General features: G+C 23.8%; 88 protein-coding genes, 1 tRNA gene, 1 other RNA gene and 4 pseudogenes (2 of these 94 cut by a window edge). 58 read left to right on the forward strand and 36 right to left on the reverse strand.

Annotation, left to right across the window (positions count from 1 at the left end; genetic code table 11):
• The 9 genes from RJT62_RS00565 to tgt all read left to right on the forward strand — a co-directional run.
• Positions 1-979 carry the 3' portion of a 3-deoxy-7-phosphoheptulonate synthase gene (locus tag RJT62_RS00565; protein ID WP_343153835.1) on the forward strand. 68 nt of this gene lie to the left of the window's left edge, so 979 of the gene's 1,047 nt are visible here — the last part of the coding sequence; its start codon lies off the left edge, out of view; it ends in the stop codon at positions 977-979.
• A gap of 164 nt (positions 980-1,143) precedes the next feature.
• The gene (gene thrS / locus RJT62_RS00570; RefSeq protein WP_343153836.1) at positions 1,144-3,072 is read left to right on the forward strand and encodes a threonine--tRNA ligase; all 1,929 of its coding nucleotides are present in this window, start codon (positions 1,144-1,146) and stop codon (positions 3,070-3,072) included.
• Positions 3,073-3,075: 3 nt separating this feature from the next.
• On the forward strand, positions 3,076-3,618 hold the full coding sequence (gene infC, locus RJT62_RS00575; protein WP_343153954.1) for a translation initiation factor IF-3: 543 nt from the start codon (positions 3,076-3,078) through the stop codon (positions 3,616-3,618).
• Positions 3,619-3,672: 54 nt separating this feature from the next.
• Positions 3,673-3,870, forward strand: a complete 198-nt coding sequence (rpmI, locus tag RJT62_RS00580; protein WP_343153837.1) for a 50S ribosomal protein L35 — start codon at positions 3,673-3,675, stop codon at positions 3,868-3,870.
• Positions 3,871-3,930: 60 nt separating this feature from the next.
• Positions 3,931-4,305: a 50S ribosomal protein L20 gene (rplT, locus tag RJT62_RS00585; protein WP_343153838.1), complete on the forward strand. Its 375-nt coding sequence runs from the start codon at positions 3,931-3,933 to the stop codon at positions 4,303-4,305.
• 95 nt (positions 4,306-4,400) lie between these two features.
• Complete coding sequence (locus RJT62_RS00590) at positions 4,401-5,411, forward strand: phenylalanine--tRNA ligase subunit alpha (protein WP_343153839.1); 1,011 nt, start codon at positions 4,401-4,403, stop codon at positions 5,409-5,411.
• A gap of 20 nt (positions 5,412-5,431) precedes the next feature.
• Positions 5,432-7,834: a phenylalanine--tRNA ligase subunit beta gene (pheT, locus tag RJT62_RS00595; RefSeq protein ID WP_343153840.1), complete on the forward strand. Its 2,403-nt coding sequence runs from the start codon at positions 5,432-5,434 to the stop codon at positions 7,832-7,834.
• 110 nt (positions 7,835-7,944) lie between these two features.
• On the forward strand, positions 7,945-9,021 hold the full coding sequence (gene queA / locus RJT62_RS00600) for a tRNA preQ1(34) S-adenosylmethionine ribosyltransferase-isomerase QueA (RefSeq protein ID WP_343153841.1): 1,077 nt from the start codon (positions 7,945-7,947) through the stop codon (positions 9,019-9,021).
• A gap of 33 nt (positions 9,022-9,054) precedes the next feature.
• Positions 9,055-10,161 (forward strand): tRNA guanosine(34) transglycosylase Tgt, encoded by a 1,107-nt coding sequence (gene tgt / locus RJT62_RS00605; RefSeq protein ID WP_343153842.1) that lies wholly within the window; start codon positions 9,055-9,057, stop codon positions 10,159-10,161.
• Between the two features lie 216 nt (positions 10,162-10,377).
• Here the strand turns inward: tgt and glyS are convergent, their stop codons facing one another.
• Complete coding sequence (glyS, locus tag RJT62_RS00610) at positions 10,378-12,330, reverse strand: glycine--tRNA ligase subunit beta (protein ID WP_343153843.1); 1,953 nt, start codon at positions 12,328-12,330, stop codon at positions 10,378-10,380.
• A gap of 18 nt (positions 12,331-12,348) precedes the next feature.
• Positions 12,349-13,224 carry a glycine--tRNA ligase subunit alpha gene (gene glyQ, locus RJT62_RS00615; RefSeq protein WP_343153844.1) on the reverse strand — a complete coding sequence of 292 codons (876 nt, stop codon included), beginning with the start codon at positions 13,222-13,224 and terminating at the stop codon, positions 12,349-12,351.
• 276 nt (positions 13,225-13,500) lie between these two features.
• Between glyQ and nfo the strand changes: the two genes are divergently transcribed.
• From nfo to RJT62_RS00630, 3 genes are all read left to right on the forward strand, one after another.
• Positions 13,501-14,346, forward strand: coding sequence for a deoxyribonuclease IV (gene nfo / locus RJT62_RS00620; protein ID WP_343153845.1), 846 nt, complete (start codon positions 13,501-13,503; stop codon positions 14,344-14,346).
• Positions 14,347-14,418: 72 nt separating this feature from the next.
• Positions 14,419-14,703, forward strand: coding sequence for a 50S ribosomal protein L25 (gene rplY, locus RJT62_RS00625; protein WP_343153846.1), 285 nt, complete (start codon positions 14,419-14,421; stop codon positions 14,701-14,703).
• Between the two features lie 59 nt (positions 14,704-14,762).
• Positions 14,763-14,838: transfer RNA gene (locus tag RJT62_RS00630), tRNA-Ser, on the forward strand.
• 47 nt (positions 14,839-14,885) lie between these two features.
• Here RJT62_RS00630 and RJT62_RS00635 read toward each other — a convergent pair.
• Positions 14,886-15,650, reverse strand: coding sequence for a DedA family protein (locus RJT62_RS00635; RefSeq protein ID WP_343153847.1), 765 nt, complete (start codon positions 15,648-15,650; stop codon positions 14,886-14,888).
• Positions 15,651-15,821: 171 nt separating this feature from the next.
• On the opposite strand from RJT62_RS00635, the gene rsmA reads away from it, so the two are divergent.
• Both rsmA and RJT62_RS00645 read left to right on the forward strand, forming a co-directional pair.
• Positions 15,822-16,637 (forward strand): 16S rRNA (adenine(1518)-N(6)/adenine(1519)-N(6))-dimethyltransferase RsmA, encoded by an 816-nt coding sequence (gene rsmA, locus RJT62_RS00640; protein WP_343153848.1) that lies wholly within the window; start codon positions 15,822-15,824, stop codon positions 16,635-16,637.
• An 89-nt stretch (positions 16,638-16,726) separates the two neighbouring features.
• Positions 16,727-17,533 carry a symmetrical bis(5'-nucleosyl)-tetraphosphatase gene (locus RJT62_RS00645; protein ID WP_343153849.1) on the forward strand — a complete coding sequence of 269 codons (807 nt, stop codon included), beginning with the start codon at positions 16,727-16,729 and terminating at the stop codon, positions 17,531-17,533.
• Here the strand turns inward: RJT62_RS00645 and RJT62_RS00650 are convergent.
• The 5 genes from RJT62_RS00650 to ileS form a co-directional block, all read right to left on the reverse strand.
• Complete coding sequence (locus tag RJT62_RS00650) at positions 17,530-18,039, reverse strand: dihydrofolate reductase (protein ID WP_343153850.1); 510 nt, start codon at positions 18,037-18,039, stop codon at positions 17,530-17,532. The two genes, RJT62_RS00645 and RJT62_RS00650, sit on opposite strands and share 4 nt — an antisense overlap.
• A complete protein-coding gene (carB, locus tag RJT62_RS00655) occupies positions 18,029-21,259 on the reverse strand; it encodes a carbamoyl-phosphate synthase large subunit (protein WP_343153851.1) in 3,231 nt (1,076 codons plus the stop codon). The genes RJT62_RS00650 and carB overlap by 11 nt, the downstream gene beginning before the upstream one ends.
• Positions 21,243-22,427: a glutamine-hydrolyzing carbamoyl-phosphate synthase small subunit gene (gene carA / locus RJT62_RS00660; RefSeq protein WP_343153852.1), complete on the reverse strand. Its 1,185-nt coding sequence runs from the start codon at positions 22,425-22,427 to the stop codon at positions 21,243-21,245. The genes carB and carA overlap by 17 nt, the downstream gene beginning before the upstream one ends.
• 99 nt (positions 22,428-22,526) lie before the next feature.
• Complete coding sequence (gene dapB / locus RJT62_RS00665) at positions 22,527-23,336, reverse strand: 4-hydroxy-tetrahydrodipicolinate reductase (RefSeq protein ID WP_343153853.1); 810 nt, start codon at positions 23,334-23,336, stop codon at positions 22,527-22,529.
• Between the two features lie 453 nt (positions 23,337-23,789).
• Positions 23,790-26,621 carry an isoleucine--tRNA ligase gene (ileS, locus tag RJT62_RS00670; RefSeq protein ID WP_343153854.1) on the reverse strand — a complete coding sequence of 944 codons (2,832 nt, stop codon included), beginning with the start codon at positions 26,619-26,621 and terminating at the stop codon, positions 23,790-23,792.
• Between the two features lie 438 nt (positions 26,622-27,059).
• On the opposite strand from ileS, the gene rpsT reads away from it, so the two are divergent.
• A complete protein-coding gene (gene rpsT / locus RJT62_RS00675; RefSeq protein ID WP_343153855.1) occupies positions 27,060-27,353 on the forward strand; it encodes a 30S ribosomal protein S20 in 294 nt (97 codons plus the stop codon).
• A 115-nt stretch (positions 27,354-27,468) separates the two neighbouring features.
• On the opposite strand, the gene dnaJ is transcribed toward rpsT, so the two are convergent.
• Both dnaJ and dnaK read right to left on the reverse strand, forming a co-directional pair.
• On the reverse strand, positions 27,469-28,605 hold the full coding sequence (gene dnaJ, locus RJT62_RS00680) for a molecular chaperone DnaJ (RefSeq protein WP_343153856.1): 1,137 nt from the start codon (positions 28,603-28,605) through the stop codon (positions 27,469-27,471).
• A 110-nt stretch (positions 28,606-28,715) separates the two neighbouring features.
• Positions 28,716-30,632 (reverse strand): molecular chaperone DnaK, encoded by a 1,917-nt coding sequence (dnaK, locus tag RJT62_RS00685; RefSeq protein WP_343153857.1) that lies wholly within the window; start codon positions 30,630-30,632, stop codon positions 28,716-28,718.
• Positions 30,633-31,137: 505 nt separating this feature from the next.
• Here dnaK and RJT62_RS00690 point away from each other — a divergent pair.
• From RJT62_RS00690 to folC, 14 genes and pseudogenes are all read left to right on the forward strand, one after another.
• Positions 31,138-31,425 (forward strand): NADH-quinone oxidoreductase subunit A, encoded by a 288-nt coding sequence (locus RJT62_RS00690; protein WP_343153858.1) that lies wholly within the window; start codon positions 31,138-31,140, stop codon positions 31,423-31,425.
• A gap of 103 nt (positions 31,426-31,528) precedes the next feature.
• Positions 31,529-32,119, forward strand: a pseudogene (locus RJT62_RS00695) (NuoB/complex I 20 kDa subunit family protein); the annotation flags it as partial.
• Positions 32,120-32,234: 115 nt separating this feature from the next.
• Positions 32,235-34,031 carry an NADH-quinone oxidoreductase subunit C/D gene (gene nuoC, locus RJT62_RS00700; protein WP_343153859.1) on the forward strand — a complete coding sequence of 599 codons (1,797 nt, stop codon included), beginning with the start codon at positions 32,235-32,237 and terminating at the stop codon, positions 34,029-34,031.
• A 2-nt stretch (positions 34,032-34,033) separates the two neighbouring features.
• Entirely contained in the window at positions 34,034-34,522 is a 489-nt protein-coding gene (gene nuoE / locus RJT62_RS00705) for an NADH-quinone oxidoreductase subunit NuoE (protein ID WP_343153860.1), read from the forward strand.
• The gene (gene nuoF / locus RJT62_RS00710) at positions 34,519-35,799 is read left to right on the forward strand and encodes an NADH-quinone oxidoreductase subunit NuoF (RefSeq protein ID WP_343153861.1); all 1,281 of its coding nucleotides are present in this window, start codon (positions 34,519-34,521) and stop codon (positions 35,797-35,799) included. The genes nuoE and nuoF overlap by 4 nt, the downstream gene beginning before the upstream one ends.
• 144 nt (positions 35,800-35,943) lie before the next feature.
• Positions 35,944-38,679, forward strand: a complete 2,736-nt coding sequence (gene nuoG, locus RJT62_RS00715; RefSeq protein ID WP_343153862.1) for an NADH-quinone oxidoreductase subunit NuoG — start codon at positions 35,944-35,946, stop codon at positions 38,677-38,679.
• Complete coding sequence (gene nuoH, locus RJT62_RS00720) at positions 38,672-39,616, forward strand: NADH-quinone oxidoreductase subunit NuoH (protein ID WP_343153863.1); 945 nt, start codon at positions 38,672-38,674, stop codon at positions 39,614-39,616. The genes nuoG and nuoH overlap by 8 nt, the downstream gene beginning before the upstream one ends.
• A gap of 26 nt (positions 39,617-39,642) precedes the next feature.
• The gene (nuoI, locus tag RJT62_RS00725) at positions 39,643-40,188 is read left to right on the forward strand and encodes an NADH-quinone oxidoreductase subunit NuoI (protein WP_428994287.1); all 546 of its coding nucleotides are present in this window, start codon (positions 39,643-39,645) and stop codon (positions 40,186-40,188) included.
• A 24-nt stretch (positions 40,189-40,212) separates the two neighbouring features.
• On the forward strand, positions 40,213-40,713 hold the full coding sequence (locus RJT62_RS00730; RefSeq protein ID WP_343153865.1) for an NADH-quinone oxidoreductase subunit J: 501 nt from the start codon (positions 40,213-40,215) through the stop codon (positions 40,711-40,713).
• Between the two features lie 54 nt (positions 40,714-40,767).
• Entirely contained in the window at positions 40,768-41,070 is a 303-nt protein-coding gene (nuoK, locus tag RJT62_RS00735) for an NADH-quinone oxidoreductase subunit NuoK (RefSeq protein ID WP_343153955.1), read from the forward strand.
• Positions 41,067-42,902, forward strand: coding sequence for an NADH-quinone oxidoreductase subunit L (locus RJT62_RS00740; RefSeq protein ID WP_343153866.1), 1,836 nt, complete (start codon positions 41,067-41,069; stop codon positions 42,900-42,902). Before nuoK ends, RJT62_RS00740 begins: the two co-directional genes overlap by 4 nt.
• A gap of 87 nt (positions 42,903-42,989) precedes the next feature.
• The gene (locus RJT62_RS00745) at positions 42,990-44,483 is read left to right on the forward strand and encodes a complex I subunit 4 family protein (RefSeq protein ID WP_343153867.1); all 1,494 of its coding nucleotides are present in this window, start codon (positions 42,990-42,992) and stop codon (positions 44,481-44,483) included.
• A gap of 36 nt (positions 44,484-44,519) precedes the next feature.
• Positions 44,520-45,980, forward strand: coding sequence for an NADH-quinone oxidoreductase subunit N (locus RJT62_RS00750; protein ID WP_343153868.1), 1,461 nt, complete (start codon positions 44,520-44,522; stop codon positions 45,978-45,980).
• A gap of 39 nt (positions 45,981-46,019) precedes the next feature.
• Positions 46,020-47,276 (forward strand): bifunctional tetrahydrofolate synthase/dihydrofolate synthase, encoded by a 1,257-nt coding sequence (folC, locus tag RJT62_RS00755; protein ID WP_343153869.1) that lies wholly within the window; start codon positions 46,020-46,022, stop codon positions 47,274-47,276.
• A gap of 24 nt (positions 47,277-47,300) precedes the next feature.
• On the opposite strand, the gene RJT62_RS00760 is transcribed toward folC, so the two are convergent.
• On the reverse strand, positions 47,301-48,248 hold the full coding sequence (locus tag RJT62_RS00760; protein ID WP_343153870.1) for a ribose-phosphate pyrophosphokinase: 948 nt from the start codon (positions 48,246-48,248) through the stop codon (positions 47,301-47,303).
• A 301-nt stretch (positions 48,249-48,549) separates the two neighbouring features.
• Here RJT62_RS00760 and prfA point away from each other — a divergent pair, with 301 nt between their 5' ends.
• From prfA to pta, 6 genes are all read left to right on the forward strand, one after another.
• Positions 48,550-49,641, forward strand: coding sequence for a peptide chain release factor 1 (gene prfA, locus RJT62_RS00765; RefSeq protein ID WP_343153871.1), 1,092 nt, complete (start codon positions 48,550-48,552; stop codon positions 49,639-49,641).
• Positions 49,631-49,798: a hypothetical protein gene (locus tag RJT62_RS00770; protein ID WP_343153872.1), complete on the forward strand. Its 168-nt coding sequence runs from the start codon at positions 49,631-49,633 to the stop codon at positions 49,796-49,798. Before prfA ends, RJT62_RS00770 begins: the two co-directional genes overlap by 11 nt.
• Before the next feature lie 5 nt (positions 49,799-49,803).
• Positions 49,804-50,466, forward strand: coding sequence for a peptide chain release factor N(5)-glutamine methyltransferase (gene prmC, locus RJT62_RS00775; RefSeq protein ID WP_343153873.1), 663 nt, complete (start codon positions 49,804-49,806; stop codon positions 50,464-50,466).
• A gap of 204 nt (positions 50,467-50,670) precedes the next feature.
• Positions 50,671-51,480 (forward strand): invasion regulator SirB1, encoded by an 810-nt coding sequence (gene sirB1 / locus RJT62_RS00780; protein WP_343153874.1) that lies wholly within the window; start codon positions 50,671-50,673, stop codon positions 51,478-51,480.
• Between the two features lie 215 nt (positions 51,481-51,695).
• Positions 51,696-52,910 (forward strand): acetate kinase, encoded by a 1,215-nt coding sequence (locus RJT62_RS00785; protein WP_428994288.1) that lies wholly within the window; start codon positions 51,696-51,698, stop codon positions 52,908-52,910.
• Between the two features lie 31 nt (positions 52,911-52,941).
• A complete protein-coding gene (gene pta / locus RJT62_RS00790; protein WP_343153876.1) occupies positions 52,942-55,053 on the forward strand; it encodes a phosphate acetyltransferase in 2,112 nt (703 codons plus the stop codon).
• Between the two features lie 25 nt (positions 55,054-55,078).
• On the opposite strand, the gene yfaE is transcribed toward pta, so the two are convergent.
• The 4 genes from yfaE to gyrA all read right to left on the reverse strand — a co-directional run bounded on the left by yfaE (position 55,079) and on the right by gyrA (position 61,545).
• Positions 55,079-55,345: a class I ribonucleotide reductase maintenance protein YfaE gene (yfaE, locus tag RJT62_RS00795; RefSeq protein ID WP_343153877.1), complete on the reverse strand. Its 267-nt coding sequence runs from the start codon at positions 55,343-55,345 to the stop codon at positions 55,079-55,081.
• Between the two features lie 4 nt (positions 55,346-55,349).
• Positions 55,350-56,480, reverse strand: coding sequence for a class Ia ribonucleoside-diphosphate reductase subunit beta (gene nrdB / locus RJT62_RS00800; RefSeq protein WP_343153878.1), 1,131 nt, complete (start codon positions 56,478-56,480; stop codon positions 55,350-55,352).
• 34 nt (positions 56,481-56,514) lie between these two features.
• Positions 56,515-58,800 carry a class 1a ribonucleoside-diphosphate reductase subunit alpha gene (gene nrdA, locus RJT62_RS00805; RefSeq protein ID WP_343153879.1) on the reverse strand — a complete coding sequence of 762 codons (2,286 nt, stop codon included), beginning with the start codon at positions 58,798-58,800 and terminating at the stop codon, positions 56,515-56,517.
• Positions 58,801-59,007: 207 nt separating this feature from the next.
• Entirely contained in the window at positions 59,008-61,545 is a 2,538-nt protein-coding gene (gene gyrA / locus RJT62_RS00810; RefSeq protein WP_343153880.1) for a DNA gyrase subunit A, read from the reverse strand.
• A gap of 269 nt (positions 61,546-61,814) precedes the next feature.
• Between gyrA and RJT62_RS00815 the strand changes: the two genes are divergently transcribed.
• Entirely contained in the window at positions 61,815-62,585 is a 771-nt protein-coding gene (locus RJT62_RS00815) for a DUF2076 domain-containing protein (protein WP_343153881.1), read from the forward strand.
• Positions 62,586-62,711: 126 nt separating this feature from the next.
• Here RJT62_RS00815 and RJT62_RS00820 read toward each other — a convergent pair whose 3' ends face one another.
• On the reverse strand, positions 62,712-63,314 hold the full coding sequence (locus tag RJT62_RS00820; protein ID WP_343153882.1) for a peroxiredoxin C: 603 nt from the start codon (positions 63,312-63,314) through the stop codon (positions 62,712-62,714).
• 232 nt (positions 63,315-63,546) lie between these two features.
• Here RJT62_RS00820 and ung point away from each other — a divergent pair.
• Positions 63,547-64,226: pseudogene (gene ung / locus RJT62_RS00825) on the forward strand (uracil-DNA glycosylase).
• A 54-nt stretch (positions 64,227-64,280) separates the two neighbouring features.
• Here the strand turns inward: ung and grpE are convergent.
• Together grpE and ssrA are read right to left on the reverse strand one after the other, a co-directional pair.
• Complete coding sequence (gene grpE / locus RJT62_RS00830) at positions 64,281-64,823, reverse strand: nucleotide exchange factor GrpE (RefSeq protein WP_343153883.1); 543 nt, start codon at positions 64,821-64,823, stop codon at positions 64,281-64,283.
• A gap of 296 nt (positions 64,824-65,119) precedes the next feature.
• Positions 65,120-65,488, reverse strand: a transfer-messenger RNA (tmRNA) gene (ssrA, locus tag RJT62_RS00835).
• A gap of 154 nt (positions 65,489-65,642) precedes the next feature.
• On the opposite strand from ssrA, the gene grxD reads away from it, so the two are divergent.
• The gene (grxD, locus tag RJT62_RS00840; RefSeq protein ID WP_343153884.1) at positions 65,643-65,957 is read left to right on the forward strand and encodes a Grx4 family monothiol glutaredoxin; all 315 of its coding nucleotides are present in this window, start codon (positions 65,643-65,645) and stop codon (positions 65,955-65,957) included.
• A 43-nt stretch (positions 65,958-66,000) separates the two neighbouring features.
• On the opposite strand, the gene rnt is transcribed toward grxD, so the two are convergent.
• Positions 66,001-66,666 (reverse strand): ribonuclease T, encoded by a 666-nt coding sequence (gene rnt, locus RJT62_RS00845; RefSeq protein ID WP_343153885.1) that lies wholly within the window; start codon positions 66,664-66,666, stop codon positions 66,001-66,003.
• A gap of 251 nt (positions 66,667-66,917) precedes the next feature.
• Here rnt and RJT62_RS00850 point away from each other — a divergent pair, with 251 nt between their 5' ends.
• From RJT62_RS00850 to ychF, 4 genes are all read left to right on the forward strand, one after another.
• Positions 66,918-67,541: a superoxide dismutase gene (locus RJT62_RS00850; RefSeq protein WP_343153886.1), complete on the forward strand. Its 624-nt coding sequence runs from the start codon at positions 66,918-66,920 to the stop codon at positions 67,539-67,541.
• A 109-nt stretch (positions 67,542-67,650) separates the two neighbouring features.
• Positions 67,651-67,797: a hypothetical protein gene (locus RJT62_RS00855; protein ID WP_343153887.1), complete on the forward strand. Its 147-nt coding sequence runs from the start codon at positions 67,651-67,653 to the stop codon at positions 67,795-67,797.
• A gap of 20 nt (positions 67,798-67,817) precedes the next feature.
• Positions 67,818-68,189: a hypothetical protein gene (locus RJT62_RS00860; RefSeq protein WP_343153888.1), complete on the forward strand. Its 372-nt coding sequence runs from the start codon at positions 67,818-67,820 to the stop codon at positions 68,187-68,189.
• A gap of 74 nt (positions 68,190-68,263) precedes the next feature.
• A complete protein-coding gene (ychF, locus tag RJT62_RS00865; RefSeq protein ID WP_343153889.1) occupies positions 68,264-69,361 on the forward strand; it encodes a redox-regulated ATPase YchF in 1,098 nt (365 codons plus the stop codon).
• Between the two features lie 43 nt (positions 69,362-69,404).
• On the opposite strand, the gene thrC is transcribed toward ychF, so the two are convergent.
• From thrC to thrA, 3 genes are read right to left on the reverse strand one after another with little or no spacing between them, the layout of a single operon-like run.
• Positions 69,405-70,694, reverse strand: coding sequence for a threonine synthase (gene thrC, locus RJT62_RS00870; protein ID WP_343153890.1), 1,290 nt, complete (start codon positions 70,692-70,694; stop codon positions 69,405-69,407).
• A gap of 3 nt (positions 70,695-70,697) precedes the next feature.
• On the reverse strand, positions 70,698-71,627 hold the full coding sequence (gene thrB, locus RJT62_RS00875; RefSeq protein ID WP_343153891.1) for a homoserine kinase: 930 nt from the start codon (positions 71,625-71,627) through the stop codon (positions 70,698-70,700).
• Between the two features lies 1 nt (position 71,628).
• Positions 71,629-74,091, reverse strand: coding sequence for a bifunctional aspartate kinase/homoserine dehydrogenase I (thrA, locus tag RJT62_RS00880; RefSeq protein WP_343153892.1), 2,463 nt, complete (start codon positions 74,089-74,091; stop codon positions 71,629-71,631).
• Positions 74,092-74,495: 404 nt separating this feature from the next.
• Here thrA and hpt point away from each other — a divergent pair, with 404 nt between their 5' ends.
• Positions 74,496-75,026 (forward strand): hypoxanthine phosphoribosyltransferase, encoded by a 531-nt coding sequence (gene hpt / locus RJT62_RS00885; protein ID WP_343153956.1) that lies wholly within the window; start codon positions 74,496-74,498, stop codon positions 75,024-75,026.
• A 78-nt stretch (positions 75,027-75,104) separates the two neighbouring features.
• Here the strand turns inward: hpt and pcnB are convergent, their stop codons facing one another.
• Positions 75,105-76,313: a polynucleotide adenylyltransferase PcnB gene (gene pcnB / locus RJT62_RS00890; protein WP_343153893.1), complete on the reverse strand. Its 1,209-nt coding sequence runs from the start codon at positions 76,311-76,313 to the stop codon at positions 75,105-75,107.
• Positions 76,314-76,407: 94 nt separating this feature from the next.
• Positions 76,408-76,860 (reverse strand): RNA polymerase-binding protein DksA, encoded by a 453-nt coding sequence (gene dksA, locus RJT62_RS00895; protein ID WP_343153894.1) that lies wholly within the window; start codon positions 76,858-76,860, stop codon positions 76,408-76,410.
• Positions 76,861-77,157: 297 nt separating this feature from the next.
• Between dksA and truA the strand changes: the two genes are divergently transcribed.
• The 5 genes and pseudogenes from truA to lpdA all read left to right on the forward strand — a co-directional run bounded on the left by truA (position 77,158) and on the right by lpdA (position 86,764).
• Positions 77,158-77,925, forward strand: a complete 768-nt coding sequence (gene truA / locus RJT62_RS00900; protein WP_343153957.1) for a tRNA pseudouridine(38-40) synthase TruA — start codon at positions 77,158-77,160, stop codon at positions 77,923-77,925.
• Positions 77,926-78,397: 472 nt separating this feature from the next.
• Positions 78,398-80,863, forward strand: a pseudogene (gene secA, locus RJT62_RS00905) (preprotein translocase subunit SecA); the annotation flags it as partial.
• Between the two features lie 430 nt (positions 80,864-81,293).
• Positions 81,294-83,957: a pyruvate dehydrogenase (acetyl-transferring), homodimeric type gene (gene aceE / locus RJT62_RS00910; RefSeq protein WP_343153895.1), complete on the forward strand. Its 2,664-nt coding sequence runs from the start codon at positions 81,294-81,296 to the stop codon at positions 83,955-83,957.
• Between the two features lie 25 nt (positions 83,958-83,982).
• On the forward strand, positions 83,983-85,206 hold the full coding sequence (locus RJT62_RS00915) for a 2-oxo acid dehydrogenase subunit E2 (protein WP_343153896.1): 1,224 nt from the start codon (positions 83,983-83,985) through the stop codon (positions 85,204-85,206).
• Positions 85,207-85,351: 145 nt separating this feature from the next.
• Positions 85,352-86,764, forward strand: a complete 1,413-nt coding sequence (gene lpdA, locus RJT62_RS00920) for a dihydrolipoyl dehydrogenase (protein WP_343153897.1) — start codon at positions 85,352-85,354, stop codon at positions 86,762-86,764.
• Positions 86,765-86,930: 166 nt separating this feature from the next.
• Here lpdA and RJT62_RS00925 read toward each other — a convergent pair whose 3' ends face one another.
• The 8 genes from RJT62_RS00925 to RJT62_RS00960 form a co-directional block, all read right to left on the reverse strand.
• Entirely contained in the window at positions 86,931-87,632 is a 702-nt protein-coding gene (locus RJT62_RS00925) for a 5'-methylthioadenosine/adenosylhomocysteine nucleosidase (RefSeq protein ID WP_343153898.1), read from the reverse strand.
• 95 nt (positions 87,633-87,727) lie between these two features.
• Entirely contained in the window at positions 87,728-88,072 is a 345-nt protein-coding gene (gene erpA / locus RJT62_RS00930) for an iron-sulfur cluster insertion protein ErpA (protein ID WP_343153899.1), read from the reverse strand.
• A gap of 183 nt (positions 88,073-88,255) precedes the next feature.
• Complete coding sequence (gene ftsZ, locus RJT62_RS00935; RefSeq protein WP_343153900.1) at positions 88,256-89,407, reverse strand: cell division protein FtsZ; 1,152 nt, start codon at positions 89,405-89,407, stop codon at positions 88,256-88,258.
• A gap of 55 nt (positions 89,408-89,462) precedes the next feature.
• Positions 89,463-90,719 (reverse strand): cell division protein FtsA, encoded by a 1,257-nt coding sequence (ftsA, locus tag RJT62_RS00940; protein ID WP_343153901.1) that lies wholly within the window; start codon positions 90,717-90,719, stop codon positions 89,463-89,465.
• A 2,800-nt stretch (positions 90,720-93,519) separates the two neighbouring features.
• Positions 93,520-94,467 (reverse strand): 16S rRNA (cytosine(1402)-N(4))-methyltransferase RsmH, encoded by a 948-nt coding sequence (gene rsmH, locus RJT62_RS00945; RefSeq protein WP_343153958.1) that lies wholly within the window; start codon positions 94,465-94,467, stop codon positions 93,520-93,522.
• A gap of 63 nt (positions 94,468-94,530) precedes the next feature.
• On the reverse strand, positions 94,531-95,007 hold the full coding sequence (ilvN, locus tag RJT62_RS00950) for an acetolactate synthase small subunit (RefSeq protein ID WP_343153902.1): 477 nt from the start codon (positions 95,005-95,007) through the stop codon (positions 94,531-94,533).
• 1 nt (position 95,008) lies between these two features.
• On the reverse strand, positions 95,009-96,736 hold the full coding sequence (gene ilvB / locus RJT62_RS00955; RefSeq protein ID WP_343153903.1) for a biosynthetic-type acetolactate synthase large subunit: 1,728 nt from the start codon (positions 96,734-96,736) through the stop codon (positions 95,009-95,011).
• Positions 96,737-96,882: 146 nt separating this feature from the next.
• Entirely contained in the window at positions 96,883-97,830 is a 948-nt protein-coding gene (locus RJT62_RS00960) for an FAD:protein FMN transferase (protein ID WP_343153904.1), read from the reverse strand.
• 401 nt (positions 97,831-98,231) lie between these two features.
• On the opposite strand from RJT62_RS00960, the gene RJT62_RS00965 reads away from it, so the two are divergent.
• Positions 98,232-99,656 (forward strand): Do family serine endopeptidase, encoded by a 1,425-nt coding sequence (locus RJT62_RS00965; RefSeq protein ID WP_343153905.1) that lies wholly within the window; start codon positions 98,232-98,234, stop codon positions 99,654-99,656.
• An 88-nt stretch (positions 99,657-99,744) separates the two neighbouring features.
• Here the strand turns inward: RJT62_RS00965 and dapD are convergent, their stop codons facing one another.
• Positions 99,745-100,569, reverse strand: a complete 825-nt coding sequence (gene dapD / locus RJT62_RS00970; RefSeq protein ID WP_343153906.1) for a 2,3,4,5-tetrahydropyridine-2,6-dicarboxylate N-succinyltransferase — start codon at positions 100,567-100,569, stop codon at positions 99,745-99,747.
• Between the two features lie 87 nt (positions 100,570-100,656).
• Positions 100,657-101,412 carry a type I methionyl aminopeptidase gene (gene map, locus RJT62_RS00975; RefSeq protein WP_343153907.1) on the reverse strand — a complete coding sequence of 252 codons (756 nt, stop codon included), beginning with the start codon at positions 101,410-101,412 and terminating at the stop codon, positions 100,657-100,659.
• Between the two features lie 174 nt (positions 101,413-101,586).
• Here map and rpsB point away from each other — a divergent pair, with 174 nt between their 5' ends.
• The 6 genes and pseudogenes from rpsB to dnaE all read left to right on the forward strand — a co-directional run bounded on the left by rpsB (position 101,587) and on the right by dnaE (position 109,007).
• Positions 101,587-102,315 carry a 30S ribosomal protein S2 gene (gene rpsB / locus RJT62_RS00980; RefSeq protein WP_343153908.1) on the forward strand — a complete coding sequence of 243 codons (729 nt, stop codon included), beginning with the start codon at positions 101,587-101,589 and terminating at the stop codon, positions 102,313-102,315.
• 89 nt (positions 102,316-102,404) lie between these two features.
• Positions 102,405-103,214 carry a translation elongation factor Ts gene (tsf, locus tag RJT62_RS00985; RefSeq protein WP_343153909.1) on the forward strand — a complete coding sequence of 270 codons (810 nt, stop codon included), beginning with the start codon at positions 102,405-102,407 and terminating at the stop codon, positions 103,212-103,214.
• A 226-nt stretch (positions 103,215-103,440) separates the two neighbouring features.
• A complete protein-coding gene (frr, locus tag RJT62_RS00990; RefSeq protein WP_343153910.1) occupies positions 103,441-103,998 on the forward strand; it encodes a ribosome recycling factor in 558 nt (185 codons plus the stop codon).
• 143 nt (positions 103,999-104,141) lie between these two features.
• The gene (gene uppS, locus RJT62_RS00995; protein WP_343153911.1) at positions 104,142-104,846 is read left to right on the forward strand and encodes a polyprenyl diphosphate synthase; all 705 of its coding nucleotides are present in this window, start codon (positions 104,142-104,144) and stop codon (positions 104,844-104,846) included.
• 83 nt (positions 104,847-104,929) lie between these two features.
• Positions 104,930-105,298, forward strand: a complete 369-nt coding sequence (locus RJT62_RS01000; RefSeq protein ID WP_343153912.1) for a 3-hydroxyacyl-ACP dehydratase FabZ family protein — start codon at positions 104,930-104,932, stop codon at positions 105,296-105,298.
• A gap of 189 nt (positions 105,299-105,487) precedes the next feature.
• Positions 105,488-109,007 (forward strand): annotated as a pseudogene (gene dnaE / locus RJT62_RS01005) (DNA polymerase III subunit alpha).
• Positions 109,008-109,092: 85 nt separating this feature from the next.
• Here dnaE and proS read toward each other — a convergent pair.
• The gene (gene proS / locus RJT62_RS01010) at positions 109,093-110,391 is read right to left on the reverse strand and encodes a proline--tRNA ligase (RefSeq protein WP_343153913.1); all 1,299 of its coding nucleotides are present in this window, start codon (positions 110,389-110,391) and stop codon (positions 109,093-109,095) included.
• Between the two features lie 185 nt (positions 110,392-110,576).
• Between proS and RJT62_RS01015 the strand changes: the two genes are divergently transcribed.
• The 3 genes from RJT62_RS01015 (at position 110,577) to flhA (ending at position 113,757) form a co-directional block, all read left to right on the forward strand.
• A complete protein-coding gene (locus RJT62_RS01015) occupies positions 110,577-110,894 on the forward strand; it encodes an EscU/YscU/HrcU family type III secretion system export apparatus switch protein (protein WP_343153914.1) in 318 nt (105 codons plus the stop codon).
• A gap of 2 nt (positions 110,895-110,896) precedes the next feature.
• A complete protein-coding gene (locus RJT62_RS01020) occupies positions 110,897-111,361 on the forward strand; it encodes an EscU/YscU/HrcU family type III secretion system export apparatus switch protein (protein WP_343153959.1) in 465 nt (154 codons plus the stop codon).
• A 317-nt stretch (positions 111,362-111,678) separates the two neighbouring features.
• A complete protein-coding gene (gene flhA / locus RJT62_RS01025; RefSeq protein ID WP_343153915.1) occupies positions 111,679-113,757 on the forward strand; it encodes a flagellar biosynthesis protein FlhA in 2,079 nt (692 codons plus the stop codon).
• Between the two features lie 31 nt (positions 113,758-113,788).
• On the opposite strand, the gene argS is transcribed toward flhA, so the two are convergent.
• Positions 113,789-115,343, reverse strand: partial view of an arginine--tRNA ligase gene (gene argS, locus RJT62_RS01030; protein WP_343153916.1) — the 3' portion only. The gene runs 179 nt beyond the window's last position; only the last 1,555 of its 1,734 coding nucleotides appear in the window; its start codon lies beyond the right edge, outside the window — the gene reads right to left on this strand; its stop codon occupies positions 113,789-113,791.

Consider the following 115,343-nt stretch of genomic DNA (forward strand, 5'->3'; position numbering starts at 1 on the left):
ACGTTATTTTATTACTTCTGAAATTATGGATAATGTTATAAATTCTAGAAAAAATGTTTCTAACATTATTACGGGAAAAGATTTACGATTATTAGTTATTGTTGGACCATGTTCAGTACACGATCCTATAGCAGCTATTGAATATGCAAATAAATTAAATGTTTTAAGAAAAAAGTATTCTTCTACTCTTGAAATTATTATGAGAACTTATTTTGAAAAACCTAGAACAGTTGTAGGTTGGAAAGGATTAATTTCTGATCCTAATTTAGATAACTCTTTTGATGTAAATTTTGGTTTGTCTATAGCTAGAAAACTGTTGTTAGATATTAATAAAATAGGTATGCCTTCAGCAACTGAATTTTTAGATATGGTTATAGGACAGTTTATCGCCGATTTAATAAGTTGGGGTGCAATTGGAGCTAGAACAACAGAAAGTCAAATTCATAGAGAAATGGCATCAGCATTATCTTGTCCAGTTGGATTTAAAAACGGAACTGATGGAAACATTAGGATAGCAATTGACGCAATTCGTGCTGCTCAAGCTAGACATTTATTTTTAGCTCCTGATAAACATGGAAAAATGACGATCAATCATACTAGTGGTAATCCTTATTCTCATATAATTATGAGAGGAGGAAAATTTCCAAACTATCATAAAGAGGATATTGAGTCTGCTGTTAAACATTTGAAAGAATTTAATCTTTTAGAATATTTAATGGTTGATTTCAGCCATGGTAATTGTCTTAAAGAACATAAACGACAACATTTGGTTTCGGATTCTATTTGTAAACAAATCACAGATGGATCAAGATTTATAACAGGAGTTATGATTGAAAGTTTTTTAAAAGAAGGATCACAAACAGTCGTAGAAGGTCAATCATTAAATTATGGTCAATCTATTACAGATCCTTGTTTAGGTTGGGATGACACTGTTGTTATATTAGAAAATTTATCTAAAGCAGTAAGTAATCGATTTTAAATTTTTTAATGCTAGTCAAAAAATAGACTAGCATTTTTTAAAATTTATTTATTTTATATTTTAAAAGAATTTCAGACTTCAATTAGAATAGAAAATTCTATTTCTTTTTAAAATTTTTATGAGCAAAATTTTATTAATAAAAGAATAAAATTAAGGATTTTTAGATGCCTATTATTACTTTTCCCGATGGTTGTCGTCAAATTTATGATCGGTCTGTTTCATTGATGGAAATAGCTAATGATATAATGGGACGTAAAGCTTCTAATTTTTATGTTGCTGCTATCGTTAATAATGTTCTTGTTGATATTGAAAAAATAATTAAAGAAGATAGTGAAATACGGTTCATAACAATTAAAGATAAATTAGCTTTGAATCTTATTAGATATTCTTGTATGCAGCTTTTAGCGTATTCAGTTAAAAAAATTTGGCCTGAATCAAAAGTAGCAACTGGGTGTATTACAGAAAATGGTTTTTATTATGATTTTGATGTTAATAGATCTTTAACATTTCAAGATATTGAAATGATAGAAAGGAAAATGAAGGAATTATCTAAAAAAAAGTACAAAATAATAAAAAAACAAGTTGAACGGAATTTAGTAAATAAATTATATAAAAAAAATAAAGAGTATTATAAAATTGAAGAAATTAATGACAAGTTTAAAAAAATAGATAATTTTTTTTTATATTATCATGAAAATAACGTTGATTTTTATGGACCTCAAGTATCGAATATTAAATTTTGTCAATTTTTTAATTTATTAAACATTTCAGGGGCTTATTGGAAAAGAAAAAAAAGTAATAAAATGTTACAACGGATTTATGGTACTGCATGGACTAGTGAAAAAGAATTAAAAATGCATTTATGTTATCTTAAAGAGTTAGAAGATCGAGATCATCGAAAAATTGCAAAAGAATTAGGTTTCTTTCATTTTCAAAAAAATTCGCCAGGAATGGTTTTTTGGCATAGTTTTGGATGGATTATTTTCAGAGAATTGGAAACATTTATTAGATCAAAACTAACAAGTCATAAATATCAAGAAGTAAAGAGTCCTTTGTTGATGGATAAGATTTTGTGGGAAAAAAGTGGACATTTAGATAATTATTTTGAAAATATATTTACCACCATGTCTGAAAATAAAATTTATTGTATAAAACCTATGAATTGTCCTGGACATATACAAATATTTAATATTGGAACAAAATCATATAAAGATCTTCCTGTTAGGATGGCAGAATTTGGACTTTGTCATAGAAACGAAACATCTGGTTCTTTACATGGTTTAATGAGAGTTAGATCATTTACACAAGACGATGGACATATATTTTGTACTGTTGATCAGATTCGGACAGAAATCAATGATTGTATAAAAATAATATATGAAGTATATCATTTATTTGGATTTAAAAACATTCAAGTTAAATTGTCTACTCGGCCTAAAAAAAGAATTGGAACTGATTTTATGTGGGATCAAGCTGAGTTAAATTTGTCGGCAGCATTAAAAGAAAATAATATAAAATTTCAACTTCAGGTTGGAGAAGGAGCTTTTTACGGTCCAAAAATAGAATTTTCTTTTTTTGACAATTTAAAAAGAATTTGGCAATGTGGAACTATTCAACTTGATTTTTATCTACCTGAAAGATTACAAGCTTTATATATAGATGAAAACAATGAAAAAAAACCAGTAGTAATGATTCATAGAGCTATTTTAGGTTCTATGGAAAGATTTATTGGAATATTAATTGAAGAATATAAAGGAAAGTTTCCAACTTGGATTTCCCCAATACAAGTAGCAATAATTAATGTTAATAAAATTCATACTAATTATGTAACGCAACTATCTAAAAGAATGTTAGAATTAGGAATTCGTGTAAAAGCAGACTTACGAAATGAATCTATTAGTTTTAAAATTAGATATTATACTTCGAAATGTGTTCCGTACATATTGATTTGTGGAGATAAAGAAGTTGCTAATAACACAGTTTCGATTAGAACTAGAACTGGAAAAAATATAAATAATCTTAATTACAAATTTTTTATAGAAAAAATAAAAAAAGAAATTTATAATCGTAGTTTTTTTCAATTGGAGGAATAAAGTATTAAAGTCGGAAAAAGAATTCAATCATCTAGAATGAATCGAATTAATAAAGAAATTCGAGCATCGGAAGTTCGTTTAATGAATGTTAAAGGTGATCAAATAGGTATATTATCTTTAAAAGATGCTCTAAAAAAAGCTGAAATTTTAGGAGTAGACTTAGTTGAAATAAGTCCTAATGCAATTCCACCAGTATGTAAAATGATGAATTACGGAAAGTTTTTGTATGAAAAAACTAAATTGCTTAAAGAGCAAAGAAAAAAACAAAAAATTATTCAAATTAAAGAGATAAAATTTCGTCCAAGTACAGAAATTGGAGATTATCAAGTAAAATTAAAAAAATTAATACGATTTTTAAAAAATGGAGATAAAGTTAAAATTACATTACGTTTTAGAGGAAGAGAAATGGCACATCAAGATATAGGAATTGATATGTTAAAAAGAATTAAAAACGATTTGTTTCACGTTTCTATAATGGAATATTTTCCTCGAAAAATTGAAGGTCGTCAAATGGTAATGATTTTATCGCCTAAAAAAAATAAATAAACTGATAATCATTTTCAAAAATATAACTTTTATTAATAGAGAACAATTATTTTAATGCCAAAAATTAAAACTTTAAAGAGTGCAGCTAAACGATTTAAAAAAACTGAATCAGGTCAATTTAAACGTAAACAAGCAAACTTAAGACATCTTTTAACAAAAAAAACAACTAATAGAAAACGTCATTTACGTTCAAAGGTTATGGTTTCCAAAAGTGATATAAATCGAATCGTATCTTTTTTACCTTATTCATAATATCATAAACTAAAATTTTAATACAATCATGTTTCATCGAGCATGTAGGGAGTTTAAAAAATGGCTCGCATAAAACGAGGAAAGGTTGCTCGAGCTCGTCATAAAAAAGTTTTAAAAAAAGCAAAAGGATATTATGGTGCTAGATCCAGAACGTATAGATCAGCAAATCAGGCTGTAATTAAGGCTGGTCAATATGCGTATCGTGATAGGCGTCAAAAAAAACGTCAATTTCGTCAACTTTGGATTATAAGAATTAATGCTGCTGTTCGACTTCATAAGATTTCGTATAGTACTTTTATATTTGGTTTAAAAAAAATGTCAATTGACATTAATCGGAAAGTTTTATCAGATATTGCAATCACCGATAAAATTTCTTTCGATTTATTAGTAAAACAATCACAAGTTGCTTTACAAAAAAATTTATGTAAAAAATAATTTATATAACTAAATAAAAAATAAATAGAGGGAATGAGATATTCCCTCTTGTTATTTTTATTTTTTTAAAAAATAGATAAAAAATAACAAAGGTAATGAAGTTGATTATATATGATGAAATTACATTTAGTTTAAAGAAAGCTAAATTATTTAAAAGTAAAATTGTAAAAATGAAAGATATAAAAGAGTTAGAAAGAATTAAGTTAATGTTCCTTGGGAAAAAAGGAGTTTTTACTAACATTTTTAAAAAGATATCTTCATTGTGTTTGTCGGAAAGAAAAAAATTAAGTATGAGTGTAAATTCAATTAAAAAGGAAATTCAATTTTTAATAAATACTAAAAAAAAAGAAATAATTAAAATGAATTTACAAAGAAAAATTAATTTAGAAAAAATTGATGTTACCTTACCATGTAAACGATTTAACATAGGTTCAATTCATCCAATTAGTAAAACTATATCTGATATAGAGGAGTATTTTTCTAAAATTGGATTTAATATAGTTACAGAAAATTTTGAAATAGAAAACCAATATTATAATTTTGATGCTCTTAATATTTTTCAAGATCATCCTGCTAGAACATCTCAAGATACTTTTTGGATTAATAAAAATTATTTATTGCGAACTCAGATGTCCAGTATGCAAGTTAGGATGTTAAAAAAAAGTAAGTTACCTATTAAAATATTAGTTTCAGGAAAAGTGTACAGAAATGATTATGATTCTAAACATACTCCAATGTTTCATCAAATTGAGGGATTAGTTATTGAAAAAAAAATAAATTTTTCTAATTTAAAATGGATGATGAATGAATTTATTGACTATTTTTTTGAAAATAAAGTTGTTAAACGTTTTAGAAATTCTTTTTTCCCCTTCACAGTTCCTTCTATGGAAGTAGATGTTTTAGAAGAAAAAAAAAATTGGATAGAAATATTAGGATGCGGTATGGTTCATCCTTCAATTTTAAATAAAATAGATGTTGATTTAAATGATTATCAAGGATGTGCATTTGGAATAGGGGTTGAAAGATTAGCGATGTTACGTAATAATATTAGTGATATTCGTTTATTTTTTGAAAATAATCTACGTTTTTTAAGACAATTTAAATGAAAAATTAGGTGATATTTTTAATGAAATTTAGTAAAAAATGGTTATTAGAAAGAGCTAATTTGTCAATTAGCAGTAAAAAAATTTGTAGTCAAATGACTCAAGCAGGATTAGAAAGTGAAATATTGACGGATGAATTAAATAAATTTAAAAAAATAATTGTTGGTAAAATTATTTCTTATCATTTACATCCAAAATCTAAAACTTTAAAAGTTATTAAGGTTAAAATTGAAAAAAAAAGAATAATTCAAATTATTAGTAATGCTAAGAATTGTAGAGTGGGAATAAAAGTTGCTGTAGCTACTAAATCTAGTGTAATTTTAAAAGATAAAAAAGTTTTTTCTAAAGTAATATTAGGAGAATTATCTGAAGGAATCTTATGTTCTTTTCAAGAATTAGGTATGATAGATAATCAAATAAACAATGTAATTGAATTGCCATCATTTGCTTTAATCGGAAGAACAGTAAAAGAATATTTTTATCCAAATGATACTACAATAGTAGTTAATTTACCTTCTAATCGTTCTGATATATTAGGAATAATAGGCATAGCAAGAGAAATGTCTGTTTTAAATGGTTTAAGTTTTGCTAAATTTGAAAAAAAAAAAGTAATTCCTAAAATAAAAGATGTAGGGAAAGTTAAAATATTAACACATAAAGAATTTCCTAAATACGTAGGAAGAATAATTAAAAATATTGATTTACAAGTAGATACTCCTTTTTGGATAAAGGAAAGATTAAGATTTTGTCAAGTTTCTTTAGAAGAAAATGTAATAAATAATATTATTAATTATGTTTTAATTGAATTTAATCAACCGTTACATGTATTTAATTGGAATTATAATAATTCCAATTTAATCTTTCGATATTCTAAAAAAAATGAATTAGTTAAATTAGAAAATGGCGAATCATTTTTTTTAGATGAAAAAATAATTGTAGGAACATGTAAAAATTCAAAAATAATTTTTATACCTTTAGGATTAAATTTGAAGAATGGAAGAATTTCTTTTTCTTCAAAAAACATTTTATTATGTAGTGTTTTTTTAACCCCATCATATGCAAAAAATTTTTCAAATCAAAAATGGGTTTCTTTCAAAATGTTGGAAACTTATAAAAGAGGTATGGATTTTAGTTTTCAAAATTATGTTTTGGAGTATGCTACTGAATTGATATTAAATATCTGTGGGGGTTTGCCTGGACCTATTTTAAATAAAAAAACATTTTCAAATTATTTCAAAAGAAAAAAAATTCTTTTTAATTTTAAAAAAATTAAAAAAATTCTTGGATATGAAATAGACATTTTCAGAATAGAAAAAATTTTAGTTCTTTTAGGATTTGAAATAATTAAATGTAAAAAAAATATTTGGGAAATAACTATTCCTACATGGCGAAATGATATTTCTTTAGAAGAAGATATTATTTCTGAAGTTATTCGTGTTGTTGGATGCGATAAAATTAAATCAATTCCTATAAAGTCAAAAGTTATTATTGGTAAAAAAAATAAAATAACTTCTTCTTTAAAAGAAATAAAAAGTATGTTTTTTTATAAAGGATATAACGAAGTAATTAATTATTCTTTTGTTAATCCTTCCCAACAAAAAATTTTTTTTAAAGATAAGGAATTAATTTCATTATTAAATCCTATTTCAATAGAAATGTCTTCTATGAGATCAACTTTGCTTGTTGGTTTGTTAAATAACATATCTTATAATCAAAGTAGACAAGAAACTTCAATTCGTTTATTTGAGATTGGTTTATGTTTTTCTCTTGAAGAAAAAAAGAAATATGAAGTGAATCAAGAATTATTTATTGCAGGAGTAATTAGTGGAAAATTAACTGAAAAGCATTGGAATATAAAAGATAGAAAATTTAATTTTTTTGATTTAAAAGATGATGTGGAAACTATGTTGTCTTTAACAAGACATCATTCAAATATTTTTTTTTCTCCTAAAGTTTTTTTCGGATTACATTCTCATCAAAGTGCAGAAATATTGCTTAATAATCAATCGATTGGAAAAATTGGAACATTAGATCCTATCTTAATAAAAAAATTTAATTTAAAAGAATCTGTTTTTTTATTTGAAATATCTATGGAAAAATTATTTCCATTTAATAATTTTTCAGTTAAAGATATTTCTATTTTTCCTGGTAGTAAGAAAGATATATCTTTTTTAGTTTCTAATAAAGTTTTATCTATTGATATTATTAAAGAATGTGAGTCCGTATCTCCAGGAAATATTAAGAAAGTTTCCTTAATTGATATGTATACTGACAAAAAATTTTTGAAGGGAACAAAAGGTATCTCAATTAGTTTATTTTTTCAAAATCAATATAAAACATTAGAAGAGTCTGAAATATTACAATTAGTAGAAAAATGTATCTCTCAATTAAGAAAAAAATTTAATATTATACTAAGAAACGAATAACTTTTATTATTAGGGTTTAATTTATTTAAATTAGATTTAATATTTATACATTTTAAAAAAATATGATAAAGTTAGGAGAAAATTAATGTAAAACTTTATGAAAAATACATATGTATTGCTTTTCTGATTTTGATTTTTTTTTACCTAAGCATCTTATTCCTTATTATCCTCTTGAGTCAAGAAGTGAAAGTCGATTATTAATAGTTGATGGAAAAGATGGCAATATTAAGCATGCTTTTTTTAAGAATATCGTTGATCATTTTAATCCTAATGATCTATTAGTTTTTAATGATACTAAAGTTATTCCAGCTAGAATTTTTGGAATTAAAAAAAAAACAGGTGGAAAAATAGAAATTTTTATTATAAAGATAATAACTAACAATAAAGTAGTTGCAAAAATAAAATCTTCTAATTCCTGTAAAGTAGGAGATATATTTATTTTAGGAGAAAAAAAAAATTTTTCTTGTTCAATAATATCAATAAAGAAAAAATTTTTTGAAATAAAATTTCATAATGTCGAAAAGATAATGAATTTTTTATATCGTCTAGGACACATGCCTTTACCACCTTATATTCATCGAAAAGATAATATTCAAGATCACGTGTCTTATCAGACAGTTTATGCGAATCATTTAGGATCTGTAGCAGCTCCAACTGCTGGATTGCATTTTGATAATGATTTATTAAAAAAATTAAAAAAAAGAAAAGTTCAATTTGCTTTTATTACTTTACATATTGGTTTAGGTACATTTCAACCTATTAAAAATAATAATTTGAAAAGTCATATTATGCATTCTGAACATTTTCGTGTAAATTCAAAAGTTTTAAAAGAAATATTAGAATGTAAAAAAAGAGGAAATCGAGTTATAGCCGTAGGAACAAGTACACTAAGAGCACTTGAATCAATTCAAAGTAAAAAGAAGAATGATTCTTCTTCTTTCAAAAAAACAAATATTTTTATATATCCTGGTTATAACCATACTATAGCAGATGGATTAATAACAAATTTTCATTTTCCTAATTCTACTTTAATATTATTAGTTGCTTCTTTTTTAGGTTGTAAAAATACGATTAATGTTTATAAAGAAGCAATTAAAAAAAATTATAGATTTTTGAGCTATGGAGATTCAATGTTTATTACAAATAAAAAAAGAAATGAAAAAAAAAATGTTTTTTTGTTTAAATAAAAGAAAAATTTTTAAAAATTAAAAGGTGAAAATTTGAAATTTAATATTTTAAACAAAGATGGTTTATCTAGATATGGAACTTTAAGTTTCGGAAATATGGTCATAGAAACACCAGTTTTTATGCCTGTAGGTACGTATGGTACCATAAAAGGCGTTTCTTCAGAAGAATTACGAGAAATTGGAATAAAATTAATATTAGGAAATGCTTTTCACTTATATTTTCGTCCTGGAGAAAAAGTTATAACTTCTTTTGGAAATCTACATAATTTTATGAATTGGAAAGGAAAAATACTAACTGATTCAGGAGGATATCAAATTTTTAGTTTATCTAATTTTTGTAAGGTTTCAGATGAGGGAGTTCATTTTAAAAATCCAGAAAATGGAAATTTATTATTTTTAACTCCTGAAAAATCAATTGATATTCAGTGTTTTTTAAGGTCAGATATTGTAATGTGTTTTGATGAATGTATTTCGTATTCTAATAGTTGGAATAGAATAAAAAATTCTGTTGAACGATCTATAAGATGGGCAAAAAGAAGTAAAAATCAATTTAATAGAAAAGAAAATAGAAATTCGTTATTTGGAATAATTCAAGGAGGAGTATTTCAAGATTTAAGAAATTTTTCAATCAATGAAATGTTAAAAATTGGATTTGATGGATATGCTTTGGGAGGATTTTCTGTAGGAGAACCTAAAAAAAATATGTATTCATTAATAGAAGAAATTTCTCTTCAATTACCTACAGAAAAACCAAGATATTTGATGGGTGTAGGAAAACCAATAGATATTATGGAATCTGTAAGTAAAGGAATTGATATGTTTGATTGTGTTATACCTACTAGAAATGCTAGAAATGGATTTTTATTTACTAAAAAAGGAATAATCAGAATTAGAAATTCAAAATATAAATATGATCTTTTAAGTTTAGATTCTGAATGTAAATGTTATACTTGTACAAATTATAGTAGAGCATATTTACATCATTTAGATAAATGTCGTGAAACGTTAGGAATTAGATTAAATACCATACATAATATTTATTACTATAGTGTTCTTATGAATGATTTAAGGAATTCGATTAAAAAAAATAAATTAAAAAAATTTATTCAAGATTATAAACATAATTGTTTAAAAAACTAATTGTATAGATATAAATATATCAACAATCAGTTTTTAGTTTTTTAGTTGTTAATAAAAATAAATTTTTATTTATCATTAAATAAATATGATCATGTATATCTTGGATAGATATATCTAATACTTGGAATTAATATTTCATTTTTATAGATTTTTTATTTTAATGTTTGTTATCATAATTTTTTTTAATAGAAAATATTTAGTTAAATTTCATTTGATTTAAATTAACAATGCAAAATTTGTTATCTTTAAGAATATTTTTTTTACTTCATTTAACAATGACAAACGATTTAAGCAAATATCATCATTTTTGTCATAAACAATTGTTTGTTCAAAAAAATTTTCTATAAATTTTATTAAATTAATAATTTTTAATAATGATTCTTTATATTTTTTTTTAGATAAAAGTTTTTTTATTGTGATTTTGTATTTTTTCAGTTCAAAAAATAGTTTTATTTCACTTTCATGAATTAGAAGTTTTTCATTTACAAAATAATTTATTTTTTTATTATTTTTTTTTAATATGTTTTGAATTCTTTTAAAAATTGTAATTAGTAATTTTAATTTTTCTTTTAAAGAGAATAGCTCTATAATTTTGTTATTAATTTCTGTTAATTCATTTGATTCTAAATCTAAAACAGATTTGATTATCTTTATAGGATATCCTTTTTCTTTGTAAAAATTATATAACCGTATTAAAAAAAAATTTTTTATCTGAAATACTAATTCTTTTTTGTAATTTAAAGTAGTTAATTTAATCGATTTTTTTATTAATTGAATTAAATCAATATAGATTTGATTATTTATGATTATTTTAATAATGCTTAAAGCAGCTCTTCTTAAAGAAAAAGGATCCTTTTCTCCTGAAGGAATTTTGTTGATTAAAAACATACTTGAGATAGTGTCAATTTTATCTGCTATTAGTAAAGTACAACAAACGAGATCAGAGGGAATTTCCTTGCTTTTTTTGAAAAAACAATATTGATTTTTGATTGCATTTATTACAGAGATAGATTCTTTATCACAGAAAGCATAGTAACTACCTATAATACCTTGTAATTCTGGAAATTCAAAAACCATATTGGTAACAAGATCACATTTTGATAATTCAGCAGCTCGATTTGATTCTTGTTCATTTGCTCCGGTAAATTTACAAATCCAAGTAGATAGTTTTTTTAATCGAATAGTTTTGTCGAATAAAGTTCCTAATTTTTCTTGAAAAATTACATTTTTTAAATTAGGAAGGTAACTTTCTAAATTTTTTAATCGATCTTTTTTTAAAAAGAAATTAATGTCTGATAGTCTAGAATGTATAACTATTTCATTACCTATAATAATTTTTTCGTATTTTTTTGTTAAAATATCACTAATAATTAGAAAATAATTTTTTAATTTTTTTGATTTTTCGTATAGTAGAAAACATTTTTGAATATTTTGTATAACATGTTTTAATATTTCTAATGGAATTTTTAGAAATTTTTTTTTAAATTTTCCAATTAATACATTAGGCCATTCAACCGACGATGTAATTTCTTCTAACAAACTTTTGTCAATATTTAGAACTCCATTTATTTTTTTTATTTTTTTTAACATTTTTTTATATATTATTTGTTTTCTTTCTTCATAATTAGGAAGTACTTTACCAATATTCTTTAATATAATAGGATAATCAGCAGCGTGATTAAGAGTAATTTTTTTCTTTTCCATTAAAAAATGACCCTCTGTTACTCGATTAGAACAAATATTAAATAATTTTAGGTCAACAATTTTTGAATTTAATAGAGCTAAAATATATCTAACGGGTCTATAAAATTTATATTTTTTGTCTTCCCATATCATTAATTTAGAAGAATCAATTTTTTTAAAAGAAAAACTAATAATTTTAGAGATAAGATCAATATCTTTTTTAGATTTTGTTTGATTTTTTAAATTTTTTTTTAGTGTTTCGTTTATTTTTTTTTCTTTGAAAGAGGACGAACATTTTTTTTTATTGGTTAAATATATCTTGATAGCTAATCTTCTTGATGTAGCAAACCAAAATATTTTTTTATATTTTACATTGTAAATATTTAGTAATTTTTCAAAATTATTAAAAAAAGATTTTGAAAGAGATTTCAATGTTTTAGCAGGTAGTTGTTCAGTTCCTAATTCAAATAAAAATATTTTTTTCATAAATTTTCCAAATAAAAGTTATAGTGATTTTTTATATCTAATAGCTATTTCTTTTGTTAATGTTTGTATATAAAGAATTTTTTTTTGTCTTTCTGAAGAAGACATAGTTTTTTTAGCATCTAATAGATTAAAATTATGTATAGCATATAAGGCATGTTCATAAGATGGTATCAATAGATTAGGTTTAAGAGATAATAGTCTTTTGGACTCTGATAAATGACTCTCAAAAAGATTTAATAGTAACTGAGTATTAGAATATTGAAAGTTATAAGCAGATTGCTCTATTTCATTTTGAATAAATAAATCTTTATAAGTGATTTCTTTTGTTTTATTTTTACTCCAAATTAATTCATAAACATTTTTAATATTTTGTATGTGCATAGAAATTCTTTCCAGCCCGTATGTAATTTCAATGGTTATAGGAAAGCAATCTATACCTCCAACTTGTTGGAAATAAGTAAATTGAGTTATCTCCATCCCGTTTAACCATACTTCCCATCCTATTCCCCAAGCTCCTAAAGTGGTATTTTTCCAATCATCTTCAACAAAACGGATATCATTTTTTGTTGGATCAATTGAAATATATTTTAGTGATTCTAAATATAATTCTTGAATGTTAAAAGGAACGGGTTTAATTATGATCTGAAATTGATAATAATGTTGTAATCGATTATCATTTTCTCCATATCTTCCATCATATGGTCTTCTAGATGCTTGAACATATCCAAATTTTGAAGGAGTAGAATTTATAGTAGTAAAAAATGTTTTATGATGAAATGTTCCAGCTCCAATTGGCAAATCTAAAGGTTGAATTATACAACAATCTTGTTTTTTCCAAAATTTTTGTAATTTGCAAATAATATCGTAAATAGTTAAAAAATTTTTTTTTTCCATATTTTTTCTTATTAAGTTTATTTGAATATTTATAACAAATAGAATAAAAAATTTGATATAAACAATTTTATTATTAATATTTTTAAACGAGTATTAAAAAATGTTCTCTATATTATAGGCATGAACGATTGCTAGAATTAATTTTTAGTAAAATCTAACCATTAATTTTTTAAATCTTGATTTAAAAAATTAAAAAATAAAAAATATACTATTTTTTAATATATAGTATTATACACATATAAATAAAATTAGTAATTTTTGGATTAAATTTAAAATATGAAATATGTTGGAGTTCATGTAAGTGCTTCAGGTGGATTAAAAAAAGCAGTTTTTCGAGCTTATAAGTTAGGAGCGACTGCTTTTTCATTTTTTACTAAAAATCAAAGAAGATGGATTGCTAAACCATTAACTAAAGAACAGATATTAGATTTTAAATTAGCTTGTAAAGAATGTAATTTTAATAACTTTCAAATACTACCACATAGTAGTTATTTAATAAATTTATGTCATCCTGAAAAAGAATTATTACAAAAATCTAGAAAAGCATTTATTGATGAGTTGTATCGTTGCCAACAATTAGGATTATTATACTTAAATTTTCATCCTGGTAACTTTTTAAAAGAGTTTAACAAAAAAAAGTCTGCTCAAGTTATAGCGGATTCTATTAACATAGCGTTAGAAAAAGTAAAAGGAGTAAGTGCAATAATAGAAAATACAGCAGGACAAGGTACTAGCGTAGGGTATTGTTTTGAACAATTGTTTAACATTATACAAAAGGTTGATGATCAATCAAGAATAGGAGTTTGTATTGATACTTGTCATCTATTTTCATCTGGATATGAATTAAGAACAGAAAGGGATTGCGAGAATACATTTAAATTGTTTCAAGATATAATAGGATTTAATTATTTAAAAGGAATGCATTTAAATGATTCAAAATCTGACTTTAATAGTCGTTTGGATCGACATCATAATTTAGGTCAAGGAAATATAGGGATGACTCCATTTCATTGGATTATGAATCAAGAAAACTTTAATAATATTCCGTTGATTTTAGAAACTATTGATTCTAATTTATGGAAAAAAGAAATATCTTTGTTATTATCTATTTCAAATTTATAAGAATTTATCTTATTTTTTTGATTATAGTAAGTATATTTGTACAAAAGTTTATATTTTTAATAGGAACTAAAAATGTTAATTATTCATGCAACACAACGAGATAAAATTGGGAAAAGTGCAAGTCGATTATTACGAACAAAAAATAAGTTTCCAGCAATAGTTTATGGAAAAAAAAAACCAACTTTACATATTCAGATAGATAATAAAATTATTATTAATTCAACATTTTTTAAAAAAAATATAAGGTTAATCATTTGTAATGAAAAATATATTGTTTCGATAAAAGAAATTCATTATCATGCATTTAAACCTAAAATAATACATATAGATTTTATTTATATAGATGAAATTAAATAGTTTTTCTTTAAAATATAAATTTTTTTCAATATTTAAAAAATTTTTATAGAAATAAATTTCGGCACGTAGCACATAGCTAGGTAGCATACTGTCATAGAGTGTCAGTGGTCGGGGGTTCAAATCCCTCCGTGCCGATTGATTTTAAAAATAGAATATATGTTTTTTGTAAAAAATATCAATTTTTAGATAGAAACAATTTTTAATATTGCGTGTCTAAAAAATGATACTTTTGGATGAAATTGAAGTAAAATCAAACTAATTAATCCAATAAGAATTAATGTAATTCCAATATAATTTATTTTTTTAATTGATAATGAAAGAGTTAAGAATTCATTAGGATTTTTATTTCTATTTAACCATAACAACCATATTCCCATAGAAATAATTAAAAAAGTAGTTAATATTATCCATTTTAGATAGTTATCTTTTTCATTATATTTTGGAGAGTCTATAACAATTCCTGTTATAATCCCGGGAAAAAAATATATAGGAGGCCATAATAAACAACCAATTATATCAGGAATTATAAATTTTTTAAAAGGTAGTTTTAACATTCCTGAAACCATTGGAATTAGAGCTCTGGTAGGTCCTATAAAACGACCAATAAGTATAGTAGCTAAGCTATGATTTTGTACGGTATTTTTAATTTTTAATAAAATCAATTTATATTTCTTTATGTTTTTAAATAAATGAAAGCATCGTTTAAATTTTAAACCTAAAAAATAAGATAACCAATCTCCTATTAAACAACCTATTGTACTGGCAATCCATGCCGAATAAAAGTTTAATGTTTGGTTACCTATTAAAGTTCCTATCATGGACATAAAGACGATACCTGGCAAAAATAAACCAACGATTGCCAATGATTCCAAAAAAGAAATTATAACTATAATGATAAAAGAATAAGCTAAAGATTGCAACAGTAATAATTTTAACCATGATTCCATAAATTCTCATTTCATTTATATTAATTTATGTTTTATATATTTTATACTTTATCAAAAAAAATAAAATTTATATTTTCTATTATTTGATAAAAATCAAATTTTTTGAGACGGTTGCATTTTTTAAAAGTTTTATTATCGATATTTTTTTAAATTTAAAATAAGTTATATTATATGAAAAAAAAAATTCATAAATTTAAACCTTCAAAAAAATTAGGACAGAATTTTTTAATTAATAAAAATATTATTGATTTAATTATTAGAAAAATTGATCCAAAATTAGATGAAGTGTTTTTAGAAATTGGACCTGGATTAGGATCTTTAACTTTTCCTATACTCGATCTTATAAATAAACTTTATGCTATAGAAATTGATAACAGTTTATCAAAAAAACTAAAAGAAAAAGTTTCTTCAGAAAAGTTAACTGTTTTTTCTGAAAATGTTATAAGGTTTGACATGCAAAAATTTTATGAAAAGAAAAAAGTTCCAATACGAATTTTTGGTAATTTACCTTATAACATTTCAGTTTTTTTAATGTTAAAATTATTAAAATTTCATCGTATTATAAAAGATATGCATTTTATGTTTCAAAAAGAAGTAGCTAATCGAATTAAGGCTAATCCTAATACTAAAAATTACGGGAAATTAAGTGTAATAGTTCAGTATTTTTTTAAAGTTACATCATTAATAGATGTTCCAAAAGAATGTTTTTTTCCAATTCCTAAAGTTAACTCTTCCTTTATTCGATTAGAACCTCATTTTTTTCCTCCTTACTATGTAAGCAATATTAAATTGTTATCATATATTACTAATATGGCATTTTCTAAAAAAAGAAAAATGTTACGAAACAGTTTATCAGAATTATTTTCTGAAAAAAAATTACGTAATTTAGGCATTAATCCTTTACTAAGAGCTGAAAATATATCAATATCAGAATATTGTTGTTTAACCGAAGATTTAGTTAAAAAAAATTTTTTAATTCCGAAATAAATTTTTTTTTGCATTTAGTTTTAAAATATATTTGATATTTATCAAAAATATTTTTATTAATTATATTTTAAATTATTTAGGAAAAATAGATGAGTACTTATTTTGTAGGAGATGTTCATGGTTGTTATAAAGAATTAAGATCATTGTTGCAGAAAGTTAAATTTGATTCAAATCAAGACGAACTTTGGTTAAGTGGAGATTTAGTTTCAAAAGGTCCTGATTCATTAGATGTACTTCAGTATGTTTTTTCTTTAGGAAAATCTGCAAAAGTAGTTTTAGGAAATCATGATTTGAACTTATTATTAATACATGCTGGATTAAGAAAAAATAGTAAAAAAGATAATCTAACCGAACTATTAAAATCAAAAGATGCTGATCATCTAATTAATTGGCTAAGGAAACAACCATTATTAAGAATAGATGAAAAAAGAAAAATATTACTTTCTCATGCTGGAATTTCTCCTCAATGGAATATTAAAACAGCAAAAAAATGTGCTAAAGAATGTGAATTAATGTTAAAAAAGAAAAATTATTTTAATATTTTGAATTCTATTAGAGGAGATTATCCAAACTTTTGGAAGAAAGAACTAGTAGGAACTTTTCGTTTTCGATTTTCTGTTAATGTTTTGACAAGAATGCGATATTGTTTTCCAGATGGAAGTTTAGAATTAAATTGTAAGGAAAATCCATCTTTGGTAAAAAAAGAAATCAAACCTTGGTATGAAATAAAAAATTTATCTATTAGTAAAAAATATAAAGTTTTTTTCGGACATTGGTCGACTTTAGTTGGAACTCAAACGCCAAATTGGGTAGTTCCGTTAGATACTGGTTGTTGTTGGGGAAGAGGATTAACCATGATTCGATTAGAAGATCAAAAAAAATTTGTTCAGTATTAATATCTATGATTTTTTCGAACTAATATATTGAAACAAAATTCAATTTTTTTTAAGTTAGATAAAAAATAACTTTCTTTCTGAAAAATGATTCTCCAAGTATTTTTTTTCAAAAAAATTGGAAAATATGCATCGCCTTCAACATTAATGTTAATGTTTGTAATATAAATTTTTTTAATATAAGGAAACATTTGAAAGTATATGCTAGTTCCACCGATAATCATTATTTCACTTTTTTTATTTTTTACTTCAAATTTTAACAGTTCGTCTATTGATGAAAGAGAAATAATTCCCTTAGTAGTAATTGGATTACTACTAATGATTATATTTTTTCGAAAAGATAAAGGTTTACAATTAATTGATTCCCAGGTCTTTCGACCCATTACAATAAATTTATGGATAGTATTTTTTTTGAACCAAAGTAAATCTTCAGGTAAGTACCAAGGTATTTTTCCATTAAAACCAATAACCAAGTTGTTGCTAACAGCAACAATTAAACTAAAAGTCATATTTTATTTTCTTGTGTAATTCTTGTAAAGAAAAAACATTTTTTGTTGGATTATTATTTAAAGCCATAATTGTTGCGTATGCTCCATTTAAAGTAGAATCATAATGTACTTTGTACTCTAAAGCGTTAGAGCATATTAATTTAGATTCTTCGATTTCTTCATAGGAATTTGAAACGTTAATTATGTATGAATATTCTTTATTTTTTAACCTATCTTGTATATTAGGTCTTCCTTCTTTTAAATTATTAACAAATCTCGAATAAATTCCTGCTCTTTTTAAAATTTTGAATGTTTCTTGTGTAGAATCTAATTTAAATCCTATTTTTTTTAATTTTATTGCTAAATTAATTATGCTTGTTATGTTTTTTTCTTTTACTGAAAGTAAAGCTCTTCCTGGTAATTTGATACTTATTTGAGCACCTAATAAAGCTTTTGAAAAAGCAATAGAAAAATTTTTTCCTATACCCATAACTTCTCCTGTTGATCTCATTTCAGGACCTAATAATGGATTAATTTTGTCAAATTTATTGAAAGGAAGTACCACTTCTTTTACAGAATAATAAGGAGGAATTATTTCTTTTGAAAATCCTTGAGAAATTAAATTTTTTCCAATTATAGTAAGTGCTGAAATTTTTGCTAATGGTATACCAATTGCTTTAGATACAAATGGTATTGTTCTAGCAGCTCTAGGGTTAACTTCTAATATGTATAATTTTTCATTTTTAATAGCAAATTGAATATTAATTAATCCTAAAACTGATAATTCAAAAGATATTTTCTTTACTTGAGACCTAATTTTATTTAATATTTTTTTATTTAAGGTATAAGTAGGTAAAGAACATGCAGAATCTCCTGAATGAATCCCCGCTTGTTCAATATGTTCCATAATTCCACCGATCAAGATATTTTTTCCATCAAATACAGCATCTACATCTACTTCTATAGCTCCTTCTAAATAATGATCTAATAAAATAGGAACATTTTTAAATAAAAACAATTTATTATTAAAATAATTTTTTAAGCAAGTTGAATTATATATAATTTCCATTGAACTTCCTCCTATAACATATGAAGGACGTGCTATAATAGGATAACCAATTTTTTTTGCTTCAATTAAGGCATTTTTTAAATTAGTAACAGTAGAATTTTTAGGTTGATTTAATCCTAATTTTTTTATCATATGCTGAAATTTGTTTCGATCTTCTGCCTTATCTATATTCTCAGGACTTGTACCTAGAATATTAACTTTTTCTTTTTGAAGAAGTTTAGCTAATTTTAAAGGGGTTTGTCCTCCGTATTGAATAATTACTCCATATGGATTTTCTATCCTAATTATCTCTAATACATTTTCTAAAGTAACAGGTTCAAAATATAGACGATCAGAAATGTCATAGTCAGTGGACACTGTTTCTGGATTACAATTAATCATAATTATTTCGAATCCAGAATTTCGTAATGATAGAGCTGCATGAACACAACAGTAATCAAATTCAATACCTTGCCCTATTCTATTAGGTCCTCCACCTAATATGATAATTTTTTTATTATTATTATTGGGATTAGCTTCACATTCTTCCTCCCAAGTGGAATACATATATGCTGTTTCTGTAGAAAACTCTGCTGCACAAGTATCAACCCTTTTATAAACTGGAAATAAATTATATTCTTCTCTTTTTTTTCTGATATTTTTTTCTGTAGATTTTGTTAAGAAAGCAATTCTTTCGTCTGAAAATCCCTTTTTTTTCAAAAATGTTAAATAATTTTTGTTAATTTTAGAAAGGTTTACTTTTTTAAGATTTTTTTCTATTTCAATTAATTCTTTTATTTGTATTAAAAACCAAGGATCAATTAGAGATAGTTTATGAACTGCATGAACAGACATACCTATTCTAAAAGCATCTGCAATATGCCATATTCGATCAGAACCTGGATTTTTTAATTCAAATTTTATTTGATTTAAATTATTTTCAGAATTTTTTTTTAATTTGGAATCAAATCCAGAAGCATTAATTTCTAAACCTCTAATGGCTTTTTGAATAGATTCTTGAAAAGTTCTTCCTATAGCCATGACTTCTCCAACAGATTTCATTTGAGTAGTCAATCTATCATTACAACCTTTAAATTTTTCGAAGTTGAATCTAGGTATTTTTGTAACTATATAATCAATGGAAGGTTCAAAAGAAGCTGGAGAAGATGTACTAGTGATGTCATTTCTTAATTCATCAAGAGTATATCCAACAGCTAATTTGGCTGCGATTTTAGCAATCGGGAATCCTGTTGCTTTGGATGCTAGCGCCGAAGATCTAGAAACTCTAGGATTCATTTCAACGATAATCATTTTTCCATTTTTTGGATTTACAGCAAATTGAACATTGGATCCACCTGTTTTCAGTCCAATTTCTCTTAAAATTTTTATAGAAGCATCTCGCATTGCTTGATATTCTTTGTCTGTCAATGTTTGAGCAGGAGCAACTGTAATCGAATCTCCTGTATGTATGCCCATAGGATCTAAATTTTCTATTGAACAAACGATAATACAATTATCATTTTGATCTCTTACAACTTCTAGTTCGTATTCTTTCCATCCTATTAAAGATTCATCTATCAAAAGTTCATGATTAGGGGAGAGATCTAATCCTTTTTCACAAATTTCTTTAAACTCTTCGTAATTGTATGCAATACCTCCTCCGGAACCCCCCATTGTAAAAGAAGGTCTAATGATACAAGGAAATCCTATTTTTTTGGATACCTTGTAAGCATCTTCTATGGTATGAGCTATTCCTGATTTCGCGGTTTTTAGTCCTATTTTGTTTATTAATTTTTCAAATAATTTTCTATTTTCTGCTTTTTTTATTGATTCGGCAGTAGCTCCTAACATTAAGATTTTATTATCCGATAATATTTTTCTATTTTCTAGTTCTAAGGCACAGTTAAGAGCTGTTTGTCCTCCCATGGTTGGTAGTAAAGCATCTGGTTTTTCTTTTTCTATAATTTTTTTGATAATTTTCCAATGAATTGGTTCAATATAAGTAATATCTGCCATATCAGGATCAGTCATTATCGTTGCAGGATTAGAATTAACTAAAATGGTTTTATATCCTTCTTCACGTAAAGCTTTGCATGCTTGAGCACCAGAATAATCAAACTCGCATGCTTGTCCAATAATTATTGGACCTGCTCCAAGAATTAAGATAGATTTGATATCAGTTCTTTTGGGCATTTTTATTTTTTCCTGAATTTTTTTGTTTGTAATTCGTTTCCATTAATTTTATAAAATAATCAAATAATGATGAAGAATCATGAGGGCCTGGACTAGCTTCAGGATGTCCTTGGAAACTAAATACAGGTTTTTTGTTCCATTTTAGTCCTTGAAGAGAGTTATCAAATAAGGATTTATGTGTTATTTCAATATTTTTAGAAATAGTTTTAGGATCTACTGTGAATCCATGATTTTGAGAAGTTATTAAAACAGAGTTTGAATTAATGTCTTTTACAGGATGATTAGCCCCATGGTGTCCAAATTTCATTTTTATTATTTTAGCTCCACTAGCTAATGCTAAAAGTTGATGTCCTAGACAAATTCCAAACATAGGAACTTTCATTTTTAGAAATTTTTTTATTGTACCTATAATGTATTTGCAAGGTCTGGGATCTCCAGGACCATTAGATAAAAAAATTCCATCAGGAGACAATTTCATTGTCTCTTTAAAACTAGTTTTTGCAGGAACTACAGTAAGAGAACAATTTCTGTGAAATAACATTCTCAACATGCTTTTTTTAACACCCAAGTCATAAACAACTACGTGAAAAGAGATTTTTTTTTTATTAATAAAAATGGTATTATTTTCTACTTGTAAAGGATGCAAATCTTTTTTCCATTTGTAATAAAATTGAGTAGAAACTTTTTGAACTAAATCGACACCTTGTAAACCTTTAAAATTTTTAATTTTATCATTTGCTTTTTTTATATTCTTGTATTCTTTTCCGGAAATAATACATCCATTTTGGGATCCTTTCGTACGTATTATTCTAGTTAATTTTCTAGTGTCTATGTCAGAAATGCAAATAATGTTATTTTTTTTTAAATATTCTGGAAAAGTAGAAGTGCTTCGATAATTACTAGAAATCAAGGAAACGTCTTTAACAATTAATCCTTTAGCATAAATTTTTTTTGATTCTCCATCATCTACATTAATCCCAACATTGCCGATATGGGGATGAGTTAATACAATTAGTTGATGAGAATAAGAAGGATCTGTGAGTATTTCTTGATATCCAGTAATAGAGGTGTTGAATACCACTTCCCCTACTGTAGAACCAATTTCGCCTACAGATTTTCCAAAAAATATAGTTCCGTCTTCTAGTACTAATGTTGCTGATTTTCTCAAATGGAACTCCAATTATTAAAATTAACTATTTATAATTTAAAAAAAAACCAATTTTATGGGTATATTATCTAAAATTAGCAAATTTGTCTATTTTTGAATTTATATCTTAAGTACATCTTCCATATTATAATACCCATCATTTTTTCTTAAAATCCAATTTAAAGCTCTTAAAACTCCATTAGCAAACAAAGTTCGATTGCTTGCTTTATGAGATATTTCAACTCTCTCCCCTTTACTAGCAAATATAATAGTATGTTCTCCTATAACATCTCCCCCTCTAATAGTGGAAAAACCAATTTTTTTGATTGGTCTTTTTCCAATTTTTCCATTTCTTTCATATATAGAATGATCTTTAAGTTTCCAATTCATAGTATTAGCAATCTTTTCTCCTAACATTAAGGCAGTTCCAGATGGAGCATCTATCTTTTTATTATGATGGAACTCCATAATTTCAATATCAGAATGAGGAACTAATGTTTTTGTAATTTTTTCTAATATATTCAAAATTAAATTGATGCCTATGCTGTAATTAGCAGAAAAAATAATTGCTATTTTTTTGGAACTTTCCTTTATTTTTTGAATTTCTTGTTCATTAAAGCCTGTTGTACCTATGATCATTTTTTTTTTGTATTTTTTGCAAAGAAAAAGATTTCGCATCGTTTCAGACGTATTACTAAAATCGATTAAAATGTCAAAATTTTTTATTTTTTTTTCTAGACAGCAATCTGTTTTAATGTTTATATTTTTTATACCTAAAATTTTTCCTAGATCTTTTCCAATTCTAGGATCTGTTTTTTTTATAATAGCAACAGTGATATTAAAGTTTAAATCTTTATGAATTTTTTTAATTAGTATTTTACCCATTTTTCCCAATGCACCAAAAATTGCAATTCTTGTAATTTTTTTCAAATTGTTTTCCTCTTTTAAGTTTGCAAGCAATATTAGTGAACTAATTAACATTGAAACAACATAGTATTTAACATTTTTTTAAATTTTTTAATGTTTTCAGTAATGAGATTAAATTAACTAATCTTGAAATTAGAAAAAATATAATTTTAAATAATAGTTATTATATATAGTTAGAAATATTTTCATAAAAAATTTGTAGTATATATATAGAAAATAGTTAATTTTAATAAAATTAAACAAGTTTTAAATATTTTTTAATTAAAATTAGAAGAATGAAACTTTCAATTTTTTACTAAAAAAATTATTTTTTAAATTGTAATTAAAATATTAATTTATGCATTTTTACTATGGTTTAATTTGATTTAAATTAGTATTTAAATATTTTGAAAATATAAAATTTATTTTTTTTATGTATTTTAAAATGAAGTTTTTTGAATTTTAAATCATATATTTTTATAAAAAAAATCTTTTTTCTCCTTGTTTTAAGATGTTGTCTTTGCATCTATTGCAAATATTTTGCATTTTTTCTTTTTCTATTATTTTATTTTCTGAACTAAAATAATGCCAACATCGAAGACATTTTGTTCCTTGTATTTTTTTTAAATAAATTTTTAATTTTTTTATTTTGCTACTGCAGTAAGCTTCTAATGGAGCTTTGTGATATTCTTCAATATTGGCTTTGGAAGTTAAGAATGCAAATTTTAGTTCGTTGTTTAATACGTTTAAAATATTTTTATTTTTTTTATCTAAGTAAATAGTTACCGATACTTCTAATGAATTTTTAATTATTTTTTTTAATTTCCATTTTTCTAAAATTTTGTTAACTTCATTTTTTATTGCAATAATTTTTTTCCAAAAGAGATTATTAATTTCAGTGTTTTTTGGTAAATTAAATAGTTGATCATACCAATTTTTAGTAAAAATATATTTTGAATTTTTTCCTGGTGAATAATTCCAAGATTCATCAGCTGTAAATGGTAAGATAGGAGCTATCCATCGAATAATAGCATGTAAAATATGATACAAACTAGTTTGAGCACTTTTTCTAATAATTCCATTTTTTTTAGTCGTATACAATCGATCTTTGATAATGTCAAAATAAAAAGAACTTAAGTATATTGAACAAAAGTAAAGTATAGTTTGAAAAACGTCGTGTATTCTATAAGCTTTATATGAAGATATTATTTTTTCTTGAGTAGATTTAGTTTTTTCAATAATCCACTGATCCAGTAATATCATTTTACAAGAAGAAAGTAGATCTGTTTTTATGTTAAAGTCATACAAGTTAGAAAGACAAAACCGGATAGTGTTTCTTATTTTTCTATAATGATCACTTGTTTGTTTTAACATTTCATGAGAAATTGAAATATTTTCAGATACATCAGTAGATGCTACCCATAATCTTAAAATATCAGCTCCCAATGTTGTAATAATTTTTTTTGGGTTTATAGTATTTCCTATTGACTTCGACATTTTATATCCTTGTTGATCAACAGTAAACCCATGAGTAAAAATTGTTTTAAAAGGAGATTTTTTTATGGTAGCACTAGATAATAAAATAGAAGACATAAACCAGCCTCTATATTGATCTGAACCTTCTAAACATATATCTGAAATTTCTTCTTTTTTAGTATCATTAATATATATATCTGATATTTTCATGGATCCTGATTCAAACCAAACGTCTAATATATCTGTACTTTTATAATACATATCAGAATTTTCTTTAACAATTTCTTTTAAATTTAGGTCCCACCATATTTCTATTCCTGAATTTGATACTTTTTTAGATATTTTTTTTAATATAAATTCGGTTGATGGATGTAATTCTTTTGTTTTTTTATGAATAAAAAAAGGTATTGGTACTCCCCATGTTCTTTGTCTAGAAATACACCAATCAGGACGAGTTAATAACATCGATTCCATTCTTTTTTTTCCCCAATTTGGAATCCATTTTATATCTTTAACAAATTTTAAAGCAGTATTTCTTAAATTATTTTTATCTAATCCAATGAACCATTGAGGAGTAGTTCGGAAAATTACTGCAGATTTGTGTCTCCAACAATGAGGATAATTATGTCTTATTTTTTCTAAATGCAATAAATTATTATTTTTTTTTAATAACTTGATAATAATATCAATACTTTTATATATATGTATATTAGTTAGTAATTTATGTGTTCCGGATAAAAAAATTCCATTTTTATCTATATTATTAGATATTTTAATTTTATATTTTTTACATATATCGTAGTCTTCAGGTCCATGATCAGGGGCAATGTGAATAGCTCCAGTTCCTATTTTTGAAGTAACATGTTTTGATAAAATTACGGGTGTTGTAATTTCTAAAAAAGGATGTAAGAAATATAATTTTTCTAATTTTTTTCCAGTAAAACTAGTTATAGGATTCCAGTTTAAAACACCTATTTTTTCCATTGTTTTTTTTGTTAATTTTTTTTCTAAAATTAAAAAATTGTTTTTAATTTGAATAAGTTGATATTCAAAATCAGGATGTACAGCTATTGCTTTATTGGAAGGTAGACTCCAGATAGTAGTAGTCCAAATTGGAAGATAAATAGAATAATTATTTAAATTAATATTTATTTTAAAAATCTTTTTGAGGATATCAGTATCAATTGCTTTAAATAGCACTATAGCTGAATCAGATTTTTTTTCTTGATGTTCAATTTCTGCATCTGATAAAGATGATTGACATTCAAAGCACCAATGAACTGGTTTAAAACCTCGGTATAAATGATTATTTTTTATTAGTTTTGAAAGCTGTTTTATAATATTTCCTTCTGATTTAGGGTTCATAGTTAAAAAAGAATTTTTCCAATCTCCTAGAACACCTAATTTTATAAAATCTTTCTTTTGGTTTTCTACTTGTTGTAAAGCATAGGATCTACATAATGATCTAAATTTTTTTTTAGGAATGTCTTTTTTTAATTTTCCTATTTTTTTTTCAACTTCATGTTCGATAGGTAATCCATGACAATCCCAAGATGGTATAAAAGGAACATCAAATCCTGACATTATTTTTGATTTTATGATAATATCTTTTAAAATTTTATTTAAAGCATGACCTAGATGAATATTTCCATTAGCATAAGGAGGTCCGTCTTGAATAAAAAATTTTTTTTTCCCTTTTCTAGATAAACGAATATGATTATATAAATCATCTGTATTCCATTTTTCTAATATCAAAGGTTCTTTTTTAAATAAATCTCCTTTCATTGAAAAGTCGGTTTTAGGTAAATTTAAAGTAGATTTATAGTCATTCATCGAAAACCTCTAAAAACTTAGACAAAAGTTAGTTTGTTTACAAACAAAAAGTCATCTGAAATTAATTTTTTTGACTTTAATTTTTGTATTGAAAGTATAGATTTTTTTTCATTAAATAAATGTAAATATTTTATTTAAAATTAATTTTTTTTTAAATAACTTGTTCAGTATAATCTATTATTAAATAAAAAGTTATTTCTTTTTTCAAAATTCTAAAAACATTGATAAAAATTATTTTTATAAATTTAAATAATTTAAATAAAAAGAATGTTTTTTTTAAGTAAAAAATATTTAGAAAATAAAAAAATATTGTTTAATGAATACTTTTAATCTAATTTAAATATTTATAAAATTATTATAAAAATATAAATGCAAATAATATTGATTGTGTAATAATGAGATAATAATATATAAAATATAAAAGTGGAGTAGTTGAAATTGGCTAATCTTAAATCTTCTAAAAAAGATGCTATAGTTTCTAAAAAAAGAAGACTTTTAAATATGAGTAAGCGTTCTATGATTAGAACATTTATAAAAAAAGTTCGTATTGCTATTTTTTCTAAAAAAAAGGAAAAGATTATATTTTCTTTTAGAAAAATGCAATCTATAGTAGATAAGTATTCGAAAAAAGGATTAATTCATAAAAATAAAGCTGCTAGATTAAAATCAAGAATAAATAACAAAATTAAAAAAATTTTTGGAGAAACAAAAGTTTTAAATAAATTAAAATAAATATTTTAATAGAATCATTGATTCTAGTTTATTAATTTTTCTTTGAAAAAAAAGAATAGTATTGTTTCCATTTTAAAAAATAATTGGAAAACAATACTATTAATATAATAAAAAATTATCTCGTTAATTCATCAAAAAATTTTTTTACTCCATCAAAAAATCTTTTTGATTTCGGACTATTTTTTTTTTTTTTACAATTATCAAAACTTTTTCCTAATTGATATAGCAGATATTTTTGTTTTTCGTTTAAATTAATAGGTGTTTCTACTATTACTCGACATAATAAATCTCCTTGATATCTGGTTCTAATAGATTTTACACCTTTTCCTCTCATTCTAAATAATTTTCCTGATTGTGTTTCAGACGGAATCTTTAATTTTATTTTTCCGTCTAATATGGGTACTTCAATTTCTCCTCCTAATGCTGCCATCGAAAAATTTATAGGAACTTCACAATATAGATCATTCTCTTTTCGTTGAAAGATAGGATGGTTTTTAACTATTATTTCAACGTACAAATCTCCATTTGGAGCTCCATAATTTCCAGGCCTACCTTCGTTGTTTAAACGAATTCGATCATTATTATCTACCCCTGCAGGAATTTTAATAGATAAATTTTTATATTTTTCTATTTTTCCTTCCCCTCTGCAGATGTTACAAGGAACTTTAATTATATCGCCTTTTCCGTAACAAACAGGACAAGTTTGTTGAACTGTAAAAAATCCCTTTCTCATTTGTATTTTCCCTTGACCGTTACAACTTGAACATTTTTTAGGTTTAAGACCGTTTTTAGAACCAGTTCCATAACATGATGAACAATGTTGTAAAGAAGGAATTCTTACTTTTTTTACAGTCCCTCGTACAGCTTCTTCTAATGTTAGTTCTATTTGATATTCTAAATCCTTACCTTTAGAAGATCTTTCTTTTTTACTATTTCCAAAAATATCTCCAAAAACATCTCCAAAGATATCACTAAAATCGGCAGAAGTATTAAAATTTCCATGAAAACCACTTCCAGAATTACCTTGTTCAAATGCAGCATGTCCATATTGATCATAAGCAGTTCTTTTTTGATTATTAGAAAGAACTTCATAAGCTTCTTTAATTTCTTTAAATTTTTTTTCAGCAATTTTATTACCTTGATTTCGATCAGGATGATATTTCATTGCTAAACGTCTATAAGCTTTTTTTATATCTCTATCTTCTGATGATTTCGATACTCCTAAAACTTTATAATAATCTTTTTTTCCCATGCTTTTTTTTTACTCCTAACGTATATTACGGGCGTAGGAATCACTCCTCGCCCGTGCTGGGTATCGATTAATTGATTTTAATTATACTTTAGTTGATATTTAAAAAAATATTATTTTTTAGGTTCTTTTATTTCTTCAAATTCTGCATCTACAATATCTGATTCTTTTTCTTTAGTAGATTCATTTGCATTTTCATTTTTAATATGATCATTTTTTTTTGAGTCAAATTCAGTTAATTTAGAAGATACTTTTAATAAATCTTGAATTTTATTTTCAATATTGTTTTTATCTTCTCCTTTTAGAGCGAGATCTAAATTATTGATTGAAGATAGAATAGTTTCTCTTTCTTCATTGTTTATTTTATCTTTATGTTCTTCAAGTTTCTTTTTAGTATTATGAGAAATTTGATCTCCCTGATTTCTAGTTTGTATTAAATTTTCAAATTTTTGATCTGCTTCTGCATTGGCTTCTGCATCAGAGATCATTTTTTTAATTTCATTTTCATTTAATCCAGAAGATGCTTTTATGGTAATTTTTTGTTCTTTTCCTGTTTTTTTATCTTTTGCAGATACATGCAATATACCATCTGCATCAATATCAAAAGTAACTTCAATTTGAGGTATACCTCTAGGAGCAGCTTCGATTCCGTCAAGGTTAAATTGTCCTAATGATTTATTAGCAGAAGCTTGTTTCCTTTCACCTTGCAAAACATGTATTGTTACGGCAGATTGATTATCTTCAGCAGTAGAAAAAACTTGACTGTGTTTGGTTGGAATAGTAGTGTTTTTATTGATTAGTGTCGTCATTATTCCACCCATAGTTTCTATTCCAAGAGACAAAGGAGAAACATCTAATAATAAAACGTCTTTAACATCTCCAGAAAGAACTCCTCCCTGTACAGCAGCCCCTACTGCAACAGCTTCATCTGGATTAACATCTTTTCTAGGTTCTTTTCCAAAAAATTCAGCTACTTTTTGTTGAACCATAGGCATTCTAGTCTGTCCTCCAACTAAAATTACATCATTGATTTTATCGATATTTAAATTAGCATCTTTTAAAGCCATTTTTAATGGTTTAATAGATCTTATTACTAAATCTTCTACTAAAGATTCTAATTTAGAACGAGTTACTTTTATATTTAGATGTTTTGGACCAGTAGAATCAGCAGTAATATAAGGCAAATTAACTTCTGTTTGTTGAGTAGACGATAATTCTATTTTTGCTTTTTCAGCTGTTTCTTTTAGTCTTTGCATTGCTAAAGAATCATTTCTTAAATCAATTCCTTGTTCTTTTTTAAATGTATCTACTAGATAGTTGATTAGTCGATTATCGAAATCTTCTCCACCCAAATGCGTATCTCCATTTGTTGCAAGAACTTCAAAGGTTTTTTCTTTGTCTACATCATCTATTTCAATTATTGAAATATCGAATGTACCTCCTCCTAAATCGTACACAGCTACAATTCTATTTCCTTTTCCTTTATCTAATCCATAGGCTAATGCTGCTGCTGTTGGTTCATTGATAATTCTTTTTACTTCTAAACCTGCAATTTTACCAGCATCTTTAGTAGCTTGTCGTTGAGCATCATTAAAGTACGCAGGTACAGTAATTACTGCTTTGGTAATTGGTTCACCTAAGTAATCTTCCGCTGTTTTTTTCATTTTTTTTAAAACTTCAGCAGATATTTGAGGTGGAGCCATTTTTTTATTTTTGACGTTTAACCAGGCATCTCCATTATTAGATTGTACGATTTTATAAGGCATAATTTTAATATCTTTTTGTACTTCTTTATCTTTAAATTTTCTTCCGATTAATCTTTTTATTGCAAATAAAGTGTTTTCTGGATTAGTTATAGCTTGTCTTTTAGCAGGTTGTCCAACTAGTATTTCATTTTCTTTGGTATAGGCTATTACAGAAGGAGTTGTTCTGTCTCCTTCAGCATTTTCTAATACTCGAGTTTGTTTTCCATCCATAATAGCAACGCAAGAATTTGTAGTTCCTAAATCTATTCCTATTATCTTGCTCATGTAAATTTCCTCTCAATTAAGTATGTTTGTATATTTATAAGCAGCAATAAATGATTAGTAATTTTAAAATAAATAAAAGATTCTAAAATCGATTAGTTTTTATTTTTATGAATTAAAGATACGACGTGTGTTTTTGATATATAATTTTATATTGTTTAATAGTAAATACATGGGGTCTATTTGGGTCTGATCAAGGGGTAATGAAAGAAAATATTATTTGATTTTAAAAAAAAATAAAAAAATAGATGATTTAATTTTATTATTTTGAAAAAAATGTACATTTTTACAGTATATTTTTTATTTTAAAAAAATATGTAAAAAATGTTTATTGATTTTAAAAAAATTTTTCTTTTTTTAAAATCGATGTTTTTCAAAAATTAATGTTATTATTCTTTAACATGTAAATTTAATTTTTATTCATATTAAAATGCTTAATTCAACATTTTCTTCGGATTTAATTTCATTTTTTATCTTTGTTTTTTTTGTTTTTTTTATTTGTTTTTTTATGTTAACTTTTAGTTTTTTTTTAGGAGAAAAAAAATTTTGTAAAAACAAAAATCTTCCTTTCGAATGTGGAATTGATTCTGTTGGAAATACTTCAATAAAATTTTTAGTAAAATTTTACTTTATAGGAATTCTTTTTGTAATATTTGATGTGGAAGCATTATATATATATATATGGTCGGTTAATGCAGTTAAAATAGGAATAATAGGATTATTAGAAATGGTTTCATTTATTTTTATGCTTTTGCTTTCTTTATTTTATGTAGTAAAGATGAAAACATTTTTTTAAGTATAATTTTTTAAATGTTAAAAAGCATAATTTATTTATAAAATATGGTATTTTTAATTGGTTTAATACTATTTTTTATTAAAACAAATCGAAAGGTACTTTTGTGAAATACATTTTAACTAAAGCAGATAATTTTAGTACAAAAAAAAGTTTTAAAGAACAAGAAAAAAAATTGATAAAAAGTAATCAATTTATTAAAAAAAACGTTTTTTTAGGAAAATTAAAAAAAATTGTTAAAAACTTAGTTAATTGGGGAAGAAAAAATTCTCTTTGGCCTTATAATTTTGGATTATCTTGTTGCTACGTAGAAATGGTTACGTCTTTTACATCGGTTCATGATGTAGCTAGATTTGGATCAGAAGTACTGAGAGCTTCTCCTCGACAAGCTGATTTTATGGTTATAGCAGGAACTCCTTTTATTAAAATGGTTCCTGTTATTAAACGATTATACGATCAGATGTTAGAACCTAAATGGGTTATATCAATGGGTTCTTGTGCTAATTCAGGAGGAATGTATGATATTTATTCGGTAGTTCAAGGAGTAGATAAATTTTTGCCAGTAGATGTTTATATTCCCGGTTGTCCACCTCGTCCAGAAGCATATTTACAAGCTTTATTATTATTGCAAGATTCTATTACCAAAGAAGATCGTCCATTATCATGGATAATAGATAATCAAAAAATATATAAAAAATAAAAAGTTTTTGAGAAAAAAGAAATTTGAAATATTTATTATGGTTTTTTTAGATTAGTTGTAAAACAAAAAACTAGATTTAAATTAAATTAATATAAAAAACAAAAAAATATTTATGAAAAATAAAATAATTAATGATCGTATCAAAAAATTTAAAGATAAAAAAAAATATGATAATTTGATCATTGAAAAATTATATAAAAACTTTGATCAAAAAATTTTTAAATTTCAATTAACTTTAATTAATTTTCCGGTCTTATGGATCGAATCTGAAGATTTGTTAAAGGTAGCTACTTATTTGGCTAATTTATCAGATCCATATATAACATTATTTGATTTACACGGAATTGATGAACGATTACGAAAAAATCGAAAAAATGTTCCGATTTGTGACTTCTCAGTATTTTATCATTTTATTTCGTTTGAAAAGAATTTAGATATTTTAATCAAAGTTTCGTTATTTAAAGAAAAATTATCTATTCCAACTTTAACCAAACTTTTTGTTAATGCTAATTGGTATGAACGAGAAACATGGGAAATGTTTGGAATTGATTTTGTAGGCCATCCTCATTTAACAAGAATATTGATGCCAGTTACTTGGGAAGGTCATCCATTAAGAAAAGATTATCCTGCAAGAGCAACAGAATTTAAAAATTATCAATTAACTGAAGAAAAAGAAGAAAGAGAATCTAAAGCATTAAGATTTTCTCCAGAATTTTGGGGAATGAAAAGAAAAAATAGTCATTCTGATTTTATGTTTTTAAATTTAGGTCCAAATCATCCATCTTCTCATGGTGCTTTTCGAATAGTTTTACAATTAGATGGAGAAAAAATTGTCGATTGTGTTCCAGATATAGGTTATCATCATCGAGGAGCTGAAAAAATGGCTGAACGGCAAACATGGCATAATTATATACCTTATACAGATAGAGTTGAATATCTAGGAGGTTGTGTGAATGAAATGCCTTATATTTTAGCCGTAGAAAAATTAGCAAATATTAAAGTTCCAGAAAGAGTAAAATGTATTAGAGTAATGTTATCTGAATTATTTAGAATAAATAGTCATTTATTATATATTTCTACCTTCATTCAAGATGTAGGGTCTATGACTCCAGTATTTTTAGCATTTACCGACAGACAAAAAATATATGATATAATTGAGTTTATTACTGGTGCAAGAATGCATCCAGCATGGTTTCGAATAGGAGGAGTTGCTTATGATCTTCCAAACGGATGGGATAAAATTCTTAGTAAATTTCTCAATTGGATTCCTAAGAGATTAAAGTTTTATACCGATATGGCATTAAAAAATTCTATTTTGATATCTCGTTCAAAAGGAGTTGCTTCTTATAATAAAGATCAGGCTTTAGATTGGGGTGTTACAGGAGCTGGATTACGTGCAACTGGGGTAGAATTTGATGTTCGGAAGAAACGACCTTATTCTGGATATTCAAATTTTGATTTTGAAATTCCAATAGGAAATGGAGTTAGTGATTGTTATTCTAGGGTAACATTAAAAATGGAAGAAATTTTTCAAAGTTTAAGAATATTAAAACAATGTTTAAATAATATGCCTAATGGTTCTTTCAAAGCAGAACATCCTTTAACTACCCCCCCTTTAAAAAAAAATACTCTTAAAGATATTGAATCAATGATTACACATTTTTTACAAATGTCTTGGGGACCAATAATGCCTCCAAACGAAAGTTTTCAAATGATAGAAGCAACTAAAGGAATTAATAGTTATTATTTAATCAGTGATGGAGATTCAATGAGTTATAGAACTAGAATTCGGACTCCTAGTTTTGCTCATTTACAACAAATACCTTCTGTTATAAAAGGAAGTTTATTATCAGATTTGATCACGTATTTAGGCAGCATTGATTTTGTCATGTCAGATGTGGATCGTTAAAAATGAAAAAAAAATATTTAGATATTGTTCTGACTATGGAAGAACAAAAAAGAATTTTTGAAGAAAAAAAAAAATATGAATATCCTCAAGCTGCTGTTATAGAAGCATTAAAAATAGCACAAGAAAAGAGGAAGTGGATTTCTAAAGATGTTATTTATGCAATTTCAGAAATTTTGTCTATTCCTTCGGTATATGTACAAGAAGTAGCTACATTTTATAGTCAAATTTTCCTTGAACCAGTTGGAAGGAACGTCATTCGATATTGCGATAGTGTAGTATGTTATGTTGTTGGATACAAAAAAATATTATCGATACTAGAGAAATATTTAAAAATAAAACCAGGACAAACAACAATAGATAATAAATTTACTTTATTACCAATTTGCTGTTTAGGATGCTGTGATAGAGCACCAAGTATGATGGTTAATGAAGATACTTATTTTAATTTATCTGATAAAAAAATTGTTTCGATATTGGAATCTTATTTATGAATAAAAAAATTCGAAAACCGGAGAGTCACCCTTTAACATGGAGATTAAAAAAAAATAATAGTCCTATTTGGATTAATGAATATAAGTTAAAAAATGGGTATTCGGCATTAAAAAAAAGTTTATGCAAAATGAGTCCAGTAGAAATAATAGATGAAATTAAAAAATCAGAATTAAAAGGAAGAGGAGGAGCAGGATTTAATACTGGGATGAAATGGGATATGGTTTCGAAATCAAAAATTTCAAAAACAAAATATTTAGTTTGTAATGCTGATGAAATGGAGCCAGGGACGTTTAAAGATAGATTGTTAATGGAGAGTATTCCTCATCAATTAATTGAAGGAATGATAATCGCAGCTTTTGCTTTACAAGTTCATTGTGCTTATATTTTTTTACGAGGCGAATATATCCAGGCTCTGAAGAATTTAAAAAAATCAATTTTTGAAGCTTATAAAATGGGGTATTTAGGAAAAAATATCTTAAAAACAGGTTTTAGTTTAAACATTTTTATACATACTGGAGCTGGACGTTATATTTGTGGAGAAGAAACAGCTTTATTAAATTCTTTAGAAGGAAAGAGAGCTAATCCCAGATTCAAACCTCCTTTTCCGGTAGAAATTGGTTTATGGGGAAAACCAACCTGTATCAACAATGTAGAAACATTATCCAATGTTCCAGGTATAATATCTAATGGACATATTTGGTATAAAAATTTGTCAAAAAGCGTTGATTCTGGAACAAAAATGATGGGATTTTCTGGAAATGTTAATACTCCTGGAATATGGGAACTTCCTTTTGGAACTACAGCTAGAGAAATTTTAGAAGATTACGCTAATGGAATGAAAAAAGGATTTCAGTTAAAAGCTTGGCAACCAGGAGGAGCTGGAACTGATTTTTTAACTCCTCAGCATATTGATGTTCCAATGGATTTTGAAAATGTTAGTAAAATCGGTAGTAGATTAGGTACTGCAGTAGCTATGGCTGTAGATAATCATATTAATATGGTTAAATTAGTATACAATATTGAAAAATTTTTTTCTAGAGAATCTTGCGGTTGGTGTACTCCATGCAGAGACGGTTTACCTTGGATAGTAAAAATTTTAAAATCATTATCGAAAAAAAAAGGAAAGGAAGGGGATATTGAATTATTAGAAGAATTAAGTTTAAGTTTATCATTTGGAAAAACTTTTTGTGCTCATGCTCCAGGAGCAATGGAACCTTTAACAAGTGCAATTAAATATTTTAGGATAGAATTTGAAAGAGGAATTAAATTAAAATGATAATTTTTTATATTAAAAAATATAGGTTCTTAATTATTAATTTTAAATTTTAAATTTAATTTCTTTTATAATTACTAATTAAAGAATTGATATTTTGAGATATAATGTCAATTATCATATATTTTAATTTAATCGGAAATGTTTATGTTTAAACTTTTTGTAGATGATATTGAATATTCTTTTAAAAAATCTTCTAATATATTAGAAGCTTGTCTAGTTTCAGGGGTAAACATACCTTATTTTTGTTGGCATCCTATGTTAGGAAGTGTAGGGTCATGTAGACAATGTGCTGTAAAATTGTATGCTAATGATACTGATAAAAAAGGGAAAATAGTCATGTCTTGTATGACCCCATTGGACAAAAAAACAATTATTTCTGTACAGGAAAAAGAAGTAATAAATTTTAGAAAACAAATAATTGAATTATTAATGATTAATCATCCTCATGATTGTCCTATATGTGAAGAGGCTGGAAGTTGTCATTTACAAGATATGACTGTTATGACTGAACATTATTCTCGTCGTTATAGATATAAGAAAAAAACTCATTTAAATCAATATTTAGGACCTTTTATACAACATGAAATGAATAGATGTATAAAATGTTTTCGGTGTGTTAGGTATTATCAGGATTATACTGATGGTAAAGATTTAGGAGTATTTGGAAGTGCAGATAATATTTATTTTGGACGTTTAAACGAAGGCATGCTTAATAGTGAACACTCTGGAAATTTAGTAGAAATTTGCCCTACAGGGGTTTTTACAGATAAAATATATTCTAAAAATTATACTAGAAAATGGGATATGCAATACGCTCCAAGTGTATGTCAATATTGCAGTATAGGATGTAATACTATAGTAGGAGAACGGTCTGGAAAAATAAGAAAGATCGATAATAGATTTAATAAAAATGTAAATCATTATTTAATATGTGATTTGGGAAGATTTGGATTTAGTTATTCTAACTCAAATGATCGTCCCAAAAATTTAAAGGAGAAAATACAAGGAAAATTATTAGATTTAAATAAAGAAAATGTTTTTTTTAGAATAAAAAACATCTTTAAAAATTCAAGTCAGGTTATAGGTATTGGTTCTTCAAGAGCAAGTATAGAAAGTAATTTTTCATTGCAAGAATTAGTAGGTAAAGAAAATTTTTCTATGGGTGTTTCAAATGATGGAAAAGAGTTGTTGGATTTTATTTTAAATTTGATTAAAAATAGGAATTTTTCCGTTCCTACTTTATCCGAAATAGAAAATTGTGATGTTATTTTAATATTAGGTGAAGATTTAACCCAAATTTCTCCACGTATGGCATTAGCAGTAAGGCAAGCAGTTAAAAGAAAACAATATGGTAAGATAAAAAAAATTAATGTTCCATTATGGCATAACAAAGCAGTTTTAAATATTTCTCAAGATAAGAAAAATAAATTATTTATAACGAGCATAGATCATACGAAATTAGATGATATTTCTTCTTGGAATTATTATGCTTCTTATGAAAAGCAAGCTGAATTTTCTTTTTTATTAGCTAAAAAAATAAAAGACTTTTCATTTTCTACAAAAAAGTTAGATCATATTTTTGAAAAAAAGATTTCTTTAATTGCAAGCAGTTTGTTGAATGCTAAAAATCCATTGATCATTTCTGGTTCTCATTCTAGAAGTATTTCTTTAATTAAATCAGCATCTAATATTGTTCAAGCAATAAAAAAACATAATAAAAATGTCAATTTAGTATTATTAACTCCTAATGCTAATAGTTTAGGAGTAGCATGTTTAGAAGGAATGTCTATTGAAACTGCATTAGAAAAAGTTGTTACTAAAAAAAATAGTTCCTTAATAATTTTAGAAAATGATTTATATCGATATATATCAAAATCTAAAGTTAATAAAGTATTAAAATTTGTCAAAAATATTATTACTATAGATCATATTTCAACTTTAACAACAGAAAAAAGTACAATGATCATACCATGTACGAATTTTTTTGAAAGTTCCGGCACGGTTGTTAATTATGAAGGTCGAGCACAAAGATTTTTTAAAGTTTATGATCCAAATTTCTATAATAAAAACGTTTATGTTCTTGAGAGTTGGAAATGGTTGACATTATTTAGAAACTTTATTCTGGATAAAACAAAGAAGAATATATCATTTGATGATATTGTAAATCAATGTGGAGAAAAACATCCTAAATTAAAAAAAATTGTTTCTATTTCTCCAAATTCAAATTTTCGAATTTTTGGTCAAAAAATAGCACGATCTCCTCATAGGTATACTGGAAGAACGGCTTTATTTCTAGATAAAAATGTTCATGAATTTCAGCGTTTAAAAGATAATGATACTATGTTTTCATTTTCAATGGAGGGTAATCAATCATTTAATCAAACTGCGTCTTATGTTCCTTTTATTTGGTTTCCAGGTTGGAATTCAGCGCAAGCATGGAATAAAGTTCAAATTGATAAAGAAAATAAATTATGTGAGGGTTTACGTTTATTTTCAAAGAATACTAAAAATAGAATTCCTTTCTTTAAAAGTAACAAAAGTGTTAATTATTTAAATGTAAACCTAAAAATTGTACCTTATTATTCAATCTATGGTAGCGAAGAAATAACTCAAAAAGATTCAATTATTTTAAAATTAATAAAATCAACTTACATAAAAATCAATAAATTGACTGCTATAAAGTTAGGTTTTAAAGAAAATAGTTTTATTACATTTTTTTATTTTAAAGAAAAATTTATTTTTAAAGTAAAATTTTCTGTTTTTTTAGATAAAAATATAATTTCTTTACCCATAGGTTTTCCAAATATTCCTTTTTCTCTAATAGAAAAAAATATAAAAAATTTAAAAATAGAAAAACAATGTATTTTATTAAATGAATAGGAATTTTATTATGCTTAAAACCATAATTTTGTTATTATTGACAATTTCGTTTTCTGCTTCATTAAGTGTAATAGAAAGAAGATTATTAGGATTGTTTCAAAATCGTTATGGTCCAAATAGAGTAGGTTGGCAGGGATCGCTTCAACTAATAGCTGATATGATTAAAATTTTTTTTAAGGAAGATTGGATTCCGCCTTTTAGTAATAAAATAATATTTGTATTAGCTCCTATTATTTCATTTTCTTCTTTGTTAATAATAGTTCCTATTATACCTATAACTAAGGAATTATTAATAATAGATATTAATATTGGTATCTTGTTTTTTTTAATGATGGCTAGTTTATCAGTTTATTCTATATTGTTTGCCGGATGGTCTAGTAATAATAAATATGCTCTATTAGGTGCTTTACGTGCTTCAGCTCAAACATTAAGTTATGAGATTTTTTTAGGATTATCTTTAATGGGAGTTGTTCTTCGTGCTGGATCTTTTAATATTCTTGATATTTTAAATAGTCAAAAACAAGTATGGAATATTGTACCTCAATTTTTTGGTTTTATAGCTTTTTTTATTTCTAGTTTGGGAATTTCTCATAGACATCCATTTGATCAACCAGAATCTGAACAAGAATTAGCAGATGGTTATCATCTTGAATATTCAGGAATAAAATTTGGGTTATTTTTTATAGGAGAATATATTTCAATAACAACGTTATCTGGCTTAATGACTGTTATATTTTTAGGAGGATTTTATGGTCCATTTTTTCCTTCTGTTATATGGTTTTTAATTAAAATGATTTGTTTAATATTTCTTTTTATTTTAATACGAGCTTCTTTACCCCGGCCTAGATATGATCAAATGATTTCATTTGGTTGGAGATGGTGCTTTCCTGTTACTCTATTAAATTTATTAGGAACTTCTATTTGGTTGATATGTTAATAACATTCTAAAATATAAGGTTAGATTTGGTTATGAAAAAAAGTATAAAAAATATTTTTAGTCAATTTCGAAGTATTTGGGTGGTTTTAAAAAATATTTTTTCTAAAAGAGAAACAAAATTATATCCTGAAGAAAAGATTAAATTATCTTTTCGTTATCGAGGCAAAATTGTTCTTACAAAGACAGAACAAGGCGAAGAAAGATGTGTAGCATGTAATTTATGTGCTACTGTTTGTCCAGTAGATTGTATTTCTTTACAAAAAAAAGTTAATAAAAAAAATAAACGTTGGTATGCGAAGTTTTTTAGGATTAATTTTTCTCGATGTATTTTTTGTGGATTATGTGAAGAAGCATGTCCAACTGCAGCTATACAATTAACGCCTAATTTTGAATTAAGTGAATTTAAACGTAAGAATTTAATTTATGAGAAAAAAGATTTATTAATCTCAACTTCAGGAAAATATCCAGATTATGATTTTTATAATTATACTGGTGTATCTATTAAAGGTAAATTTAAAGGAGAATTAAAAAACGAATCTAAACCGATTAAATCAACTACTTTACTTCCTTAAAATTATTTATAAAGAGAGTATTAAATGCAATTAATAATTTTCTATTTTTGTGGAAGCTTATCTATTTTAGCTACTTTATTATTAATTTTTCAAAAAAATGCAATGTATGCATTATTTTATTTAATTATTTCTATAATATCCATTTCAGGAGTATTTTTTTCTTTAGGTGCTTATTTTGCTGCGGCATTAGAAATCATTATTTACGCAGGTGCAATAATGGTTTTATTTATTTTTGTTATTATGATGTTAAATCATAAAAGTGTTTGTGATATACGAGAAAAAATAAATATAATGGAATTAATTATTTCAGTCTTTTTGTTTTATTTATTTGTTCAAATACTATTTAAGATGAATAGCATATTTTTTGAAAAAAAAATATATTTTGAAATAATTAGTACAGAAATTACAGGAATTAAATTATTTAGTTTATATGGCATTTTGGTTGAATTAATTTCAATATTATTATTAACAGTTTTACTTATTATTTTTCATTTTGGGAAAAAAAATTTTGCGTTAAGAAAATAAAAAGATTTTTAAATTTATAAAAATATGTAAAATTGATAAAAAAGGATTATGAATATGATTCCTGTTACACATGGTTTAATGCTTTCTTTTCTTTTATTTTTTTTAGGAATTTATTCTCTTATTATTAGAAGAAACTTTTTATTTATGTTAATTTCATTAGAGATAATCATAAATGCTATCGCAATTGCTTTTGTTGTTTCGAGTAGTTATTGGCATCAAGTAGATGGTCAAATTATGTATATTTTTTTAATTACGATAGCTGCTTCAGAAGTAAGTATTGGTTTAGTTTTATTATTACATTTATATAAATATTCCAAAGATTTAAATACCGATAAATTAAGTGAGACAAATCAATGAGCATAAGTATTATATGTTCTGTATTTTGGATGCCGTTAGTAGCATTTTTATTATTGACATTTTTTCTAAAAAAAAAATCAAATATTTTTCCTTCATTAGTAGGTACTACATCCATTTTTTACTCATTTATAGTTACTATATTAATAAGTATTAATTTTTTAATTGATTCTAAAATAACAGTTATCAAACATTTATGGACTGTCATTTCTTTAAAAAAATTTATTGTTAATTTTAATTTAATATTAGATAGCTTATCATTAGTAATGTTAATTATGGTTTTGGGAATAAGTTTACTGATACATTTTTTCAGCGTTTGGTACATGAGTTTTGAAAAAAATAATTCTAGATTTTTTTCTTATACTAATTTGTTTGTTTTTAGTATGAGTATATTAGTTTTATCAGGAAACTTAATTTTCACATACATAGGATGGGAATTAGTAGGAATTTGTTCTTATTTTCTTATAGGATATTATTTTAGTAGTGTTAAAAATATTCAATCAGCTATGAAATCATTCATAATAACTCGATTAGGAGATATTTTTTTATTATTAGCTATAATGATGTCTTATTATCAGTTTAAAACATTTGATTTTGAAAAAATTAATTATTTATTGGAACATAATTTTTATTCTAAGAATTCATTAGAATTAATTGCATTGTTTTTTCTGTTAGGATCAATTGGAAAATCAGCTCAAATACCTCTTCATATTTGGTTACCTAAAGCAATGAAAGGTCCTGCTCCAGTTTCAGCTTTAATACATGCAGCTACTATGGTAACAGCCGGAATATATTTAATTCTAAGAATGCATAATTTGTTCTTTTTAGCCCCTAATATATTATATTTATCAGGAGTTATAGGTTCATTAACCTTATTGTTAGGAAGTTTTTTAGCCATATATCAAACAGATATAAAAAAAATCTTAGCTTATTCAACAATAAGTCAGTTGGGATATATGTTTTTGGCAATTAGTGTTCATGCATGGAATGCTGTAATTATTCATTTGATTACCCACTCTATTTTTAAAGCATTATTATTTCTTTCCGCTGGATCAGTAACTAGGGCTTCGAAGAATAAACAAAATATATTTGAAATTCCTGGATTTCGAAAAAGTTTACCGGTTACTTATTGGAGTTTTATAATAGGGGGATTATCTTTATTTTCTTTTCCTATTATTACATCTGGATTTTACAGCAAAGAATTAATTCTTTCATATTTGTTTTATAATGGATCACTTGTATTTTTTTTATTTAGTATAGTAGGATGTTTATTAACATCGATTTATGTTAGTAGATTAATTTTTATAGTTTTTTATAATAAGAAAAATGTGATTCAAAAATTTTCTTTTAGTATATATAAAATTATACCTTTAATAATATTAATGATGTTATCAACATTTTTGGGTCATTTTTTATTAATTCCCTTGTATCAAATATTTCCAGAAAGCAATTATTTGGGAAAAAATGAATTTTGGTTAGAAATTTTCAGTATTATATTTATATTCTTAGGATTATACATTTCATATTATAAATTTTATTTAAATAAATTTTTTTTTCCTTTTTTTCAAAGAAGTTTTTGTTTTTTAAATTTTTTTAATTTGATAGCAAAATTTTTTACTTTTAATTTTATATATAATTTTTTTATAGTACGAGTTTATTTGATTATTGTTAAATTATTAATTAAGGATCCTTTAAAAATATGGGCTAATTATTCTACAATACTAGTTGTACTTATGAATAAACTTTTATTTTTAAATTCAAAAAAATATTTACGACGGTATATATCTTCAATTATTGTAGGATTATTAATCATGTTTTTGTTTTCAACAATATGAAATAAAAAAATATTTATTATTATATTTAATTTTTGGATTTAATTTATATGTTAAATAGAACTATTATTAAATAGGATTATAATACAAATGTTACTTCTTTTATTAATTATAATTCCCTTTTTAGGAGGGTTTATAAGTTGGAAATCAGAACAATACAATATAAAATATCCTCGATGGATTGCTTTAATAACAATGAGTATTGTTTTTTCATTATTAATGTATTTTTATTTTTATAAATTTATTAATTTTGTTCATAGAACATCAGATCATCGATGGATTATTGAATTTTCATATCCTTGGATTCCTAAATTTGGCATAAGTTTTCACTTAGCTATGGATGGATTATCATTATTAATGATTTTCTTAAGTTCAATTTTAGGAATTATATCAGTATTGTGTTCTTGGAATTTTTATCAGCATTATAAAGGATTATTTTATCTTTCATTATTGCATATTTTTTCCGCAACAATGGGTATTTTTTTATCTGTTGATTTATTCTTATTTTTTTGTTTTTGGGAAATTATATTAATTCCAATTTATTTGTTAATTATATTTCCTAGTGTAAAAAATAATGCAAAAAGAAGACGAATTTCTTCTGCTAATTCTTTTTTTATGTATTCTCAATTTTCTAGTTTTATAATGTTAGTAGTTATAATTAATTTATCAACTTTGTATTATATTAAATATAATTTTTGGACTTTTGATTATGAGTTATTAATAAATCTTTTTAATGAGAATAAAAATTTTTCTATTTTAGAACATGTCTTAATGATAGGAATGTTGATTGGGTTTGCTGTAAAAATTCCAATAGTACCCTTTCATGGTTGGTTTCCAAATGTTCATCGATATCTACCTGTAGTAGGATCTATTGATATAATTGGATTTTTATCGAAAACTGGAATTTATGGAATTTTAAAATTTGTAATTCCATTGTTTCCTAATTCATCACATAATTTGGCTAATTTTTTTGTTTTTTTAGGATTGTTAAATATTTTTTATGGAGCATTACTTGCATTTTCTCAAAGCGATTTAAAAAAAGTAATTGCTTACGGATCAATTTCTCACACAGGATTAATTTTTTCATCAATTTATGCTTATAATCAAATTTCATATGAAGGAGCAATTATATATTTAGTTTCTTGTTCTTTTTCTACTTCAGCATTATTTATTATAACAAGTTTATTAAAAAAATATTTTCATACCAAAAATATATATAAAATAAGTGGTTTATTAGAAAATTTTAGTTGGTTGCCGGGATTCTTTTTGTTTTTTTGTTTTTCTAGTATAGGTTTACCAGGAACTGGATCTTTTATTGGAGAATTAATGATTCTGATGGGAATTTTTGAAAAAAATCCAACATTATCAGGTATTTTTTTTCTTGGTTTGATGTGTTCCGTAGTATATACGCTAAGATTTATGCAAAATATTTGTTATGGAAATTACAAAAATGTTTCAGAATGTACAACCATTTCTTCAATTGATATTTTAACGTTGTTTATTATTTCATTTTTTTTATTTTTTATTGGATTAAATTCAAAATTTATTATTAATATTTTATGTTTAACAAAACCAATTATTTAATTTTTTTATTTATCTTAAAGGATATGATCTTTAATCATGATAGTTTTTAAACAATTATTTAGTTTATTACCAGCATTAATATTAATGCTAGTTGGTTTTATTTCTTTTCTTTTTATGTCATTCAAAAAAAATTTAAATTTAATTAAAAATTTGAATATATTAGGCTTTATATTATCTTTATTATCTTTATTTTTAGTATATAGAAGTGTTCCTATAAAAATAGGAGAAATATTATTCATTAATTTTTTTTCTATCGTATATTTAGGTGTCTTGTTATTGATAGGGTTATGTTCTTGCATATTGTTTTTAACAAATAAAAAAAGATATATTCAAAATCCAGAAAATTTTTTTTTATTAATAAATTTAGCTATAATAGGAGCAATGTTTGCAATTATTTCTAACAATATGATCATTATGTTTATAGGAATTGAACTAATGTCTTTACCTATGTTAGCTTTGTCTGGTTATTTTGTAAATGAAAAAAAATCAGTTGAAAGTTCTTTAAAATATTTAATTTTATCTACTATTTCTTCTTGTTTTTTATTGTTTGGAATATCTTTAATTTATTGCATTTCAGGAAATTTTAATTTTTTTCATTTTAATGAGTTATCTATTTTTAGTTCGTATGATGTAGATAGAATTGTATTATTTGCTTGGTGTTTTATATTAACTGGATTTGGTATTAAAATTGCTATTTTTCCATTTCATTCATGGATTTCTAATATTTATGAAGGTATTTCTTTTTCTTCATTATTATTTTTTTCTACAATAATTAAAATTGTTTCATTTATCATTTTAATAAATTTTTTCATATTTTTTCCTAAAAACAATTTACATAATTTGTTTTTTTTAATTCAGATACTTTCATTTTTTTCGATTTTACTGGGAAATATATTGGCATTATTTGAAAAAAATATTAGAAAATTATTAGCTTATTCTTCAATAGCATATTTCGGATCTTTATTAATTTCTGTTGTTACGTTATTTGATAATAAATTTGCTTTAGAATCGTTTGGAATTAACATAGTTAATTATGTGCTTTCTAGTGTGATTTTTATTGGGATTTTGAATTATATTTCAACAATTGATAATAATCATTATCATAATGGTTTTGAATTTTATAAAGGATTATTTTGGAGAAATCCTATTCTTTCTATATTAATGACAATATCAATATTTTCTTTTGCAGGCATTCCTTTTACAATAGGATTTTTTGGTAAGTTTTTTTTATTTTTATTAATAATAGAACAAAAATTTTATTTTTTAGGAATCAGTTTTCTTTTGGGAAGTGTATTAAGCATGTATTATTATTTGAGAATTGTAGTAAACATGTTTATTAATGAACCAATGATTAATAAAAAGAATCTTTTGATTAAAAAGAAAATTTCTAATAATTGGATATTTACTTTTTTTGGTTTTTTAATGATAATATTATCTATGTCAATTTTATTTTTCGGAATTAATTTAAATTTTTTAATTAATTTATTTTCGATATAAAAAATTTAGAACTAACATTTAAATACGTTTATTAAGAAAATGCATAAAAAAAAATTATCTTTTTTAGAATGGATTAATTATATAAAATTTTTTAAAAGAAAAAATGATTTTTGTTTAAAAAATGTAATAAATATAGCTAAAAAATTAGATTTATTACATTTTTTTTCATTTATCTTTGTAGTTGGAGGAACAAATGGAAAAGGAAGCGTTTGTTATATTTTAGAAAAAATTTTATTGTACTCTAGGTATAAAGTTGGTTTATATACTTCACCTCATTTAATAAGTTATTTAGAAAGGATTCGAATCAATGGTTTTCATTTAGATAAAGATTGGCATGTTTTAGCTTTTAAAAAAATAGAAGAAGCTAGACAGTCTCTTAAAATTAGTTATTTTGATTTTATAACCTTATCCGCTTTATTTTTATTTAAATATTTTAAGGTAAATGTTATCATTCTTGAAGTAGGTCTAGGGGGTAAATTAGATGCAACTAGTATTGTTGCTAATGATATTAGTATCATTACTAATATTGATTTTGACCATAAAGAAATTTTGGGGAAAACTCGTTTTAAAATTGCTCATGAAAAAGCGGGAATATTCAAAAAAAATAAAATTGCTATTATAGGAGAAGAAAAAAGAATTCCAAAAAGCATATACTCAACTGCAAAAAAGTTAAATACTTCATTAATTAGAGTTAATTTTGAATGGTTTTATGAAAAAAAAGAAAATACATGGAATTTCATAAGTAAAAAATGGAAATTTTATGGTCTTCCTTATTCAAATATCCCCTTAATAAATATTTCAGTAGCTTTTGCTGCATTATCTAAATCAAATTTGTTTGTTGATACTAATTTTTTAAAAAAAAAATTATTTCCAATTAATATCCCAGGTCGTTTTTCGATAGTTCAAGAGAATCCTCGTATAATTTTAGATGTAGCTCATAATTCACATGCTTCATTTTATTTATCTAAAGAAATAAAAAAAATTTCTAAAAAATATTTAAAAATTTATGCTGTAATTGGAATTTTAGAAAAAAAAGATTTTGATGGAATTGTCTCAAATTTTTTTGGAATAATTAACAAATGGAATTTTATTTTATTAAATCAAAATGAGAAAAAGTTTATTGATCGTGTAAAAAAAAATTTATTTTTTAAAGATTACAAATTTTTTTTTAATGTTCAGAATGCTTGGAATGATATTTTTTTATCTGTTTCTAAAAAAGATTTAATATTAGTTTTTGGATCATTCATAACAGTTTCAAAGGTTATGAACATATTAAAAATAAATATTAATAAGTAAAATTTCAAAAATAAAATATAATAATTAATGTTCGAACATTGCGGAAATAGATTCCTCATTGCTTATTCTTCGAATGGCTTCAGCTAACATTCCTGATAAAGTTAATGTACGTATATTCGATAAAGATTTAATAGATTTAGATAATGGAATAGTATCGCAAATAATTACTTCATCAATAACAGAATTTTTCAAATTTTCTTCGGCATTTCCTGAAAAAATAGGATGAGTGGCATATGCAAAAACTTTTCTAGCACCTCTTTCTTTTAATGCTTCAGCTGCTTTACATAATGTACCAGCAGTATCGATAATGTCATCAACTAATACGCAATCCCTACTTTCAACATCTCCTATAATATGCATTACTTGAGAAACATTAGTATTAGGTCTTCTTTTGTCTATAATAGCCATATCCGTATCATGTAATAGTTTTGCAATTGCTCTTGCTCTAATAACTCCACCTATGTCTGGAGAAACAACAATTGGGTTTTTAAATTTTTTTTTAAGCATGTCTTCAAGTAAAATTAAACTACCAAAAACGTTATCTACAGGAATGTCAAAAAATCCTTGTATTTGTTCAGCATGAAGATCTACTGTTAATACACGATCTACACCAACAATAGATAAAAAGTCTGCTACTATTTTTGCAGTAATAGGAACACGTGCAGACCGAACTCTTCTATCTTGTCTAGCATATCCAAAGTAAGGAATTACAGCAGTTATTCTTCCTGCTGAAGCGCGTCTCAAAGCGTCTACTATAACAACCAATTCCATTAAATTATCGTTAGTAGGAAAACAAGTTGATTGAATTATAAAAATGTCTCCTCCTCTAACATTTTCATTTATTTGGACACTTATTTCACCGTCGCTAAACCTTTCTACAGTAGCATTACTTAAATGCAGAAATAATCTTTCAGCAATACATTTAGCTAATTTTGGTATGGAATTTCCAGAAAATAATTTTATATCATTCATGCAATTTCTCTTATAAAAATTATTTACAAAAATAAATTTAAAAAAAAATAAAAACGAAAGTATTTTTTGATTAATATTTTTTGATTTTAACAATTAATAATTTTTGTTATTATAACTTTAATCATGTTTTTAGTAAAAATTAAATTTTTATTTAAAAAACTTTATAATAAATAACATTATATACCAAAAAATTTTTTTTAAAATATTTTATTGTTTAATATGTGATATTTAAACAAAGCATTGTATTTTTTAAAAAAATTTAGTTTTGATTAATATTATTTTTAAAAATTAGCGGTGATTCATGAACATTCTTATTATTTCTAAATTAGAAAAGTTATATTTTAGGTACAAAGAAATAGAATTAATTTTATCGAATGTAAATAAAAGTTTAAATAAGGAAGAATTTCAAAATGTATCAAAAGAATATTTAAAAATTTCTAAAATAGTTAAATACTTTATAGATTGGAAAAAATGTAAAAAACAAATTAAAGCAGCAAAGAAATTATTAAAAGATATAGAAATTAAAGAAATGGCAGAAGAAGAAATAGTAATATTGAGAAATCATAAAAATTTAATAGAAAAAAAAATACGAATTTTATTATTACCTAAGGACCCTTATAATAAAAAAAGTTGTTTTGTTGAAATTAGAGCTGCTACTGGGGGTGATGAAGCAGCAATATTTGCAGGAAATTTATTTAGAATGTATTATAAATATTCGGAAATGAATCATTGGGATTTTAATGTTATTAATGCAACTGAAAGTGAAAAGGGAGGATTTAAAGAAGTTATTATAAAAATAACAGGAAAAGAGGCGTGTAAAAAATTAAAATTTGAATCTGGAGGACATAGAGTTCAAAGAGTTCCAGAAACTGAATCGCAAGGAAGAATACATACTTCTACGTGTACTGTAGCTATAATGCCAGTTGTACCAGTATCAAAAGAATTTAAAATTAACTCTTCAGATTTAAAAATCGATACTTTTCGGTCTTCTGGAGCAGGAGGACAACATGTAAATACAACCGATTCAGCTATACGAATAACTCATATTCCTACCGGACATGTCGTAGAATGTCAAGATGAACGATCCCAACATAAAAATAAAGCAAAGGCATTATCAATATTGTCTGCTCGAATTCATGCTGCTGAATTGGCAAAAAATAATGCTAAAAGTGCTTCCATAAGAAGAAATTTATTAGGAAGCGGAGAAAGATCTGATAGAAAAAGAACATACAACTTTCCTCAAAATAGAGTAACAGAACATGGAATTAATTTAACGGTATATCGTTTAAATGAAATATTAGATGGAAAATTAGATATTTTGATCAATCCTATTTTAGAAAAACACCAAGAAAGAGTTCTTTCCTCTTTGTCGAGAAAAAAAAATGAATATTAAAAATTGGATAAATTTTGCAGAAAAAAAATTAATAAAAAGTAGTACTACTCCTAGATTAGATGCCTTATTAATATTAGCATATGGAATAAAAAAACCTTTTTCTTGGATTATGAGTTTTAATGAAAAAAATATTAATTTTAAAGAAAAAAAAAAATAAATGATTTGTTAAAAAGAAGAACTTTACATGAGCCTGTAGCTTATTTGATAAAAAAAAAGGAATTTTGGTCTTTATCTCTTTTAGTGTCTCCTTTTACTTTTATACCTAGGCCAGAAACTGAAATCATAATTGAAATTATTCAAAATATGTTTGATAAACAATCACAGTTACATATTCTTGATTTAGGTACAGGATCTGGAGCTATTGCTTTGTCGTTAGCTGATATATTTCCAAATTCTTATGTAATAGGAATAGATCAAATTTATAATGCTGTAAAAATAGCTAAAAAAAATGCAAGAAAATTATCAATAAACAATGTATTTTTTATGTATAGTGATTGGTTTTCATCTTTAGAAAGAAAGAATTTTCACATTATTGTAAGTAATCCACCTTATGTTAGTGCTGAAGATTATCAAAGTTTAAAATCTGAAATTTTTTTTGAACCTTATTCAGCATTGGTTTCGCCCGAAAAAGGATATTTTGATCTTAAAAAAATTATTAGATATTCTCAGAATTATTTATATCATAAGGGATGGTTATTAATAGAGCATGGTTCAAATCAAAAAAAATTCATAAATAAATTTATGAAATTTAGTAATTTTAAAAATGTGAACAGTTATAGAGATCATCAAGGATTTTATCGGGTTACAATTGGACAGAAAAACTAGCATTTTTAAAAAGGATTATAAGATATTTAATTATTTTAAAATGTTCTGTATAATAACATAAAATTAATGAAATTAAATTAGTCAAAATACAAAACATTTTAAATTTGTTTATTTAACTAAATACTAAATAAATATTTTATTATCAAATGTTTATTTAAAATGCTTAATTTTAATTCAATTAAAATAAATAATATTGAGAATAACATGAAAATCTTTTCTAACATTGATTTTTCAAAACAATCAATTTTTGAATCTATGGTGGTTGCTTTTCAGTTAATAAGGAAAAACTTTCCTGCAGAAGAGGTGAAAAAAGAACTAAAAAGTCGAATAAAAGAAATAAAATTTTCTATTAGTAGTGAAAACAATGAAATTAATAAATTAAAAAAAATGTTACAAATATTTTATTCTAAATGGGGGTTTGGAGGGGCAAACAAAAAATATAAGTTATCAGATGTATTATGGATTGATTCAGTATTAAAAACACGTCAAGGAACAGCTGTTTCATTAGGCATTATTATACTTTATATAGCAAAAGAATTAGAGTTATCGTTAACCCCCGTAATTTTTCCAACTCAACTTATTTTAAGATCAGATATAAGAGATAAAAAACCTTGGCTAATTGATCCTTTTAATGGAGAAACTTTAAATGAACATATATTAGAGGTTTGGTTAAAAGGAAATATTAGTCCTACCGCTTTACTGTATAAAAATGATTTAAATGAAGCAAAATCACTAACAGTAATTAGAAAAATATTAAATACATTAAAGGCAGCTTTAATGGAAGAAAAAAATATGGAATTAGCTCTAAATGTAAGTAATTTATTAATACAGTTAGATCCTAATGATCCTTATGAAATTAGAGATCGAGGACTAATTTATGCTCAATTAGAATGTGGAAAAGTTGCTTTAAGAGACTTGGCGTATTTTGTAGAACATTGTCCTGAAGATCCAATTAGTGAGATCATAAAAGTTCAAATACATTCTATAGAGCAAAAAAAAATAACTTTTCATTAAAATTTGATAAATTTAACTTGAATTAAGTTCAATTAGCTTTTAATTAAAATATTAAAGATACAAAACATTAGTTAGTTGTAATAATTTTAAGAAATATGTTAGTTTTTTATATTTTATAAAAAATATTTTTTAGATGAAATAAAAAATGCATTTTTTATTAAAAAAATTAAAAAAGAGTTTATTTTCGAATAAATATATTTTTTTATAAATTAGGGATTGATTATATGTCTCAAAAATTAGTTTTTGTTATCAATTCCGGTAGTTCTTCTCTAAAGTTTTCATTAATTGATTCAAAAAATTATAAAAAATGTTTAACCGGAATTATAGAATGTTTAAATTTATTAAATACCAATGTTTCTTGGAAATCAAAAGATGTTTGTATTAAAAACTTTTATTTGAAATCTTATATGAATCACGAAGAAGCTATTAGATTTATTCTTACTGAAATTATTCAAAAGAAAATGAATGTTGTTAATGATATCGTTTCAATAGGTCATAGAGTAGTTCATGGTGGAGAAAAAATGAAAAGTTCAGCAATAATTAACAAAATGATAATAGATAACATCAAAGAATTATTTTGTTTTTCTCCTTTGCATAATCCCGTAAATTTATTAGGGATAGAGTCAGCTATTAAACAATTTCCTTCTCTTAGAAGAAAAAATGTTGCTGTTTTTGATACTTCTTTCTATCAAAAATTACCAGAATGTACATATTTGTATGGAATTCCATACATTTTTTATAAAAAATATGGAATTCGAAGATATGGGGCACATGGAATTAGTCATTCTTACATAATGAAAAAATCAGCAGAAATAATGCGTAAAGATTTAAAATCTATAAATATTATCTCATGTCATTTAGGAAATGGAGCTTCTGTATCAGTTATAAAAAATGGAGTTTGCTTAGATACTTCTATGGGATTAACTCCGTTAGAAGGATTAATCATGGGGACACGTAGCGGTGATATTGATCCTTCTATTATTTTTTATTTGTATGAAAAAGTTAAAATGAGTATTAAAGAAATTAAAAATCTATTGAATAAAAAATCAGGCATTTTAGGTTTAAGTGAAAACACTAGTGATTTTAGAAATTCTGAAAAAAAATATTTTTTTAACAAAAAAGCAAAGAGAACTGTAGATATTTTTGTCTATAGATTGGTGAAGTATATTTCTTCTTATTTTTTTTTAATAGCTAAAAAAATAGATGCATTGGTTTTTACTGGTGGAATAGGTCAAAATTCTGTTTTAGTAAGAGAATTAGCCGTTTTAAAATTATCGAGTTTAGGATTTAAATTATCTAAAAAATTCAATAATGAAAATGGATTAAAAAACAATTTCCGAATTAGTACAGAAAAAAGTATACCTATTTTAGTTATTTCTACTGATGAAGAGTTAGAAATTGCCAATGAAACAGTGAGATTAATAAAATAAAGTTTTATATGCATAATTTAAAGAGGTATTTATGTCTAAAGTTATAATGTTAATTCCTATTGAAAAGAATGTAGGGTTAACAACCATCAGTTTAGGAGTTATTTCTGCTATTCAAAAAAAAACTTCTAATATTGGGTTTTTTAAACCTATAATTAATAGTAATAACTTAGAAAAAATGGATCATACTTCTCAAATTCTTTCAACGAATTTTTCTATTTTTATTATAAAATCTATTCATATTAAAATAGATGATGTCATATATAAAAAAAAATTTTTTTCTAATTTAATTGAAAGAATTATAGATCGATATGAATCTTATAAAAACAAAACTGAAATTACTTTAATTGAAGGATTCAGTATAAAAAATAATCCTATATGGAACAAATTAAATTTCAAAATTGCTAAAATTTTAAATGCAAGAATTATTCTTGTCACTATTTTTAAAAAATTAAGTAATTTAAATAAATTCAAAAAAAAAGAAGTAGATTTTTATTTTAAAAAAAATCTTGATGGTGTTATCGTTAACAAAAAAAATGAACCAAATTTTTTAAAAAATATCGACAATGTTTCAGAATTTGATTTTTTTTACCAAAAAAAACTTTTTTTAAAATATCAATTTATTAAAAAAATAAAGTTTTTACCTATTATAGCAGCTATTCCATGGACTATGAAATTATTAGAAACTCCAATATTAAAAATTACTAATTATCTTAATGCTTTTAGCTTTTGCAAGAGAAAAAAAACAAAAAATTTTTTAGTTAATAAAATCAAAATTTTTAATCAAGATTATAAAAATATGAAGGAAGAAGATATTTCTAATTCATTAATTATAGTTAATAGTAACTTTTTAAAAAAAATTAAATTTTATATAAATTTTTTTGAAAAGAAAAATATTAATTTTTCTATTTTAGTAGTTTTTGGAAATATGGAAAAAAAATCTTTGTATTTAAGTTTGTCAAAAATTAATATTTCTATTTTTTTTATTTATCTTGATTTTTATGAAGTTTTGTTTTTATTAAAAAAGTTTAGTTTTAAGTTTTTTGCTGATGAAGGTACAAGAATTAAAAGAATAGCACGATATGTTCAATCATTTATTAATAAAAAATGGACAAATAATATAATAAAAAAAAAGGAAAATAATCATTTTTTAGTTAATCCTGAAATGTTTAAATATAAATTGAAAAAAAATGCCATTCTATTAAATAAAACGATTCTTCTTCCTGAAGGGAATGATCCTAGAATTATTGAGTCGGCAAATATATGTTCGAAATTAAGAATAGCTAATTGCATTTTGTTAGGAAATAAAAATGAAATAAAAAAAATAGCTTCCATTAAAAAAATTTCTTTAAATAAAAACATCAAAATTTTAGAACCAAAGGTTATTCAAGAAAATTACAAAAATGATTTAATTGAAATATATTCGAAAAAAGGAATAGAGAGAAAAATTGCAGAAAAAGATATTAAAAAAAACATTATTTTGGCAATGTTATTATTATTAAATAACAAAGTAGATGGAGTGGTTGCTGGAGTTATAAATACTACTTCAGAAGTAATTCGATCAGCATTAAGAATAGTTGGAATGTCTAGAGAAGTAAAGTTAATATCTTCTATATTTTTCATGTTATTGGAAGAAAAAATTTTAATTTATTCCGATTGTGCTATTAATCCCAATCCTTCTTCAGATCAATTAGCAGACATAGCTATACAGACATTTAATTCATCAAAACTTTTTGGAATTGATCCAAAAATAGCAATGCTTTCGTATTCTACAGGATTTTCTGGTGGAAAAAATAGTTCTATAGAAAAAGTAGTTTTAGCTAAAGAAATTTTAAATAAAAAAAGACCAGATATTCTTGTAGAAGGACCTATTCAATACGATGCTGCAATAGATTCTGAAATATCAAGATTAAAACTTCCAAAATCTATTTTAAAAGGAAAAGCAACAATTTTAATTTTTCCGGATTTAAATAGTGGAAATATAGCCTATAAAGCAGTTCAAAATTCAACTAAATCTACTTGTATAGGACCTATTCTGCAAGGAATAAAAAAACCAATCAACGATTTATCTAGAGGATCAACTGTTATTGACATTGTTTATACAATAGCTACAACGGTCATACAAACAAATGACAAAATTATTTAAAAATAATTTTTTTAATGTAAAAAATTTAAATTTTAATTTCTATATTATGCTCTACAATGCAACAACAAGAAAGAATTTCGCCCGGTTTTAAAAAAGCTAAAGGAGAAAAACTTTGATATAGAATTTTTCCTTTTATAAGAACAACTTTACATGTTCCACAATATCCTTTTTTGCATTGATAATCGATATTAATTTGATTAAGAAGTAAAATACTTAATAAAGAAATACAATTTTTCGTATTAACATAAATTTTTTTATTCCTATTTATAATTAAAATGCATTTTTTTTTCATATTTTTACAATTCAAATGAATTAAGATCATTATCTAATAATTCTGAATTTATTTGTCCTACTAAATAAGAACTGACTTCAACTTCTTGAGGAGCCATTTGAACATTATCGGAAGATAACCATTGATTAATCCAAGGTATAGGATTTGATTTTCTTTGAAAAGGTTGTTTTAATCCAACTGATTTCATTCTAACATTTGTAATATATTCAATATATTGGCACAAAATTTCTTTGTTTAAACCCAACATAGATCCATCTGAGAATAAATATTCAGCCCATTGTTTTTCTTGTTCAGCAGCTTTTAAAAAGATTTGGAAACATTCATCTTTGCATTCATTTGTAATATTAGCCATATTTTCATTATTTTCTTTATTTTGCAAAATATTAATTATATGTTGAGTGCTAGTAAGATGTAATGCTTCATCTCTGGCTATTAATCGAATAATCTTTGCATTTCCTTCCATTATTTCTCGTTCCGCAAAGGCAAAAGAGCATGCAAAACTTACATAAAATCTGATAGCTTCTAAAGCATTTACACTCATTAAACATAGATATAATTTTTTTTTTAAAGAATTTAAATTAATAATTTTTTTTTTATTATTAATATATTGAACCCCTTCTCCTAATAAATGCCAATAGCTTGTATATTGAATAAAATCATCGTAATAGAAAGAAATATCTTTTGCTCTGTTAGATATCGATTGATTATTAATGATATCTTCAAATATTAATGAAGGATCATTAGTTATATTTCGAATTATGTGAGTGTAAGATCTAGAATGTATTGTTTCAGAAAATGACCAAGTTTCAATCCATGTTTCTAATTCTGGTATTGAAACAACAGGTAAAAAAGCTATGTTAGGGCTTCTTCCTTGAATTGAATCTAATAAAGTTTGATATTTTAGATTACTTAAAAAAATATGTTTTTCATGTTTTGGCAGATTATTAAAATCAATTCTATCTTTAGATAGATCTATTTCTTCCGGTCTCCAAAAAAAAGACAACTGTTTTTCTATTAATTTTTCAAAAATTATGTATTTTTGTTGATCGTATCTGGAGATGTTCACTGATTGTCCAAAAAACATTGGTTCTTGCAAAGGGTCATTTTTTTTTTTTGAAAAGGTTGTGTATGTCATGTAAATACCTCTAAAAATAGTTGGAAAAAATTTTTTATAGATTGCAAGCTCCGCTATCGCAATTTTCTAATTGCATAGAATCATCAGAATCGTTTATTTTATGCATGTTTCCTTCTCTAGTATTTTGATAATATAAAGTTTTTAATCCTAATTTATAAGCAGTTAATAAATCTTTTAATAATAATTTCATAGGTATTTTTCCATCTGAAAATTTAGAAGGATCATAATTAGTATTAGTTGAAATAGATTGATCAACAAATTTTTGCATAATTCCAACTAATTTAAGATATCCGATATTATCAGGTATATCCCATAATAATTCGTATTTTGATTTTAACTTTTTGTATTCAGGAACAACTTGTTTTAACATACCATCTTTAGATGCTTTTATACTAATAAAACCTCTAGGAGGTTCAATTCCATTAGTTGCATTCGATATTTGAGAAGATGTTTCTGAAGGCATAATAGCAGATAAAGTAGAGTTTCTTAAGCCATATTTTGATATTTTTTTTCTGAGAAATTCCCAATTTAAGTGTAATGGTTCATTGCAAATAATATCGATTTCTTTTTTATAAGTATCAATAGGAAGTATTCCTAATGAATATTTTGTTTGATTATAAAGAGAACAACTTCCTTTTTCTTTTGCTAAATTACAAGATGCATTTAGTAAATAATATTGTATAGCTTCAAAAGTTTGATGAGTTAATTTGTTAGCACTTCCGTCAGAATATTTAACATTATTTTTAGCAAGATAATAAGCAAAATTTGTAACTCCTACACCAATAGCTCTTCTTCCTAATGCTCCAATTTTTGCACTTATAATAGGATATTCTTGATAATCCAATAAAGCATCCAATGCCCGAACAATTAAATTAGAAAGATCATCTAATTCTTTAATATTTTTTATTTTTCCTAAATTTAATGCTGATAATGTGCATAATGCTATTTCTCCTTTCGGATCTAAAATATTATTTAAAGGTTTAGTTGGTAAAGTTATTTCTAAACATAAGTTAGATTGTCTGATCGGAGCTACTTTAGGATTGAAGGAACCATGAGTATTACAATGATCTACATTTTGTATATAAATTCTTCCAGTAGAAGTTCTTTCCTGCATTAATAAAGAAAATAAATCTATAGATTTAATTTCTTTTTTTCTTATGTTTTTATCATTTTCGTATTGAGTATATAATTTTTCAAATTTTTTTTGATCTGAAAAAAAATAGTTGTATAACAAAGGAACATCAGAAGGACTAAATAAGCTAATTTTTTTTCTTGATATTATTCTTTGATAAATTAATTTGTTTATTTGTATAGCATAATCGACATGTCTTACTCGATTTTCTTCAATTCCTCTGTTATTTTTTAAAACCAATAAATTTTCAACTTCTAAATGCCAAATAGGATAAAACAGAGTAGCTGCTCCTCCTCTAACCCCACCCTGAGAACAAGATTTAACAGCAGTTTGAAAATATTTGTAAAAAGGAATACAACCAGTATGAAATGCTTCACCTTCTCGAATTGGACTACCCACTGCTCGAATTTGACCTACATTAACACCAATCCCTGCTCTTTGAGATACATACTTTACTATAGAACTAGCAGTTGCATTGATAGAATCTAAATTATCAGCACATTCGATTAAAACACAGGAACTAAATTGTCGAGTAGGAGTTCTTACTCCGGCCATAATTGGTGTTGGTAACGAAATTCGAAAAGTAGAAATAGCATCATAAAATTTTTTGATGTAAAATAATCTATTTTTTTTAGAATATTGTGAAAATAAACATGCAGAAATAAGAATATATAAAAATTGAGGGCTTTCATATATTTTTCCTGTAACTCTATTTTGAACTAAATATTTTCCTTCTAGTTGTTTTACAGCAGCGTATGAAAAGTTCATATCTCTATCATGATTGATAAATGAATTCATAATTTGATATTCTTTTTTAGAAAATTGATTTAATAATTTTTCATCATATTTATTTAATGAAACATTATTTTTAACGTGTTGGTATAATTCGGGTGGAACAAATTTTCCATATGCTTTTTTTCGAAGATGGAAAATAGCTAATCTAGCTGCCATATATTGATAATCGGGAACTTCCTTGGAAATTAAATCAGCCGCGGCTTTAATAATTGTTTCATGAATGTGAATTGTTTTAATTCCGTTATAGAATTGAATTCTAGAACGTAATTCTACTTGAGAAATTGAAATATTATGCAATCCATTAGAAGCCCAATTTAGTACTTTATAAATTTTTTCTAAATCAAGTACTTCTTTTCTACCATCTCTTTTAGTAACTAATAGATTTGAATTCATCTTAAATATGCCTATTATTAATAATAATTAATACAATTTTTTATTGAGATTAAACATTTTTATAAAACATTAAGAATTTTTGTTTTTAGTTTAGTTTTTTAGATTGAAATGTATTTTTATTAAAAATAATTAATATTTTTTAAAAAGGTAGCATTACTACAAGTAAAAAACATTTGTAATGAATGCTACTTTGTAGCTGTAGTGTTTTTATGTTATTTTTTTATAAAATGATTCATCAATTCTTTGAAGAGCAACTACTTTTTCTTTTTTGTTTGTTCTGATTAAAATCACCCCCTGAGTATTTCTTTTTAGATTGCTAATTTCTGATACCCTAGTTCTCACAAGAGTTCCAGCATTAGTAATCATCATAATTTGATCGTTTTCTGACACTTGAATAGCAGCAATCATTGCTCCATTTTTTTTTGTAATTTTTATAGCAATGATACCTTTTGTTGAACGAGATTTGATTGGAAAATCAGAAATTTTAGTTCTTTTTCCATATCCATTTTTTGTAACCATAAGAATATTTCCTTCTCCTTCAGGAACAATTAAAGATACTATATGATCAGTATCTTTTATTTTTATACCCTTTACCCCTGAAGCTGTTCTTCCCATTTTTCGAACAAATTTTTCGGAAAAATGAACAATTTTACCGGAAGCAGTAAATAACATAATATTATCTTTTCCATTTGTTAACGCTGCTCCTATAAGTTCATCTTCTTTTTTTAAGTTTACAGCAATAATTCCTGCGTTTCTAGGTTTACTAAATTCTTTGAGAGAAGTTTTTTTTACTGTTCCTTTTAATGTAGCCATAAATACGTTGATATTGTCTTTATATTTAGAAACAGGTAAAATGGCAGTTATTCTTTCTTTTGAACTTAATGGTAGAATATTTATTATAGGTCTTCCACGAGCATGTCGACTAGTTTCAGGAAGTTGGTATACTTTCATCCAATATAGTATACCTGTACTAGAAAAACATAAAATTGTGTCATGTGTATTTGCTACTAATAAAATTTCAATGAAATCTTCTTCTTTAATACGAGCAGCAGATTTTCCTTTTCCGCCTCTTTTTTGTGCTTCATAATCAGAAATAGGTTGGTATTTTACATACCCGGAATGGGAAAGTGTTACAATTACTTTTTCTTGAGAAATCATATCTTCAATATTAATATTTTTTTGATTTTTATTAATAATTGTTTTTCTTTTATCATTAAAAGAACATTTAATTTCAACTAATTCTTTTTTTATCATATTAGTTAATTTTTCTGAATCTTCTAAAATAAGGTTTAATTTTTTTATTTTTTTTGTTAAAAAATTGTATTCTTCAAAAATTTTTTTTTGTTCTAAAGAAGTTAATTTTTGTAATCTTAATTCTAAAATTGATTGAATTTGTTTTTTACTAAAAGAAAACTTAAACTTTTCATTTTCATCTTTTTTTTCGGTTAATTCAAATTTTTTTTTTGTATTTTTATTTAAATTATCTTTTTCTTTCAAAAAAAATTTTTTTGAGATTAATATTTTTTTTGCTTCAGCAGGTGTTTTTGAATTTTTAATTAACTTAATAATTTCATTAATGTTAATTAAGGCTAAATTTAATCCTTCTAAAGTATGAGTTTTTTTTTGGTATCTTTTTAACTTAAACAAACATTTTTTTGTAACTATTTTTTTTCTATGAAGAATAAATTGTTTCAAAATTTCTTTTAAATTCATTGTTTTTGGTTGTCCATTGCACAATGCAACCATGTTAATTCCAAAAGAAATTTGCAATGATGTTAAAATATATAATCGATTTAAAATAATTTCAATAATTGCATCTTTTTTAACTTCTATAACTATTCTCATACCATCTTTATCAGATTCGTCTCTTAATGCGATAATTCCTTCAATTTTTTTTTCTTTTACTAATTCTGAAATTTTTTCAATTAATTTGGATTTGTTAACTTGGTAAGGTAGTTCATAGATTACAATAATTTTTTTTTTCAATTTTTTATTAATTTCAATTTTACTTTGAGCACGAATAAAGATTTTACCCTTTCCTGTTTCATAAGCTTCTTTTATTCCTGAATGACCATTAATTATTCCTGCGGTTGGAAAATCAGGACCAGGTATGTATTGCATCAAACCTTTTACATCAATATCTTCATTTTTAAGATAAGCAAGACATCCATTAATAATTTCTTTTAAATTATGAGGAGGAATATTGGTTGCCATGCCTACAGCAATTCCAGATGTACCATTAATTAATAAATTTGGTATTCTAGTAGGTAAAATTTCTGGGACGATTTCTGTTCCGTCGTAATTTGGAATAAATTTAACGGTATCTTGATCTAAATCATTTAGAAGTTCATGCGCGATTTTAGACATTCTAACTTCTGTATAACGCATAGCTGCAGCAGCATCGCCATCAATTGAACCAAAATTACCTTGTCCGTCAACTAACATGTATCGTAAAGAAAATGGTTGAGCCATTCTAACTAGAGCATCATAGACTGAAGAATCTCCATGAGGATGATATTTACCTATGACATCTCCTACTATTCTGGCAGATTTCTTATATCCTTTATTCCAGTCATTATTTAAAATTTTCATAGCAAACAATATTCTTCTATGAACTGGTTTTAACCCGTCTCGAACGTCTGGTAAAGCTCTTCCGATTATTACAGACATAGCATAATCTAAATATGATTTTTTTAATTCTCGTTCAATATCGACCTGTTTAATGACGTTAGTAAGGTCTTTCATAGATTTTTTTCTCTTTATAGTTTGTTCCTTATTTTAAAGATGTAAAATTATACCATAATGAATTTATTCGGTGAATCTAAAGAAAATTATTCTTTCTTTTTAAAATCATTAATCAATGATCAAAGATTAATAATTACTAGTTTAGAAAAAGAATATTTCAAATAAAAATATTTTATAAAAATGCGATAAGTACTATACTTATGTATGATATTGTTCATTAGTTTTCAAAATTTAATTTGTTTTAATATATTAGATAGAGAATAAATGTTATGCAAAAAGAAGAAAAAATTTTAATTGAAAATTTGTTTAAAAAAATAGAAAAAGTCGAAAATCAATCAAAACAGCAAGATTTATCAGCGGATGAATTGATTAAAAATATGATTAAAAAACAACCAAATGCCGCTTATTATTTAACACAAGTGGTTTTGGTACAGGAATTAGCTATTAAGAAAATGAATAAAGAAATTCAATTGTTGAATTCTAAAATTCAAGATCAAAAAAAGAAAATAAAACATCATTCAGATAGTTTTTTATTTGGATGTTTAGACTTTTTAAAAAATAAAAAAAATGATTCAAATAAAAAAAATAACGATTATTCATTAAATGCTAAAAATAAAGAAGAAAAAATTTCTTCTACAGAAAAACAAAACTCATTTCAGCCTACTTCAGGTTTTAATTCAAACAGTTTTCTTTCAAATGCTGTTCAAACTGCTGTTGGTGTAGCTAGTGGAATTGTAATGGGAAATATTTTGACTAATTTATTTCGACATGATTCGATAAAAGAAGAAACAGTTAGCGATATAAATTCTTCAGAATCTGTGTTGGATCCTGATATATCTAATACTTATATAGACAATATTGAAGAGGAAAAAAATAGTAATTATTATGATATAAATGATAATTTTAACGGCAATGAAACGAATTTTTCTGACGAAAATTACAGCAATGATAATAATGGTTTAAATAAATACGAAGATGAAAAATATGAAAATTCGAGTTATGAAGAAGATAATTACGAGGATGATGACAATTTTATTTAATAAAAAATAGTTTTTTAATATTAAAAAAATTTCAGAATACGCTATTTTAAAGTTTTTTAATAAAATAGTGTATTCTGAATAAATAAGCGATTAGTAAATGGTTAACTAGTTTTTTATTGAATTAAGTTATAAATCTTCTAAATGATCATGAAAGTAATTTCGAACTCCATCAGGAGAAGGAGTCATTGCAAATTTTCCTTTTTTCCAATTAGCTGGGCATACTTCTCCATTCATTTCATGGAATTGTAAAGCATCTACCATTCTGAGCATTTCTTTTATATTTCTGCCCAAAGGTAGATCGTTAACAACTTGATGTCGTATACAAAATTTTTTATCAATTAAGAAAGAGGCTCTTAATGCAACACCGAGAGTAGGATGCATAATTCCATAAGATTTCTGTATTTCTTGTTTAACATCTGAAACCATAATAAATTGAATATTTCCAATTCCACCTTCGTTTATTGGAGTTTTTCTCCAAGCATTATGAACGAAAACAGAATCTATAGATACACCTACCAATTCTACTTTTCTTTTTTTAAATGATTCATAGAGATTGTTAAAAGCAATGATCTCTGAAGGACATACAAAAGTAAAATCCATAGGCCAGAAAAATAAAACAGTCGTTTTTCCTGAAACATAGTTTTGAAAATTAAAATTTTCAATTATTTCATCATTTTTTAAAATTGCCGGAGCAATAAAATTCGGTGCTGGTAAACTTACTAAAACCATTTATTTCTCCTAAATTTAACGAAAAATTAGTCAATAAATTTTAATTAATTTGAATATATTTTTCGTTTATAAATTGATATACTCAGAAATAGTAGAATTTAAATTCTTTGTTTTATATTATTAATATGAGAGCAAATTATATAATAAGATTAACATTTATTGTATGCTTAAAATTTTATTTTTAGTATGAAATAGATATTTCATAATTGCAAGATATATATCAGGAAAGAAAATGAAAAAAAATAAAAAAATTAGTTGGAAAGATCTTTTGCATCAAGAAAAAAAAAAAAATATTTCATTAAAATCATGCAATTTATTTGTAAAGAAAAAGAAAAAAAAAATATTTTTCCTGAAAAAAAAAACATTTTTAGATCTTTTTTTTTAACTCCATTTGAAAATTTAAAAGTAGTTATTTTAGGACAAGATCCCTATTATAATAAAAATAAAGCTGACGGATTGGCTTTTTCTGTTCCAAAAGGAGAAAAAATTCCTCCTTCATTAAAAAATATAATTAAAGAATTGAAGTCAGATCTAGAAATAGAGTTTATTTTTAATAATAATGGTTGTCTAGAACATTGGGCAAGACAGGGTGTGTTTTTATTAAACACTATTTTAACAGTAGAGGAAAATAAACCAGGATCTCATAGAAATATAGGATGGGAAAAATTTACCGATGTAGTTATCTCTATGATTAATAATTATAAGAAAGGCGTAATTTTTTTATTTTGGGGAGCATATGCACAAAAAAAAATTTCTAAGATAGATTTTAATGTTCATTATATTTTAAAAGCTGCTCATCCTTCTCCTTTTTCTGCAAATAAGGGATTTTTTGGTTGTAAACATTTTTCGCAAGTTAACAATATATTAGTTTCTAGGGGAGAAAAACCTATAAATTGGTCATTTTCCCCTTAAATTATATTTAATTTATTTTTTTTCAAAATTTTAAAAAATAGACAGAGAATCTTATTATTTTTTTGAAACTTCAACTAAAGATTTTCTTAATTTTTCTCCATTTAAAGTATATCCTTTTTTCAAAATAGAAGTTATGTAATTTTCTTTTATTAATTTAGATTTTTTTTCAGAAACTTTTATATGTAAGTTGGAATTAAATTTTTGATTGATTTTACCTTCTTCATGAATTCCAAAATTTTGTATAATTTTTAAGAAAGAATTTAATGTCATCACAATACCTTCAGTGAAATTTTTATTTTCTTTATTTGATGAATTTAAATCATTTAATATTTTTTCCACATAATCAACTATTGGAAGTAATTTAAGTGAAAATTTTTTTTTTGTTTCTAATTGAATTAAATTAATTTCCTGTTTTGATTTTTTTTCAAAATTTTCTATTTTTGCTTGTTCTCTAAATCTGATATCAATATTTTTTTTTTGGATTTCTAATAATTTTTTTTTAAAGTTAGAGATTATTTTTTCTTTTATTTTTGGGTTTTTTTTAATAATATTATTAATATCTTCAATATTGAATTCTTTTTTTTTTGAATTTTTCATTTTGTCTTTTTTAAAATTATATTAGGTTAAAAAATGATTTTATTATTATAGAAGATGAAGTCTTATTTTCAACAAAATTGTTTTTGATGATTTTCATCATGCGAAAAATTTCAAAAATAAATATAATTTATAAATTAAATTATTTTTTGAAATAAGAAATAATTTTTTTAAAAATATAAGATAGAGTTTATATATTTTTTGTTTAGATTATAAAAAATGTTAAATAAAGTTAGTCAGATTTAATAATAGATGAAATTTATAAATTTTAAATTAAGTTTTTATTTTTAAAATTAAATTTTTGGAGCTGGCGGGATTCGAACCCGCGTCCAAAATTTTTACGACGTATGGAACTACATGTTTATTCTATTTATTGAATATTTTTTTTAATTTTGAATAGAAACAAAATTAAAATTTTGCTTAATTGAGTTATGCATAAAAGTATTAAGCAAACTTTTTATGCAATCTCTTTTAAAGTTATCTTTCTGTATATCAAAATTTGAAGAGAAAAAAAATTTTGAAAGAAAGGCTTTATAACAGTTTATTAAGCTGCTAAAGCGTAATTTTCTTTTTTTGCAACTATTTTTTTTGGTTTTTTTACGAGGCAAACCATTCCTCGACATGCCCATTAGTTTTCAATAATTTTGTCAAATCCATAGAACAGCCCCTTCTATGAAGAAATATTTTACTTCATTTTATTATAAAAGTCGAAATATTTTTTACATGAATTATTTTTTTAAAGTACTTTTTTTAAATTTTTATTGGTGATAAAATAATACTTATTTGTTAAAAGTTATTTATATTCTAAAAAAGGATATATTTATGGACGTAATCAAAAAAATAAAATCTCAAATTAAAAAAAATTTGGTTCTATTATATATGAAAGGCACTCCAACTAAACCTAGTTGCGGATTTTCCTCTAAAGCTGCTGAAATTTTATCAAAATGTAAAAAAGATTTTTTTTATGTAGATGTTTTAGAAAATTCAGATATTAGAATAGCTTTGCCTAAATTTTCTAATTGGCCAACTTTTCCTCAATTATGGATTAATGGAAATTTAATAGGAGGATGTAGTATTATTATTAAAATGTTTGAAAATGGTAAACTTCAAGAGTTAATTGACAATATTAAAAAATAAAGACGTTAAATTTTAAAAATTTCTGATCAATTTTATTCATTTATTATTTTATTACTTTAGAAGTATCAACTTTTTCGTTAGAAGGAGGCCATCCACCTAATCTTTTCCATCTATTGACTAATTCGCAAAATAAATTAGCAGTTTGCATAGTGTCATATAAAGCAGAATGTGCTTGATTATTATCAAAATTTAAACCTGCTATTTTACAAGCTTTAGCTAATACAGTTTGTCCTAAAACTAAACCGCTTAATGCTGCAGTGTCAAATGTAACGAATGGATGAAAAGGATTTTTTTTAAAGTTTGTTCTTTGAGCAGCAGCCATTAAGAAATTATGATCAAAATTTGCGTTGTGAGCAACAACAATAGCTTTTGAACATTTTTTTAATTTGAGTCTATTTTTAACTACTTTAAATATTTTTTTTAGAGCTGTTTTTTCTGTGACCGCTGCTCTTAGAGGATTAAAAGGATCAATTTTATTGAATGCTAAAGCTTCCGATTCAATATTAGAACCTTGGAAAGGTTCAATGTTAAAATGGATAGGTTTTTCTTTTTTTAACCAACCCTTTTCATCCATAAAAAGAGTAATCATAGCTATTTCTAATATGGCATCCTGTTTTGGATTAAACCCTGCTGTTTCTATATCTATAACTACAGGATAAAAGCTTCGAAATCGATTCTGAAGAGAATTTAATTCTTGAATTATAGACATATTTTGTTAATCTCATTATTAAAGAAAAATTTTTTATATTTTTTCATGGTCCGGTCTTATTTTAAATTAGTTTATTGAAAATCGATATTTTATATTATATCAATAATATTTTTTTTTAAAGACTAAATATTAGAGAATATAAAAGTTTTTATATAATTTTTTTTTATTGGAAGTAATGATTTAAGTATGTTATAATTTTTCATAAAATGCATAATATATTATTTAAATTTAATTTTTAAATGGTGAAAGAAATGAGTTTTAAATTACCAAAATTGTCATTTTCATATGAAAGTTTAGAACCTTACATTGATAGAAAAACTATGGAAATACATTATACTAAACATCATCAAACATATGTAGATAATACAAATAAAATTTTAAATAATACAATTTATTCAAATTATTCAGAAAATAAGTTGGTTCGAGAACTAAAAAAAATAAACATAAAAGATAAACAGATTTTAATAAACAATTTAGGTGGACATATTAATCATAGTTTTTTTTGGAAGAATTTAAAGTTAGGAACTAAATTGTTTGGAACACTTAAATCAGCTATAAAAAAACAATTTTATTCTTTTGAAAGTTTTGTAAATATTTTTGAAAAAGTAGCTTTAGAACATTTTGGATCAGGATGGGTATGGTTAATTAAAGAATCAAGTCAATTAAAAGTGGTATCCACTGTAAATCAAAATAATCCTTTAATGGGAAAATCAATTAATAGTTTTAAAGAAGCAAGTCCTATTATTTGTTTAGACATATGGGAACATGCTTATTACTTGAAATATAATAACAGAAAAATAGATTATATAAAATCATTTTGGAATATTATTAATTGGGAAGAGGCAGAACGTCAATTTTTATTATTGAATCTTTAAAAAATTATTAATTTTACTCTAAATTTTTTAAAGAAGAAGATAAAAAATGTTATTTATATAAAAAATATAAGATTAAATCAAGTTTTGATTAAACGTTTAAGGAATAATTTTGAATGATCATAAAATGTTAATAGGTTTAGGAAACCCTATTTCTAAATATCATGGAACTAGACATAATGTAGGATCTCAATGCATACAATGGATAGCAGATTATTATTCAATTAAGTTAAAATTAAAAAAAAAATTGGTTACATAGGTATTTTAGATAAAACATATTTGTTGATTCTAAATACATTTATAAACATTTGTGGTAGTTCATTTTCTACTGCTTTGGATCGTTATAATATTAAAATTGAAAATGCATTAATTTTTCATGATGAATTAGATTTACCATTAGCTAGTATTCGGTTTAAAAATTCCATAGGACATAATGGTCACAATGGTATTAGAAATATTATAGATAATATAGGAAGAGGTGTTTTTTTAAAAAGAATTGCTGTAGGTATAGGTAGACCTAAAGAAAAATTAGAAATAGTAAAATATGTGTTATCAAAATTTTCTTATTTAGAAAAAAAAAAAATTTATGAGTCCATATTTCCGACTATAAAAAATATAAATCAATTGATAAAAAATTGGGATGATTTTTAAATTAAAAATGTTAACTGACTATCATTTTTTATTTTAAATTACAAAAATTTAATAGATATGAAAATAGGATAAAAATGAGTTTTAAATGCGGTCTTGTTGGTCTTCCCAATGTAGGTAAATCAACATTATTTAATCTTTTAACTAAATCAAATATTTCAGCAGAAAATTATCCCTTTTGCACTATACAACCTAATATAGGTATCTCTCCTATTATAGATAAAAGATTATGTAAAATTTCAAAAATAGAAAGTTCAAAAAAAATAATTTTTACTTATATAAAATTTGTTGATATAGCAGGGTTGGTCAAGGGGGCTTCAAAAGGAGAAGGATTAGGAAACCAATTTTTAAGTCATATACGAGAAATTGATGCAATCATACATGTTGTTCGTTGTTTTGAAAATAAAAAAATTGTACATGTTCACGATATTATTGATCCTGTTCAAGATGTTGAAATTATCAATATGGAATTAGCTTTGTCAGATTTGAAACTTTGTGAAAAAAGTATATTAAGAATTGAAAAAAACATAAAAAAAAATGATCGAAAAGATTTAAAAAAAATAGTTTTTTTGAAAAAATGTATTAAATATTTAGAAAAATTTTCTACCTTAAAAAACATTGAATTAGATAAAGAAGAAATTTTTTATGTCAGAGAATTGAAATTCTTAACTTTGAAGCCAATGATGTATGTTGCAAATATAGACGAGACAGAAAATAGTAATTTTTTATATTTTAAAATTAAAAATTTTTTGAAAAAAGAAAAATTTAATATAATTTCTATATCTTTATCAAAGCTTAAAGATATGAAAGGTAATAAACCTAAATCAGATGATGACAAAAAAGAAAATTATTATTATTTTAATACAAAAAATAATATTTTAAATAAAATCACTGAGAAAGGTTCAAAATTGCTAAATTTGAAAACATTTTTTACTGTAGGTCCTAAAGAATCAAGAGCGTGGAGCATTAAAGAAAACACTACGGTATTAGATGCTGCTAAAAAAATTCATTCTGATCTTAAAAGAGGATTTATTAGAGCACAAGTAATGTCATACACTGACTTTATTAATTATAAAGGCGAAAAAGGTGTTAAGTCTGCTGGAAAATACAGAACTGAAGGAAAAGATTATATTGTTCAAGATGGAGATATTTTACAAATATTATTTAAAGTTTGATTTTTATTAGAGGAATTTTTCCCTCTAATAAAATTATAAAAAATTATTTTTCTAATAAAAACTTTCTTAATTTTAAAAAATTTGGTCGCATGTTATGCGATAATAAAGGAAGTTTACATCTTTCTTTCAATACTTTTGGAAGTAAAATTTCTTTTTTTAAAATTTTTTCGATTGTTTCTTTAAATTTTGCTGGATGCGCTGTACCCAAAAATAATCCAAATTGATTAGGTTTTATTTTTTCTTTTAATAATTTGTAGGCAATAGCTGCATGAGGTTCGGAATCATAGCCTAAATTAGATAATTCATGTAGTGTATTGACAGTTTGATCATCAGATACACTTCCGAATCCTAATTCTGTTAAGTCCCATTTTTTTCTTTTGAATAGTTCTTCTACTCTAGGCCAATTATTAGGTCTGCTAATATCCATTGCATTAGATATAGTTGAAATAGTATTTTTTGGTTCCCAGTTTCCACTTTTTAAAAATCTAGGAACGGTATCATTAGCGTTAGTCGCAGCAATAAAAGATTTGATAGGAAGTCCTAATGATTTAGCTAATAATCCAGCAGTTAAATTTCCAAAATTTCCGCAAGGTACAGAAATTATTAATTCAATTTTTTTCTGTTTTGGAATTAAAGCAAATGCTTCAAAATAATAACAAATTTGAGCTAGTAATCTGCTTATGTTAATTGAATTAGCGGAATTTAAACCAGTAATTTTTTTTAATTCTTCATCATTAAAAGCTTGTTTTACTAAAGTTTGACATTCATCAAAACTTCCATTTATTGCAATAGTCGTAATATTTTCACCTAAGGTGCAGAATAATTTTTCCTGCAAAGCACTTATTTTTCCTTTTGGATAAAGAATAACTACTCTTACATTTTTCATTTTATAAAAAGCATGAGCTACTGCTGCTCCAGTATCTCCAGAAGTAGCAGTTAAAATTGTTACTATTTCATTTTTGTTATTTAAATAAGATAACATTTGAGCCATGAATCGGGCACCAAAATCTTTGAAGGCTAAGGTAGGTCCATGAAATAATTCTAAACAAGCTATATTTTCAGTAACTTTTATAATTTTAGGTCCTGAAAAAGAAAATGCTTTTTTAACTTTTTTTTCTAGTTCTGTTTTTTTTATTTCATTTTTTATAAATTTGGAAAGAATTTCGCTACTTCTAGAAATAAAGTTCATATTCAATAATTCAGATAGTTTTTCTTTCTTAATAGATGGTAAATCTTTTGGGAAAAATAACCCCTGTTGACTACCTAGTCCTAATTTAACCGCTTTTGAAAATTCTACTGTTTCAGTATGATCTTTAAGATTGTATAGTTTCATTTTTTACCTTATTATTCGAGTTCCTATTGGATCTAATTTACAAATATGTACGAATCCTTTTTTATTTTCTAGATAGTTATTAAATAACCAATCGGCTATTTTTTTAGCAGTAGAAATATTTTCTGAAATAGCAAATAAAGTTGGTCCAGAACCGGAAATTCCAAAACTAATAGCACCTATTTTTTTTATAGTTTTTTTTATATGTAAAAAATTATTTAATGAATTAATCCGATATGGTTCTGCAATGAGGTCAATCATTAATTTTGCTGCTAATTTTTCTTGTTTACTATGGGATGCATGAATAAATCCTGCAAGATTTTGGCTGTGTTTAATACATATTTTTTTATCATACATTTTAGGTAAGATTTTTCTTGCTTTTTCTGTAGGAATTTTAATTCCAGGCCATGCTATAATCCAAAGCCATTCCTTGAAATAAGGAATTAATTGGCTAATAATATCGTTATTATTAATAATTAGTTGTAAGCCGCCTAAGTAGCAAGGTGCTACATTATCATAGTGAATACTACCTGAAATTTTTCCTTCTAGTTTTCCCATTAATACTAATAATTCCGTAGAATTTAAAGGATTATTACAGAATTTATTCATAGCAACCAATGTTGATACAATAGAACAAGCGCTGGATCCTAAACCTGATCCAATAGGCATATTTTTTTCTAAAGTAATTGTAAAAGAAATTTTTAAATTAGTTTTTTTCTTAAAATAGTTCCAGCATTTCCATACGATATTATCGTTAACGTTTAGAGGTAATTGATTGGAAAAATTTCCTTTATTTATTAATTTAAATTTTTTAGAAGATTTTATGGTAACACAATCTCCTAACAAAGAACCATCAATTGGGGCTAGAGCTGCTCCTAATATATCAAAACCTACTCCTACATTACCAATAGAAGCAGGAGAATAAATTTTTATCATTTTAGGTTCCTAAATTATATGATAATGTTCGTAACAAATCAGAAAAAACTCCAGCTGCAGTAACATTGTTTCCTGCACCATATCCTTTTAATACTAATGGGTTTGGTTGATAATATTCCGTATAGAAAGCGAGCGCATTTTCTCCATTTTTTATAAAATATAAAGGATCATTTTCATTTATTTTTTGTATTGTAACTTTACATTGTCCATTTTTTTCTATTATACCAACAAAACGAAGAGTTTTATTTTCTTTTTTTGCTTCTTCTACTTTGTTTGAAAAATTAGTATTTAATTTTTTAATTTCTATAAAAAAATCATTTATATTTAAATTTAAATTAAAGTTTTTTGGTAAAAGCGATTCGATTTTTATATCGGATAATTCTAAATTATATCCCATTTCTCGAGCTAAAATTAATAATTTTCTTGCTACATCAATTCCAGATAGATCATCTAGCGGATTAGGTTCTGTAAATCCTAATTCTTTTGCCATCATAGTTGCTTCAGATAAAGGAATTCCTTCATCTAATTTTCCAAATATGTAGGATAAAGAACCTGATAAAATTCCTCTAAATTGAATTAATTTATCTCCGGAATTAAGTAAATTTTGAAAATTTTCAATTACAGGTAAACCTGCTCCAACGTTTGTTTCATATAAAAATTTTCTATCATATTTTTTAGAAACTAATCGAATATTTTCGTATAATTTATAATTTGAAGTGTTTGCTTTTTTATTTGAAGCAACTATGTGCATTCGATTAGACAGAATATCTATGTATTTATCTGCTATTTTTTCACTGGAAGTACAATCTACAAAAATAGGATTTGTAAAATTGTTTTTTTTGATTTTATTTAAAAGATTTGTTAGATTAAACAAATTTTGACTATTTTTAAATTTTTTTTCCCAGTTTGTTAGCTCTATTCCTTTTTTATTAAAAATTACTTTTTTACTATTAGATATTGAACATATTTTAATATCTATATTTTTTTTTAGTAGTATTTTTTGTTGTTTTTTAAGTTGATTTAATAAGGTTTTACCTACTCCTCCAATTCCTGTTAAAAAAACTTCAATAACTTTTCTATTTTTATTGAATAAAATATCATGTATGTTTTGAATAGTTTTAGAAATTTTAAATTTATTAGTTACTATAGAAATAGAACTTCGGAATGGATCTTTTAGGATAGCTAAAACATTTATATAATTTTGCTGTAATCCTGAAAAAATTTTAAAATAAATGTTTTTTTTTAATTCAAAACCATTTCCTATTATGGATATAATTGATACGTCATCAATAGTTTTTATTAAGTCAGTCAATTTGATTTTTGTTTTAAAGTTAAATTCTTTTTGTAATTTTTCAAAAGTTTTTTTTACATTTTTATTAGAAATACAGAAACTTATATCTCCATTAGAAGAGTTAGGAAAAATTAAAATAGGAGATATTTTTTTTTGAAATTTTTTAGAATAAAATGTTGAATTTACTTTAAGCATTTCTTTTTTTTCTAATCCAGAAATATTAAATATTGTAATATCATTAACATAGGTAATACCTTTAATACTAAAAGTGTTATTTTTTTTAAAACCTTTAATGATAGTACCAACATTATTTAAGTTTAAGGTATTTTTAATAATACATGGAATATTAAATTTTTCTAAAGGAGTAATAGTTTTTGGATGCAAAACTTTAGCTCCAAAGTATGATAAATCTAAAGCTTCTGAATATGTCAAATTCTTTAATAGTTTAGCATCTTTTACAATTTTTGGGTCTGCGGTAAAAACACCGTCTACATCTGTCCAAATTTCGCAGGATTGTGCTTCTAAACAAACAGTTAAAATAGCAGCTGAGTAATCAGAACCATTTCTACCTAATACAACTAATTTTTTGTTTTTATTTCCTGCAATGAATCCTGGCATAAGAATAACATTTTTTTTTGGTATTTTTAATTTTTTAATTTTTTCTTTTGATAGTTTTATATTAATTGTAGAATTTAAATATTCTCCTGTTCCTACTAAGTTTTTTACCGGATCAATAATTGTAACATCGTATTTTTTAGATTTTAAAATGGCTTTCATAATAAAAACAGAAAAAATTTCTCCTCGACTAATGATCATAGCATTTAATTCATTTGGACATTTATCTAATAATGAGATTTTTTGTAATGTATTTTTTAAGTTTAATATTTCCTTATTTATTTCTTTTTTTAGATTTTCTAAAAGGTTTAAAGGTATATTTTTTTTTAGTTCAAATAAAAATTGATTTATAATTTTTTCAATGAAATTTAATTGAGTTAAATTTTTTCTTGTTGTTGATTCTTGAATTGATTCAACTAGGTAATTTGTTATTTTTTCTGGAGCTGATAACACAACACCTATTTGTTCATTTTTAGCTTTTTCTTCAATAATTTTTTGAACAATTAAAAATTTTTCTAAGTTTTTTAATGACGTACCACCAAATTTTAAGACTTTCATAATTTAAATTCTCCCAAATTTGTGTAATAAATTTACACTGAATTAAGGTAAAATATTATATAAAATAAGTTATTTTAAGATATTTATATATATAATAACTATTACTTTTTTTTAAGGTAAAAAATTTTTAATTAAAATAATTTTTTGTGATTTTTATTATTAGCTATAGTATAGCATATGTTTTTATTTCAGACTTTATAGTCTATTTACGAATTAATAAAAAATATTGGTTAATAACTAATATTCTTAATAAAATATAAATAAAAATTTTTTTAAATTAATTTTGATAAAATTAAAATTTATATTTTGTAAAAAAATAGATATGTATTTAGTACATAAATCTATTCATATCTTCTGAAAAAAGATGATAGAGTATAATTTTATTTTATTTTCAAAAAAATATGATGAAGCATAGTATTGAAATGATTATTTCTGAATATGAAATTCATTCTCGTATTAGTGAATTAGGTAAAGAAATTAGTTTTTTTTATCAAAAAAGCAATAAAAATATGATTTTAATAGGTTTATTAAGAGGTTCTTTTATTTTTATGGCAGATTTGTGTCGGAATATAACTTTATTTCATGAAGTAGATTTTATGACAATTTCTAGCTATGGAAAAAAAACGTTTTCTAGTAAAGAAATTAAAATTTTAAAAGATTTAGATGAAGATATTTTTAATAAAGATGTATTAATTGTTGAAGATATTGTTGATTCTGGACATACTTTAAGCAAAGTTTTAGAAATTTTAAATTTACGTCAACCAAAATCTATATCAGTGTGTACTTTGTTAGATAAACCAGAATGTAGAGAAGTAAATATTCCAATTAATTATGTTGGATTTTCTATTCCAGATGAATTTATAGCAGGATATGGTATTGATTATGCACAACATTACCGTCATTTACCTTATATAGGAAAAATTATTTTTTTCTAGAATCATTTATTCAGAACCATATTATTTAATATGGTTTTAAAATAAATTAGATTATTTTTTCGAAAAGAATAGTAAAAACTATTTAATATTTTTTTTCTTAAAAATGATTTTTTTTCTTAAAAATAAAAAATTTTTTATTAAAAAGTAAACATCTTTGTTTAATTTTTCTTTAATGATTTTATTTTTAACATTTAATTTAATTTGATATTTCCAAATATTTTTTATTAATAAAAAGTTATTTTTAGAAATATAAATGTAAGTAGAAAGCTTATTAACAATTTCTTTTATTGATTTTGAAAAGGCGATATAAAAAGAAACTTTTTGTTTTTTTTTAATTTGTACAGTATATATTAATAATGGATTCCAAAGAATAGCTGAAAATAAAAATGGAATTTCAAGTTTTTTATTTTTAAAAAATTTTATTTTTAACATTTTTATTGCTTCAATAGTCATAGTATGAATCATAGTTAATATTTTTTTAGGATGACTAGAAAAAGGAAAAGGCATTATTTTTTTTAAAATGCTATAAATTTTTAATTTTTTATAAATTTCTTCCCCATATTTATTAGTTAATATTTTTATGACTTCATTTGATAATCTATTTTTAGGAACATTTTTTAATAAATATGTAAGCTTTTTAATAGGTTTTTCTGTATTTTCTTCTATTTTCATTTTTAGTTTTACAGAAAAATATAAAACTCTTAAAATTCTAATTGGATCTTCTCGATATCTAGTTTCAGGATTTCCTATTATTCGAATAATTTTTTTTTTTAAATCATAAAAACCATTAACATAATCTCTTAAATTTCTGTTAAATACATTATAGTATAAAGAGTTAATAGTCAGATCTCTTCTCTTAGCATCTTCTTCTATTTTTCCAAAATTATTATCAGCCAATAGCATTCCGGCATTATTATTTTTTTTATAAAAAGTATTTTTTTTATTTTTACAATTTTTACGGAAGGTGGAAACCTCTATGATTTCAGAATAAAAAAATATGTGAACAATTAGAAATCTTTTTCCAATCAATCTACAGTTGTTAAACATTTTTTTTAGTTCTTTAGGTGTTGCGTTTGTAACAATATCAAAATCTTTTGGTTTTTTTCTCAATAATAAATCTCTTATACTACCTCCAACTAAATAGGCTTGATAACCTGATTTATTTAATCGAAAAAGAACTTTTAAAGCATTTTTACTAATTTTCTTATGAGATAAATTATGTATTTTTTTATTTATTATAATCATAGTATGATTTATTGTTGTGTTTAATATCATTAGATATAACATTTTAGTTAGCTAAAATATAAACTAATTTCTTGATGAAAAATTAGCCTTTAATAAAAATTATATATATTACTAATTTTTCATCAATTTTATATTTTTATCCTATCATTTGTTTTTCTCGAATTTCTGAAAGTGTTTTGCAATCAATACATAAACTAGCAGTAGGATGAACTTCTAATCTTTTTATTCCAATTTCAATCCCACATGTTTCGCAATATCCAAAATCATTTGATATAATTTTTTTTATAGTTTTTTCTATTTTTTTTAGAAGAGAATGTTCCCTATGACGGTTTCGTAAAGCAATATTGAATACTTCTTCTTGAGAAGCTCGATCTATTGGATCAGGAAAATTAGTATTTTCATTGCAAATATTGTAAATAGTAGACTTAATTTCTTTTTTTAAAGAACTTCGATATGTGTTAAGAACTTTTTTAAAGTAATTAATTTGATCAACATTCATATATATTTCATTATTTTTTTTTTTGTAGGGTTTAATTTTTGAAAAATTTAAAATATTTAGAGGTGATCGTTTATTTTTTTCTTTATTCATCTTCTTTCCAATATCATATTTCATAGTTTTTTAGCATTAATATAGGATAGTTTTAAAACTTAAAACATGTAATAGTTATTTTTAGTTTGACTTATGATAAGGATAAAATCCATATCAGATTCAATTAAACAAAGATATAGATCTTATTGTTCATTGAAAGCATTTAAAGGTTAAAATTGAATTATAATTTATTGATATTATTAATCAAGAAATTATAAAAAATTTTTAATTCTATTTAACAATATTTAAAAAAAAACAATTAATTTGAAAATTCGGAGGTGTTTTATAAATTATGCAATGGGAATTGAATTTAATGGAAAAAAGTTTTTTGGATGGCAAATTCAAAAAGAGTTAACTAGTGTTCAGGCAACATTAGAAATAGCACTAAGTAAAATAGCAGATCATTCAATATCCGTAATTTCAGCAGGAAGAACGGATTCAGGAGTGCATAGTATTGGTCAAGTTGTTAATTTTCATACAAAGGCAATAAGAAATGATTTTTCTTGGATTTCTGGGACAAATTCATATCTTCCTGAAGATATATCTATTAAGTGGATTAAATTAGTTCCTGATTATTTTAATGCTAGGCATCATGCTATATCTCGTTCATATAAATATGTAATTTTAAATTCTACTTTTAGATCAGCATTGTTTTTTGATTTTTCTTTGCATGTTCATAAATATTTAGATGTTGATAGAATGCATAATGCTAGTCAATATTTACTAGGAGAACATGATTTTTCTTCATTTAGATCTAATCTATGTCAGTCTTTAAGTCCTATTCGAAAAATATTAAGGATAAAAGTTTTTAGAAAGAATTCATTTGTAATCGTTGAAATAAAAGCTAATTCTTTTTTATATCATATGGTTAGAAATATTGTTGGTTCGTTGTTAGAAATTGGAAAGCGAAAACGAGAAGAAAAATGGTTATTTCAAGTTTTAAATAAAAAAGATAGAAAATTTTCTGGTCCTAAGGTGTTAGCAAAAGGGTTGTATTTAGTTAGAGTAAATTATCCCAGTTTTTTTAAAATACCTGAAAGTATTAATAAAAGTTTTATAACTTAAGTTTTTATTTATATTAAAAAATGATTTTTTTTTTTTAAAAATTATATAAATTTAAAATTTTTAAGTTGACTTGATTATTACTTAAATAGATTATAAGAAATTGTTTAATTATTTTAAGTTGTCTTCTTTGTTTAAAATAAATTAAAAAGTAATTAAACATTTTTTATAATTTATTTTTGTAAAATAGATTATTTTAAAATATACAAATTTTCTTACATAAAAAATATAAAAAATAAGTATTTTCAGACTTATATAATTTCTGATTAATGTTTTTGTATTTAAATTGTTTTAATTTCAAATAGTTAATGTTTAAGATAAATTATCTTAAAAAAAATTATTTTTAGTAAGGAAATATTCATAAATTTTAAAATATAATTTTTATGATTATTTTTTTAAATTTTGTTTTTAATAAGAAAATTTTGACAAAGTTACATAGCAAAAAACACTATTATTTATTTAAGAGATATAAAGTATGTTAAAAAGTTTATTTAATAAAATATTCCGAAGTCAAAGTAATAAAATTTTAAATTCAATGAAAAAAAAGGTACAAGTTATTAATGCTTTAGAATCAAAATTTAAGAATTTTTCCGATGAACAATTGAGAAAAAAGACAGATGAATTTAAAAGTTATTTGAATAGAAATGGAGATTTAGAAGACATTGTGTCAGAAGCATTTGCAACGGTTAGAGAAGCCAGTAGAAGAGTTTTAAATATGAGGCACTATGATGTTCAAATTTTAGGAGGTTTAGTTTTACATAAACAATGTATTGCTGAAATGCAAACAGGTGAAGGAAAAACTTTGACATCTACCTTACCTATTTATTTAAACGCATTAAAAGGTAAGGGAGTACACTTAGTTACAATGAATGATTATCTTTCTAAAAGAGATGCAAAAAAAAATAAATTTCTTTTTAAGTTTTTAGGTTTAAGTGTAGGAATAAATTTAAATGGTATGTCTTCGAAATTAAAAAGAAAAGCTTATTTTTCGGATATTACTTATGGAACTAATAATGAATATGGATTTGATTATCTTAGAGATAATATGATTGTTAATTCAACAGATCGGGTGCAGCGTCGATTGCATTATGCTTTAATAGATGAAGTAGACTCTATTCTAATAGACGAAGCAAGAACTCCGCTAATTATATCAGGATTAGAAGAAGAAAATTTAGATATATATTCTAAAATAAATAAGATTGTTTTCTATATGATAAAAAAGAACAAAAATTCTTTAAATTTTTTTAAGAAAAATAAGTATTTTTTGATAGATGAGAAACTAAAACAAATACATTTAACTGAAGCAGGATTCAATAAAATTGAAAAATTATTACTTGAATACAAGTTAATTGATAAAAAGTCTTCGTTATATACAATAAAAAATATGAATCTGATAGATTCTATCAATAATGCATTAAGAGCAAATATTTTATTTAAAAAAAATGTCGATTATCTTATTAAAGATAAAAAAATTATAATAGTAGATGAACATACTGGTAGAATGATGGAGGGTCGAAGATGGTCAGATGGTTTGCATCAAGCAATAGAAGCAAAAGAAAAAGTAAAAATTCAGAATGAAAATCAAATATTAGCATCTATTACTTTTCAAAATTATTTTAGATTGTACAAAAAATTATCAGGTATGTCCGGAACAGCGTTAACTGAATATTCTGAGTTTAAATCTATTTATAATTTGAAAACAGTCGTTATTCCTTCTAATAAACCAATGATTCGAAAAGATAAATCAGATTTAATTTACATGACTGAAAAAGAAAAAATTGATTCTATAATTTTTGATATACAAAAGAATATATCAAACAAAAATCCTGTGTTAGTAGGTACAATTTCCATTGAAAAATCCGAAATTATTTCAAGAAAATTAACTGATTTAGGAATTAAACATAATGTTTTAAATGCAAAATTTCATTCTCAAGAAGCTAACATAATAGCAGAAGCAGGTAGACCTGGTGCTGTAACTATTGCTACAAATATGGCAGGAAGAGGAACAGATATTGTGTTGGGAGGAAGTCTTAGTAAAGAAGATTATAAGAATAACAAAAAATCTTTTTGTAAAAAAAATTGGGAAAAATTGCATAAAATAGTGGTTGAAGCGGGAGGGTTACATGTTATTGGAACAGAAAGACATGAATCTAGAAGAGTAGATAATCAATTAAGAGGTAGATCGGGAAGACAAGGAGATCCTGGTTCCTCTCAATTTTATTTATCTATGGAAGATTCTTTAGTTCGAATTTTTTCTTCAAAAAGAATAATTAATGTCATGAAAAAATTAGGAATAAAGAAAAATCAAGCTATTCAACATAAATGGATTACGATTGCAATTTCTAATGCTCAAAAAAGAGTTGAATATAGAAATTTTGAAATTAGAAAACAATTGTTAGAATACGATGATATTTTAAACAATCAACGTCAATTAATTTATTTTCAAAGAAATATATTACTCAATATTGAAGAAATTAGTGAGAATATTTTTTTATTTATTGAAGACGTATTTAAAAAAATTATTAGTAAATATATTTCAGCTCATTCTTCATTTAAATATTGGGATATAATAGGTTTAGAGAAAAAAATAAAAACAGAATTTAATTTAAATTTCTCGATTTTAAATCAAATCAGATCAAAAAAAGAATTATTAAAATACGAAAAAATTATTTTATATATAATTGATAAAATTAAAAAATATTATATTGCTAAAAAAAAAAATATTGGAATGAAAAAAATGCAAGGGATTGAAAAATCGGTTCTTTTAAATAGTCTGGATTTCTTTTGGAAAGAACATTTGTTAAATATGGAATATTTGAGAAAAGGAATACATCTCAGAGGATATGCTCAAAAAGATCCTAAGTTAGAATATCAAAAAGAGTCGTTTAAAATGTTTTTTAAGATGATTCAGATAATTAAGTACGAAGTTGTAATTAATTTGATTAATTATTAATTAAAAAAATTTAATTAAATTATTCTAAAATCCGAATAATTTTAAAATTTAAAATGAAGTTTTTTAAAAACTATAAATAGAAAATGTTTATTTTTTTTGATGATTAGAAAATTAATTTTTTTAATATCAGTTATTTTAATAATTAGTTAAATAATCATTTTTTAAAAATATTTTTTATTTATTAAAATCATTTTATAAAAAAAAATTTTTTAAAAAAACAAAGATCTTTTGATTAATTAAAATTAGTTATTGATGGTATTAAATACCAATTATAATTAGTAATTAATAATTAAAAATTAGCAAATTTTAAAAAGGATTTTAAAAAAAATAATGATTTAAATTAAATTAATTTCAAAATTTAAGAATATTAAATTTTTTTATTATAAAAAATATTTTTTGTACATAAGGAATTTTGTTTATGACAGAATACTTAAATAAAGATATAGATCCTATTGAAACTAAAGATTGGATAGAAGCAATCGAATCGGTAATTGATCGTGAAGGAATAGAAAGAGCAGAATTTTTAATTTCGTTAGTATTAAAAAAAATTCATAAAAAAAACCCTAATTTTTCTGCAGTTAAGTACATACAAAATTATATAAATACTATTTCAGTAGAAGAAGAACCGAAATATGTTGGAAATTTATCAATAGAAAAAAAAATTTGTTCATTTATTCGTTGGAATGCGATAATTATGGTTTTAAAAGCTTCTCAGAAAAATTTAGATCTAGGGGGACATTTATCATCTTTTCAATCTTTTGCAACAGTATATGAAGTTTGTTTTAATCATTTTTTTAAAGGAAAAAACGATCTGAATTCAGGAGATTTGATATATTTTCAGGGACATGCTTCACCGGGTATTTATGCTAGAGCTTTTTTAGAAGGTCGAATTTCGGAAAAGCAAATGAATAATTTTAGACAAGAAATTGAAGGAAATGGATTATCTTCTTATCCTCACCCTAAATTGATGCCTAACTTTTGGCAGTTTCCTACTGTTTCCATGGGTTTAGGACCAATATCTTCGATATATCAAGCTAAATTTTTAAAGTACTTAACAAACAGAGATTTAAAGGATACTACAAATCAAACAGTATATGCTTTTTTAGGTGATGGAGAGATGGATGAACCTGAATCAAAAGGAGCTATTACAGTTGCAGCTAGGGAAAAATTAGATAATTTAATTTTTGTTATAAATTGTAATTTACAAAGATTAGATGGTCCAGTATTAGGAAATGGAAAAATTATACATGAATTAGAAAATGTTTTTTTAGGAGCTGGATGGAGAGTTATTAAAGTAATATGGGGTAGTAGATGGGATCCGCTTTTTAAAAAAGATTGTTCTGGAAAATTAGTTGAGTTAATGAATGAAACTGTTGACGGAAATTATCAAACCTTTAAATCAAAAGATGGAGGATACATTAGAAAAAAATTTTTTGAAAAATACAAAGAAACTAAAGAATTAGTTAGGAATATGACAGATAAAGAAATTTGGTTGTTAAATAGAGGAGGTCATGATTCTAAAAAAATATATGCTGCTTTAAATTTAGCAAAGAAAAAGGACGGAAGACCAACAGTTATATTATTTCATACTGTAAAAGGATACGGAATGGGGAAAATTGCAGAGGGAAAAAATATCGCTCATCAGATAAAACAAATGAGTTTTTCAGATCTAAAATATATCAGAGATCGGTTTAATATTCCAGTTAAAGATGAAGAACTTTCTAAGTTACCTTACGTTTCTTTTAAAAAATTTTCTGAAGAATACAATTATTTGCATAATCAAAGAAAAAAATTAGGAGGATATCTACCATTTCGAAATACAAAATTTGATAAATGCTTTTTAATTCCTTCATTAAAAGAGTTTTCTTCTTTATTAAATAAACAAAATAAAAGAATTTCTACTACAATAGCATTTGTTAGAATGCTAAATATTATGTTAAGAAATTCTGAAATACGAAATATATTAGTTCCTATAGTTGCGGATGAAGCAAGAACATTTGGAATGGAAAGTTTATTTAGAAAAATAGGTATTTATAATGTTAGAGGACAAGTATATGAACCGCAAGATCTAGAACAATTTCTATATTATAGAGAAGACAAAAATGGTCAAATTTTGCAGGAAGGAATCAATGAATTAGGAGCTGGAGCAATGTGGTTAGCAGCAGCTACTTCATATAGTAGCAATAATTTTCCAGTAATCCCGTTCTACATTTTTTATTCTATGTTTGGATTTCAAAGAATAGGAGATTTATTTTGGGCAGCAGGGGATCAACAGGCAAGAGGGTTTTTAATTGGAGCTACTTCAGGAAGAACTACTTTGAATGGAGAAGGATTGCAACATGAAGACGGACATAGTCATATACATTCTTTAACAGTTCCAAATTGTATTTCTTATGATCCTGCTTATGCGTATGAAGTAGCGGTTATTATTCAGAATGGATTATATAGAATGTATGGAAAAAAGCAAGAAAATATTTATTTTTATATAACTACTACAAATGAAAATTATGCTATGCCAGAAATGCCTAAAAATTCTAAAACAGGAATTATAAAAGGTATTTATAAACTTAAAGAAGCTAAAAATAAAAAATATAGAGTTCAATTAATGGGCTCAGGAGCTATTTTAGAAAGTGTGCATGAAGCTTCTGAAATTTTGCTTTCAAAATATGATATAGGATCGGATATTTATAGTGTAACTTCTTTTACAGAATTAGCTAGAGATGGACAAGATTGTGAAAGGTGGAACTTATTTCATTCTACGAAAAAACCCAAAATTCCATATATTTCTCAAATTATGAATTCTTTTCCAGCTGTTGCTTCAACTGATTATATGAAATTATTTGCAGAACAGGTTAGACAATATATTCCTGCTAAACATTATTTTGTATTAGGTACTGATGGTTATGGCCGATCTGATAGCAGAAAAAAATTACGACATTATTTTGAAGTAGATGCACAACATATTGTTATAGCAGCTTTAAGGTTATTAGTTAAATGCGGATTTTTTGAATCTAAAATAGTAGATCAGGCAATTTCTAAATTTAATATTAACATCAATAAGATTAATCCGCGTTTAGCATAAAAAGAATTAGAAAAGGATCATAAAAGTGAACATTGAAGTTAAAATTCCCGATATTGGTAGAGATTTAGTAGAAGTTATTGAAATTTTAGTTAAAAAAAATGATAAAATAAAAAAAGAACAAATCTTAATTGTAGTAGAAGGACAGAAAGCTTCTATGGAAATTCCTTCTCCATTTTCTGGAACGATAAAAGAAGTGTTAATTAACATAGGAGATAAGGTAAAATATAATGATGTTATCTTCATAATGAATTTAGAAAGTGAACAAATAAATTCCGATAATCAATATTTCTCAAGTGGTTTTGAAGAAGAAAAGATAAATTTTATTTCGAAAAAAAGAAAATCTGAAAAGAATATTTTTTTTCATGCTTCGCCTTTGATTCGCCGTTTAGCTAGATTATTAAAAATTAATTTAAAAAACTTAAAAGGATCAGGAAGAAAAGGTAGAATTTTAAAAGAAGATCTTGAATTATATAAAAATAAAAAAAATGAAAGTTTAGAATTTAAAAAAAATAAAATTATCGATGTTGTAAAGGATTTAAAAAATTCTTATACGACTAAAGATCAAATTAAATTGACCAAAATTCAATTAGCATCTGGTCAAAATTTAAAAAAAAGTTGGAATGATATTCCACATGTCACTCAATTTTATGAATCAGATATTACAGAATTGGAAAAATTTAGAAAAGAAATAAATCTTTTAAAAAAAGAAGAACAGGATCAAAAAATAACATTACTTTCTGTTATTACTAAAGTTGTGGCAAGAGCATTAGAAAAATTTTCATGGTTTAATAGTTTTTTTTCGAATGAAAAAAATAGTTTTATTTTGAATAAAGATATTAATATAGGAATAGCTGTTGATACTAAAGATGGTTTAGTTGTTCCTGTTATAAAAAAAGTGAATAAGAAAAGATTATCTCAATTATCTTATGAAATATTTTTAAAATGTAGAAAGGCAAGAAAAAAAAAATTAGCTTTATTAGATTTTCAAAATGGAAGTTTTACTATTTCAAGTTTAGGAAAATTAGGAGGAACTGGATTTACACCTATTATAAATGCTCCACAAGTTGGAATTTTAGGAGTTTCTAAAACATTTATTAAACCTATATGGAGAAAAAATGGTTTTGTTCCTCGATTAATATTACCATTTTCTTTGTCATATGATCATCGAATTATTGATGGTGTGTATGGTGCTAAATTTATGGAATATATAAGTAACTTTTTATCTGAAATTAGATTGTTGATCCTATAGATACATTCATAATATATTAATTTAATGAAGATTATTTGTAAATTAAGAATAATTATTATGAGTTAAACATTTTATTTAAATAAGTTTAATAATCTTTTTATTTAGATTCATTTAATAATGAAATCATTTGGGAAATAAAATAAAAATGTGTGATAAAAGTAATAAAACAGTTGTTATAATAGGAGCTGGTCCGGCTGGATATACAGCTGCTTTTCGTTGTTCAGATTTAGGTTTAAACACTATTTTAATTGAAAATTATTGTAATTTAGGAGGTGTTTGTTTAAATGTAGGATGTATTCCTTCTAAAAGTTTACTATATGTTTCAAAAACTATTAATCAAATTAAGGAATTATCTATTTGCGGAATTTCATTTTCTTCATTTGATATAAATATAAAAAAGTTGATAAATTGGAAAAAAGAAAATATAAGTAAATTAAATTTTGCTTTAAGTCATATGGCAAAAAAAAGAGGGATTAAAGTAATAAATGGTGTTGCAAAATTTAAGTCAGAAAATGAGTTAGTTATTCTAAAAAATGATGTATATGTTTCGAATCTTGAATTTAAAAATGCAATTATTGCAACAGGATCAAAATCAGTAAAATTAGCTTTTCTTCCTTATGAAAGTAAAAAAGTTTGGACTTCTACAGAGGCATTATCTATTCCTTATATTCCTAAAAAATTATTAATTATTGGTGGAGGTGTTATTGGTTTAGAAATGGCAACAATATATCATTCTTTGGGTTCTAAAATTGATATTACCGATAATCACAGTCATATTTTTCCTTCTGTAGATAATGATGTAATTCAAATTTTCTTAAATGCTATCAAAAATAAATTTAACGTTATGTTAGAAACAAACATTTTAGATGTAAAAGAAGTAGAAAATGGTATGTTAGTAACAATAGATCAAAAAGAAAAAGGAAAGAAAACAATATTATACGATGCCATATTAGTAGCTGTAGGACGAGTTCCTTCTCTCGGTTCATTAGGGATTAAAGAAATTGGCGTCAAAATAAATAATAAAGGTTTTATAAAAGTTAATGAACAATTGAAAACAAATATAAAGAATATCTACGCTGTTGGTGATGTTACAGGACAACCTATGTTAGCACACAAAGGAATTCATCAAGGTAAAATAGCTGCGGAAGTTATAGCAGGGAAAGAACATTTTTTTGATCCTGAAGTTGTTCCAAATGTAGCTTATACAGAACCAGAAATTGCTTGGACTGGAATCATTGAAAAAGATGCTAAAAAATTAAACATTAATTATAAGGTTGCCACGTTTCCTTGGATTGCTTCAGGAAGAGCAATTGCATCTAATTGTTCTTTGTTTGGATCAACAAAATTAATTTTCAATAAAGATACAAAAAGATTGATAGGAGGAGTAATAATAGGTAGAAATGCCGGAGAATTACTTTCTGAAATCAGTTTAGCCATTGAAATGGGATGTGATGCTCAAGATATTTCTTTGACCATACATCCGCATCCAACTTTATCAGAAACGATTTCATTAGCAGCTGAAATATGTGAAGGGACTATCACCGATTTAATAAATTAATATTTAAAAGCATCTGAAAAAGTTCTGAAATTTTCATTTTGAAAGAATTATTTAACATATAGTTCTATTTTTTTGAATAAAAGAACTATATGTTTGAAATAAAAATTAAATTATAGAAAATTTTATTTTTGTAATTATATAACTGAAATATAATGGATATTAAAATTTAATCACCGTTAAAAAACTTTAAAATTTCAAATATAATTAACCAAGATTTTAAATTAATGTTAAGTATATTTTTTTTAAATTCTATTTTTGATTTATTCCCGGAACAATCAGATATTAATTTAATGTTAATAAAAGGGGTATTAAATATGTAACAAACATGTGCAATGGCAGTAGATTCCATATCTAACGCAATAGCTGAAGGAATTTTCTTTTTAATAATATTTAAGTTGTCTTTTCCTTGTAAAAAGATATCTCCGGTTATTAATAATCCTAAAAAAAAAGGGATTTTTTTTTCAGTACAAATTTTTATGATAATGTTTTTTAAATAAAAATTAGGATAAAAAAAAATTGGTAAATTAGGAATTTTTCCTACAGGATAATTAAAAGCTGTTAAGTCAACATCGTGATAACATAATTTTTCTGGAATTAGAATATCGAATATTTTTTTATTTTTTTTTAGTGATCCGCAGGATCCTATGTTTATGATAAAATCAATTTTGTATTTGCAAAGTAAGATGCTTGTAGCACAGCTAGCATTAGTTTTTCCAACACCACATTGTAATAAAAAGATTTTAATCTTTTTAAATTTTCCTATATAAAGTATATAATTTTTAAAATTATTTTTTTTATATATAAATATTTTTTTTTTGATTTCATTTAGTTCTTGTTTCATTGCTACAATGATACCTAGATTAAGCATAATTTTTCTAAAACCGTTATTTTTTATGTTAAAAAAACATTTTAAAAAAAAGATTTTATGTTAAATAAAATTTAGAATTAAAAGTTTTCTATAAATTATACGCTAAATGATAGTCCACAACCACATGTAATCTTTGCATTTGGATTAGAAATAGTAAATTTAGATCCTTCTAAATTTTCTATAAAATCTAATGTTCCCCCTATAAGATATTGAAAGCTTATATGATCTATTATTACAGGAACATTATCTTTTTTTAAAAAAATATCTTTTTTGTTTATTTTTTCATCAAAAATAAAACCATATTTAAATCCTGTACATCCCCCTCCTGTAATATAAATTCGGAATTTTAAGTTTTTATTTTTCTTGTTTTTAAAAAGTTCAATTATTTTGTTTTTTGCTGTTTTGGAAATAAAAATACTTCTTTGATTTTTTTCAGACATATTTAGAAAATAAATTTTGTTTAGAATATTTTATTGATATAAACTATATTATAATTCTTGTTATAACAACAATTATTTATTAATATTTTTGTGTTTTTAAGGAAGTGTTTTATTTTTTTAAAAATAAATATTTTTAAAAAAATTTTGTTTAAAAAAAATAATCATATTAATTAATATTTCAATTTATTTCTTTCTTAAAAATGTAGGAATATCTAGATATTCTATATTTTTTTTGACAATAAATTTAGAATTTATTAATTTTTCTTTCTTTTTTTTATTTTCTCTGAAAAAAATAGGATCTTTTAATTCAATGTTTGAATTTTTCAAAATATTTTCTTGTTTTGATTTTTTAAAAGAAATGTCATTTCTTTCATGAGAAAAATTTATTTCAATTCCTGTTGCAATAACTGTAACTTTAATTGTATTTTTTATTTTTGAATCTAAAGATGTACCAATTACTATGGTTGCATGATCGGAAGAAAATGATCTAATAATATTTCCAATAGTTTCAAATTCATTTAATTTTAAATCTGAATTAGCAGTTATATTAACTAAAACTCCTTTTGCTCCTGATAAATTAACATCCTCTAATAATGGGCTTGAAATGGCAGTTTCAGTCGCTTCTTCTGCTCTATTTTTTCCGGAAGAAGTTCCTATTCCCATCATAGCGTATCCCATTTCTGACATCACAGTTCTGACATCAGCAAAATCTACATTAATCAAACCAGGCTGAGTTATAAGCTGAGCAATACTTTGTATAGCCCCTTTTAAAATATTATTTACTTCACTAAAAGCGTTTAATAAAGAAATTTCTTTACTTAATACCTTGATTAGTTTGTCATTTGGTATGACGATCAATGAATCGACAGTTTTTGATAATTTTTGTATTCCAATTTCAGCAAATTCTATTCTTTTTTTTCCTTCAAAATTGAAGGGTTTAGTAACAATTGAAACAGTTAATATGCCTAATTCTTTTGCTATTCTAGCAATTATAGGAGCTGCTCCAGTACCTGTTCCTCCTCCCATTCCAGCAGCAATAAACACCATATCTGCTCCTTTTAAAATATTTTTTAAAATTTCTTGATCTTCTTCAGCAGAACGTTTTCCTATTTCTGGATTTGCACCGGCTCCTAATCCTTTAGTAATTCGGTTGCCTATTTGTATTTTTTTTTCGACTTCTATTTTCTTTAAAGCTTGTTCATCAGTGTTAATAGCAAAAAATTCTACTCCTGTTATTTTTTCTTTTATCATATGTTCTATAGCATTACATCCTCCTCCTCCGATTCCTATTACTTTAATAATAGCATATTCATTTGTTTTTTTTTCTTTTAACATAATTGCTCCATTTTTTATTATGTAAACTTTTTAAACATTTTTAATGCATAATATTTTAAAATTCTTTTTTTATCCAAAAATGAATTTTTTTAAACCATTTTTGAAAAAAGTTTTCATTTTTAATATTTTTTTTCTCTTTAAGAAATTCTTTTTTTCCGTATTTTAATAATCCTATTACTGTGGAATAATTTTCATTATTAATGTCATTTGTTAATCCTTCTATTTTTTTGGTTTTTCCTATTTTTACTTTAGTTTTAAATATTTTTTTAGCATGATTAATTAAATTTTTTATTTTTGAAGCTCCTCCTGTTAATATTATCCCTCCTGATAGTTCTTTTTCAATTTTGGTTTTGTCAGAAGTTTCAAAGAATACAAGTAATTTTTTTTTGACTAAATTTAAGAGTTCTAAGTATCGAGCTTCTATAACATTTTGTAATAATTTTGAATCAATATATTTCTTTTTACTTTCATCGAATGAAATTATTTCGATTTGTTTTGTTTTTTTTTCATTTCTTTCATCAGAACATCCATTTTCAATTTTAATGATTTCAGCATCTTTTTTTGAAATGGAAAAGATAGAAGATATATCGTTAGTAACATTGTTACCTGCATAAGGAATAACAAAACTACAGCTGATAGATCCGTTGACGTATGTAGTTACGTCCATAGTCCCGCTTCCTATATCTATTATGCAAACCCCTAACTTTTTTTCTTCCTTAGAAATTACAGCTTCTTTAGAAGCTAACCCAGAATAAATAATTTTATCTACTTTTATTCCACAATTTTGAACTGATTTTACGAAGTTTTTTACTATTTTATTATGACATGTAATTAGATGTACTTCTACTTGCATTCTTATTCCAGACAAACCTAAAGGGTTTTTTATTCCAATTTTTTGATCGATAGCAAATTCTTTTGGAATGACATGCAAAATTTCATGCTCATTATTTATTTTTACAAATTGGGCAGTATGAATAACATTTTTTATATCTTCTTCAGTTACTTCTTCTTTTGATAATGGAACTATTCCAATTTCGTTTTGAAAATGAATGTGCTTACTAGATATAGATAAATAGACAGAAGAAATATTATATCCCGCCATATTTTCAGCTAGTTCAATAGAACTTTGAATTGATTTAGAAACAGATTTTAAATTAGTTACTTCTCCTTTTTCAATTCCATGAGATCGACTAATCCCTATTCCTATTATATTAATTAAATTAATAGGTGAAATTTCTCCTATTAAAGTAACAACTTTTGTTGTTCCTATATCTAGTCCAACTATTATTTTTTTTTTTGTTAGTTGATTCATTTTTTCTTCCAAACCAAATAATTTTTATATGAGATAAAAGTTTTTTTGAATAACATATTTCTCAAAATTTTAGAAAATATTAATTTTAATTTATATGAAATTTAAAAAAATATTATTTTGCTTAATTTAACATTTTTTATTAAATTTAAGAATGATAAATTAGCAATTTTAGCAGTTATAAGAATAAAACTTTTTAGTCATTTCAGGACAAGTATTGATTTCAAGCATTCAAATTTTTTTATTATCGATAATAAAATCCGCTTTTTTGTATTCATTGTAATTTGATATTTTCTAAGCTTGTTTAGGTACATAATTCATTTTTTACGATTTTTCAAATCTATTTTGGAAACAGTATTTTATTTTATTGAAAATATATTTAGAATGATAATCGTAAAATTTATTTTTGTATTAATTTTGATAGAAGGTAATAATTATTTGCTAAGTATTATTATAATATATTCTTAATTATATACTTATTCTTCTAATATAACGGTTTTTCATAAAAAAAGCTTTTTTTAAAAAAAAATATTTTTTTATATGAATCAATTACAAAAATACTTAGACTGGGTCTTTCAGTATTTAATTTAATAATGATAGGAATCTTTAGTTCTCTATTTTTTTAATATGTTTAAAGATTTTTTTTAAATTCATAGAATTTTAAATACATAAAAAGAAGAATTGGTAATTTAAATTTTTTCCATAATAATTTGCTTTTTAGTTTATTTATAGTTGTAACTAGCTCCGAAATTCCATTTTTCGTTTGAAGAATAATCTTTAAGCATTTAAATATACCTCAAACTTTTCTACCTTTTTCATTCTTTCTATTCAAAACAATAAATATTTCTAAAAATCTTTGTTTTTACGTTGAATTACAGGATAAATTTTAGTGTCAATTCCAAATATCAAATAGCTATTTTTTAGAGACATTTAAAATTTATTTTTCTGATTATAAAAAGATTTCTCTTTTTGAAGGAACTTTTTTTAATAAAAAGGCTATTTTTTATTTATGTTTATTGTCTTTTTAAAAAAAATTAATGATAGATTAATTAATATCTTTTTTTTCTTGAATTAAAACAATATATTCATTGTGAATAACATTTAATAAAATATTATTAATATTTTTTTATCTGAAATATAAATAGGATTTAATTTTTTCTTTAATTTTTTAAAATAAAAATTTGTTATTTGTATTTAGAATAGGTAATTTGTTTGCAGAACGAATATCTAATAACAGAAGTTGATTTACTACAGATAATGCTTTTATAAATTTTTTATACAAGTATTTTGTACGTATTTATCGGTAAGATTAAAATATCATAACTAATCTTTTATTTCCCTAATTTTTTTATGGTTTTAATTATTTGTATTAAGTCAGTTGGATGATTTCTAAAATCATTAAAAAACATAAAAAAAATCTCCTATTTTATCAGTGATATTTTAAAAAAAAGATTCCTATAAATTCTAATTTTTTATAAATTTCTTTAAATTTTTTTAAACTTTTAATTTTGCATTTATTTCTTATTTTTTTCATAGCAGCTAATCTAATGTTATAGAAGCTATTGCATTAAGTTTATTTTGTTTTTCAAGCACACTTTAATGTTATTTCTAAATTAGAAAAACTTTTTCTGATAACTATAAAAGTAGATTTTTAGTTGTTTTAAATATAGAATTTTTATTCTAGAATTTATTTTCTTCTTAAATCTATATGATATAAAACAAAAAGAAAATTTATTTTTTAGACTGTTAATAACGGTATTGCTTATATAAATAATTGCATGTTCATTTAAAAGAAGTTTTTTAAAAAATATTAAAAATATCTTTTTAAGAGTTTCTATATTTTTTATAATTTTCTAGGTGATTATAATTAATACTAGTAATAATGATGGTAATGAAGAGTTTAATGAGATGAACAATTGATTACTTTTATTTATTTCTAAAATTAAGGAATTTTTATTTTTTAATTTTAATTTTTTATATTAGGTTTACTCAAACTTTCATTTATACAAATAAAATTCAATTTTTTTTTCTTTATATGTATCAACAGTAATAGCAGTTATAGTAGTTTTTTTGTAAGTATTTGAGATAGTAACTTTGTATTAGTTTTATTAATTCTTTTAATATTTTCATCCTTGAAAATATAGGAATATTATTTTTTAAATCAAATTGATTCTAAATTATTTTAAGTTAATAACTTTGGACACCAAAATAAAATTAATGTTTAAAATATTTTTAATAGAATATTTAAAGTATGAGAATGTATTAGTGTTCTTATAGCTAATGATTTTTCTAAATTGATCATTAGAATTCTTTAAGCTACTTGAAATAACCAATTTTTTAGTTAGTAAATATTTCCTTGATATATTAATTTTTAAAAGTTTATCAATTAAAAGAATATAATTCTTACTATTAAATAAAAAAATATAAATAAAATAAAACTAAAAATATCAAAAAACGAAAATTTTTATTTTTTAAAAAAAATTAATTTTTTTATTTTTTTATCACTTTATAGATCATTGCTTCATTTTTATATGTTGTACGTCTGTATGCACATTAATTTTTTTATAGTTTTTATAAAAATTAAATATTTTTTTCTAGTATGATTTTTTTATTTTTTAAATTCTATTTTTTCTATAACTAATGGGTTTTTTATAAAATCAAATATTTTGTCCTATCTATAATAATAATGATTAAAAGAGAAGATGTCATAATTAATGTATAAAATATTATATTTATAATATTTATTTTTAATAAATTATTCTAAATAATTTCTAGACTAATTCTAATTTATTTTCATGAACTCTTAAATTTTTTCAACAATTCTTAAAATAGCACTATGAGATCTATAATTTTTTTTTATTTCATTTAAACTTGGGAAAATTCTTCCAATTATTTTAAAATCATTTTTTTTAAATTTTTTGATTTGTTTTTCGGTTAATGGAAGAGTTTTAGGAATTGAGAAAGATTTTTTACTGTGATTTACAAAAAATCTTTTTACAATTCTATCTTCTAAAGAATGAAAAGAAATTACAGCTAACCTTCCTTTGCTAGATAAAATTTTCAAGGAATTATTTAGAACTTTTTTCAATTCAGTTAACTCTTGATTTAAATAGATTCGAATTGCCTGAAAACTACATCTAGCAGGATGTTTAAATTTGTTAAAAGGTCTATTTTTTTTTATTATTTCAGATAATTCCTTAGTTCGGGTAATAGGGGAAATTCTATTTTTAGCTACAATAGATCGAGCAATTTTTTTAGCGTATCTTTCTTCTCCAAATTTTTTCAAAACATCGGCAATTTTTTTTTCTTTGTTTTTTAATAACCACATTGAGGCTGTAATTCCTACGTTTTGATTCATTCTCATATCTAAAGGTCCGTCATATACATAAGAAAATCCTCTTTTTGGATTGTTTAACTGCAATGAAGAAACTCCTAAGTCTAATAAAATTCCATCAACTTTATTTATAATTTTTTCTTTTTTTAAAGAAGATATTACCTCTGAAAATGATCCATTATAAAAGTTAAAACGACGATCTGATATTTTATCAGCTTCTTTTTTTGAATTAGGATCAATATCTATTGCGTATAATTTTCCTTTTGCACCTATTTTTTTTAACATTTCATTTGAATGCCCGCCGCATCCAAAAGTACAATCTATATAAATTCCATTTTTTTTAATATTTAATGCTTGTATTACTTCTTGAAGTAATACGGGAATATGTTTTTTTTTTTCATAATTTTTGTATTTAATTTCAAGATGAATGTTTTACTTTGTATAAAATGATTCTTTATTATAAACCAATGAAACAAAAAATTAATTTCTATTTATTCTAATAATTCCTGATCTTGATAAATCGAGAATATTAATATATTTTTTAATTAATTCTAAAAAAGCATTGATTTTTTTACTAGAACCAGTTATTTGAATGATGTAACCTTTTGTAGTTAAACTTATTATTTTTCCTTCAAATATATCAACAATATCTTTAATTCTTCTTTTCTTTTTACAGATATTACCCGTTTTTATTAAGATTATTTCTCGTTCTATGCAATCGATAGTGTTAATTTCTGAAACCTTTAAAACATCGATTAATTTATGTAATTGTTTTCCAATTTGCTCTAATATTTTTTCATCGCCTACAGTTTGTATTGTTAACTGGGATAAAGAAGGGTCTTCAGTTGTAGATACTGTTAAACTTTCTATGTTGTAACCTCTTTGAGAAAAAAGACCTATTACTCTAGACAGTGAACCAGATTCATTTTCTAATAATATTGACAGTATTCGTTTCATTTTAAGAATCTCTCTTTTTTTCTAATATCATTTCGTTCATTCCTCCTCCTTTTATTTGCATAGGATAAACATGTTCTGAATTACTAATTATGATATCTAAAAATACTAATTTACCTTGATTCAGTATTCTTAATGCCTTTTCTATTTTTTTATTTAGTTTTAAAGGATCACTGACGGATATTCCAATATGTCCATAAGATTCAGATAATTTAACAAAATTAGGTAATGCTTTCATATAAGAGTGAGAATGTCTTCCAGAGTAAATCATATCCTGCCATTGTTTTACCATCCCTAATGATTGATTATTTAGATTTATTATTAAAATTGGTAACTGATATTGCATTGCAGTAGATAGTTCTTGAATGTTCATTTGAATACTACCATCTCCTGTGATACAAATCACTGTTTTTTTAGGAAAAGCTAATTTTACTCCTAAAGCTGCAGGTAAACCAAATCCCATAGTTCCTAAGCCACCTGAATTAATCCATTGTCTAGGAAAATCAAATGAATAATATAAAGCAGTGAACATTTGATGTTGTCCTACATCTGATGTAATTAAGGCTTTTCCTAATGTTTTATCCCAGATAGTTTTTATAACTTTTTGCGGTTTAATAGTACTACTTTTAGAGTTATTTATTTTTTCTTCGGATTTTTTTTTCCATTTATTAATAGATTTCCACCAACTTTCGAGAGAATTAAAATCATTTTTTATAGAAATTTGGATTAATTCTTTATTTATATTTTTCAATATGTCTTTAGCATCTCCAACAATAGGAATGTTAGCTAAAATTGTTTTAGAAATTGAAGTAGGATCAATATCTATATGTAAAATTTTAGAGAAAGGACAATACTTTTTTAAATTGTTAGTAGTTCTATCATCAAATCTAACTCCGATAGCGAGTATTACATCAGAGTAATGCATAGCCATATTAGCATGATATGTTCCATGCATACCTAACATACCTAAGTTTTGTCTATGAGTTCCTGGAAAAGCACCTAGACCCATCAACGAGGTAGTAACAGGAAAGTTTAGTTTTTCAGCTAAAATCTTTAATTGTTTGTGACTGTTTGAAGTAATTACTCCTCCTCCTGCATAAATAATTGGTTTTTTTGCTTTCAATAAAGTTTGTAAAACTCTATTAATTTGTCTAGTATTTCCTTTAGTTATTGGATTATAAGATCTTATCTTAACAAAGTTAGGAAATACATAAGGTTTTTTACATTTTTCACCTAAAATATTTTTAGGAATATCTATTACTATAGGTCCTGGTCTTCCAGTAGATGCTAGCCAAAATGCTTTTTTAAAAATCGTAGGAATATCCATAGTTTTTTTAACTAAAAAACTATGTTTTACAATTGGGCGAGATATTCCGATCATATCGCATTCTTGAAAAGCATCATAACCAATTAAATCAGAAGCAACTTGACCTGAAATAACAATCATAGGAATTGAATCCATATAAGCAGTTGCAATTCCAGTAATAGCATTGGTTGCTCCTGGTCCCGAAGTAACTAATACAACACCTACTTTACCAGTAGATCTTGCATAACCATCAGCCATATGTGTAGCTGCTTGTTCATGCCTTACTAAAATATGTTTTATTCCTCCTACTGTTTTTAAAGCATCATAAATATCAAGAACTGCTCCACCAGGATATCCAAAAACATATTTTGTTTTTAGATCTACTAAGGATTGTATTACCATTTCAGCACCAGATAAAATTTTCATTTTAAACCTCCAAAATTTTTTTATAATTTTAAAAAAAATAAATCGTATTTTTTATAAATGGGTTTTTTTATAAAAAATTTTGAAATTATACCAAGTATTTTTTTTAAAACATTTTTGTTTTTTATAAAATTTTTGTTTCATATGATTTATTGATTAACATTTATTGAAGATTTGATCAAAAATTTCTTAAATTTGGGAGATAACCAAGTATAAAAGTTTTTTTTCCTTTTTTGTATTAAACAAACAGCAAGTTTTTCTTTTAATACTAATTTTCTTGCTTTTTGAAAACCTAATATTTCTAAAGCAGTATCCCAAGCATCGGCATTTAATGCACTTTTAGAAATTACAGTTACTGATGTTAAATTATTCATAATAGGTATGCCAGTAAAAGGATTTATTAAATGAGAAATTTTTTTTCCATTAAAATAATAAAAATTTCTATAATTTCCTGAAGTACTTATTGATTGATTTTTTAATTTAATCAACAGATGAACAATTTTTTTTTTGTTAATAGGATTTTGTATAGCTATAATTGAAAAATTTTTATGTAAACATTTTTTTTTTGATTTTATCGCTCCTCCAACAGAAACGATATAATCATTAATTTTCTTTTTATCAAGTAAATTAGAAATATGATCTACTGCAAAACCCTCTCCTAATGTAGAAAGATTTATTTCCAAGTTTTTTAAATTTTTATATAAATACTGTTTATTTTGGTTTTTAATTAAAAAAATATGTTTAATGCCAGTTTTTGAAAGAGCAACTTTTATTTTTTTAAAAGAAGGAAATTTAAACGGTTTATTTATAGTATTGAATCCCCAAATGTTTATTAATGAACCTATTGTAATATCTAGCGCTCCGAGCGTTTTTTTGTTTATCAACATTGCTTTTGAAACAATATTTTTAAAATTTTTACTAATTACTATCGGATGATTGTTTAAGTTATTATTAAAATTTGAAATTATGGAATTTTTATTCCAAGTAGATAGTTCTTTTTCATCATGATCTAACAAAAATTGAATATTTTTTTTTAATTTTTGAAAATCTAAGTTTTTTTCTTTTTTAAAAATTTGAACCTTCCATTTTGTTCCCATAGTACTTCCATTTAAGAAAATCAAATTATTTTTTATGGGGAAAATTTTTTTTTCTTTATAAAGAAAAAAAAAAAAAAAAAAAAAAGAAAAAATAGTTTGTTTATTTTCATAATAAAAAGTTAAAAATTTTTTGTTTTTATTAAACTTCAACATATTAAAAGTATATTTAATTTGATTTTATCAGTATAAAACATTTTTATTTTCAAAACTTTAATTTTTTTAAAAAATTTTTGATTGTTCAAGATAATTGATATATAAATTTTTAGAAGTTTGAAAATTTTTCATAAATTATTAATTTAAATTATATAAGGATGTATAGAGCTTAAAAAAAATATCAGAATAAAATTAAAAATATATTTATAAATATAAACAAAAATGAAAATGAAATTTAGAGATAAAATATGAAAAAAATGGCTATTGTGATAATGATAATAAGTTTTTTGTTTCCTCGATTTAGCATATCTTCAAATGAAAATTTTTCTTTTTTAAAAAAAAATAATATTTCTAATGAAAATATTTTTAGTTTATCTACTTTGTTAAACAAAGTTATACCTACAGTTGTAAGTATAGATGCAGAAGTAAAAACAACAATTGAAAATAATGAAATTCAAAATGATCAATCTTTTTTAAATGAAAACGAAGCTCCATTTTGTGAAAAAAAATCTCCATTTTATGGAACCCCATTATGTAAAAAATGGAATAAAAAAAATCAATTACCCAAAAAAATTAGAGTAATAGGGTCAGGAGTTATAATTAATGCCGAACATGGATATATAGTTACTAATAATCATGTAGTTCAAAATGCAAACAAAATTCAAGTTAAATTGAATGATGGGCGTTTATATAACGCCAACTTAATAGGACAAGATGAACTTTCTGATATAGCTTTACTTAAATTAAACAATGCAAAAAATTTAATAGCTATTAAAATGATTGAATCAGAAAATTTAAAGGTAGGAGATTACACCATAGCGATTGGAAATCCTTATGGATTAGGTGAAACGGTAACTTCAGGAATAATTTCTGCTTTAGGAAGAAGCGGTTTAAATAACAGTCATTATGAAAATTTTATTCAAACTGATGCGGCTATAAACAAAGGAAATTCAGGAGGAGCATTAGTTAACTTGGAAGGTAAATTGATTGGGATTAATACAGCGATTTTATCTCCAGATGGGGGAAGTATAGGGATCGGTTTTTCTATTCCTACAAATATTGTAAAAAATATTACTGATCAAATCATTAAATATGGTCATGTTATTCGTGGAGAATTAGGAATTATTGGAACTGAATTAACATTTGATTTATCAAAAGCAATGAGTTTGAAATTACGAAGAGGAGCTTTCATTAATCAAGTTTTTAAAAATTCTTCTGCTGATCTATCAGGAATTAAACCAGGAGATATAATTATTTCTTTGAATAAAAAACCAATCTTTAATTTTTTATCTTTACGAGCTGAAATCGCATCTTTACCATTTAACAGCAAGATTAAGATAGGTTTAATACATGATGAAAAAATAAAGACTGTAGTAGCCGTATTAAAATATCATTTAAAAAGAAAATCAAATTATGGAGTGCTAAATAAATTTATAGAAGGTGCTAATTTTACTAATTTTATTTCAAACAATCAAAAAAGAGTAAAAGTTACCTTTGTAAAAGTTAATTCTTCTGCTTTTAAATTAGGATTTAAAAAAAATGATATTATTTTAGAAGTAAACAAAGAAAAAATTTTTAATTTAAATGATTTGAAAAATATTTTTGAAAAAGATCCTTCAATATTAGTTTTTAAGATTCAAAGGGAAAATAGTGAAGTTTATTTAATAGTATAAATATTGTTTATTTTCGCCTAATTAATTGTTAATTAGGCGAGAAAAGATTTTCTTAAATTGTAAATAATTTTTTATTTTTTAAAAAAAATTAATTTAAATTTCGTAATAGTTCGTTAATTTGAACTTTTTTCCTTGTTTTAGAATCTACTTTTTTTACAATTATAGCAGCATATAAACTATATTTATTATTTAATCCAGGTAAATTACCGGGTACTACAACCGAACCAGATGGAACTTTACCATAAAAAATTTTTCCTGTTTCTCTATCATAAATTTTAGTACTTTGTCCTATATATACCCCCATAGAAATTACAGAATTTTTTTCTACTATAACTCCTTCTACTATTTCTGAACGAGCACCAATGAAGCAATTATCTTCAATAATGGTAGGGTTGTTTTGCAAAGGTTCTAAAACTCCTCCAATACCCACTCCTCCAGATAAATGAACATTTTTTCCTATTTGAGCACAAGAACCAACTGTTGCCCAAGTATCGATCATTGAATTTTCTGCAATATAAGCGCCTATGTTGACATAACACGGCATTAATACTACATTTTTTTCTATAAAGGATCCATATCTTACTAGTGTATTTGGAACTACTCTAACTCCTTCTTTTTGGAATTTTTTTAAAGAATAATCATAATATTTTAGTGGAATTTTGTCGTAATAGTTACTATTCGTATTAGGAATTACTTCATTTTTTTTTGTATATAAATAAAGTAAAACTGCTTTTTTTAACCATTGATGAGTGATCCAAGCACCATTTTTTTTTTCAGAAATACGTAATTTTCCAATATTTAATAATTCAATAACGTTATTAATTACATTGATAATAGAATTATCTTTTTTTAAAAAATTGATTTTTTCTTTTTTTTCGAACGTTTCCGTAATAATTTTTTTGAGATTATTCATTTTTTTAATTAACCTTTTAATATATAAATACCTTTTTTTAAAGAATCTTGATTTTTTGATAATTTTTTTATGAGAAAAAAATATTTTTTATAAAGTTAAAATTTCGGATCCTTTTTTAGTAACTAAAATAGTATGCTCGTACTGAGCCGATAAACTTCTATCTTTTGTTTTTACAGTCCATCCATCTCTCATTAATTTTATTTCATGAGATCCAGCATTTATCATAGGTTCAATTGTAAAGGTCATATTTTCTTTTAATAAAAATTTATTATTTTCATTGTAATAATGAAGTATTTGAGGATCTTCATGAAATTTTTGGCCGATTCCATGTCCGCAATATTCTTGAACTATTGAAAAATCTTTTTTTTCTACATAATTTTGTATAACTTTTCCTATTTCGTTTATAGAAATGTTTGGTTTAATTATTTTAATTGCTAAATCAAGACTTTTTTTAGCAACATAACATAATCTTTTTCCTAAAATAGTTGGTTTTCCAACTAAAAACATCTTAGATGTGTCTGCATGATAAGAATTTTTCATTATGGTTACATCGATATTAACAATGTCTCCATTTTTTAATTTTTGTTTATCATTTGGTATTCCATGACATACAACATCATTTATTGAAATACAAGTGGATTTCGGAAATCCATTATAACCTAAACAGGCAGGAAATGCTTTTTCTTCATGTATAATATAATCATGACAAATTCGATCCAATTCTCCAGTCGTGATATTTGGAACAATATATTCCGAAATCATTTTTAGAACATTAGATGCTATTTTTCCTGCTTTTTTTATTTTTTTTATTTCTAATTTTTCTTTTATAATATTTTTGTACATAAATTTTCCTGATCATTTGTTAGTATAAAGCACTAAATTTACAGTTTTTTTTAAATAGATATATTATACTAATTAAAAATAGTAAAAATTTTAAGTTTTTTATTTTTATTATTTTAGATATTATAAAAAAAAATAAATTATTATTTTTTAGAAAAATTTTAAATAGAGGTAATTATGTCAATAGTTTCTATGCAAGATATGTTAAAAGCAGGAGTTCATTTTGGACATCAAACTCGTTATTGGAATCCTAAAATGAAACCATTTATTTTTGGGACAAGAAATAAAGTTCATATCATTAATTTAGAAAAAACACTACCTATGTTTAATACTGTTTTGTTTGAAATAAAAAAGATTGTTTCTAGAAAAGGAAAGGTTTTATTTGTTGGAACAAAAAAAGCAGCAAGTAAAATAATAAAAGAATCTGCTCTTGCTTGTAATCAATTTTATGTAAATCATCGTTGGTTAGGGGGTATGTTAACTAATTGGAAAACAGTAAGACAATCCATCAAACATTTAAAAAATTTAGAAATTCAATCTAAAGATGGAACTTTTGAAAAATTAACAAAAAAAGAAGTACTAATTAGAAGAAAAAAATTAAAAAAATTAGAAAATAGTTTAGGTGGAATTAAAAATATGGGGGGATTACCAGATTGTTTATTTATTGTTGATGCTGAACATGAAAAGATTTCTGTAAAAGAAGCTAATCATTTGGGTATCCCAGTTTTTTCTGTAGTAGATACTAATTCTAATCCAGATGGAATTAATTTCATAATTCCTGGAAATGATGATGCTATTAGGGCAATAAAATTATATTTAAATGCTATTACTACATTAATTCATGGAATTAATATTAAAAATAATAAAAATATTCGATTTTTTCATAAAGTAAAGCAAAAAGTTTAAGATATTTTAAAGAGTTTTTTATTTTTTCTAAAATTTAAAAATGTTTATTTTAGCAAAACTTAATTTAAAAGTTAATTAAGGAATTAAATATGAATAAAAAAATAAAAGCTTCTCTTGTAAAAAAGTTAAGAGATAGAACTGGAGCTGGTATCATAGAATGTAGAAATGCTTTAATAAAAACAAATGAAAATTTAGAAAATGCAATTGATTTCTTAAAAACAATAGGTGAAATTAAAGCAGAAAAAAGATCTTCGTATAAAACAAAACAAGGTAAAATTTTTTTAAAAGTTAAAAATAAAAAAGCAGCAATATTAGAACTAAATTGTGAAACTGATTTTGTCGCAAAAGAAAAAAATTTTACTTTTTTAGGAAGAGAAATTGTAGAAAAAATTTTATTTTTAGAAACTAATGATTTTAATCGCATTAAATTGTTATTTGAAAAAGAAAAAAAAGAAATAATTTCTAAATTAGGAGAAAATATTAATATTCGAAGATTGAAATTTTTAATGGGAAATAACATAATTAGTTATATTCATCATTGCGAAAAAATAGGAGTTCTTTTAGTTATTGATTCGAAAAATGATTTATTTTCAAAAAATTTAGCAATGCATATTGCTGCAAGTAAACCAAGATATTTAAATTCAAATATTATACCTGAAAAAATAATTAATCGAGAAAAAAACATTATTTTAAATTCTCTTAAAAATTCAAATAAATCAGATAAAATAATTGAAAAAATTATTAAAGGAAAAATAAAAAAGTTTAAAGATGAAATTTCATTAACGGGACAAAATTTTATTTTAGAACCTAAAAAAAATGTTTCCCAATTACTTAAGCAACATGATTCTCATATCATTTCTTTTGAAAGATTTGAAGTTGGTGAAATTTGTTTCGATTAAAATAATTTAAAAATACCAAAAAAGTATTTTTTTTTAAAATTTTAAAACAGAACTATTAAAGAGCTATGAATAAAAAAAGTTCTTTAATGGTTTATAAGTTACCAACTTTTGATAGTTATATTGTAAAAAATATATTTTTATTTAAAAAAAGTTTTTAAAAAATTTTATTTAAAAGATAAGTATTTTATAATAAACATGCAAAAAATATTTTTAGGAAAATATTATTATGATAGAAAATATTTGGAAATATATTGATGAAAATATGGAAAAATGTATTTTACAATATCAAATTAATTTAAAAAAAATAAGAACTGGGAGAGTTTCAACAGATATATTAGATGATATTTTTATTGATTATTATGGAAAAAAAATGAAATTAAGGAATATTGCTAATATTGTAATAGAAAATTCCAATATGTTAAAAGTAACTCCTTTTGAAAATAATATTCAGAGAATTATTGAAAAGAAAATTATTAGTTCTAACTTAGGATTAAATCCTGTTTCAATAGAAAATAATATTTTAGTAAAAATTCCTTTTTTAACAGAAGATAGAAGAAGAGAATTAATAAAAATTGCTAAAAATGATGCTGAGAAAACTCGTATTAAAATTAGAAATATTCGAAAAAATGCAAAATATAAAATTAAAAAATTATTAAATGAAAAGATAATATCTAAAGATAAAGACCATTCATTTCAGAATAAATTACAAGTAAAAACAAACTTTTTTATTGATAAAATTGATAATATGTTGAAAGAAAAAGAGCAGGAATTAATGAAGTTTTAATTTCAAAATTTTTTAAATTGATGGAATATATATTATATTTTAAAATATAAAAAAATTTTTTTAAAAAATATTTTAATGAAATAGTTGAAATAACATTTAAAAAATAATTAATAAAAAATTAAATTATTTGTATTTATATGAATATGAAAAGAAAAAATTATCCTTTGCATATTGCTATTATTATGGATGGAAATGGTCGATGGGCAAAAAAGAAAGGTAAATCTAGAGTTTTAGGACATAAGGAAGGAGTTAAAGCAGTTTATCGATCTGTTAAATTTGCTTTAATTAATAATATTAAAGTCTTAACCTTATATGCTTTCAGTAATGAAAACTGGCTTCGATCTCCATTGGAGGTAAGCAATTTAATGATTTTATTTGAAGAAATTTTAAAAAAAGACAGTTTGATTTTAAATAAATATAATATTAAGTTAAAAATATTAGGAAATAAAAAAAAATTGAATTCCACTTTACAAAATCAGATTAAAATTTCTGAGTCATTAACTTCTGAAAATAATGGACTAAGACTTAATATAGCTATTAATTATGGAGGTCGACAAGATATTTTATCTGGCCTAAAAAAAATTATGCATCAAATTTTATCAAGAAAATTAAATTTAAATGATATCAAAGAAGATTCTTTTGCATCTTTTTTATCTACTAAAAATTTACCTCCAGTAGATTTATTAATAAGAACTGGAGGAAATATTCGAATTAGCAATTTTTTGTTATGGGAAATTGCTTATTCAGAGTTATATTTTACTAAAGTATTTTGGCCAGATTTTGATCAAGTATCATTTTCTGACGCTATTAACCAATTTAAATTAAGAAAAAGAAATTTCGGAAAATAAAATATTTAAATATATAAATAAAATCTTAATACAGTTTGTTTGTTAAATTAATTTTATTAACTATAAAAATGGAAAAATATAGATTGAAAATTACAAAAAAAAATTTTGGTAACGATGAAATATTAGCAACAATACCTCATCGATACCCTTTTTTATTACTTGATCAAATTTTGGTTTTAATAAAAAATAAATATATAAAAGTTATTAGATTAATTAAAGAAAATGATTTTTTTTTGGTGGGACATTTTCCTAATTATCCTGTTCTTCCTGGTATATACATAATTGAGATGATGGCACAAGCGGGTTGTTTTTTATTACTAAAAAGTCAAAAAAAGATATCTTCGGAAGATTTTTATTGCTTATCGAGTGTAGAACGCTGTTCTTTTAGATCATTTGTTTTTCCAAAACAAAAAATTTTTGTGGAAGTTTTTCTAAAAAAAAAAATCTTATAAAACTGAAAGGTGTTGCTGTTGTTGATAAAAAAATTGTTAGTGAAGCTTATTTTTCTTGTATGAAAATTAAAAAAAAATTAATCAATTATAGTCAAAAACTTTCATATTAGTTTTTTTTAACTTAATATTAGTTATTTTTTTAAGAGTTATTAACTTTTTAATTAAACTAAATTTAGGAACTTTAAGAATATGAAAGAACCAAAATTTATTCATCTTCGCTGTCATAGTGATTATTCCATGTTAAATGGATTAGCAAAACCAGAAAAACTAGTAAGATCAGCTGTTAAATTAAATATGCCGGCATTAGGTTTAACGGATTCATCCAATTTATATGGAGTAATAAAATTTTATAAAGCAGCAATGAAAAACGGAATTAAACCTATTATTGGAATTGATTTTAATTTTTCTTCTAAATTTTTAAAAAATAAAAATTGTAGTATAACTTTATTAGCTAAAAATGAAATAGGATACAAAAATCTAATTTTTTTAACTTCTAAAGCACATCAAAAAAAAAATTTTCAAGATAATTCGGCACTAATGATCAATACTAAATGGTTACATAGTGCTAGAGAAGGTTTAATAGTTTTATCAGGAGGAGTTTTTGGAGAAATTGGACAACTTATATTAAAAAAAAAAAGTTTCGGAATGTCTATCATTTTATAAAAAGTTTTTTCCAAATTCATATTATTTAGAATTAACAAGAATAAATTTTAAATATGAATATGATTATATTAATCAAGTTGTTGAACTATCTATTAAAAAAAAGATTCCAATAGTTGCTACAAATCCTGTTTTTTTTATCGAGAAAAAAGATTTCTACATTCATAAAATTAAAATAGCTATTAATCAAGGATTAACTATTAATAGTATTGAAAAAATGAATGATATTTCGAATGAACAGTACATGCGTAATGAAAAGGAAATGGAAGAAATATTTTTTGATTTACCGGTAGCTTTAAAAAATAGTGTAGAAATTGCAAAACGTTGTAATGTAAAAATTACTTTTTGTAAGTATTTTTTACCTAAATTTCATACAGGAAAAATTAATGTTAAAGATTATTTAATTTTAAAAGCTAAGAAAGGATTAAAAAAAAGATTTAAAAAATTATTTTTAGATAAAAAAATATCTAAAAATGTTATTCCAAAAAAATATAAAATCCGTTTAATTAACGAATTAGAAGTAATAAATAAAATGGGATTTCCAGGTTATTTTTTAATTGTTATGGAATTTATTCAATGGGCTAAAAAAAACGGAATCCCGGTTGGACCTGGAAGAGGTTCTGGAGCAGGTTCTCTTGTTGCTTATGCTTTGAATATTACAGAAATAGATCCATTGCAATTTAATCTCTTATTTGAAAGATTTTTAAATTTAGAACGCATATCCATGCCAGATTTTGATATAGATTTTTGTATGTATAAAAGAGATAAAGTAATAGAACATGTTTCAGAAAAGTATGGAAAAGAAGCTGTTTCTCAAATTATTACATTTGGAACCATGACTGCTAGAGCAGTTATCAGAGATGTAGGAAGAGTTTTAGGATATCCTTATGGATTTATTAACGCAATTTCTAAATTAGTACCCTTAGATCCTGGTATAACATTAAACATAGCTTTATCCAAAAAAACAGAATTATCAGATTTATATAATCATAAAAAAGATGTAAAAACATTGATTGATATGGCTAAAAAACTTGAAGGGGTTATTCGAAATGTAGGAAAACATGCAGGTGGAGTTGTGATAGCTCCAACTAAAATAACTGATTTTTCACCTTTATGCAGAGATTTAAATTCTAGAAATTTATTAACTCAATTTGATAAAAATGATATTGAAGAAATTGGATTAGTAAAATTTGATTTTCTTGGTCTAAAAACTTTAACAACGATAAATTTAGCTGTAGAAATGATTAATTTTTGTAGATTTAAAAAAAACAAAAAAAAATTTGAAATTTCTTCTATTGAAATACATGATAAAAAAGTTTTTGATGTACTACAAAAAGCAGAAACCACAGCTATTTTTCAGTTAGAATCCCCTGGTATGAAAGATTTAATTAAAAGAATGCGTCCTGATTCTTTTGAAGATCTTATAGCTTTAGTAGCTTTATTTCGTCCTGGTCCGTTACAATCAGGAATGGTAGATAATTTCATCAATAGAAAACATGGAAGAGAGGTAATAGCTTATCCTGATGTAAAATGGCAACATAAGTTATTAAAACCTGTTTTGAAATCTACATATGGAATAATTTTGTATCAAGAACAAGTTATAAAGATTGCTCAAGTTTTTGCAGGATACACTTTGTCTAAAGCTGATATTTTAAGACGAGCCATGGCAAAAAAAAATCCAATTGAAATGAATCAACAACGTTCATTATTTCAAAAAGGAGCAAAAAAAAAATTTATAAATTCAAAATTATCAATGAAAATTTTCGATTTAGTTGAAAAGTTTTCAGGATATGGATTTAATAAATCTCATTCTGTAGCATACGCATTAGTATCATATCAAACACTGTGGTTAAAAACACATTATCCAGCTCAATTTATGGCTTCAGCAATGACAGTAGATATGGATAATACAGAAAAAATTGTAATTTTATATTACGAGTGTTTAAATATGAAATTAGTTGTAAATAAACCAAATATCAATAAAAGTAAATATAACTTTTATGTTAACTCTCAAAACGGTATAGAATATGGATTAGGAGCTATAAAAGGAATTGGAAAAAGCTCTATTACTGAAATTATTAATGAAAGAAAAAAAAATGGAATTTTTCTCAGTTTATTAAATATATGTATTAGAGTAAGTTTGTCAAAACTTTCGCGTCGAATAATAGAAAAATTAATTATGTCTGGATCTTTTGATTGTTTTAAAAAAAATAGATGTGAATTAATTAATTCAGTTTCCAATACAATAAAATCAGCTAAACAATATTTAATAAACAAAATTGTTCTTCAAGAAAATATGTTCGGATCATTGCTAACTGAATTAGAAAATATACGAAAACCATCTTCACATTTTCAAAATAATTTTTCAGAAATGACTAAATTAAATTTAGAAAAAGAAGTATTAGGATTTTATTTAACCGGACATCCTATAAATCAATATAAAAAAGAACTTAATTTTTATGTAAAAAATGGTATGAAAATATTTGAAGGTAAGTCTTTTATTAAAGAGAAAAAAGAAATTTTAGTTGGAATAGTTATTTCAATAAAAATTTTATTTTCAAAAAATAAAAAAAGATTTGCTTCTTTATTAATAGATAATAATTTTAGTCGTTTAGAGGTAATTCTTTTTGAAGAAATATTAAATTCTTCTGAAAATTTATTTAAAAAAAATGAAATTTTGATAATAGAGGGAAAATATAAGTACAATTATTTTAACAAAGAAAAGGTGTTAATTGCTCATTTTCTTAGTAATATGAATTTTTTTAGAAAGAAATATGTATCTAAATTAATTTTTAAATTTAGTAAAAATAAGAGCAATAAATCATCTCTTAATTCATTAAAAAAGATTTTTAAAAATTGTTCTAATGGAACAGTTCCTGTATATATGCTTTATACGAACAAAGAATTTAAAAGAGGAACTTATTTTGATGTAAAATATTTTGTATCAATATCTGAAAATTTAATTAATGAATTAAAAAATATATTAGGAGAAAAAAAAATTTTATTATTTTTAGAATCTAAATTCGAAACAACAATTATAAATTATTAATTAAAAATTAATTTTAAAAATCAATATTAAACATAAAAATAATATTTTTTTATATTTAATATTGAATAATTTAATTACTTTTTCATTAAAGTAACTTATTTTTAATAAAACTAAAAATTTTTTCTATAGGAATAATGCAAGATACATTATTTTTACGTTCTCTATATTCAACACTATTTTTCTTCAGGTGGCGTTCGCTAATTATTATAAAAAATGGAATTCCGATTAACTCCATATCAGCAAACATTGCTCCAATTTGTTCATTTCTATCGTCTAGCAATATATTTATATGTTCTTTTTTTAACTTTTCGTAGATAAAAAATGTAATTTTTTGAATTTCAAAAGAATTTTTTAAATTTATTGGTAGTATTGCAATTTGAAAAGGAGCTATTGATTTATTCCAAATAATTCCTTTACTATCATGATTTTGTTCTATTATGGCAGCAATAAGTCTACTAATTCCTATTCCATAACATCCCATTTTTAAAAAAGTAGAAGAACCATTTTTTTTTTGTATTTTAAATCCAAAGGTATGAGAATATTTCTTTTCTAATTTAAATATATGAGCAATTTCTATAGTTTTGCATTTTTTAAACAGATTTTTTTTGTTTAAAGTTGTATTTTTATTGGCAATGTTTTTAGCATTAAAAAAAATTGGTTTAATATTTTTTTTTTTTTCAGAAGTTGAATAACTAGAATTTTTAATTTCGTTAGAAGATTTAAAAATATTTTTTTCTAATTTTGATAGAACTTGAAATTCATGAGATTCTGTTCCTCCCATAGATTCGCATTTTGCTTTAACAGGAATAACATCTATTCCTATTTTTTTAAAAATAGACATGTATGTTTTAAATAATGTTTCATAAGTTTTTTTTAATGAAGATGAAGAGGTATGAAATGAATAAGCATCTTTCATTATGAATTCTCTTGATCGAATTGTTCCAAAACAAGGACGTATTTCATCTCTAAATTTTGTTTGAATTTGGAATAAAATGATAGGTAATTGTTTATAAGAATGTATTTCGTGTTTAATTATTTTAGTAATTAGTTCTTCGTGAGTAGGGCCTAATATAAATGTTTTTTGATTTCTATCTAATGTTTTAAAAAGTTCTTTTCCATATTGATCTAATCTCTTACTTTTTTTCCAAAGATTTTCAGGTTGAAGTATTGGCATGCTAAACTCTATTCCGTCAATCTTTAACATTTCTTTTCTTATAATTTTTTTTATCTGATTTATCACACGCAATCCTGTTGGAAGCCATGTATATATTCCTGAAGATATTTTTCGTATCATACCTGATTTTAACATTAGTTGATGACTAATCATCTCGGATTCACTTGGTGTTTCTCTCATAGTAGATAGAATATATTTTGTAGTTTGCATGTTTTTCTTTTTTTATTTTATTTTTTATTTTTTTGTACTGTGTTTGTATAAAATATAATATTCTAAATACATGTAAAAAAAAACATATTTTTATTTATATAAAAAATAAAGTCTTGTTTAAATTGAATTTTTTATAAAGAAATGTTAAGAAATAATTATAAAAATTTGTTTTTTTAGGATTAGTAATGAATAGTGAATTTGAAAGTAATGAAAAAACAGAAAATCCTACTCTTTATCGAATTAAAAATGAAAAAAAACATGGTAATGTTAAACATTTTTCTAAAGAATTAAGTTCTTTAGTAATTTTATTTTTTAATTTTTTAATAATTTCAATTTTTGGAAAGAATATTATTTTTCAATTTAAAAATTTATTTATAAGTAATTTTATTTTTGATTATTCTTTGTTTAATAATTTTAATCAAATTAAAAAAAGTTTAATTGTATTTTTTTTTAGCATATCAATATTTTTTTTTTATTTTCAGTTGGTGTTTTATTCTCTTTAATCATTTTTTCGTTTTTATTTGAAAGTATTAAATTTAAAGTTAGTTTTTTAAAGGAAAATATACAAAAAATGAATCCAATTAATGGAATAAAAAATTTTTTTTCATTTCAATTGGTCATTGAATTTTTCAAAATAATAATAAAAATGTTTATTGTTTCCTTTTTTTTTTCATATTATGTAATTTACAGATTGAATGATTTATTTTTTTTAATAAAGACATCTTATACTAAGGCTTTTTTTTTAGGAATGAGTTTTATTTATAAATGTTATTTATTAATTATGATATTGTTTATTCCTGTTGTTATAATAGATGTATATTGGAACAATTTTAATTATTACAGAAAAATGAAAATGTCTGTTCAAGAATTAAAAGAAGAAATAAAAGAAATGGAAGGAAATACAATTGTTAAAGATAAAATTCTTCGTGAAATGAGAAAAAATACAGAAAAAAAATTTTTTGATATTTAAAAAAAATAGTGATTATAGAAAATCTTTTTTTTAATTTGAAATTAAATTCAACTTAAATCATAAAAAAATTATAATTTCATTATTAAAAATAAGTAATAGCATTTAGATTTTTCTAAAAATTGTGTTTTACTGCTATTTAATATTTTTAGAAAAATAATATTTCTGTAATAAAAAATCCCTAAAAATATACAATGTATATAAATCAAATTACTTTGTTAATCAACAAATTTCAAAATTAAAATGAATGAGGAGTGTTTTTTTTAAAAATTTCAAGATATATTTATTTTTGATTAATATTTATAGTAAGGAAATTAAAAATGACGAGGAAATCTATTTTTATTGAAAATATTAAAAAAATTTTAAAAAATGTAACGTGGATCGATTTTTCAGGTCCAATTTTGATTTTGATCATATTATCCATGATGATTTTACCTCTATCAGCTTTTTTTTTAGATATTTTTTTTACTTTTAACATAGCAATATCTGTTACTATATTATTAGTAACCATGTTAATTAAAAAAACCTTAGAATTTTCTGCTTTTCCTATAATATTGCTTTTTGCTACTTTATTAAGATTATCATTAAATGTTGCTTCAACAAGAATCATTTTGCTTCAAGGGCATAACGGTATTTTTTCAGCAGGTCGTGTTGTAGAAGCATTTGGACATTTTTTAGTAGGTAGTAATTTTACTATAGGAATCATCATTTTTTCAATTTTTATTATTATTAATTTTATTGTAGTAACAAAGGGATCAGGACGCATTGCAGAAGTTAGTGCTAGATTTATATTAGATGGAATGCCAGGAAAACAAATGGCCATTGATGCAGATCTTAATTCAGGATTAATTAAAGAAAAAATAGCTAAAAAACGTAGGTTAGAAGTAATTAGAGAAGCTGATTTTTATGGTTCTATGGATGGTGCTAGTAAATTTATTCGAGGCGATGCTATTGCTGGATTACTTATTATGATAATAAATATTTTGGGAGGATTCATTGTTGGAATCGTCCAGCATGGCATGTATTTTGCTAAGGCAATAAAAACATATACATTATTAACAATAGGCGATGGTTTGGTAGCTCAAATTCCTGCTTTAATTCTTTCAATAGCTTCAGGAGTGATGGTAACTAAAGTAAACATTTCTCAAAATGTCAGTAAACAAATGATTAATCAATTATTTATTAATCCTAAAGTTTTTTTATTAAGTGGTTTAGTATTAGGAATATTAGGTTTAGTTCCTGGGATGCCTAATTTAATTTTTTTAATATTTACAGCATCTTTTTTATTTTTTTCAAAATATATATTTGATAAACAAAAAAAAGAAGATAATCATTCCCATATTAAAGTTAAAGATAAAAAAACAGTAGAAGCTACGTGGAACGATGTAAATATACAAGACTTAATTAGTGTAGAAGTAGGAAAAAATTTACTAACTTTAGTTGATTCGAAAGAAGAAAATTTATTAGAAAAAATTACAGAAGTTAGAAAAATGTGTGCTAAAAAATTTGGATTTTTACCGTCATATGTACATATAAAAAGTAATTTAGATTTACCAGTTAACACTTATAAAATTTTTATAAAAGGAATTAAAATTGATGAATGGATTATTGTTCAAAAAAAATATTTAGCTATTGATATGAAAAAAAATATTCTTAAAATAAAAGGAGAGAGTACAATAGAACCATCTTTTGGTTTTTCCGCTTTTTGGATTGATAAGAATATGATACGAACAGCTAAAGCATATGGTTATTCTGTAGTTCAGCCTAGTTCAATAATAGCTACTCATTTAAGCATCATAATTTCGAAAAATTTAAGTACTTTATTAGGATTTCAGGAAACACAAAATTTATTAGATCGAGTTGCTCAAGAAATTCCTAAATTGATAGAAAACTTAATACCTGATAGTATATCTTTCATAAATTTACATACTATTTTAAAAAATTTGTTATCAGAAAATATATCGATTAAGGATATGAGAACAATTTTAGAAACAATAATAGAATATTCAAAGATACATAAAAATGTAAATGATTTAACAAGTGAGATTAGAATTTCTTTAAGTAATAGTATCATTCAAGATGCTTTTTCTGATTTAAATAATGCAAAAATAATGAAATTAGATAGAAAGATAGAAAAAGATTTAATATTTTTTTTAAAAAACAAAAATTTAAAAAATGTCGATCCTATTTTTATTTTAAAATTAATTGAGGCAACAAAAAGATCAATAGAAAAACAAAAAAAGATTAAAGGTTCTTTGGTTTTAGTAGTTCATGATTCATTGAGAAGATTTATCTCCATTATTTTAAGAAAACATTTCTCAGATTTAACTATTTTGTCAAATTTAGAAATAAGAGAATTTGTTAACATCGTTATGATAAATTTTATTTGTATCGAGTAATATAACTCTATTAAAGTTTATAGGAAAATAATTACATTTTTTCAATAGTTTTAATACCTAATAGATTTAATCCTTTTTTTATTACCTTTGAAGTTAGTATGGATAATTTAATCCTACTTAAAAATATTTTCTTTTTCTTTGCGAAGATAATAGGACAGGTTTCATAAAAGGAAGAAAAAATAGAAGATAATTCGTATAAATATAAACACATAATATGAGGTTTCCCATGTTTTGAAATATTTAAAATAATTTCTTCGAATTCTAAAAGTTGAATAATTAATTTTTTTTCAATTTCTTTTTTTAGGCAAATTTTTTCTTTAATATTTAATTTATGCAGTTTAGATTTTTTTAAAATAGAAATAATTCTAGTATAAGCATATTGTATATAGGGTGCTGTATTTCCTTCAAAAGATAGTATTTGTTCCCAATCAAATATATAATTATTATTTCTGTTTTTTGATAAATCGAAATATTTAAGAGCACCTATTCCAATAATAGGAGCATAATTATTAAGTTCTTTTTTAGATATTTTTGGATTTTTTTCTTTTATTATTTTTGTTGATTTTTCTATAGCTTTATTTATAAGAGTTGTTAATTTAATATTATCACCGGTTCTTGTTTTAAATGGTTGTTTTTTTTTAGATAAAATCATTCCGAACACATGATGTTCTATTAATACATTTAAGGGTACATAACCAGCTTTTTTTGCTATGATTGTTACTTGTTTTAAATGTTGTTCTTGTCGAGAATCAGTATAGTAAACAATTCTATCTGCTAATAAAGTTTGACATCTATATTTTAAGCAAGCAATATCAATCGTTGAATAAAGATAAGATTTATCTTTTTTTCTGATAATTACTCCCATAGTTTTTCCATTTCTATTTTTAAATTCATTTAAATAAACAATAATAGATCCATTTTTTTTTACAGCTATATTTTTTTTAATGAGATCTTTGACTAGTGATCTAAGATGATCATTATATTGACTTTCTCCTTTTACATCTTTTAAAAGTAAAGAAACATTTAATTTTTTATAAATTTCTTGATTGTATTTTACAGTAATATCTACAATTTTTTTCCATATATCAATACAAAAAGATTCTTTTTTCTGAAGTAAACAAGTAAAATTTTTTGATTTTCTAGCAAAATTATTATTAATTTCATATTTTTTTTTAGCTTTCTGATAAAAAATTTCCAATTTTTTTAAGTCGATTTTTTCCTTGAAATCAATTTTTTTTTCTAACATAAAAGCAATTAACATTCCAAATTGAATACCCCAATCTCCAATATGATTAACTTTTATAACTTTGTGACCTAAGTATTTTAATACTCTAACTAAAACATCGCCAATAATAGTAGATCTTAAATGACCTACGTGCATTTCTTTAGCAACATTTGGAGATGAGTAATCTACGACTATAGTTTTCGGTTTTTTTGTATTAACTATGTTTAATCTGGAACATGAAAACATTTTTTCAGCTTTTTCTTCTAACCATTTTTTACTTAAAATAATTGTAATTAATCCTGGTTTTATAATTTCTATTTTTTTATGAAATTTTTTTTTCTTAATTTTTAAGATAATTTTA

Origin of the sequence: Buchnera aphidicola (Mindarus keteleerifoliae), from assembly GCF_039392895.1 — a bacterium.
GTDB lineage: Bacteria > Pseudomonadota > Gammaproteobacteria > Enterobacterales > Enterobacteriaceae > Buchnera_A > Buchnera_A aphidicola_A.

Bases quoted from the DNA above. Each gene is read 5' to 3' on its own strand.
- thrS (WP_343153836.1), top strand. From the start codon at position 1,144: ATGCCTATTATTACTTTTCCCGATGGTTGTCGTCAAATTTATGATCGG.
- rpmI (WP_343153837.1), top strand. From the start codon at position 3,673: ATGCCAAAAATTAAAACTTTAAAGAGTGCAGCTAAACGATTTAAAAAA.
- rplT (WP_343153838.1), top strand. From the start codon at position 3,931: ATGGCTCGCATAAAACGAGGAAAGGTTGCTCGAGCTCGTCATAAAAAA.
- RJT62_RS00590 (WP_343153839.1), top strand. From the start codon at position 4,401: ATGAAGTTGATTATATATGATGAAATTACATTTAGTTTAAAGAAAGCT.
- pheT (WP_343153840.1), top strand. From the start codon at position 5,432: ATGAAATTTAGTAAAAAATGGTTATTAGAAAGAGCTAATTTGTCAATT.
- queA (WP_343153841.1), top strand. From the start codon at position 7,945: ATGTATTGCTTTTCTGATTTTGATTTTTTTTTACCTAAGCATCTTATT.
- glyS (WP_343153843.1), bottom strand. From the start codon at position 12,330: ATGAAAAAAATATTTTTATTTGAATTAGGAACTGAACAACTACCTGCT.
- glyQ (WP_343153844.1), bottom strand. From the start codon at position 13,224: ATGGAAAAAAAAAATTTTTTAACTATTTACGATATTATTTGCAAATTA.
- nfo (WP_343153845.1), top strand. From the start codon at position 13,501: ATGAAATATGTTGGAGTTCATGTAAGTGCTTCAGGTGGATTAAAAAAA.
- rplY (WP_343153846.1), top strand. From the start codon at position 14,419: ATGTTAATTATTCATGCAACACAACGAGATAAAATTGGGAAAAGTGCA.
- RJT62_RS00635 (WP_343153847.1), bottom strand. From the start codon at position 15,650: ATGGAATCATGGTTAAAATTATTACTGTTGCAATCTTTAGCTTATTCT.
- rsmA (WP_343153848.1), top strand. From the start codon at position 15,822: ATGAAAAAAAAAATTCATAAATTTAAACCTTCAAAAAAATTAGGACAG.
- RJT62_RS00645 (WP_343153849.1), top strand. From the start codon at position 16,727: ATGAGTACTTATTTTGTAGGAGATGTTCATGGTTGTTATAAAGAATTA.
- RJT62_RS00650 (WP_343153850.1), bottom strand. From the start codon at position 18,039: ATGACTTTTAGTTTAATTGTTGCTGTTAGCAACAACTTGGTTATTGGT.
- carB (WP_343153851.1), bottom strand. From the start codon at position 21,259: ATGCCCAAAAGAACTGATATCAAATCTATCTTAATTCTTGGAGCAGGT.
- ileS (WP_343153854.1), bottom strand. From the start codon at position 26,621: ATGAATGACTATAAATCTACTTTAAATTTACCTAAAACCGACTTTTCA.
- dnaJ (WP_343153856.1), bottom strand. From the start codon at position 28,605: ATGGGAAAAAAAGATTATTATAAAGTTTTAGGAGTATCGAAATCATCA.
- dnaK (WP_343153857.1), bottom strand. From the start codon at position 30,632: ATGAGCAAGATAATAGGAATAGATTTAGGAACTACAAATTCTTGCGTT.
- RJT62_RS00690 (WP_343153858.1), top strand. From the start codon at position 31,138: ATGTTAACTTTTAGTTTTTTTTTAGGAGAAAAAAAATTTTGTAAAAAC.
- nuoC (WP_343153859.1), top strand. From the start codon at position 32,235: ATGAAAAATAAAATAATTAATGATCGTATCAAAAAATTTAAAGATAAA.
- nuoE (WP_343153860.1), top strand. From the start codon at position 34,034: ATGAAAAAAAAATATTTAGATATTGTTCTGACTATGGAAGAACAAAAA.
- nuoF (WP_343153861.1), top strand. From the start codon at position 34,519: ATGAATAAAAAAATTCGAAAACCGGAGAGTCACCCTTTAACATGGAGA.
- nuoG (WP_343153862.1), top strand. From the start codon at position 35,944: ATGTTTAAACTTTTTGTAGATGATATTGAATATTCTTTTAAAAAATCT.
- nuoH (WP_343153863.1), top strand. From the start codon at position 38,672: ATGAATAGGAATTTTATTATGCTTAAAACCATAATTTTGTTATTATTG.
- RJT62_RS00730 (WP_343153865.1), top strand. From the start codon at position 40,213: ATGCAATTAATAATTTTCTATTTTTGTGGAAGCTTATCTATTTTAGCT.
- nuoK (WP_343153955.1), top strand. From the start codon at position 40,768: ATGATTCCTGTTACACATGGTTTAATGCTTTCTTTTCTTTTATTTTTT.
- RJT62_RS00740 (WP_343153866.1), top strand. From the start codon at position 41,067: ATGAGCATAAGTATTATATGTTCTGTATTTTGGATGCCGTTAGTAGCA.
- RJT62_RS00745 (WP_343153867.1), top strand. From the start codon at position 42,990: ATGTTACTTCTTTTATTAATTATAATTCCCTTTTTAGGAGGGTTTATA.
- RJT62_RS00750 (WP_343153868.1), top strand. From the start codon at position 44,520: ATGATAGTTTTTAAACAATTATTTAGTTTATTACCAGCATTAATATTA.
- folC (WP_343153869.1), top strand. From the start codon at position 46,020: ATGCATAAAAAAAAATTATCTTTTTTAGAATGGATTAATTATATAAAA.
- RJT62_RS00760 (WP_343153870.1), bottom strand. From the start codon at position 48,248: ATGAATGATATAAAATTATTTTCTGGAAATTCCATACCAAAATTAGCT.
- prfA (WP_343153871.1), top strand. From the start codon at position 48,550: ATGAACATTCTTATTATTTCTAAATTAGAAAAGTTATATTTTAGGTAC.
- RJT62_RS00770 (WP_343153872.1), top strand. From the start codon at position 49,631: ATGAATATTAAAAATTGGATAAATTTTGCAGAAAAAAAATTAATAAAA.
- sirB1 (WP_343153874.1), top strand. From the start codon at position 50,671: ATGAAAATCTTTTCTAACATTGATTTTTCAAAACAATCAATTTTTGAA.
- pta (WP_343153876.1), top strand. From the start codon at position 52,942: ATGTCTAAAGTTATAATGTTAATTCCTATTGAAAAGAATGTAGGGTTA.
- yfaE (WP_343153877.1), bottom strand. From the start codon at position 55,345: ATGAAAAAAAAATGCATTTTAATTATAAATAGGAATAAAAAAATTTAT.
- nrdB (WP_343153878.1), bottom strand. From the start codon at position 56,480: ATGACATACACAACCTTTTCAAAAAAAAAAAATGACCCTTTGCAAGAA.
- nrdA (WP_343153879.1), bottom strand. From the start codon at position 58,800: ATGAATTCAAATCTATTAGTTACTAAAAGAGATGGTAGAAAAGAAGTA.
- gyrA (WP_343153880.1), bottom strand. From the start codon at position 61,545: ATGAAAGACCTTACTAACGTCATTAAACAGGTCGATATTGAACGAGAA.
- RJT62_RS00815 (WP_343153881.1), top strand. From the start codon at position 61,815: ATGCAAAAAGAAGAAAAAATTTTAATTGAAAATTTGTTTAAAAAAATA.
- RJT62_RS00820 (WP_343153882.1), bottom strand. From the start codon at position 63,314: ATGGTTTTAGTAAGTTTACCAGCACCGAATTTTATTGCTCCGGCAATT.
- grpE (WP_343153883.1), bottom strand. From the start codon at position 64,823: ATGAAAAATTCAAAAAAAAAAGAATTCAATATTGAAGATATTAATAAT.
- grxD (WP_343153884.1), top strand. From the start codon at position 65,643: ATGGACGTAATCAAAAAAATAAAATCTCAAATTAAAAAAAATTTGGTT.
- rnt (WP_343153885.1), bottom strand. From the start codon at position 66,666: ATGTCTATAATTCAAGAATTAAATTCTCTTCAGAATCGATTTCGAAGC.
- RJT62_RS00850 (WP_343153886.1), top strand. From the start codon at position 66,918: ATGAGTTTTAAATTACCAAAATTGTCATTTTCATATGAAAGTTTAGAA.
- ychF (WP_343153889.1), top strand. From the start codon at position 68,264: ATGAGTTTTAAATGCGGTCTTGTTGGTCTTCCCAATGTAGGTAAATCA.
- thrC (WP_343153890.1), bottom strand. From the start codon at position 70,694: ATGAAACTATACAATCTTAAAGATCATACTGAAACAGTAGAATTTTCA.
- thrB (WP_343153891.1), bottom strand. From the start codon at position 71,627: ATGATAAAAATTTATTCTCCTGCTTCTATTGGTAATGTAGGAGTAGGT.
- thrA (WP_343153892.1), bottom strand. From the start codon at position 74,091: ATGAAAGTCTTAAAATTTGGTGGTACGTCATTAAAAAACTTAGAAAAA.
- hpt (WP_343153956.1), top strand. From the start codon at position 74,496: ATGAAGCATAGTATTGAAATGATTATTTCTGAATATGAAATTCATTCT.
- pcnB (WP_343153893.1), bottom strand. From the start codon at position 76,313: ATGTTATATCTAATGATATTAAACACAACAATAAATCATACTATGATT.
- dksA (WP_343153894.1), bottom strand. From the start codon at position 76,860: ATGAATAAAGAAAAAAATAAACGATCACCTCTAAATATTTTAAATTTT.
- truA (WP_343153957.1), top strand. From the start codon at position 77,158: ATGGGAATTGAATTTAATGGAAAAAAGTTTTTTGGATGGCAAATTCAA.
- aceE (WP_343153895.1), top strand. From the start codon at position 81,294: ATGACAGAATACTTAAATAAAGATATAGATCCTATTGAAACTAAAGAT.
- lpdA (WP_343153897.1), top strand. From the start codon at position 85,352: ATGTGTGATAAAAGTAATAAAACAGTTGTTATAATAGGAGCTGGTCCG.
- RJT62_RS00925 (WP_343153898.1), bottom strand. From the start codon at position 87,632: ATGCTTAATCTAGGTATCATTGTAGCAATGAAACAAGAACTAAATGAA.
- erpA (WP_343153899.1), bottom strand. From the start codon at position 88,072: ATGTCTGAAAAAAATCAAAGAAGTATTTTTATTTCCAAAACAGCAAAA.
- ftsZ (WP_343153900.1), bottom strand. From the start codon at position 89,407: ATGTTAAAAGAAAAAAAAACAAATGAATATGCTATTATTAAAGTAATA.
- ftsA (WP_343153901.1), bottom strand. From the start codon at position 90,719: ATGAATCAACTAACAAAAAAAAAAATAATAGTTGGACTAGATATAGGA.
- ilvN (WP_343153902.1), bottom strand. From the start codon at position 95,007: ATGAAACGAATACTGTCAATATTATTAGAAAATGAATCTGGTTCACTG.
- ilvB (WP_343153903.1), bottom strand. From the start codon at position 96,736: ATGAAAATTTTATCTGGTGCTGAAATGGTAATACAATCCTTAGTAGAT.
- RJT62_RS00960 (WP_343153904.1), bottom strand. From the start codon at position 97,830: ATGGGAACAAAATGGAAGGTTCAAATTTTTAAAAAAGAAAAAAACTTA.
- RJT62_RS00965 (WP_343153905.1), top strand. From the start codon at position 98,232: ATGAAAAAAATGGCTATTGTGATAATGATAATAAGTTTTTTGTTTCCT.
- dapD (WP_343153906.1), bottom strand. From the start codon at position 100,569: ATGAATAATCTCAAAAAAATTATTACGGAAACGTTCGAAAAAAAAGAA.
- map (WP_343153907.1), bottom strand. From the start codon at position 101,412: ATGTACAAAAATATTATAAAAGAAAAATTAGAAATAAAAAAAATAAAA.
- rpsB (WP_343153908.1), top strand. From the start codon at position 101,587: ATGTCAATAGTTTCTATGCAAGATATGTTAAAAGCAGGAGTTCATTTT.
- tsf (WP_343153909.1), top strand. From the start codon at position 102,405: ATGAATAAAAAAATAAAAGCTTCTCTTGTAAAAAAGTTAAGAGATAGA.
- frr (WP_343153910.1), top strand. From the start codon at position 103,441: ATGATAGAAAATATTTGGAAATATATTGATGAAAATATGGAAAAATGT.
- uppS (WP_343153911.1), top strand. From the start codon at position 104,142: ATGAAAAGAAAAAATTATCCTTTGCATATTGCTATTATTATGGATGGA.
- proS (WP_343153913.1), bottom strand. From the start codon at position 110,391: ATGCAAACTACAAAATATATTCTATCTACTATGAGAGAAACACCAAGT.
- RJT62_RS01015 (WP_343153914.1), top strand. From the start codon at position 110,577: ATGAATAGTGAATTTGAAAGTAATGAAAAAACAGAAAATCCTACTCTT.
- flhA (WP_343153915.1), top strand. From the start codon at position 111,679: ATGACGAGGAAATCTATTTTTATTGAAAATATTAAAAAAATTTTAAAA.